Below are 81,441 nucleotides of genomic sequence, written 5' to 3' on the forward strand. Positions count from 1 at the left end.
TTGTCGTTGATCGAGGGGCCTGCGACGCTGGTCGGCGATCGGCTGGCACGACTGGAGTCCTTGTTGTCTGACTTGCCCGGTTTGCCGGATCGCGGAGCGGGTATGCGGGACTCATCGAGTAGTGGTGCGCTGGAGTCGCGTTCGTCGCGATGATGGTCGGCTCGTGCGGTGATGGTGCGTCGCGCCTGGTAGGCGGAGTGCCGCGGCCGGGAAGTTTGGCGATGAGCGGGTTCTCTCGGGAACCGGGAGAACCCGCCCTCTCGCACGAGGGTACCGGCGTCAGGACACGATCGCATCACTTCACGGAGACTTTTCCGGCCCTCAAAAACCAACCCACAGTAGGTATTTCGCCCGGCAGCTACCCGATCGCAATTACATCGTGCGCGAGGATGCAACGTCATCCTACCTGCGTCGATAGCTAACCGATTGCCAAATGCGCAACCTTTGTGCGAAGACTGCTCATCAACCCCGCGCGACGACTCGATTCATCGCACGGCGGAGCGTTCCTACCCAAGACAGCACCATCCGAGTTATCGTCGGCTGGCACAAGGCGCTCGACAGGCGCCAACACACAGGTTCGTTCGAAGGAGTTCGCATGGGGCCTAACTGGGTTGGACTGGCCTGAATCAGCCGACCGTCTCGGTGTTTGTCTCATTCCGTCGCGTCGAGTTCTTCGGCTCTCAGTAGGTGCCCTCCCGGGCAGGGGCGGCCTTTCTCAGGTATGCCATATCCCGGAACACGAAGACCGACCGCAGCGCGGAGCGTTCCTACCCAAGACAGCACCATCCGAGTTATCGTCGGCTGGCACAAGGCGCTCGACAGGGCGCCAACACACAGGTTCGTTCGAAGGAGTTCGCATGGCCGTCAACGTGGTGCTCGACAAGGCTCTTGATAAGGCGTATGAGAGCAAGTCGCTGAACGAAATTCTCGCCGCCCCGCCCTCGGCCCTCGCCGGTCTCACCGAAGCGCACGACAAGCAGCTGCTGGACGCGCTGAAGATCAAGACGATCGCCGACCTGGCCAACAACAAGTACTTCCGGTTGGCGGCAACGCTCGCCGATCTGGCCGCCAAAGAGGGCTAGCCAGCACGACAACCGACAGCGGGTCCGCGGAACTTCCGCGGACCCGCTGTCGGCGTGATCAGACCTGTTGAACCGGTCGGATGTTCAGTTCTTGTCGAGGTCGACGAGACCGCGCCGCACGGCCGCGACCAGGCGACGGGGCACCTTGTGCACCACCCCGCCGACGGTCACCGGAACCAGGTCCGGCGGTGTCGCTTTCCACTGTGCGCGCCTGCTGCGGGTGTTCGACCGCGACATCCTGCGCTTCGGCACCTCCATCTCAGACCTCCCCGCGACGAGTGCGCTTGCCGTACTTGCGCTCGAATTTCTCCACGCGCCCTTGGGTATCCAGCACGCGGTGCGCGCCGGTCCAGAACGGGTGCGAATCCGACGTCACGTCGACCGTGATCAGCGGGTAGGTGTTGCCGTCGGCCCAGTCGACGGTGCGCGTGCTCGTCGCGGTCGACCTGGTGAGGAACCGCTTGCCGGTGCCTACGTCCTCGAACACCACCGGGTGGTAGTCCGGATGGATCCCTGTCTTCATTTCGCTTCTCCTCTCGGGCTTTTCACGTCTTCGATGGGCAACATGGCGCCGTCGGTGTCCGTGCAGGGGTCGGCGTGCCACGCGCCGAAGGGGTCCTCCCACTGGGCAACTCGCTCCGGCGCGCGCTCGACCAGGCGCAGTTCGTCGTCCTCCACCAGCGCCCAGTGCAGCGCGGTGCGGATCTCGGTGGGGTCGGCGTCGTGCACGAGGATCACCAGCGAGATGTCGCGATCGCCGAACTGGTCGTCCCAGCGCAGCGCCGCCATCGCGCGGCGATCCGGATCGGCCTGCGCCAGTTCGGCTTCCGACATCGCGGCCAGCCAGCGCCCCGCACTGCCGACACGCAGGCCACCGCCCGCCGACTCCAGCCACGCGACGTCGTCGGGCTGGGTCGCCAGCCACATCCGCCCGCGCGCGGTCACCACACCGTCGAAGAGCACGTCGAGCGCCTCGTGCAGGCGGGCGGGATGGAACGGCCTGCTCGCGGCGAATTCCAGAAGGGTGACACCGTAATCGCTGGTGAGCGGCGGCTGTCCGCGCAGCAGCGGCGCGTGCGCGTCGAATACCCGCCCGCGGCGCGAATGGGTGGGAATGCGCGCGAGGAGTGCCTCCACCCGGAACGCGGTGAGCGCGTAGGGATCATCGGCCCAGAGCACCGGCGCGTCGGGCACGAGCCGGGCAAGCACCGCACCGAGCCTGCCGCGATCGGCCTCGGCTCCCGGCTCGACCGGCCCCAAAGCGATGACGCCGTCGGCGAATTCGACCTGGCCGACGGCCACCTGGGCCACCGTGCGTTCGTCGTCGGCGCGGGCGAGGCCGCGTTCGGCCATGGTCTCCTCGCCGGTGGCGTCGGCGAGCCACCGGTCCGCGTCCAGGCAGGTGAGCACCGCGTCGACACGCACGTCTCGCCCGGCGGGGGCGTCCACCCGGCCGAGGATGCCAGCGACCACCACGGTGTCGATGGCCTGGCAGACCGCCTCGGCCTCGAAGGCGGGATCCAGCGCGAGCACGATCCGGTCGACGGAGTCCCGCGCGGCCAGCGTGCGCAGCAGCGGGAGCAGGTCCATGCGCAACGTGCATGACACGCAGCCGTGCGCGAGCTCGAGGACGTCCGACGTCTCGTAGGTCGCGCTGCGCACCGTGCGGTGCACGATGCCTTCCCGCAATTGGTCCAGGTCGTGGTGGACCACGACGGTGCCCGCCGCGTCCTGGCACAGTGCGTCGGCCACCTGGCCGACGCCGACGGCGGCGAGCCCGGCGAAACCCGCGAGCACCACGACGGGCGTCCTCCGGTCGGCCTCGGGTGGGAGCACTGACAGCACCTCTTTTCGATAACGATTTTCATTTGCCGTAGGCCAACGCTACAGTGTCGACCAGCCGTTGTCGAAAATGATTGTCATCTACCGGAGGGAGCCCGCATGTCGGCGCACTGCCAGGTCACCGGGCGCAAGCCCGGGTTCGGCAAGTCCGTCTCGCACTCGCACAAGCGGACGAACCGCCGCTGGAACCCCAACATCCAGCGCAAGACCTACTACCTGCCCAGCGAGGACCGGCGGATCACGCTGACCGTCTCCGCCAAGGGCATCAAGACCATCGACCGGGACGGGATCGAGGCCGTGGTTGCCCGGATCCGACTGAGCGAAGCGAAGCGGGCCAATAGGCAGAGCCGAGCCCGCGGCGACAAGATCTGACCAGGGAGAAACCATGGCGTCCAAGTCGACCGAGATCCGGCCGATCATCAAACTGAAGTCCACCGCAGGCACCGGGTACACGTACGTGACCAGGAAGAACCGCCGCAACGATCCCGATCGAATGCTGTTGCGCAAGTACGACCCGGTGATCCGCAAGCATGTCGATTTTCGCGAGGAGCGCTGAACACGATGGCGGACAACACCTTTACCGGGGAGCACTGACATGGCGAAGAAGTCGAAGATCGCCCGCGACGCCCAGCGCCGCGCCGTCGTCGCGCGCTACGCCGAACGCCGCGCCGAGCTGAAAGAGCTACTGCGCAAGCCGGGCACGCCGGCCGCCGTTCGCGCCGATGCCCGCGCTGAGCTGCAACGACAGCCGCGTGATGCCAGTCCGGTACGATTGCGCAATCGGGACGCCGCTGACGGACGACCGCGCGGTCATCTCCGGAAGTTCGGACTCTCCCGTGTGCGTGTGCGCGAGATGGCCCATCGCGGCGAGCTGCCCGGTGTGCGCAAATCGAGCTGGTAGAAGACCACCACCGTTCTCGTACGAAGGAACCGTCATATGGCAGTCAAGCGAGCACCGTCGAAGAAGGTTCGCGCCGAACAGGCCCGCCGCCCGAAGAAGAACCCGCTCATCGCCGCAGGCATCGAGCAGGTCGATTACAAGGACGTCAACCTGTTGCGCACGTTCATCTCCGATCGCGGCAAGATTCGCAGCCGCCGGGTCACCGGGCTCACGCCACAACAACAGCGTCAGGTCGCCGTCGCGGTGAAGAACGCCCGCGAGATGGCTTTGCTGCCGTTTACCAGCCGGTAGGCACCGCACACTTGCCGACCGAACGACCGAGCCCTCGGACTTCGCCACCGCGATCCGGGGGCTCTTCGTGTGTCCGAACGCCGCCGCGCAAGCCCCAAGTCACTGCGCCGCAAGGACCCTTGACCGCGGGTACAGGACATGTCGTGCATCTCGGCTAAAGATGAGCAATCGATGATCCGAGGACGATTCCGGGTCGAACATGTTTCACTTTGCCACCCCCCACCCGCCCCGCAGCATCGTGAACTGCGCAGATAACGATCCGGAGAACAAACGTTCACCGAATCACGATGCAATCACAGGTGCATACAGCAAATGGCTCGTAATCTAAACACTTCAAAGACCGACTGGACTGTGACCTTCATCACACCGCAATCTCTTCAGGTGTTATAGCCAGATGATATCACCCACAAAAACGGCCACGGTGATACATTATTCAGCGCGAGAAAAACACATTCACCTCTCGGGGGTGGCAATTTATGGCCCACCAAGCCAGTATTACGATGATTGGTTCCTACAGACCCGATCGAATCGTATCCAATGCTGAATTAGCCCCCGAATTGGGTGTTGATGAGACTTGGATTACCACGCGCACAGGAATCGTCGAACGGCGCTTCGCCAGGCCGGACGAGTCCGTCACTTCGATGGCCGTCGAGGCCGCGCAATCCACGCTTTCCGCGGCGAAAGTTTCCGCGACTCGTGTCGACGTCGTGATCGTCGCCACCTCAACGCATATGTTGCAGACTCCGGCCAGCGCGCCGATGGTCGCCGCTGCCCTCGGCTGTGCCTCGCCCGCCGCGTTCGACATCTCGGCAGGCTGTTCCGGCTACGCACATGCGATCGGTCAGGCGGCAGCACTCATCGACGCCGAGCAGGCCGACACGGTGCTGGTGATCGGCTCCGAAAAGCTGAGCAACAACATCGATCTCAAAGAACGCACGGTTGCCCCGATCTTCGGCGACGGCGCAGGCGCCGCGCTGATTACGCGCACCGAAACCGGGAATATCCGCAAGACTGTCTGGGGCAGCCTCGGCGAACGCGCCGAGCTGATCAGGCAGGAACCCGACTGGGACACGCTGCGCAAGTACCCGGACTCACCGGGCGGTGGCTACCTGAGGATGGAAGGCACCGAGGTCTTCCGCTGGGCCACCTCCGAGGTGCCGAAGGTGGTCGTGCAGATCGCGGATGCAGGCGGCGTCTCGCTGGCCGACATCGAGGTGTTCGTCCCGCATCAGGCCAACACCCGCATCATCGACAACATCGCTCGCCAGCTCGGCTGGCAGAACAATTCCGTCGTGGTCGCAAACGACGTCCGACGAGCCGGAAACACTTCCGCCGCCGCCCTGCCGTTGGCTATTCACGACCTGATTTCCTCGGGTCGGGCACAACCAGGTCAGTTGGCGCTGCAGGTATCGTTCGGCGCAGGACTTTCCTGGGCGGGCCAGGTATTCGACCTTCCACCGGTTGCCTGACCCCGAATGCCCGACGCCCACCGGAAGTTGCTCTGGAGTTTTGATGCAGTTGAATGCCTTTTCCAGTTACGACGAACCACTCGGACCGCGCAGCGGTCGCTATTTCGGTTCCGGGTATAAGAATGTCGCGCAGGATATGTTCGAGCTGGAAATAACCAGGTCGACCGAGCCGGGTGCTAAGCACAGTGCCGTCGGCAGGCTCAGCTATCCCGCGGACTGGTCGACCAAGAAACACCGTGAACTGGTCCCGCATGTCAGCAGCATCGACACCGTGATGCTGGCGGTATCGCTCTGTGATGCCGCCATCTCGCACACCAGAAACCTGAGCGCCGACCAGTCCGCGCACATGCTGGTCCGACATACCTCGGTGCGAGCGGGCACGACTCCGCACGAGAATCTGGACCGCATCCCGGTCGATGTGGAGGTCGTCTCCGTCGTCGCCGCAGAGGACGCGGAGGACGGCGAGCTCGAGACCACCTTCCGCTTCCAGGTCGGCAATCTGGCAGGCACGCTCACGATGGCGCATCCGGCGGGCTCCAGTGCGACAGCATCGCAGGAGGTGGACCGGCTCGGCCACATCAGCGACATCTACGGCACGGTGCCGCACTACTTCCTCAACGGCCTGAAGAACCACACCCTGTCGGCCTCCGACCTCACGGTCAACGACGACGTCACCAGAATTACCGGCAAGCATTGGATCGCGGCAGGCGACAACGACGCCTACGCCGGCGCGGAATCCGCCTACTGGGACACGGTTTCGCCGATCGACGCGATCATCGGCGCCGCACAGCTCTCCCAGATCCTGCTGTACAAGCTGGACCACCTGGATCGCTCCAACAGCAACACCTTGTGGATGCGCAAACTCGAACTCGTCACCGTCGCACGACATCCGGCGCAGCAGTCGTTCGAGGGCACCATGGAGATCCGGCGCACCTCGGTGGTCGAACGCGGCGGCAAGCGCTGGCGCAGCGCCGACATCTTGCTCAAAGAATTCGCGGGGGCGACGGGATCCTGCCTGCTTGCCCATCAGCTACCGGACTGAGGTGGGTATCGCAACCGTGCCCGAACGCGCAGGCGGACAGCGCCGCACGCGCGATCAGCGCGTGCTGCGCCGCGGCGCGCCGCGTCCACATCCATGGTCGGTGCGCGAGCACCGGATCGAATGTCGTACGCACGGACCCGACCGCGCGACGGTAAACCGCAAGGCGAATATTCGCGCGACGTTCGACCGCGGTCAACCTTGTGCTCATTTATTTCTCATGTCGATGCCCGGCTCGCCCGAAACAGCCGGTGCCGACGCGGTGGTTTCCACAAAAGAACCGCCACTCATATTGACAAGTTATCAGTTGATTACTAGATTTCCGAGGCGAGAAACACATTTGCCTGCGGATATGCTCACCCCCGCACCAAGAGGATCTCTGATGAAGGATGTACCCGCGCTCCGACTAGCCGTCACCGGAGCGCCGCGCACCGGCAAGACCACGGTGAGCACCGTCCTTTCTCTCGTCACCGGCCTGCCGCACTCGGCGATCGAGCACAACGCGACCGTGCCGAGGACCAACCGCAAGCTGGCGGCAACCGTCGAGGTCTCGGTCCGCGGCTTCGAACGACGGCTGGACTCCGAAGCCCGTCTGACCTCGGGTTTCATCTCCGATGGGTCCATTTTGAACGAGTGGGCCGTTGCCGAGACCCGGCGGCGCACCCGCCAGACCAGTTGGTGGGACTGGCTGTTGCGGCCACGCGAGATGCCCTACCGCGTCTTCGAACAGCGCTTCCTCGCCGCGCACGCTGGCATCGTCGCCCGGCGCGCAAATCTCAACTACGACGCATTCGTGCATTTGCGCATAGACCCGGAAACAGAAACCGAAGAAGACCTCGTCGAGCGGCGCACCGCCGATCGATTGTTGCTGGATATATTGCACCAATCCGACCTGCCCTGCCTGGTCACCGGCGGCGCTGTCGACGAAATAGTCACCCAGGTGACGAGTTTATGCAGGCTGCCGCAAGTAATTCCCATTTCCGAAGCGGTTTCGGCTGCACTACCCGCCGCTTGAATTCCGCGACCGAACGCGTTTTCCGCTGATTCAGAAAGTCAGGCCCATGGCAACAGTTCGCATAGATCAGAAACCTCAGCAGTCCGACAGCGCAGTATGGACCTTGGTCGTCGTCTCCGTCGCCACCTTCATGCTGATGCTCGACCTGACCGTCGTCAACGTCGCCCTACCCGATATCCGCAACGCCTTCGACTCGTCGTTCTCCGCCCTGCAGTGGATTCTCGACGCCTACGCGCTCGGCCTGGCCGCGGTGCTGCTCGCTGCTGGCTCGCTGGCCGACCGCATCGGCAGGAAGAAGGTGTTCGATGCGGGCCTGCTCATCTTCGTCCTCGCGTCGCTCGCCTGCGGTCTCGCCCAGAACGATCTGACGCTGATCATCGCGCGCTTCGTCCAGGGCCTCGGCGGCGCAGTGCTTTTCGCGGTCGGCCCGGCGCTGCTCGGGCACGAGTTCCGCGGTAAGGCGCGCGGCATGGCCTTCGGCGTCTTCGGCGCGGTGGCAGGCCTCGCGATCGGCTTCGGCCCGCTGATCGGCGGCGGCCTCGCCGACAGCGTCGGCTGGCGCTGGATCTTCCTGATCAACGTGCCGCTGACCATCGCGGCACTGGTCATCGGCTTCCTGAAGATGCGCGAATCCCGCAACGAGTTCACCCCGCCGGTGGACTGGCCAGGCATGATCGCGTTCTCTGCTGGCCTGTTCTTCCTGGTGCTCGGCTTCATGCGCGGCCAGGCAGACGGTTGGACCAGCGTCCGGATCATCGGCTGTTTCGTCGCGGCGGTACTGCTGCTTGCCGGCTTCACCTTCCTGCAGATCAGCAGGCCGAGCCACGCCATGTTCGACCTGAAGCTGTTCCGCAACGACACCTTCAACGGCTTGTTCGTGGTGACCGCGCTGTGCGCACTCTCGGTGATGCCCGCGCTCTTCCTGCTCATCTCGTACCTGCAGAACCAGCTCGGCCACGCACCGTTCGCCAGCGGGCTTCGGCTGTTGCCGCTGACGCTGATGCTGTTCGTCGCGGCGGCCGTCGGCGGCAGCCTGGTGGCCAAGTTGCCGCCCGCCGTCCTGGTCGGTGGCTCGCAGCTGTTCATCGCCGCGGGACTGGCGGCGGTGCTGCTCGTCGACACCGGATCCGGGTGGACCGCACTGATTCCCGCGTTCATCCTGATCGGCATCGGCATGGGCATGTTCAGCCCGGGCCGCGCGGCCTTCTCCATCGCCGTCACCACGCCGGACAAGGCGGGCATGGCCTCGGGTGTCAACGAGACCGCGCAGCAGGCGGGCCTCGCCATCGGCATTGCGGCGATCGGCGCGTTCTTCCAGAACCGGGTCGGCAACTCCTTCACCAATGCCGAGTCGGCGCGAACCGCGTTGGGCGACAAGGTGTCCGAGGTCAGCGACGCGATCGCGGCAGGCGGCGGCGCGCACGTACCCGAGCCGATCAGGGCGGCCGCGAACACCGCGTTCGTCAGCGGGCTGCACCAGGCGATGATTCTCGCCTCGGTGATCGCGGCGATCTCCGGCGTGGTCGCTTTCCTCACGCTGCGCAAGGAAGACCTGAACGAGGCCGCGCTCGCGACCCCCGGCATTCCGCCGGAGGCCGACGATGTCACCCGGCCGCTGCGGCTACCAGGCCAGGTCGACAGCCAGGTTCGCACCAACCGATAGGAGACGGCGTCGTGTATCTCATCGGCGGGCAACGGCGTGACCACATCAAGCTGGCCATCTCCGGCACCTACTCGACCGGGAAGAGCACGACCACCGAGGCGCTGTCGCTGGCCACCGGCATTCCACGCACGCACGCCATGACCGCGCGCGAAATCCTGATGGAGATCGCGCCGGGCAAGACACTCAACGAACTGAACTCGATCGAGCTGTTGCAGCTCGGCCTGCGCCGGTTCGAGGAACGGGTGCACAACGAATCCGGCAGTGACTCTTTCATTTCCGACGGATCCGTGGTGCACGAGTGGGTGTACGGCACCGCCCGGCTGCAGGTCGGCATCAACCCGGGCGCGAACTGGGCGCTGCGGGCGATGAAGGCGGTCACCGGTTTCGGCCGCAAGGCGCCGGTGACCGACTACATCGAGATGTTCGGCGATATCGTCAAGGCGCGGGCCAGCGTGCTCTACGACGCGTATGTCCATCTGCCGGTGGAGTTTCCGCTGCGCGCCGACGGGCACCGCCCGGTCTCCGAGCCGTTCCGGCGGCTGTCGGACCAGACGCTGCTCGAGGTGATTCGCGGGCTCGGCGTGCCGTACGAGGTCGTCGGCGGCAGCGTGTACGAACGCGTCAGCCGGATCGCCGAACTGTTCGATCTCGATATCGTGATGCCGATCGAGCAGGCGATCGAGCAGGCGCAGCACCGAGTCGGCAGTTCTATCAAGGCGATCGAGGACGACGAGCGGTACAAGGAGGCACAGCGGAAGAAGTCGCTGAGCCGCCGAGTCACCTATGCCATGCGCTACTGAACGACGCTCGCGCCCTGGACAAAACGTGGGACCCCGAGCCAATCGCTCGGGGTCCCACGGTGTTTCGTTCGACGCCGGTGCTTACGGGATGGTCAGCACCTGGCCGGGGTTGATCGCGTCCGGGTTGTCGATGCCGCTCGCGTTCGCGATCTCCTGGTAGCGGTTGCCGTCACCGTAGAAACGCTCGGCGATCGCCCACAGGGTGTCGCCCGGCTCGACCGTGTAGGTCTGCGCGGCGGGCGGCGGGGGCGGCACCTCTTCGGCGGGAGCGGCAGGCGCCTCCGCCACCGGCTCCGGGGCGGCCAGCGGGTTGTCGGTCTTGGTGTTGGACGCCCACAGTGCGCTGCCGTCCTTGCCGTACAGCACCACGTTGCGGTCCGCCTGCACGGTCAGCCGGTCCGCGTCCTTGCCGTTCGTCTCGGTCGACCAGGCCGCACCCTCACCCTTGTAGAGCACGAAGTTGCCGTCCGCCTGCAGCGCCGCGCGCTCGACACCCTGATTGTGAGTCAGGGTGGACCACACGACATTTCCGTCCGGCTCGGACAAGACGAGGTTGCCGTCGCTCTGCAAAGTGAGGGTGTAAGCACCACCCTGCAGGGACTGGCCGAGTCCGAGTTCTTCACCAACGCGCAGTGTGTCGCCCACGGTTCTTCCTTTCGAAGTTTTGAAGAGCATCCGACCGATGCACACCGAAAACTCAGGCGTGCATCTAGGCCGAAGATACTGCTCGTTGCGGGGTTACGGAGGGATTACGCGCTCGGTTCGCCGAAAGTTCACTGTGGGGTGTGTCCTATTGCCGATCTTCGGCAGATGTGCAGCTAATCGCGAGCGTTACCCATATGCGTACCTGCGCATTCGCGGCCGCATTCTTCGCCGCACGAACACACCGTCTCCCGCTGTTACCACTAGGGTTGTCGCCATGACTCGAATGTCGGGCGGACGCGCCGCCACAGCTGTCGCCGTCGTGCTCGGGTGTCTGGTGGCGGCGGGCTGTAGCGGCGCCGATGACGCTGCGGCACAACCCAAGACCAGCACGACAGGCAAGGCAGCGAGTACGCCGGTCGAGGAATCCAGCTCGAACCTCGGCAGGGAATTCACTGCGGACCCCACAATCGTTGGGGCACATGCGATCCCGTTTACGTCGTGGACCAAAATCGCCGACGACCGGATCGCGGTCAACTTCCAGTCCGGTTCGCCGGAATGCTACGGCGTGGACGCCACTGTGCGCGAGACCGATTCGGCCGTCACCGTGGAGCTGCGGTCCGGCTCGCGCGCCGACGCGGTCGGCCGGATGTGCACCATGATCGCGGTGTTCGGGACGCTGACCGTGTCATTGAAGGCGCCGCTGAAGAACCGTCAGGTGCTCAGCGCGGCCCAGTAGGAAGACGCACTAGAGCACGGGCTCGCCGACCGCATCGGCACGCCGCGCGAACTCATGGTAGCTGCCGGCTTGCGGTGGACCCCAGGTCTGCTGTGCCATGACCCGAAGCGGCATGGTGATCGACACGGCGATCTGCTCGGGTGTCTGCACCGTCGGATCGTCGCACCAGACGAACAACCCCGAGCCGAGGTTGCGCTCGTTCTGCGCGGGGCTCAGCCTGCTGCCGTCCACGAACAGCGCGGGATCCCACAGCTGATAAGCGATCGGGGCGGGGACGTTGCCTACCGCCGTCGGTCCGCCCGCGACGTAGTAGGTCGGGGTGAATGCCGCGTTCCTGACCTCATGGCCCGCAGCGATGAGATCGGCGGGCGTGCGGGCCGCGCCGAAGAACGGCAGCGGCAGCTGCGGGATGCCTGCCCTGCTCCAGTAATCGACGACGATGTCCGTGCCGATGGTCAGGGTGCCCGCGCCGGTGTGCAAGCCGTCGTTCCAGATGCGCGGGCGCTTGCCGTTGGCGCGCACGATGTCCGCGCCCCAGTTGATCAGGCCAAGGAAGGCGTCCACCGGCTGGGCCTGCGGCCCATAGGTGGCCTTCGCGTACGCGCCGATCTGCGGGTATTCGTCATAGCTCGTGACCATGGCGCCGTCGAGGAGGAACTCGTCCGCGCCGAGGTGCCAGTAGCGGCCGGGGAACAGCGGAAGAAATTCCTCGAGGATGTCGCGCATCAGGTCGTAGGCGCGCGGATTCGCGATGTCGATGGCCGCGTCGGAGACCCGCCCGTTCGCGCTGCGCAACTTCAACTCGGGGTGCGCGGCCAGGATGCCGTTCATGTGGCCGGGGAAGTCCACCTCGGGCACGATCTCGACCTGATACCTGGCCGCGTAATCGACCAGCTCTCGGATGTCCTGCTTCGTATAGTGCTGCGCCGCGGTGATTTCCGGGTGCCGGTCGCTGTCTAGCCGGAAGCCGAAGGTATCCGAGAAATGCAGGTGCAGCAGGTTCAGCTTGAGGTGGCCCATCCGCCGGATCTGCGCACGCAACAGCTCGACCGGCATGAACTCGCGGCCGACGTCGAGCATCAGGCTGCGTTCCCGATACTGCGGCCAATCGGTCACGGCGCCACCGGGTATCACGGTCCGCTGGCGCAGCAGCTGGAGTGCCGACCTGGTGGCGTAGAACGCGCCCGCGGTGTCGGCGCCGCGCAGTTCCATGGTGTCGGCGACCGAAATTCGGTAAGCCTCTGGCATTTCCGGTGCGTCCGGCACGAGCCCGGTGGTCAGGACAATGTCACCGGCACTGCCTGCCGAACCAGGTTGCGCGGCAATGTCGTTGCCCGTGGCCGCTTGCAAGGACGCCGCGAAATCCGTTGCGGTCTCCCGCAATGCGTCCTGCGTGTACAGCACCCGCGCCTTTGTGCCGAGCGAGAAGTCCGCGCCGCCGGGCTGCCACTGTTTGAGCGACGGCACCGTCCGCGGCACACCCGGCTCGGCCGAGGCGGCCGGTGTCCCACCGAAACCCACCGAGGCGGTGACGAGCACCGCAGCCACACCGGAAGCCACTGCGCGCACAGACATGCGGCTACTCTACGAAACCCGCACCGCCGACACCCTCGACAAACGCCGAACGCCACGTCGGCGGACCGACGTGGCGTTCGAAAACTGCCGACTCAGTGGGCGAAGTGCCGCGAACCGGTCAGGTACAGCGTCACCCCGGCCTCACGGGCCAGGTCGATGGTCTCCTGGTCCCGCACCGAACCACCCGGCTGCACGATGGCACGAATGCCTGCCTGCACCAGCTGCTGCGGTCCGTCGGGGAACGGGAAGAAGGCGTCCGAGGCGGCGACCGAGCCCTTGGCCCGATCACCGGCACGCTGGACGGCGAGCTGCACGGCGTCCACCCGGTTCACCTGTCCCATGCCGACGCCGACCGACGCGCCGTCGTGCGCGAGCAGGATCGCGTTGGACTTCACAGCACGGCAAGCGCGCCAAGCGAATTCGAGATCGGCGAGGGTCTCGGCATCGGCCGCCTCGCCCGCCGCCAGCGTCCAGTTGGCCGGGTCGTCGCCCGCGGCGTCGAGGACGTCGCGCTGTTGCAGCAGCGCACCGCCGCTGATCGGGCGCAGCTCGGCGCCACCGCGGCGCGGCGGCTCCGCGACCAGGATGCGCACGTTCTTCTTGCGCTGCAACACTTCCACCGCACCGCTCGCGTAGGACGGCGCGACGATCACCTCGGTGAAGATCTCCGCGACCTGCTCGGCCAGCTCCACGGTGACCTCACGGTTGGCCGCGATCACGCCGCCGAAGGCGCTCACTGGATCGCAGGCGTGCGCCTTGCGGTGCGCCTCGGCGATGTCGGCGCCGATCGCGATGCCACATGGGTTGGCGTGCTTGATGATCGCCACCGTCGGTGCGGTGTGGTCATAGGCGGCGCGCCAGGCGGCGTCGGCATCGGTGTAGTTGTTGTACGACATCTCCTTGCCGTGCAACTGCTTCGCCTGCGCGAGCCCGAGACTGCCGTCGTTGTTGGCGTAGAGGGCCGCGGCCTGGTGCGGGTTCTCGCCGTACCGCAGCACCGAGGTGCGCTCCCAGGTGCCACCGAGCCACCCGGGGAACAGCGCGGGGGCGGCGGCCGGTTCGTTCGCGCCCGCCGCAGGGACGAGCACGTTCGTCAGCCAGCTCGCGACGGCCACGTCGTAACTCGCGGTGTGTTGGAAAGCCTTGGCCGCCAACTCGGTTCGCTCGCGGTAGGTGAACCCGCCGCCCTGCGCGGCGGCCAGCACGCGGTCGTAGTCACCGCTGTCGACCACCACGGCCACCGACGGATGGTTCTTGGCGGCGGCACGCACCATCGACGGCCCGCCGATGTCGATCTGCTCGACGCACTCGTCGAGGCTCGCCCCGCTCGCCACGGTCTGGGTGAACGGGTACAGATTCACCACCACCAGCTCGAACGCCTCGACGCCGAGTTCGACCAGCTGATCGATGTGTTCCTGCCTGCGGAAGTCGGCGAGGATCCCCGCGTGCACCCGGGGATGCAGCGTCTTCACCCGCCCGTCGAGCGTCTCCGGGAAGCCCGTGAGGTCCTCCACCTTGGTGACGGGGACACCGGCGCCGGCGATCTTGCTCGCGGTCGAGCCGGTCGACACCAGCTCGATGCCCGCGGCGTGCAGGCCGGTGGCGAGCTCGATGAGACCGGTCTTGTCGTAGACGCTCACCAGCGCCCGGCGAATCGGCCTGCGGTGCGCCGACTCCGTGGCCGCTGCGGGATCGAGGGTTGCTTCGCTGCGCTCAGTCACCGGAGAACTCGCTCATCTGGGATAACTGCCTTTCGTCCGTCGGAAACTATCCCCCGGGTCGCGACGGCCGCGACGACCTGCGCCAGCAACCGCCTTTCGACAACCTTGATGCGCTCGTGCAGGCCTGCCTCGTCGTCGTCGGGCAGCACCGGCACCGCCTCCTGCGCGAGGATCGGGCCGGTGTCGACGCCCGCGTCGACCAGGTGCACGGTCGAGCCGGTGACCTTGACCCCGTAGGCGAGCGCGTCGCGCACCCCGTGCGCGCCGGGGAAGGCAGGCAGCAGCGCGGGGTGGGTATTGATGATCCGGCCGCCGAACCGGTCGAGGAACGCGGCACCGAGGATCTTCATGAATCCGGCCGAGACCACCAGGTCCGGCGCGTGCGCGGCGACCGCGTCGGTCAGCGCGGCGTCCCATGCGGTGCGATCGGGGAAGTCGTTCAGCGCCACCCGGAAATGCGGCACCCCGGCGGCGTCGGCATGGCCGGTGGCCGCGCAGGTCCGGTCGACGCCGACGGCGACGATCTTGGCCGGGAAATCGGGCGCGGCGGCCGCGTCGAGGAGTGCGCGCAGCAACGAGCCAGTGCCGGAGGCGAGTACGACAACGGTCGCCGGGGACGCGGCGGGGATCCACGGCGCGTGCGGGGACGGCTGGGGGGCGACAGCCGGCGGGGTGGGTCGGCTCAGCGCTCTACTCCTGCGATCGATCGGACGGCGGACGGAAGAGCTCCGCCGCGTAGAGCCTAACGACCCTCGACCCGGTCACTTTCCGGCAGGTCCGCCTCGACCACCTCGGCGTCCACGATGTCCGGTGTGGTATCCGCGCCGGGTGTGCGGACCGTCCCGATCGCGGTCTGCTCCTCGACGAGTTCGCCGTCCACCGCGACTTCCAGGTCCGGTCCGTCGTAGTCGGCGTAGTCGTCTTCGTAGTAGTCGCGGTCCTCGGCGTAGTCGTCGTCGGTGTAGTGCTCGTCGTCGTAGTAATCGTCGTCGTAGTAGTCGTCCTCGTCGTACGGGTCGGCGTAGTCGGCGGGCGCCGTGCCGACCGGGACGAGGAACCAGCGCGCGAACACGAGACCGGCATAGCCGGGGATGGCCAACCACGCGAAGGTCACCACCGCGAAGATCGGCAGCTCCAACCCGACGTGGCCGAAGGTGCCGAGATCACCGCCTGCGATCGCGCCGAGCAACAGCAGGGCGACGGTCGCCAGCCCCGCCGAGCTCAGCGTCGCCCACGGCGCGGTGATCCGATCGGTCGAGGTGCGCGCAAGATCGAGCCCACCGAGCACGCCGATCGCGGCAGGCAGCAGCAACAGCACCGGCCACCAGCCCGCGGCGGGCCCGGTCGGTACCGCCGCCAGCAACGGCACGGCCGGAATCGGGCCGCCCACAACGGAAAACACGCCGAAGGAGGCGGCGCCGAGCTGCGCGCCCGAGCCGACGAGCACGCCGACCGCCAGCACAACCAGGTTCGGCAGGTAGGCCAGCGAGAGCACGGTCAGCCCGATCACCCCTGCGGCATTGCCCGCGCTCTGGTAAGTCTCGCCGACCCGGGTGACGTGCACCAGAAACGCGATGACGACGATCGCGGTCGCGCAGCCGAGCATGCGCAAGACAGCGCGGCCCGCGCCGTACATCCCGGAGATCGCCCACTCGGGCAGCCGAAGCAGCGTGAAAACCTGCCGCCGGTTCCTGCTCGAGATCCCGCCCGCTGCCGCAACCAGATACAGGCCGCCGACCCAGGCGAACGCGGCGAGGGTGTTCGGCGGCTCCAGCGCGACGACGCCGGAGGCGTCCTCCGCGACCGCGAGACAAATGGCGGTGATCAGCAGTGGTCCGGCCAGCGCGGCGCCGACGATCCAACCGAGATCGGCGCGCGTGCAGTCCGGTTCGACCGCGCGGGCACATTCCCGCCCGGCCAGCCACACCACCAGCGCGGTCGGCACCAACGGAAGCAGGCCGAGCGAAGTCTTGCCGATCACCAGCGGAACCTGGTGTACCCCAAGCCATCCCGCGGCGATCGCGCCGGAGGTGCCGGTCAGGTCGCTGCCCGCGCTCAGCAGGGTGGCGAGCGCGAGCACGATGACGGCGGTCAGCGCGTAGGTCGTCGGGCGCCCTGCGACGAGCACGAGGACGCGCGCGCGTTCCGGGGTGAGTGACAGAAACCCGGCCTCGTCGGCGTCGGTGTGCTGCGGTTCCGGCACACCACGAGACCCCGTGGTTCGGCGCGCAAGGGAGTTTCTGGGAGCACTCATGACAATTCAGCGTGGCAGCTTCCCCGGCGTGAGCGGGTCAGGCGCGCCGCGAACGCGCCGGGTTCACCCGCCCCGCCGGGGCGTCCCCGAAGGGAGCAGCTGCTACTTGTTGTCGTCGGACGGCCGGAAGGCCTGGGTGGCATCGTTGGTCGGGTCGGCGCTCTGCTCGCCACCGAACGGCTGGCCCTGCGGACCGCTCGGCTGCGCAGGCTGCTGGCCGGACTGCGGGGACTGGCTCGGCTGCCCGTACGACGCACCGTAGGGCGACTGCTGCCCCGGCTGTGCGGCGCCGAAATGCTGGGTGGCGCTGTCGTCCTGGCGCGGCTGCGGCGCACTCGGCGCGCCGTACGGCGAACCCTGTTGTCCCGCACCGTAGGCCGTGGTCGGCTGGCCGTAACCCGGCTGCTGACCGTAAGACTGGCCGGGCTGCTGCCCGTAGGCCTGCTGGCTCGGCTGGCTCTGACCGTACGGCGAAGCCTGCTGTGCCGCACCGTATCCCGGCTGCTGGCCGTAGGGCGACTGCTGGCCGTAAGGCTGCGCGGGCTGCTGGCCGTAGCCAGGCTGGCTCTGCCCGAACGACGGCTGACTCTGACCGAACGACGGCTGCTGCTGGCCGAAGCCGCCCTGTGCGTAACCGGGCGTCGCCGCGGCGGCGGGCCGCGGCGCAGGCGCCTTGACGATGCCCGCCTCGAACAGCACCGCGCCGATCGCGGCAACGGTCTGCGCCAACGCGAACACCAAGAGCAGGTATGCGCCCCACTTCAACTCGACGCCGTCACCGAAGCTGAAGGACTGGACGGCGAGCGCGAGGAAACCCGCCGTGGACGCCGCGGCCGCGGCGCCGGTCCAGTTCTGCTTGGGCAGCAGCGAAAGCCCGGCCAGCAGGCCGCCGAGCAGCAGGATGCCGAGCAGCGACGCGCCGGATCCGTCGAACAGGCTTGCCGTCTCGGCGCTGCGCACCGGGGTGCCGCCGAATTCGATCGGCTTGCTGCCGAGGAACGGCACGAAACCGAGCAGGAAGTTGATCACACCGAGCGCGGCGACCGCGACCGTCAATAAGAACGGAAGACCTTTGGCCTCGGCACCCGACGCACTCGAGCCTGAGCTGGCACCACCACCCGGGGTCGAACCGAGGCTGGCTGACGTGGCGGGCGCGGGCTGGTTGTACCCGGAGCCCCCGGACGGGTATGACATGTCGGTCGTCTCCTAGGTCGAGTCGTACGTGGTCTGCTCTGGTGGATCTCTCCTGACGCTACTGCACTCTTTCGCCCAGGTCATCCTTAACCGAGCCCCCTTAGTGGCACTTAAGCGGCCTGAGGCCAGGTCGCAAGGCGTTTGCCAACAGCTAGCACCGGCGCGGCTGCCCATTGTTCACCCGGTGCACCATTTGCCCGAAAACGTGGCCCGGCCCGGAGCCGCGCGACGAACAGTCGCGCACTCCGGGCCGAGGCCGCCGAATGCACTAGCGGGGCGAAATGAACCAGGCGCCTGGACCGCCGGTGCAGTCGTAGTCGCCCCATTCGCCGTTTTCGATGCCGATGTTGCCCTGCCGCTCACAGGTGCTGAGCGCCTCGTACGGGCCGAGGCGGGCGGGATCCGGTGCGGCGGAGGCGAGGCCTGCGCCTGCGAACCCGGCGAACGTGATGGCGGCGATGGCGGCGATGCGTGCGATGGTCATGCTGTCGGTCCTTTGCTGATCGGTGAATATGGCAGTGTTTGGTCAGTACCGGGGGATCAGCTGCCAGGCGCCATAGCTGCCGACGCAGTCGTAGTCGGCCCATTCACCGTTCTGGATGCCCAGGTTGCCGCGGGAGAGGCACTGGTGCTCGTACTCGAACGGGCCGGTGCTACCCGGCGCCGCCGAACCGGAGCCGAAGGGACCCGCGAATGCGGGGGCGATGGCGCCGAAGAAGCCGGCGACGGTCAGGGCGGCGGTGGCGGCGACACGGGCGGCCGCGGTACGGGTGCTGGTCATTGTCCTTGCTTCCTGGTCAGGTGTAGTGCGTTGCGAGGACAAGATTCCCGGTCGGCCGTCTCAGCGCGATTTCACCCGCATTTCACGAGGTAAGACCGGGCTTTCGGCGCCGGGAGCCGCACGCAACACCCCTGTTCCGACCGCTGGTCAGTCGCGATCGAGGGCGGCAAGCCGGTCGGTGTACCGACGCCAGCCGAAGCCGGTCGTGCCGAATTCGGCGGTGACGTCCATGCGCTGCGCCTGTGCGGCGGCCCGGTCGCCTTCCGCGTGCAGGAGCACCGCGGAGATCACGCGGGCCGCCAGCAACGGCACGCCGCCGATGCCCGCCGCAGAGAACTCGTCGAGCAACGTTCGCGCCGCGGCGGTTTCCCCCTTGGCGATCAGCACGTCGGCCAGGTCGACGCGGGCCAGGCCCGCCGCCTCCTCCTCGTGCGCGAGGGCGGCGCGGCAGTAGGACTCGGCGGCGTCGAGCTGACCGGCGACGAGAGCGGCTGCGGCGCGGGTCAAGTCGTTCAGCGGCAGAATCTGCCGATCGTCGAGCCTGCGGGCGTAACGGTCGGATTCCTCGGCGACGGCAAGCGCCTCGTCCAGCCGCCCCAGATCGAGCAGCGCCTTGGCTTGGTTGCTCAGACCACGGGACAGGCCGTGCTCGTCGTCGTGCGCGGCATCCACCTTGCTCGACCTGGTGTAGGCCGCGAGTGCCTCGGCCGGGTCGCCCGCGTACAGGAGCGCGGTACCGAGCGCGTCGGCGAACGACGCGCCCTGCGTGTCGCGCACGGCGACCCGCTCACCTTCGCGCAGCCGGGCGACGGCCTCCGGCAGCCTGCACAGTTCCACGTCGACGATGCCCTGGTAGTAGCGCACCGTCTGGGCGAGTTCGGCATCGTCGAGTGGCGCGGCCAGCTCGCCTGCCTCGGCAAGCTGCGCCGCCGCCGATTCCAGGTCGCCGACCATCAACGTGTGAAATCCGTAGTGGCTCAACGCTTGTGCCAGCTCGTGCGCGGGGATGTCGGGCGCCTCGCGCCCGGCCTGCCATTCCCCGGTGAGTGCGGCGTAGTGACGTTGCGCCTCCCGGAACCATGCCCTGGCAAGCCACGGCACATGCATGTCTACCGCCAGGCGCAAACCCTCTGGCGCCCTTGCTGTTCCTGGCGCGTTTTCCAGCGCGGCCAGGATATTCGGCCATTCCGCGAAAACTGCGGCGACCGACTCGGCGGCGGCGAAATCGTCGGGCGTACCGATCGAGCGCACCAGGTTTCGACACCACCGCAGGTGCCAGGCCCGCAGGTGCTCGGTTTCCCCCGACTCCTTCAAACGGGCAAGCGCATAATCACGCACCGTCTCCAGCAGCACGAATCGCCTTGTCTCGCCATAGGTTTGCACCGTGACAAGGTTCCGGTTCACCAAATCCGCGACCGCAGGGGCGATATCACCGGCCTCCAGCTCGCCGTCGGGGACCACCGCCTCGGCCGCCTCCAGCGTGCACCCGCCTGCGAACACCCCGAGCCTGCGCAAGACCGTGCGTTCCCGCTCGGCCAGCAGCTCGTGACTCCAGTCGAGCGCGACCCGCAAACTGGTGTGCCGCCCGCCCGCGGCATCGCGCGCACCGCCGACGAGCAGCCGCACCCGGTCGTCGATCCGTTGTGCCAGTTGGGAAATCGTCAGGGTCCTGGTGAGACCGGCGGCCAGCTCGATGCCGAGCGGCAGCCAATCCACCGCCGCGCAGATCGCCACCAGCTCTTCCCGCTCCGAGGCCGTCACCAAGCCGTGCAGCCCGGCGCGCTCGATGAACAACGCCACCCCGACGCTGCGGTCGAGCGGACCGAGCGGATAGACCGACTCCGCCGGCGCCCCGACCGGCCGCTGCGAGGTCACAAGCACGCTGAAACCTGTTGCCACCCCGACCAATTCGGCGACCGGACCGAGCAGGTGCTCGGCATTGTCGAGAATGAGGAGCGGGGGCGGCGTTGCCGCCTCGCGGCCGAGCGCCTCGATGATCCCCGGCAGTGGGTGATTCGGATCGATCGACGCGTCCGACACCAGTCCCGCCGCCTCCAGCGCCGCGGCTACGGCGGGCAGCACGTCCTCGGCACGACCGAGCGGCGCCAACTCCACCAGCGTGACGGGCCTGCCGGATTGGCAGACCGAACGGGCGAGTTCGATGGCGAGGCGCGACTTTCCGCTGCCGGCGACGCCGACCACCGTCGTCAGTCCCGGTGCGGCGAGACGTGCGGTGAGCGTGGTGAATTCGCGGCCGCGGCCGACGAAACTCGTCGCTGTCACCGCTACCGCCGAGGGTGGCCTCGTCCGGTGTTCCGTTGTCTCGGAACGATTTGCGGTGCTGTCGTCCGAACCGCTGCCGTCACCCGCTCCAGCGCCGTTGACTCCGCTGCCACCCGCTCCAGCGCTATGTGTCCCAGCGCCATCCGCTCCAGCGCCAAACGTCCCAGCGCCATACGTCCCAGCGCCATCCGCTCCAGCGCTATATGTCCCAGCGCCAACCGCTCCAGCGCTGTTCGTCTCGGTGCCAACCGCACCGGTGTCCCGGTATGCCGCGCCATGCTGCGGCTCGCTCCGCGATTCCTCGCTCAGCGCAAACCCACCCGGACGAGCATCGAACGACGCGCCAGCGCGATTCGGCGAAACCTGATCCGCGCCCGCCACACTCCGTGCGGACTGACCGGGCCCGTCCCCGGCGGCAGCGGCCCGCAACGACGGATCATGGTCGAGGATGCGCATTTCCAACGCCGCGGTATCCGGCGAAGGATCGACGCCCAACTCCTCCGAGAGCACCCGCCGCAACCGCGCCAACCGGTCGAGCGCATCGGCCTGGCGCCCGGTGCGATACAGCGCCAACGCCAGCAGGCAGGACAACGGCTCGTGCAACGGATGCCGCGCGACCAAACCGGTCAGCTCGGTCACCACCTCCCCCGCCGCGCCGAGTTCGAGGTTCGCCTCCAGCCCGGCCACGGTCAGCGACAGCCGCCAATCGTCGAGCCGCTCCCCCTCGGCCGCCGCGAACGGAATGGTCCGCAGATCGGCAAGCGCATGCCCGCGCCACAGCGCGAGCGCCTCTCTCGCCGCCGCCGCGACCGCCGGGTAGTCACCGGCCCTGCGGGCCGCGTGTAGTCGCTGTGCGGCCGCCTCAGCGGCCAGCAGATCGGTCGCGGACACGACCGCCTGATATCCCGCAGGCGTCCGTTCGATCACCTCGGCCAGCGGGCCGAGCGCAGACCGCAGCCGCGACACCACGACTCGCAACCGCTGCACCGGCCGCTCGACCTCGGCCCCCCACAAATCCTCGGCCAATCGTCTATCCGGCACCGGCACACGATTCGCCAATGCCAACCGCACCAACACAGCCCGTTCCAGCGGCCGATCGACGGTCACCCCCGCACCGTCGGCCAAGGCCTGCACTGGACCAAGCACCAGCACATCCACGCCGACAAGCATGCCTTGTCCGCAACGTCCGTGTTCGGCCGCCCACTATTGCCGAGCGCCACTGAACCATCCGACCGCTCTATCCGTGTCCCTGAGGAAGACCTCCGCATACCTACGGGAAAAGATCAACGGATGGCTGGTCAGGATGCGCGGCCACTGCCCAGGCCGAGCCCGCCCGCCACACATGACGAAGGCCGCCCCTCGCATCCGGGGCGGCCTTCGTTTGTGGTGGTGCATCCGCGAGAGCGCGACTCACTGATCGACCGTCACACGACGAAGGCCGCCTCCCGAGTACGGCAGGCGGCCTTCACTGTCACAAACGAATCAGGCGGTGACGCTTGCCTTCTCCAGGATCTCGCGCGCGAGGGCGGCGGTCTCGGACGGCGTCTTGCCGACCTTCACGCCCGCGGCCTCCAGCGCGTCCTTCTTCGCCTGGGCGGTGCCCGCCGAGCCGGAGACGATGGCTCCTGCGTGGCCCATCGTCTTGCCCTCGGGAGCAGTGAAGCCTGCGACGTAGCCGACGACCGGCTTGGTGACGTTGGCCTTGATGTAGGCCGCGGCGCGCTCTTCGGCGTCGCCACCGATCTCGCCGATCATCACGATCAGCTTGGTCTCGGGATCCTTCTCGAACGCCTCGATGGCGTCGATGTGGGTGGTGCCGATGACCGGGTCGCCGCCGATGCCGATGGCGGTGGAGAAGCCGAAATCGCGCAGCTCGTACATCATCTGGTAGGTCAGGGTGCCCGACTTCGAGACCAGGCCGACCGGGCCCTTGCCGGTGATGTTGGCCGGGGTGATGCCGACCAGCGCCTCGCCGGGGGTGATGATGCCCGGGCAGTTCGGGCCGATGATCCGGGTCTTGTTGCCCTTCTCCACGTTGTAGGCCCACGCGTACGCGGTGTCCTGCACCGGGATGCCCTCGGTGATGACAACGAGCAGCGGGATCTCCGCGTCGATGGCCTCGATGATGGCGTCCTTGGCGAACTTCGGCGGCACGAACGCGATGGAGACGTCGGCGCCGGTCTCCTTGATCGCCTCGGCGACGGTGCCGTACACCGGCAGTTCGACCGCGTTGCCGTCCTTGTCGGTGTGCGCGACGGTGGTGCCCGCCTTACGCGCGTTGACACCGCCGACGACCTGCGTGCCCGCCTTCAGCATCAGCGCGGTGTGCTTGGTGCCCTCGCCGCCGGTGATGCCCTGGACGATGACCTTCGAATCCTTGTTGAGGAAGATAGACATTTCCGGGTTCCTTACTTGGCCGCTGCCAGTTCGGCGGCCTTGTCGGCGCCTTCGTCCATTGTCTGCGCAAGAGTGATCAGCGGGTGCGCGGCATCGACGAGAATTTGACGACCCTCGTCCACCTTGTTGCCGTCGAGCCGGACGACCAGCGGCTTGTTCGCTTCGCCGCCGAGGATCTCCAGCGCCTTGACGATGCCGTTGGCGACCGCGTCACAGGCGGTGATGCCACCGAAAACATTCACGAACACGCTCTTGACCTGTGCGTCGCCCAGGATGACGTCGAGACCGGCCGCCATCACCTCGGCCGAGGCGCCGCCACCGATGTCGAGGAAGTTGGCGGGCTTGACGCCGCCGTGGTTCTCGCCCGCGTAGGCGACCACGTCGAGGGTCGACATGACCAGACCCGCGCCGTTGCCGATGATGCCGACCTCACCGTCGAGCTTGACGTAGTTGAGGTCGTTCTCCTTGGCCTTGAGCTCCAAGGGATCGGTCGCGTCCTTGTCCGCGAAGGCCTCGTGGTCCGGGTGCCGGAACTCGGCGTTCTCGTCCAGGGTGACCTTGCCGTCCAGGGCGAGGATCTCGTCCTGCGGGGTGCGCACGAGCGGGTTGACCTCCACCAGGGTGGCGTCCTCCTTGACGAACACCTCCCACAGCTTCTGGATGGTCACGGCCGCCGCGTCGAGCACCTCGGCGGGCAGGTGGCCCTGCTCGGCGATCGAGCGGGCGAAAGCGAGGTCGACACCCTTGACGGCGTCGACGGCGATCTTGGCGAGGCGCTCCGGCTTGGTTGCGGCGACCTCTTCGATCTCCATGCCGCCTTCGACCGAGCACATGGCCAGGTAGGTGCGGTTGGACCGATCGAGCAGGAAGGAGATGTAGTACTCCTCCGCAATGTCCTTGGCTTCGGCGACAAGGATCTTCTTGGTGATGTGGCCCTTGATGTCCAGGCCGAGGATGTTCTGTGCGTGCGTGAACGCGTCGTCCGCGGTGGCGGCGTACTTGACGCCACCCGCCTTGCCACGGCCACCGGCCTTGACCTGAGCCTTGACCATCACCGGCTTGCCGATTTCCTCCGCGATGGCGCGGGCGTCCTCGGCCGTGTCCGTGACGCGGCCCTCGGACGAAGGCACTCCGTGCTTAACGAAGAGCTCCTTCGCCTGATATTCGAAGAGATCCATGTACTCACCGTCTCGTCTGCGTTGTGATGACAACGTCTTTGTTGGCGGCCCGACGTCGGAAGCGGGTCGGGTCGGACTCTAATCAGTCACATGGACGGCCAATCGGCCACGTTCATCCTAAGTGGCGCAGGTCACGGGCCGATGCCCGCGGCGGGAAAACCGCTGGCCAACGCTACTCGCCAGTAGGTTGCTGACCGCGCGCCAGGTAAACCCGCCGAAGCTACGAGGCACGGCTCCGTCTACTACCAAATGTCGTGGACGAACCTCCCTCGCGTGCCCAATGCACAGAGGGATATTCCGTGGTGTTAGCGTGATCAATCTCACATGTTCGGACAGATAGGCCGCTGCGCTTGCGGACGATGCAATCGTTTCGTTACCGTCATTGCGGTCGATGTCACAGCACGGTCACGACTAGGAGGACGGCAAGCTTGATGCAGCACAGCACTCCGCAGATGGAGAGCCGTTCCGCAGTTGACCCGTCGACGCCGCTGATCAGCAGGCACCTCGGCCCCGCGAACATCTCCCGCTCCACGATGTGGCACCGCCGATGAACTATCGCTCCGCACTTGAAGATCGCGCTCGATCCGGACATCGTTATCGCAACGATGACGAATCGTTCGGCGCGCAGGCTCCGCACCGCGCCGCCAGGCCGTCGGTGGACCGGCCGCGGAACTCGCTGTACGCGACACCCGCCAGTCCGCAGGACGCCTTCGCCCCGGCGAACAATGATTTCAACGCCGCGCCGCGCGCCGACTACGGCAGCGCGACTCCGCAGCACGACTACTTCCAGGCCGCCGGTGCCACCCAGGACGACGCGCACTACGGCGACAACTCCTGGAACGCGAACGACTCGTGGTCCCAGCAGGAATCGTGGGCCCCACAGGACTCCTGGTCCGACGGCGCCGCATGGAATGCGGGCGAGGCCTGGGCCGAGCACGACTCCGCGACCCCGGACTACCAGGGTGCCGCCGACTATCACGGCACGCCCGACTACAACAGCACGCCCGACTACGACGGCACCTGGGCGCCCGAAGAGTCGTGGGCGCCCGACACCGAGTCGGACACCCCCGCCGCAACACCGACCGTGATTCCCGCCCGCCGCGCCGCCAAACGCGGTGGCGCACACCGGCTGCCCGCACCGCCCGCCGCCCTCAAGGGTCGTGCCGCGGTCGCCGCCGTCGCCGCGGGTGCGGTCGTCGCCGCCGGACAGGCCGCGTTGGCGTCCGCCCCCGAAGAGCCGTCGAAGACCGTCGACTACCAGGCCGCGGGACAGATCCACGAGATCGCCGCGCAGTCGGTCAGCCTGGCCGACCCCACTGCCTCGCCCGAATCGCCGCAGGTGCTCAACGTCGCCGGTCCCACCAACCTCGGCGACTTCAACGACATCCTGCAAAAGGGCCAGAAGTACGCACAGGACCTGGCCGCCCAGGAAGCCGCGAAGCTGCGCCCGCTGTTCTCCAAGTTCGCCGCGGGCACCTTCACTTCCGGCTACGGCGCTCGCTGGGGTGTGCAGCACCTCGGCGTCGACATCGCGGGCCCCATCGGCACCCCGATCGTCGCCGTCGCCGACGGCAAGGTCCTCGAAGCGGGCCCCGCCAGCGGCTTCGGCATGTGGATCAAGCTGCTGCACGACGACGGCACCATCACGATCTACGGCCACATCGACACCGCCACCGTCAGCCCCGGCCAGCGCGTCATGGCGGGCGACCAGATCGCCACCATCGGCAACCGCGGCTTCTCCACCGGCCCGCACTGCCACTTCGAGGTCTGGCTCAACGGCAGCGACAAGATCGACCCGCTTCCGTGGTTGGCTACTCGGGGCATCAGCCTTGGGCCTGAAAGGGACTGAGGTTCCGGTCGGCCGCTTCCGGGGAAGGTTTGTGGTCGAAGAGACACGAGCCCTGGTGTAGGTAGCTGCTCACCGAGGGTCGGTGCGCCCCTTGCGGTTGGATGCGCTGTCCGCCTCCGGGAAAGGTATGCGGCTACAGTCGTTGATCTTGAATCCCTGAGATCCGCACTCCTTCTGTGAATCCGCGCCCTTGCAACAGCCCGGAGTGGGTGCGGATCGCCAGAAGGGGTGCGGATCTCGGTGTATCCAGTCGGTGGAGGTCGGGCGGGCACCCTCCGAAGCAGCCGAATCACGGAGTTCGGACTTTCCACAGAGGGTCTGCACTGTTCACAGCGCGTCTAAGCGCGTCTAAGCGCTGTGAACAGTGTGGAACCTGTGTGGATAGCGCCGAGGGTGATGAGGCGCACGGTTCGGGGGCGGGGATTGGGGGCTAGCGTCGGGGGTATGGCACGTACATCGACGTACACCCAGTTCATTGCGCTACCAACGGAAGTCGTGTGGGAGGTGCTCGGCGATCCGGTGCGGTGGCCGGCGTGGAATACGGCGGTTAGCTCGGTGCGGTTGCATGGGCCGGTGGCGGTGGGGACGACGGGTGACTATCTGCCTCGGGGGCGGGTTTTCGGAGCAGTGCACGGGCGGACGGCGCCGCCGTTCGTCATCACCACGCTGGTGCCGGGGCGGGCGCTGACGATCGAGCAGCCGGAGCCTGCCGGGCGGATGCGGATGGCGTGGACGTTGACGCCGCGGGACGGCGGCACCGAAGTCAGCCAGCAGCTCACGTTCAGCGGAGCCTCGGCGGCGGTCGCCAGGATGGTGGTTGGATCACTGCTGGAAGCGGACATGCGCGTGTGCTTCGCTCGGCTTGCCCAGCTGGCCGGGCTCGAACCGGCGGCGAACGCGCTGACGGCGGTGATCGCTGGTGGCACAGGAGCTTTGGGGAAGCACATCGCGGCAGATCTGACCTGTCGCGGACATCGGGTGACCATCCTCACCCGTCGGCGGTCCGCAGGGCTGCCGTTCACTCAGGTGGAGTGGGATGGCACGACGGTGGGCACTTGGGTTGCCGCGCTGCGTAATCCGGGGCCGACGGCGATCATCAACCTGGCCGGTAAGCTAGTCGACTGCCGACCGACCTCACGCAATATCGACGAATTGCGGCGCAGCCGAGTCGATTCCACTCGCGCGTTGGTGCAGGCGGCCGCCACCCTCGATGCGCCGATCGACTACTGGGTGCAGGCAAGCACTACCGCCATCTGGTCGGATGCCGGCGAAATCCGGTGCACCGAAACGACACCGGTGCCGGTCGGTCTGCCGCAGATGACCGGGGTGGCCGAGCCGTGGGAGCGCGCGTTCGACGGCGCGAACGCCGCGCACTCGACGGTGCTGCGCACCTCGATCGTGCTCGACCCGCAGGCGCCCGCCCTGCGGCGCCTCGGCCAGCTGACCAAGGCGGGCCTCGGCGGCCGGGTCGGGCCCGGCGATCAGTGGTTCAGCTGGATCCACGTCGAGGACTGGCTCGCCATCGTCCGCGCCGCGCTCGGCCTCGACCCGGCGGTCACGCTGCCGGACGGAATCCTGGTGGCCGCCACCGACTTTCCGGTGCGCAACCGGGAGCTGATGGCCGCGCTACGCAGGCACCTGCGTCGCCCGCCTGCCCCGCCGACCCCGGCGCCCATTCTGCAGATCGGCGCGGTCTTCCTCCGCACCGACCCGGCGCTCGGCCTCACCGGCCGCTACGCCACCTCCGAAGTCCTCCAGCAGGCCGGATTCGTCTTCCGCTACCCGACCTTGGACGAGGCCCTGAGCGACCTCCTGCCATCGCGATAGCTGACCGAGCAGTTGACGAGCCACTTGTCCGGCCGGGCATCCGTGCCCGGCCGGGCAAGCCTCACAGTTTGACGAGCGTGCGGCTGTATTGCGGAATGAGCCGGATCTTGCCTGCCGTACCGAAATCGATGGTGACCGTCGCCAGCGGGCCGAAACCTTCGGCGGCGACCACCTTGCCGAGCCCGTACTTGTCGTCGCTGACCCGATCGCCTACGGCGAGAACGAGATTGGCGTTATTGCGGGCCGCGCCGCCGGGGGCGGGGCGCCGCGGGCCGCGATCGGCACGCACGCCGGGCCGCTGCTCGGACCAGCCGTCACCGCGAGTCCAGTCGCGTTCCATCCGATCGTCGTCACCGCGACGGCGGATGCCCCTTGTCGCAGGGGAGCCCGCGGGCTCCAGCCGCCGCCAGTCGATCAAATGGCCCGGAATCTCCTGCAGGAAACGGGATTCCGGATTCGACACGGGCTGCCCCCACCCGGACCGCACCACCGCGCGGGTCAGATACAGCCGCTTCCTGGCTCGGGTGATGCCGACGTAGGCGAGGCGACGCTCCTCCGCCAGCTCGGTCGGATCGCCGAGCGCACGCATGTGCGGGAACTGACCGTCCTCCCACCCGGTCACGAACACCACCGGGAATTCCAACCCCTTCGCGGTGTGCAAGGTCATCATGGTGACCACACCGGTGCCCTCGTCCGGGATCTGGTCGGTGTCCGCGACCAGCGACACCCGCTCCAGGAACGCGGCGAGCGACCCGGGATCGGGTTCCCCGTCGGCCGCCTCCGGCAGCAGGCCCTCCGCCCTGGCCGCCTCCGCGTTGTTGTGCGCCTCGGAACTGAATTCCCGTGCGACGCTCACCAACTCGTGCAGGTTGTCCAGCCTGGCGCCGTCCTGCGGGTCGTCGGAGGCCTCCAACTCGGCCCGGTAACCGGTGCGTTCCAGCACCGCGTCGACGACGTTCCCGACGTCGGGAAAGTCGAGATTCTCCTGCACACCCGCTGCCCTGATCTCCTCGAGCAGGTCGAGGAATCCGGAGATCGCCCGCACCGCACGGGTGTTCAGCAGCGCGACCTTGCCGTCGGCGGCGTCCCGCAGCGCCGCCGCGAACCCGATCCCCCGCTGTTCGGCGTGCACGGCGACACACGCCTCGGCCCGATCGCCGATGCCACGCCGCGGCGTGTTCAACACCCGGCGCAGGCTCACCGCGTCGTCGGGGTTCTCCAGCACCCGCAGATACGCGACGATGTCGCGCACCTCCTTGCGCTCGTAGAACCGCACGCCGCCGACCACCTTGTACGGCAGGCCCATCCGGATGAAAATCTCTTCCAGCGCACGGGAATTGTTGTTGGTCCGATAGAACACGGCGACGTCGCTGTAGTTGGCGTCGCCCTGATCGACCAGCTTGTCGATCTCCCGCGCCACGAACGCGGCCTCGTCGTGCTCGTTGTCGGCGACGTAGCCGGTGATCAGATCACCCTCGCCGGAATCGGTCCACAGCTTCTTGTCGCGCCGGTTCTCGTTGCGCGAGATGACCGCGTTGGCCGCGGACAGAATGTGCTGGGTGGAGCGATAGTTCTGTTCCAGCAGAATCGTTTCCGCGTCGGGGAAGTCGCGTTCGAATTCCTCGATATTGCGAATGGTCGCGCCGCGGAAGGCATAGATGGACTGGTCCGCGTCACCGACGACGCACAGCTCGCTCGGCGGCGCCTCGTCCTCGCTTCGGTCTTCGCGGTGGTGGCCGACGAGCTCGCGCACCAGGACGTACTGGGCGTGGTTGGTGTCCTGGTACTCGTCGACGAGCACATGCCGGAACCGCCGCCGGTAGTACTCGGCGACCTGCGGGTGCTGTTGCAGCAGCGCGACCGTTTCCCCGATCAGGTCGTCGAAATCCAGTGCGTTCGCCGCGCGCAACCGCCGCTGGTATTCGGTGTAGACCTTCGCGACCAGGCCGGGCAGTTCGGTTTCGTCGGACTCGGCATCCGCGGTGGCCTGCTGCGGGCCGATCAGTTCGTTCTTCAGATTCGAGATGGCGGTCGCGAGCAGTCGCGGCGTGTATTTCTTGGTGTCGATGTCGAAGTCGCGGCTGACCATCGTGAGCAGTCGGCGGGAATCATCGGCATCGTAGATGGAGAAATTCGAATTCATGCCGGGCAGCAGTGCCGCCTGCATGCGCAAGATGCGGACACAACTGGAGTGGAACGTCGATACCCACATGTTGTTCGCGCGCGGACCGACCAGTCCTATTACTCGCTCGCGCATCTCCGCGGCGGCCTTGTTGGTGAAGGTGATCGCCAGCACCTGGCCGGGGGTCACCCCGCGCGCGGCAAGCAGGTAGGCGATGCGCCGGGTGAGCACCGCGGTCTTGCCCGACCCGGCTCCCGCCACGATCAGCAGCGGAGCGCCGGTGTGCACAACGGCAGCCCGCTGCTGCGGGTTCAGTCCGTCGAGGAGACGCTCGGCTTCCTCGGCGCGCCGCTTTTCGCGGTCGACACGCCGCTGCTCCTGTTCCGTGTCGGACGGCGGCGGCTCGGGCACCGGCGCGCGCCGAGGTTCCCGCACCGCACGCACCTCCTGCCCAGCCGAGCCCGCTGCCTCGGCGTTACCACCGGTGACCTGCGGGTTATGAGTTGAATCCGGCTGCCGGGCGCGGCCGGCCTGCATCTGGGGCGCCACCGTGATGTCCATCGCCCATCCACGCTACCGGCGGGCACCGACAGAGATGAAGCCCCGGGTTGCCTGGATGTCCACCGGGTGCGTTGCACGGGAACGAAGAATGAACACACCATGCCCCTGGCTGCGCGGAAACCGTGGCCGCCTTCTCAGCAGATTCACAAAACCAAACGTTTTGCACATCTACAGGCCCGTGGCAGACTGGCCACATGATCAGTGCCCCCGCGATAGACCCGTTTCGGTTACAAACCGGATATCGGTATCGCGGCACTAGTCGTTGAACGCACCATCCTGGGGGGACAATTACAGGGCCCTACCAGGTCTGTTTCATGGTGAAAGAACCGATCGGTAACGAGCCGGACTCACCCGCCGATCCATGTTCTGACACGAGGAGATGAATGATGAGCACCCCTGCCACGACGACCGGGTCCGATTCGGCGCTGCCGCAGAGCGAGGCGGAGATCGACAATCTTCGCAAAGAGATCGACCAGCTCGACGCTGCGATCCTCGCCGCCATCAAGCGTCGCACGGAGATCTCCCGGATCATCGGCCGGACCAGAATGGCCTCCGGCGGGCCCCGCCTCGTGCACAGTCGGGAAATGAAGGTGCTGGAGAGATTCAGCGAACTCGGCCAGGAAGGCCACACCCTCGCGATGCTCCTGCTGCGCCTCGGGCGCGGCCGCCTCGGTCACTGACCTCAGCACGTCCCGAAGCCGCCACGCGCGGCCCTACCGCCATGCGGCTATCGAGAGACAACCGCATCCCCAAGGCCGCCCCGGGTGTTCACACCCCCGGGGCGGTCGTTTTCATGTCGGGGAGAGGCTCTGCCCCACCGGCATCAGCTGAGGGCGATGTACTTGGTGGAGAGGTATTCCTCGATGCCCTCGGTGCCACCTTCGCGGCCGAAGCCTGACGCCTTGACGCCGCCGAAAGGTGCTGCGGGATCAGAGATTACGCCGCGGTTGATGCCGACCATGCCGGACTCCAGCCCCTCGGCGACGCGCAGCGCGCGGTCGAGATCGCGCGTGTAGACGTAGCTGACGAGGCCGAACTCGGTGTCGTTGGCGGCGGCGAGGCCCTGCTCCTCGGTGTCGAAGCCGACGATCGGCGCAACCGGGCCGAAGACTTCCTCGCGCAGAATCCGCGCCTGCGGCGGCACATCGCTGAGGATGGTCGCCGGATAGAACCAGCCGGGACCGCCCGGCGCCTTGCCGCCGAGACGCACCTGTGCGCCCGCCGAGACGGCATCCTCGACCAGCTCGCTGACCGTGGTGAGCTGCTCCTCGTTGATCAGCGGGCCGAGAGTGGTCGCCGGGTCGGTGCCTGGCCCGAGGGTGACGCTGCCAGCCATCGCCTCGACGAACTTGGTGGTGAACTCGTCGATGACGCCGTTCTGCACGTGGAAGCGGTTGGCCGCGGTGCACGCCTCGCCGCCGTTGCGCAGCTTCGCCAGCATCGCGCCCTGCACGGCCGCGTCGATGTCCGCGTCGTCGAACACCACGAACGGCGCGTTGCCGCCGAGCTCCATCGAGGTGCGCAACAACCCGCCTGCTGCCTTCTCCACCAGCTTCTTGCCGACCTCGGTCGACCCGGTGAAGGTCAGCTTGCGCAGCCGAGGATCGTCGAGCAGCGGCTGGGTCACCGCCCCGGACCGGCTCGACGTGATCACTGAGAGCACCCCGTCCGGCAGCCCGGCCTCGCTGCAGAGCTTGGCGAGCAACAGCATGGTCAGCGGCGTCGCCGACGCGGGCTTGACGATCATCGTGCAGCCCGCGGCCAGCGCAGGCCCGATCTTGCGGGTTCCCATGGCAAGCGGGAAGTTCCACGGCGTGATCGCCAAGCATGGCCCGACCGGCTGCTTGTGCACCATGATGCGTCCGGTGCCCGACGGCGCGTGCAGGTAGCGCCCGTGCACCCGGACAGCTTCCTCGCTGAACCAGCGGAAGAACTCGGCGCCGTACTTGACCTCGTTGCGGCTCTCCGGCAGCGCCTTGCCCATCTCCAGGGTCATCAGCAGCGCGAATTCCTCAGCCCGCGCGGTGATCTGCTCGAAAACCGTGCGCAGGATCTCGCCGCGCTGCCGCGACGGCGTTGCCGCCCATTCGGCCTGCACCGCTACGGCCGCGTCCAGTGCGCGTACCGCGTCCTCGGGGGTGGCGTCGGCGACCTGGGTCAGCACCTCGCCGGTGGCCGGGTTGTGCACCGGGAAGGTGCCACCGCCGGTGGCCGCGACGGGCCCGCCGATCCACAGCTGCGTCGGGACGGATTCGAGAACTTCACGTTCGGACACCATGACGCCAGCCTAATCCCGGCGGCTCTGCCGGAGTCCGTTCCGCGGACGCCGCGCGGGCGGCCATGGCTGAGGGGTTTGCCGTGCGCGCGTGCCGGGCGGTGAGTAACCTCGGCGAGCGTGAGCAGCGACATCACCGCGACGGCGGCCTGGCGGAAACTGCACGAGCACTTCGACGGGATCGCGGGACGCCACCTGCGGGATATCTTCGCCGACGATCCGGCTCGTGGTCGTGAGCTGACCATCGATGTCGCTGACCTGCATATCGACTACAGCAAGCATCGCCTCACCAGGGAAACCCTGCATCTGCTCGTCGAATTGGCGCGGGAGGCACACGTTGCCGAGCGCAGGGACGCCATGTACCGGGGCGAGCACATCAACACTTCGGAAGACCGTGCGGTCGCGCATATCGCGTTGCGCCTGCCCGAGGGTGCGTCGCTGACCGTCGACGGCGCGGACGCCGGTGCCGACGTGCACGAGGTGCTGCGCCGGATGGGCGATTTCACCGACGCGCTGCGTTCCGGCGCGTGGCGTGGCGCGACCGGCGAACGCATCAGCACCGTCGTCAATATCGGGATCGGCGGCTCCGACCTCGGTCCGGTGATGGTGTACCAGGCGTTGCGGCATTACGCCGACGCCGGGATCAGCGCTCGGTTCGTGTCCAATGTCGACCCGGCCGATCTGGTGGCCAAGCTCGACGGACTCGACCCGGCGACAACGCTGTTCATCGTCGCCTCCAAGACCTTCACCACCCTGGAGACCCTGACCAACGCCACTGCCGCGCGACGTTGGCTGGTGGCCGCGCTCGGCGAGGATGCGGTGGCCAAGCATTTCGTCGCTGTCTCGACCAACGCGGCGAAGGTGGCGGAGTTCGGCATCGACACCGCGAACATGTTCGGCTTCTGGGACTGGGTCGGCGGCCGCTACTCGGTGGACTCCGCGATCGGCCTCTCGGTGATGGCGACCATCGGCAAGGCGCGTTTCGCCGAGTTCCTCGCCGGAATGCACGCCGTGGACGAGCATTTCGCGAACGCGCCGCTCGACGCGAACGCGCCGGTGCTGCTCGGCCTGCTCGGTGTCTGGTACTCGAACTTCTTCGGTGCGGAATCCCGTGCGGTGCTGCCCTATTCGAACGACCTGGCGCGCTTTCCCGCCTACCTCCAGCAGCTGACGATGGAGTCGAACGGCAAGTCGGTGCGCGCCGACGGCACGCCGGTCAGCACCTCCACCGGCGAAATCTTCTGGGGCGAGCCAGGAACCAACGGCCAGCACGCGTTCTACCAACTGCTGCACCAGGGCACCCGCCTCATCCCCGCCGACTTCATCGGATTCGCCAGGCCGACCGACGATCTGCCGACCCGCGACGGCACCGGCAGCATGCACGACATCCTGATGAGCAACCTGTTCGCGCAGACCAAGGTGCTCGCGTTCGGCAAGACCGCCGAGGAGATCGCCGCCGAGGGCACCGACCCGAAGGTGGTGCCGCACAAGGTGATGCCGGGCAATCGGCCGAGCACCACCATCCTGGCTCCGCGGCTCACACCCTCGGTGGTCGGACAGCTCATCGCGCTCTACGAGCATCAGGTGTTCGTCGAGGGCACCATCTGGGGCGTCGACAGCTTCGATCAGTGGGGCGTGGAACTGGGCAAACAGCAGGCGCTCGCGCTCGCGCCGCTGCTGACCTCCGCGACCGAACCTGCGTCGCAGGGTGATTCGTCCACCGATGCGCTCATCGGCTGGTACCGCGGCAACAAGTAGCTTCGGCGGGGCTGAATCACTCAGTCCCGCAGCACGATCTCGTAGTGCCCGGCACGCTGCCGCAGCACCAGATCGGCGCGGTCCTTCGTGGTGGCGATCAGGTCGGCGTTGCGCAGGTCGCTGTCGTGCACTTTGACCACCGCGGCCTCGAGACTGCGGCCGCCGCGAATGTGGCGGCGCACCAACCGATCCTCGAGCACGCCACGCGGCGCATCGAGGTACCAGCATTCGTCGAGCAGCTTCCGGACCGCGGACCATTCCTGGTCACCGATATCGTCGAGCAGCAGATAGTTGCCCTCGACGATCGCGATCGTGTGCTGTTCGAAAACGACGCCTGCCGGAATCGGGTCGTGCACCGAGCGGTCGAAGATCGGCCACGGCACCGCGGCGCCGATCGGAGTGTCGCGCAACCTGCGCAGGTTGTCGACGAACCCCGCGGTGTCGAACGTGTCCGGCTCCCCTTTGCGCGCAAGGTTTCCCGCCGCTTCCAACACCTCGTTGGTCAGGTGGTAGCCGTCCATCGGCGCGATCTCGGCGCAGCACACCGTGATATCGAGCGCATCCCGGATCCGCGCCGACAGGGTGGACTTGCCCGCACCCGGCGGACCGGCGATGCCGAGGAGGTATCGCCCGTCTCGCGCAGCGGCGTGCTCGCGCACCCGCTGCGCCAGCCAGCCCACTGATGTCTCGACCCGTGCCCCTACCATCGCGGGTCACCCTAACCGAGGGCGCGCGAACGGGGACCGGATCGGGATCAGACCAACGCTCTTTCGATGATGGCGCCGGTGTCGACCCCGGTCGGCAGGGTGCCGAACGCGATGCCCCAGTCGTCGCCGAGTCGGGTGGCGCAGAACGCGTCGGCGACGGCCGGATGACCGTGCCGCACCAGCTGCGCGCCCTGCAGCACCAGCGCCATCAGCTCGACGACGCGGCGGGCGCGATATTCGATATCGCTGAGGTCGGCGAGTTCCTTGCCGACCTTGGTGATCGCGTCGTCGAGCCGTGGGTTCGCCCCATGCGCCAGCGAAACCTCGGCGAAGTACGCCTCGACCGTCTCCGGCTGACGGCCCATGGCGCGCAACGCATCCAGCGCCGCGACATTGCCGGAGCCTTCCCAGATGGACATCAGCGGCGCCTCACGGTAAAGCCGTGGCATGCCAGACTCCTCGGCATAGCCGTTGCCGCCGAAGCATTCCAGCGCCTCGGCTGCGTGTGCAGGCGCACGCTTGCACACCCAATATTTGGTGATGGCCAGCGCGATGCGCCGCAACGCCGCCTCGGCCGGATCGCTGCCTGCGCGGTCGGTGGCGCCTGCCAGCCGCATCATCACGGTGGTCGCGGCGTCGGACTCGATGACCAGGTCCGCCAGCACATTCCGCATGGCGGGCTGATCGATCAGCTTGGCGCCGAACGCCTCTCGATGCCTGGCGTGGTGGGCAGCGAACACCGCCCCGGTCCGCATCCCGGTGGCCGAACCGATCACGCAGTCCAACCGCGTCATGTTCACCATCTCGATGATGGTCTTGACCCCGGCGCCTTCCGCGCCGACGAGCCAGCCGGTGGCGTTCTCGTATTCGATCTCGGAGGAGGCGTTGGACTTGTTGCCCAGCTTGTCCTTGAGTCGTTGAATGCGAATGGGGTTGCGGGTGCCGTCCGGCAGCACTCGGGTCAGCAGGAAACAGGACAGGCCACCGGGTGCCTTGGCCAGCGTCAGGAACATGTCCGACATCGGCGCCGAGGTGAACCACTTGTGCCCGACGATCCGGTACGAGCCGTCGGGTTGCGGTGTCGCCGTTGTGGTGTTGGCGCGGACGTCGGAGCCGCCCTGCTTCTCCGTCATCGACATGCCCGCGATGAGCCCGGCCTTGGTCGAGGGTTCGCGCAGCCCGAAGTCGTAGAACCTGGAGCCGAGCAGCGGTTCGTAGCGCGCCGAGAGTTCCTTGTTGTGTCGCAGCGCGGGGACCACGGCGTAGGTCATCGAGATCGGGCACATGTGGCCTGCCTCGACGGCGCCCCAGGTGAAGAATTTCGCCGTACGCGCCACATGGGTGCCTGGCCGGTCGTCGAGCCACGGCGCACCGTGCAACCCGTGCGCCACCGCGACTTTCATCAAGTCGTGCCAGTGCGGATGGAACTCGACCTCGTCTATCCGGTTGCCATAGCGGTCGTGGGTGCGCAGCACCGGCGGATACTCGTTGGCGATGCGTCCCCACTCCTGCGCCTCGGAACCGCCTGCGAGCACACCGAGTTCGCGCACCTCGGGTTCGGCCCAGCCCGCACCCTCGCGGTGCAGCCCTTCGAGCAGCGCCGGATTGCGCGAGACGTCGAACGGTGCGATATCGGGTACCTGGTTGAACACGTCATGCGTCTGCATCGGACACTCCTGATTCCGGCCGAGCGACAGTCCGCTCGATGCCGCGCGCACGCCGAGTGCACGCAAGGCGAAGGCAATGAGTTCGGGGACAACACTTTCCCCGTGTTGCGCCGTGGCAAGCGGACCGACGAGCACCTCGCCGATCGCGCCGACCAGCGCGGCCGCACTGATCAATGGGTCTTGCGGCGGCAGCTCGCCGGACGAAACACCGTCCGCGACAGCCTGTTCGAAGGCCGCGGCGAAGGCGCGCCGGAAGCGGAGGCGTTCCGCGTCGACCGCGGCGTCGACCGGTTCGACGAGCAGCACGTAGGCGAGCTTCGGATTCTTCATGGCGCGTCCGGCGAAGGTCTCCACCGCCGCGGTCACCCGCTCGATCGCCGTGCCCGCATGGCTGGCGGCGGCAACGGCGGCCACTTCCCGGATGACGACCTTGCGGAACACGGCGGTGACCAACTCGGTCTTGTCCGTGAAGTTCTTGTAGACGGTGCCGGTGGCAACGCCCGCTTCCGCGGCGACCGCCGCCATGGACAGCCCCGCGTATCCCGACCTGGACAGCACCTCGGTCGCGGCGGCCACGATCAGGCCCGCCTGCGCGTCGAGGCGGGCCTGCACAGCAGGGGTTCTGCGGTAGGCCATACAAGAAGTGAACCATGAATTCATTTCTTGCCACAAGCGCGGTTTTACAACGTATGTTCGGGGCGTGAGCAGACTAATCACAGTCAACGCCCGCACGGGCGCCACAGAGTCGAACAGCAGCGAGGTGTGGTCATGAGTGTGCGAATCGAACGCGACGGTCCGGTGACCACGGTGATCCTGCACCGCCCCGAAGCACGCAACGCGGTCGACGGACCGACCGCGGCGGCGCTGGCCGACGCCTTCCGCGAGTTCGACGCCGATCCCAACGCCGCGGCGGCGGTGTTGTGGGGCGACGGCGGCACCTTCTGCGCAGGCTCCGACCTCAAGAGCCTCGGCACCGAACGGTCCAACCACGCCACCGAGGAAGGCGACGGCCCGATGGGGCCGACGCGGATGCGGTTGTCCAAGCCGGTGATCGCCGCCGTTTCCGGCTACGCCGTCGCGGGCGGGCTCGAGCTCGCGCTGTGGTGCGATATGCGAGTTGCCGAGCAGGACAGCACCTTCGGCGTGTTCTGTCGCCGCTGGGGCGTGCCGCTCATCGACGGGGGCACCCTGCGCCTGCCCCGCATCATCGGCGCGGGCCGCGCGATGGACCTGGTGCTCACCGGCCGCCCGGTCGACGCCGCAGAGGCGCTGCAGTTCGGCCTGGTGAACCGTGTCGTCCCGACCGGCGAAGCCCGTAGTGCCGCAGAACAACTCGCCGCCGAGCTGGCCGCCCTCCCCCAGGCCTGCCTGCGCTCGGACCGCATGTCGCTGCTGGAACAGGACGGGATGGACGAGGTCGCCGCGCTGCGCAACGAATTCCGGCACGGCTTGACCGCGATGGCCAACGGAGCGCTCGACGGAGCCAAGCGCTTCGCCGCCGGTGCGGGCCGCCACGGCGCAACGGCGTGAACCGGCCGGGCCGGTTGAGTGTCGTCGACGAGATCTTTCTGCGGACCCATCGTGGCCTCGGCACTCCCATTGCGCTGCAAGGGTTGTGGCGCACCGCCGACCGCATCGATCCCGACCTGCTGCGGCGGGTGCATGCGGCGTTGCGCACCGGCCCGCTCGGGCGGCGGGTAGTTCGTCCTCGGGTGCCGGGCGCACGCCGCGCCTGGCAGGCGAACACGAGCGCGCATCCGCTCGTGCTCGCCGACCGGCCCCTTCCCGCTGCCGCCCTCTTCGAGTGGGCCGACGCGCAGGGCGCCGACCTGGATCCCGAGTTCGGTCCTGGCTGGCGGCTGTCCGCGACCGCACTGGACGACGGCGGTTCCCTTGTCTCCCTGACCTGTTCGCACGCGCTCGCCGATGGCCGAGCACTGGTCCTCGCCATCGACGACGCGATGGGCGGCCGGTCGTTGGCAGCCGGACCCGATCGCGCACGCACTGATGCGCACGCGAAGCTCGATCCAGGCAGTCAGCCGTATGCTGTTGGCCCCGAGTCGGATTGGGCCGATGCCCGACGCCAGTGGTCGACTGTCCTGCGCGGCACGGCGAAGGCATTGCGCGGCGGTATTCCCGAGCGCCCACATCCCCAGACAGGCCGCGAACCGGTCCGCACCACCGGCGGACCAACGCATAGCGCGGTACTGCAATGCGCCGCCGCCGACTGGGACCGCACCGCCGCCGCTCACCAGGGCACCGCGAACAGCCTCTTCATCGCCTTGGTCGCGAACACACTGTGGGCCACCGGATTCCCGAACGACACGATCGACGCCAGTCTCCCGGTCGACACTCGGGACGAACCCCGCGTCGACAACGACCTCGCGATGACCGATATCACCGTCGACCGCACCGACACCCCGGCGACGATCCGCGAAAAGTCCCGCGCCGCTTACGAACATCGCATGTCGAGCCCGGGCGGCATGCCTGAGGAACTGCTTCAGGTGATCCCCGACCGCTGGGCCTACGCGCTGTCCAAGGGCGCGGGCGAGCGAGACATCCTGTGCTCCAATATCGGCGCCATACCTGCCACGCTGCGCACCCTCGGCCCCCATCGCTGCCTCGGCGTCGCCGCCCGCGCGATCCACCCCGGTCTCACCGCGGCACATCTGCCGCGTACCCGCCTGTCCGGCTACCTGTGCCGCCTCGCCGACGACTACGTGCTTTCGCTGGTCAGCCTGGACCCGGATCGCGTCGAATCCGGCTCCGCACTGGCCACGTTCGCCCGCAAGACGCTCGAGCTGCCGGTCCGCGTGTGGTGAGCCGAATTCACTCCGCGGTGTCGAGGTCGTACGCGGTCAGCGCCGCCGCGAACAGCTGGGCGTGGTCGGCCCGGTTGGGGTCGTACCCGGTGAGTGTGCCGACCCGGTTGAGCCGATAGTTGAGCGTATTGCGGTGCACCACAAGGGCCGCCGCCGCCTGCTGGCGGTTGTAGTCGTTGTCGATGAGCGCACGCAGCGCGTCGAGCAGATGCTGCTGGTCGTGCAGCGGATGCAGCAACGTGAGCAGCCAGGAGCGTGCCGGACCCGGCCGCGCGAGCTGATACTGCAGCGCCACGTCGGCCATCCGGTACACGGCGGTCGGTCGCCGCAGTTGATAAGCGAGCCTGGCGATTTCGCCCGCCTCCGCCGCGGCGGCGGGGATGTCATCGATCCCTTCCGCGACGGCAAGTCCGGCGACCGTCCGCACACCGGCGGCGTGCGCGACCTTGCTGACGAACGTGTCGAGCGCACCCGCGAATTCGCCTGCCGCGCTCGGCACCAGCACCACCCCGCCGCCGCGTTCGACGGTGCTCAGCACCCGATCCGACACCGCGTCGATCTCGGCCTGCACGATCCGCAACACCGGCCGCGCACCGGCCGCCGGATCCGACTCGGCGACCCGGAAGACCAGCACCTCGAACCCGCCGTCCAGCGAGATGCCGAACCGCTCGGCCAGCAGATCGGTGGGCGACCCGTGCAGCAGCGCCTGTGCCACAGTGCGTTTCGCCTCGCGCTGCTCCCAGTGCAGGTCCTGCCGCTCCCGCAGGTACGCGCCTGCGACACCGGGCGTCACCGCACCGAGGTAGCCGAGCACGGACGGCACCGCCGCCAGGAGTTGTTCGCGCTGCTGCGGCGACGTCGCCGTGGCGGCCACCGACTTCCAGGCCGCGGCCGCGCCGAAGTGATAGACCGACAGCACGGTGTCGAGCGGGATCCCGGCCCGTGCCCGCCGCACCGCGACATCGATCAGCTCGGTCAGCTCCTCCTGCTGCGGCGGCCGACCGTCGACCAGCGACCGCAAAAACAACCGCAGGTTGGCCTCGACGGCGTGCGGCAGATCGTCCTTCGCGTCGGCCGACAACTCCCGATAGTCGGGCACCGCGACAAGTACCTCGGACAACAGATCTCGGGCAACGTCGGGCAGCACGGACCTGATGTATTTCGAGAGTTCGTCCAGCGCGGTGGCATCGGTGCGAGCGGTCACCCGCACATTGTTTGCACAGACAAACCGCTGCGCACAACACCTAGCCGCGAACCGGTCCGATTAGTGCATCCGACCAACCCAAATCCCGTCCGATGCACAAACATCGACCACGATCCCTTGGCATCCGAACGATGAGCAACACCACAGCGGCTACTGGACGGCATCCTTGCGCTCGTTCCCGACCTCGTGCCGATAGCCGACAAGCACGGTGCAGATCAACGACAACGCCACCACAGTTTCGGCGATGAAGAACGAGCCGAAGTCGATCACCGAACCGATGGGTGGCGAGCCAGGCACCGCGTTGCGCAACGGGATCATCGCGAACAGCACCGCGGCCATCAAGGTGTTGGCGGGCCAGATCAGCCCGCGCTTGCCGGAAAGCACGTAGAACGCCGCCGTCCCCGCCGCGAGCGCCAGCCCGAGCATCAGCACCATCACGAACAGCGCGAAAGTCAGCGACGCGGTCGACCTGGACACGGTGACGACCGTGCCGATCGCATCGCCGCGCTGCTCGTCATCGATCTTCGGCAGGATCTTGAAGAAGGCATCGAGGCTGTACAGGCTGATCACCATCGGCACGGGCCGGTCACCGCTCGCCGCGGCGGCATCGATGTTCACGCGGTACTTGTCGAACGGGTAGTCGGTGATCATCCCGCCGCCGCCCATCGCGATCCTGACCTCGGAGGCCGAGATCGTCTCGCCTGCCTTGGCCAGGATCGGCTCGGGTTTCACGCCGTAGAGGTCGATCGTGGTGTCGGCGCGGAACCGGCCGAGCTCATCGGCCAAGGCACCGCGCGGCATCGGCGTCACCTGGACAGACATTTCCTGCAGGGCGGCGTCGATCTGGATCACCACCACGTCGAGATCGACGCGGTCGGCGTCGTCGAGATGGCCGATCAGGTGCACCGTCTGCACATGATCCTTCTGCAGCTGATAGAGCGTGAGACTGACGACGATCGCGACGGCGACCACCAGGACGGCCGCCAGCGCGGCGAAGGTCTTCCGGAATCTCGTCACGCTCGTCTCCAGCCATGGTGTGGTGGTGCGAAACAGCAACCACCACACCATAAGGGCCGCCCAGCTACGCCGCGGCGAACGAGCGGTGTGTCGAGGTCAGCGCACCGGCAGCAGCACGGTTTCGGCCCGGTCGAGCACGTCGCTCGGCACCGGGATGCCCGGCTCGAGGTCGGGCGAATCGATCGGCTCGCCCCACACCTGGCGCACCGGCAGCACACCCGACCACACCCCGCCCGCGGCGATATCCGCCGGATCGTCGCCGGGGCCGCCCGCGCGGATCTTCACCGAAGCCTCGGCGAGGTCGAGCGCGAGCACCATGGTCGCCGCCAACTCCTTCTTGTTCGGCGGCCGCACCCGCGCCCACGCGCCGGGCGCGGCATGCTCGGTGATCACCCGGAGCGCGTGCAGCCGCTCAGCGGTGTCGGTGATCTCCGCCGCGCGGCCGTGCACCACCGCGGAGCGGTAGTTCATCGAAAAGTGCATCGCCGAGCGGGCATACACGATGCCGTCGACCAGGGTGATCGCGACCGAGATGTCGCCGGCCAATGCCGCGCGCAGGTTGCCAGCGCCGGTCGAGCCGTGCAGGTACATGGTGTCGCCGTCGCGTCCGTAGATGGTGGGCAGCACCACCGGCGCACCGCCGAGCACCACGCCGAGGTGGCAGATCATCCCTGCGTCGAGCACCGCTTCCAGATCGGCTCGATCGCTGCGTCCACGTTCCTTCGACCGGGTCAGCGTGCTGCGCGGGGTCGACGACAGCGGGGTTCTTGGATCGGCTGAATGGGTCATAAGACCAGGATCGAGTGTCGAGTGGCACTATAGAAGTACCAATTCGAGAAAATTTGAACAGTCCATTCACGAGGTGACCAGTGCTCGACGAACTCCCCATCACGCTCGACCGCGCCCGCTCGGAACCGCTGTCGGTGCAGGTGGCTGCGAGTCTGCGGAACGCGGCAAGCAATGGACTGCTGCGCGGCGGCGACCGGCTGCCGTCCTCCCGCTCGCTGGCCGACCGGCTCGGCGTGAGCCGCACCGTCATCGCCGCGGCCTACGACCAACTGCACGCCGAGGGCTGGATCAGCGGCAAACGCGGGTCCGGCACCTACCTGACCACCGCACCACCCACCACACCCGCGCGCACGATCGTCCACAACGGGGTTGGTATCGGCCCAGCGCTGCTGGATCTGGAACCCGGCGCACCGTGCACCGACGCCATCGACCGGCCCGCCTGGCGCCGGGCCTGGCGCGCCGCCGCCGACGCCTCCCCGCTGGTCCGCAAAGACCGTGCGGGCGAGGCGGAATTCCGCACCGCGATCATCGAACACCTGCTCCGGCATCGCGGGCTCGGCGCAGGCACCGAAACGATGCTGCTCGCCACCGCCGGAACCAGTTCCGCGGTAAGCGAACTCGCGGCCGCCCTGCTTCGTCCCGGCGACAGCGTCGCGATGGAGGACCCCGGATATCAACGTGCCGCAGGCGCTTTCCGCGCCGCAGGAGTCCACGTGCACCCTGTTCCGGTCGACGCGGCAGGCCTGCGGGTCGATCTGCTTCCGCCGCACATCAAGGCCGTGTATTGCACACCGGGACACCAGTTTCCGCTGGGTCCCCGCTTGCCTGCCGCCCGCCGCGTCGAGCTCGTCGACCACGCACGGCGGGCTGACCTGCTGATCATCGAGGACGACTACGACGGCGAATTGCGTTACGACGCCGCGCCATTGCCACTACTGGCGGCGATGGCGCCGGACGTGGTAGTCCACCTCGGCACCACGAGCAAGATCCTCTCGCCGAGTCTCGGCGTCGGCTGGCTGGTCGCCGCGCCGGAGATCACCGACGCGATCGTCGCGTATCGGCAGCGCACCGGGACCAGTCCGAGTCCGGCGGGCCAACAGGTGTTCGTCGCGCTGGCCGCGCACGGCGATCTGGCCAGGCACCTGCGCAGACTGCGCAGGGAGCTGCCGCCACGGCGAGCCTTCGTCGTCACCGAACTCCGCCGCCGCGGGCTCGACGTGCTCGGCGACGACGCCGGTTCCCATGTGGTGGTGCCGCTGCCCTCGGCCGACGCGGAGGAACGCGCGGTGGCCGCCGCACAGGCGCAAGGGGTCGGCCTCGACCCGCTGATGCGCCATCACCTCGGCCCGGAACGGCACCACTTCGGTGTCGCCCTCGGCTACACCGCGCTGTCGTGGCCGGACCTGGCCGTTGCGGTGCCGATCGCCGCCGCGTGCCTGGCCCGGCCGTAGCATGGTCGGCATGACCGAACAGGATGTGCTGGCCAGGATCAAAGCCCTCGTCGATCAGGAGCACGAGCTCCGCGCACAGGCCTCGAAGGGCACCTTGGACCCCAAGGTGGAACGCCAGCAGCTCGCTGAGCTCGAGGTGATGCTCGACCAGGCCTGGGATCTGCTGCGACACCGCAGGGCACGCATCGATCAAGGTGAGTCGCCCGATACCGCGGAACCGAGCTCGCCAGGACAGGTCGAGGGCTACCTGCAGTAGTCGCGATCATGTCGAGTGCACCTACCGAATACGACGTCATCGTGGTCGGTGGCGGGCCCGCAGGCGAGAACGCCGCGGCCTACGCCATCGCCGGGAGCGACCGCACCGCGGTGATCGTGGAACGCGAACTCGTCGGCGGCGAATGTTCCTACTGGGCCTGCGTTCCCAGCAAGGCCCTGCTGCGGCCGGGGCACGTGCTGTCCGCCGCGCGCGCCATGGACGGGATCACCGCGACCGGCCTCGACGTCGAGGCCGTGCTGCGCAGGCGCGACTCCTTCGTCCACGACCTCGACGACGCGTCGCAGGTGCAGTGGGCCAACGACACTCGCATCGACGTCGTCCGCGGCACCGGCAGGCTCGTCGGAGAGCGGCAGGTCGAGGTCGACGGCACGGTGCTGCGGGCCAGGCATGCGGTGGTGCTGGCCACCGGCACCCGCGCGAGCGTTCCCGACGTGCCGGGCCTGCGCGACGCGCTGCCGTGGATCTCCCGCGACGCCACCAATCTGCACGAGGTCCCGCAGCGCGTGGTGATCATCGGCGGCGGCGTGGTGGCCTGCGAGGCGGCCACCTGGCTTGCGTCGCTCGGCGCATCCGTCACCATGATCGTGCGCGGCGCGGCGGTGCTCGCCAACGCCGAACCGTTCGCGAGCGAACGCGTCGTCGCCGCACTGGAATCGAGCGGCGTCAAGGTCGCGCTCGGCACCGAACCGACGGCCGTGCACCGTCCCGATGCCAAGGACACCGGCGAAGGTCGCATCCACGGCGGCGCGGTCACCGTGCGACTGCGCAGCGCCGACGGCGACACCGAGCTCGAGGCCGACGAGATCATCGTGGCCGCGGGCCGCACACCGGCCACCGAGGGCCTGAACCTGGCCGCGGTCGGACTGCCGGACGGCTACGTGTCCGTCGACGACCACCTGACCGCCCGCGACGTGCCAGGCGACTGGCTCTACTGCGTCGGCGACCTGAATCACCGTGCGGCCCTGACGCATATGGGCAAGTACCAGGCGCGGGTGTGCGGCGACGTGATCGCGGCCCGCGCCGAGGGCAAACCACTCACCGACCCGAAGTTCACCGCGAGCGCCGACCACAGCCAAGTGCCCCAGGTGGTCTACACCGCCCCCGAGGTCGCGTCCGTCGGGCTGACCGAGGCGGCCGCCCGCAAAGCGGGCCACTCGGTCGAGACAGTAGAGCTCGACATCGCAATCGCCGGATCCGCGTTGGCCCGCAACGATTTCGCGGGCCACGCAAAGCTGGTCATCGACACCACCACCGACACCCTCCTCGGCGCGACCTTCGTCGGCCCCGAGGCAGGCGAACAACTACACGCGGCCACCATCGCGGTCGTCGGCAAGGTGCCGCTGGCAACCCTGTGGCACGCAGTTCCCGCGTTTCCGGCCGTGAGCGAGTTCTGGTTACGTCTGTTGGAGGCGCGGCGCGCGTAGCTACCATCGGTGGATGGTGGCATCGACGGATATCCAGACCGCCGACGGAGTCGTGCGCGGTCGTCGTGGCCGCCGCGTGTTGCGCTGGCGGTCCCTGCCCTACGCGGCCCCTCCGGTGGGTGACTTGCGGTTTCGGGCTCCACAACCGGTTACGCGGTGGGCCGGGGTTCGCGAGAGCACCGAGTTCGGGTTCGCGGCGATGCAGCATCGGGCAGGTGCGCGGGTCGGGCCGCGTAGCTACCAGCCGACTGCAGAGGATGCGCTGACACTGAATGTCACCGTGCCGACGACCCCGTCGAGCACACCGCGCCCGGTGCTCGTCTTCATCCACGGCGGCGGCTACCTCACTGGCACGTCGGCGCTCGCGCTGTACTCCGGCGGGCGGCTCGCGGTGCGCGGGGACGTCGTGCTGGTGTCGCTGAATTATCGGCTCGGCGCGTTCGGCTACGTCGATTTCGGTGAGTTCTCCACGCCGGACCACGATTTCGAGTCGAATCTCGGCTTGCGCGACCAGGTCGCGGCGTTGGCGTGGGTGCGCACGAATATCGCCGCGTTCGGCGGCGATCCCGACAATGTGACCGTCTTCGGCGAGTCTGCGGGTGCGCACGCGGTGCTCAGTCTGCTGGCCACGCCCGCCGCGAAAGGTCTTTTCCATCAGGCCATTTCGCAGAGCCCGCCGGCCGACTGGGCGATGACCGCCGCGGATGCCCGCGCCTTCGCCCTGCGCTGCGTCGACAAGCTCGGCGCGACGCCGGACACCGCGGCGAAGGCGCTGCTGACGGCGAGCGCCAACGATATTCGCCGGGCCGTCGACCGCACCAGCAATCGGGTGCTGCGCGAACGGCGCGGCCTGTTCCCCATCGCCCCGGTGGTCGACGGCGATTTTCTCCCGCAGGCGCCCATCGATGCGATCGCCGAGGGCAACGCCCACCGCGTTCCGCTCATCATCGGCACGAACCGGGACGAGGGCACGCTGTTCGCGAAGTTCGCCGACTCGCTGCCGACCACGCCGGACCGCCTCCGCGCCGCGGTGGGCGACGACGCCGAATCTCGCATCGCGGCAACATATCCCGGTTATCCGGCGGCCAAGGCCGCGGTGCGAGCCGGTGGCGACTTCGTCTTCTGGCGCCCGTCGGTCACCGTGATGGCCGGACACAGCCGCTATGCGCCGACCTACGCCTACCGCTACGACTTCACGCCGCGCGCGGCACAGCTCGCCGGTCTCGGCTCGACGCACGCCTCCGACCTGATCCCGGTCTTCGGATTCGGCGAATCGCCTGCCGGCCGCGCCATTACCGCGCCCGGCGGTCGCCGTGGCCTGCGGGCCGTCACCGACCAGTTCCAGGACAACTGGCTGGCCTTCGCTCGCACCGGCGCGCCGCTGCCGTCCTGGCCCGCCTACACCGAGGACAGCCGCACCACCATGATCATCGACTCCCCCGCCCGGCTCGAGCACGATCCGGACAAGGCCAAACGCCTTGCCTGGCAAGGTGTCCGAGTACCGACCCTGACTACTTGAGTAGCCTGGACATCCTGCGGTCGGCGAGGATCTTCCCGCCGGTCTGACAGGTCGGGCAGTACTGGAAGGAACGCTCGGCGTAGGAGACCTCGCGGATGGTGTCACCGCAGACCGGGCACGGCAGGCCGGTGCGCGCGTGCACCTGCATGCCCGACCGTTTCTCGCCCTTCAGGCGGGCGGCATCCTGGCCGACGGAGCGCTGGACCGCATCGGTGAGCACCGCACGCATGGCCGCGTACAGCTCCGAGACCTTCGCCGCCGCCATGGTTTTCGTATTGGCGAACGGCGAGACCCGTGCGGTGTGCAGGATCTCGTCGGAGTAGGCGTTGCCGATACCTGCCAGCAGGGTCTGGTCGACTATCGCAGTCTTGATCCGCTGCGAAGTGCCGCGCAGGATCTCGGTGAACTGCTCCTCGGTCAGCTCGAGCGCGTCCGGACCGAGCCGCGCGATGCCCGGCACCAGCTTCGGGTCGTCGACGATGTAGACCGCGAGCCGCTTCTTGGTGCCTGCCTCGGTGAGGTCGATGGCGGGCGTCGCGCCCTCCGGGGTGAAGAAGTGCACCCGCAACGCCAAGGGGCTCTTGCCGCCCGGCTTGGGCGGCGTCTGACTCGGTTCATCGATCCAGCGCAGCCAGCCACCCCTGGACAGATGGGTGATCATCCAGATCTCGCCGCACTGCATCCCGAGGAACTTCCCCCAGCGACCGGCACCGGTGACGTCCCGCCCGGACAGCGCCGTCACCGGCGGATCGAAGGTCTTCACAGCGCTCAATGCCGCCACATCCACGCGCCCGACCACCGCGCCGACCGCATGTTCCCGCAGAAACTGCGCCAGCGCCTCCACCTCAGGTAGTTCGGGCACACGCCAAGGTTACCGACGACCACCGACAACCACAGGTCTGTCGCGCCCGACGCACCGGCGACCGGTGCGCGTCGCGAACGCTCAGCTTCGTCCTGACCACTCTGGCGGCTGTGCCTTCGGTTCGCTCACGCTCACAGAACGCCGTGCGGAGCGCCATCGCGCAGGAGATAGACGTCGAAGATCCACCCCTTGCGCGCCCGCAGCTCGGCGCGGCGGCGCACGATCTCGTCTTCGACCTCGCGCAACGGCCCCTCGATCAACGTCTCGTCCGGCATCCCCAGGTAGGCGCCCCACCAAATGTGCACGTCCGCGCCGGGCACCTCGGTGAACGAGCAGTCGCCGTCGAGCAGCACGACCGCCGAACCGTCGAGCCCGTCGGCCCGCAGCCGCCGGCCGGTGGTCACCTGCACCGGCTCGCCGATGCGATGCAGCACCATCCGATGCCTGGCCGCCAGCGCCTGCACGCTGGTGACACCGGGAATCACCGCGTACTCGAACCGCACCTGCCCGCGCGCAAGCACCCGCTCGATCATCCGCAATGTGCTGTCGTACAGCGAGGGATCACCCCACACCAGGATCCCGCCGATCCCGTCGGCCTGCGCGAAGGCGGCCTCGAGCACCGTGGACCTGCGCTCGTGCCAATCCTCGACCACCCCTTGATAATCCGCGGGTGCCCGGTCCCGAGGCGGGTCGGCGATATCGACGATCCGATAGGGCCGATCGACATGCTCAGCCAGGATCGCCGTCCGCACCTCGACGAGCTCGCGCTTCTCCTCGCCCTTGCCGATCACGAAGAACACGTCGACCTGACGCATCGCCTTGATCGCCTGCACCGTCACCTGGTCGGGATCGCCGGCGCCGATGCCGATCACATAGAGCATGTGCATGCGCCGAGCTTGCCAGGCCGCAGGAAGACTAGAGTGGCCAGGCGTGGCGACCGATACCCAGTACGAGGATTTGCTCCGGCTGGTGCTGGACTCCGGCACGGCGAAGAAGGATCGCACCGGCACCGGAACGCGCAGCATCTTCGGCCATCAGCTGCGCTACGACCTGTCGGCGGGCTTCCCACTGATCACCACCAAAAAGGTGCATCTCAAGTCGATCGTCTACGAGTTGCTCTGGTTCCTGCGCGGCGATTCCAACGTGGGCTGGCTGCAGGAGCACGGCGTCACCATCTGGGACGAATGGGCCGACGCCGACGGCGAACTCGGTCCGGTCTACGGCGTGCAGTGGCGGTCGTGGCCGACGCCGGACGGCATGCACGTCGACCAGATCTCCGAGGTGCTGCACACGCTGCGCACCAACCCGGACTCCCGGCGCATGCTCGTGTCCGCGTGGAACGTCGCCGAACTCGACAAGATGGCGCTGGCGCCGTGCCACGCGTTCTTCCAGTTCTACGTGGCCGACGGCAGGCTGTCCTGCCAGCTGTATCAGCGCAGCGCCGACCTGTTCCTCGGTGTGCCGTTCAATATCGCCAGCTACGCACTACTCACCTACATGGTGGCCCAGCAGACCGAGCTCGTCCCCGGCGATTTCATCTGGACCGGCGGCGACTGCCACATCTACGACAACCACCTCGATCAGGTCAACGAGCAACTGACCCGCGATCCGTACCCGTTCCCCACACTGCACCTCCGGCCTGCGCCGACCCTGTTCGACTACGCCTACGACGACGTGGAAGTGGTTGACTACCAGCATCATCCGGCGATCAAGGCACCGGTGGCGGTGTGAGTTCCCGCACCATCGGGCTGATCTGGGCGCAAACCCCCGACGGAGTGATCGGTGTCGAGAACACCATCCCGTGGCGGGTGCCCGAGGACACGGCGAACTTCAAAGCGATCACCATGGGACATCCGGTGGTGATGGGCAGGCGCACCTGGGATTCCCTGCCTGCCCGATTCCGCCCGCTCGTCGGCAGGCGCAACATCGTGGTGACCAGGCAACCCGAGTGGACCGCCGAGGGCGCCGAGCGCGCCGGATCGGTGGCCGACGCGCTGGCACTGAGCGGCGACGACACCGTGTGGATCATGGGCGGTGGTGAAATCTATCGCGCCGCTATGGATTTCGCCTCCGACCTGCTCGTCACCGAGGTGGAGAGCACTGTCGCAGGCGATGCGTTCGCCCCCGAGATCGGCCCGGAATGGACGGTCGACGACGACGCACCGTGGCAGGAGTCGACGTCGGGCCTCCGATACCGCATCCGCCGCTACACCCGCCGCAAAACCCACTAATTGGCAAACTCCCCGCATCGATCATTGCGGCCACACAACACCGTTCGATCACAGAACGCCCCTGCCGTGCAAACACCACCCGTGACCAGGCAGGGTCGGGCATACTCCAGGGTAAGCGGGGCCGGGCCTTCGTTCGTTCGTGCCCCCGAGCCGGTGCGACCAGCCCTCGCATCGGCTGCTGTCATTGCGAAAGGCGGTCCATGGACAAGAAATCGCTGACTGCGGTTGCCAGGCAACAGCTCAAGTTGGCCAGCACCGCCACGAGCGGACGCAGTTCGCAAACCATCTACGGCGGTCACGCGAATTCGCTGCGCCAGACCGTGGTCGGCCTCAGCGCGGGCCAGAGTCTGGCCGAACACGACAATGCGGGCGAAGCCACCATGCTCGTGCTCAGTGGCACGCTGACCTTGATCAGTGGCGACAACGAGTGGAAGGGCTCCGCGGGCGACCTGATCGTGGTGCCCAAGGCCAGGCACAGCGTCAAGGCTGTCGACGACGTCGCCTTCCTGCTGACGGTCGCCAAGTAGTAACCGGCAACGCCTGCGGCAATCGCGGTGCCGCTCGGTCGGCGGCGCCGCGCCTGGCACTAGGCTGATGATCATGAGTGAGCCGCAGCCGATTCTCGATCCGCTCACCCCGGCCGCGATCTTCCTGGTCGCCACCATCGACGAGGGCGGCGAGGCGGTCGTGCGGGACACCATCGCCGATCTGTCCGGCCTGCGCCGCTCGGTCGGTTTCCGGCTGCCGGGGGCGGGGCTCAGCTGCGTCGCCTCGATCGGCTCTGCGGCGTGGGATCGACTCTTCGCCGGACCGAAGCCTGCCGAGCTGCACGAGTTCCCCGGCTTCGTCGGCGAGCACCACCAGGCCCCCGCGACGCCAGGCGATCTGCTGTTCCACATTCGCGCGGAGAACCAGGACGCCTGCTTCGAGCTGGCCATGACGATCGGCGATCGGCTCGCAGGCGCGGCAACGATCGTCGACGAGACCGTCGGCTTCCGCTACTTCGAACAGCGCGACCTGCTCGGCTTCGTCGACGGCACCGAGAACCCGGAGGGCCGATCCGCCTATGCCGCCGCGTTGGTCGGCGACGAGGACCCCGAGTTCCGCGGCGGCAGCTACGTCATCGTGCAGAAATACCTGCACCCGATGGCGGACTGGCGCGCGCTGACCGTCGAGCAGCAGGAGAAGATCATCGGGCGCACCAAGCTCGACGACTTCGAGCTCTCCGACGCCGACAAGCCCGCCGACTCGCACGTCGCGGTGAACACCATCGTCGACGCCGACGGCACCGAGCGCCAGATCCTGCGCGCCAACATGCCGTTCGGCAGCGTCAAGGACGGTGAGTTCGGGACGTACTACATCGCCTACGCGGCGACGCCGAGCATCACCGAGCTGATGCTCACCCGCATGTTCGTCGGCACCGACGAGGCGGCCTACGACCGGATCCTCGACTTCTCCATCGCAGTCACCGGCACGTCCTTCTTCGCGCCGTCGTTGGACTTCCTGGAAGAACTTCCGCCACCACCGGAGCCTGCGGTCGCGGCGGAAGCGGTGCAGCCCAACGACATCGGCTCGGGCTCACTCGGTATCGGCACGTTGAAAAGGAGCATGCAGTCATGAACAACCTCCATCGCGAACTCGCGCCGGTCACCGACGAGGCATGGTCGGCGATCGAGGAAGAGGCGACACGCACCTTCAAACGGCACATCGCCGGGCGCCGCGTCGTCGACCTGTCCGGCCCGCACGGCCTCGACTACGCCGCGGTCGGCACCGGGCACACCACCCAGATCGCCGCGCCCGCCGAGGGCGTGCTCGCCAAGCAGCGGATCGTCGCGCCGCTGGTCGAGCTGCGGGTGCCGTTCCGGCTCTCGCGCGAGGAGCTCGACAATGTCGAGCGCGGCGCCAAGGACACCGACCTCGATCCGGTGAAGGACGCCGCGCAGCGGATCGCGTTCGCCGAGGATCGGGCCATCTTCGAGGGCTATCAGGCCGCAGGCATCACCGGCATGCGAGCCAGCTCGACCAACGATCCGATCTCGCTGCCCAACGATCCACGGCTGGTGCCTGAGTCGATCGCGCTCGCGCTCAGCGCGCTGCGGCTGGCCGGCGTCGACGGGCCCTACTCGGTGCTGCTCAGCGCTGATCTGTTCACCGCGGTCAGCGAGACCTCCGACCACGGCCATCCGATCCGCACGCACATCGAGCGCCTCATCCCGGACGGCGAGATCGTCTGGGCGCCTGCGATCGACGGCGCGTTCGTGCTGACCACCCGCGGCGGTGACTTCGATCTCCGCCTCGGACAGGACCTTTCGATCGGTTACCTGTCGCACGACGCCGACTCGGTGCAGTTGTACTTCCAGCAGAGCCTGACCTTCCTGGTGCACACCGCCGAGGCCGCGGTCGCGCTGCAATCTTGAACACCCGCTCGATATCCCGCACGCACGCGCGACGGCCGTGCGGGATATCGAGCGAAATGCGGGAGCACCCGGCGGCCGGTAGCGTGTGCCGCAGCAGGCCGGAAGCAGGTGGATGAGATGACAATGGTGCGGGCGGGTGTCGTCCCCACACAGCGCGCGGCGCTGTACAGCGTCCTCGGGATTCTGGCGACCGTCGCGATGGCCGCGGCGATCGTCGGACTGTTCGGGGTGAACCGGGTGTTCACCGGATTGCTCGTCGGCGCGATCGCCGGTGTCGCCGTGATGGCGGCGCTGTTCACCCGAGACGCCATCCTGCTCACCGAGCAGGCGATCTACCGCCGCACGCCGTGGACGGTGTCCAGCATCGACTGGGACCGCGTGGTCGCCGGCCGCTTCACCCTCGACGACCGCGCGCGCTGGTCGCTCGCCCTCGACCTCTCCGGCGGCGACGAACAACACGGCGAACTGGTGCTGCTCTCGATTCCGCCGGTGCTCCGCCCGGTCTCCGGCGCCTACGACCTGCGCAAGCGCGAGCAGGTCAACGAAATCCGAGCCCTGCTGCGCCACAAACGAATCCCGGTCACCGTGCTCCCCGAAATCGCGGGTGCGCTGCAGCAGCACTGGCAGATCGCGCCGCCGACCCGCTGATCTCGGCGCGGTCGTCCACAGCGACGCGACCTTACGCGGCAGGCGGTTCCAGCCGTTCGAGCAGCTGGTGTGCCGCCGTGCGCAGCGCGTCCAGGTCGCCGGGCCAGCCGAGCACGCGCAGGGCCGCGTCAGGGATCGTCCGCTCGGCGGCGGCCGGTGCGACACCTTCATCCGAGCGGATGCCGATCACCATCTCGACCAGCCGGAACGGCAGGGCTTGCGCGTCGGTGATGCCTGCGCCGCCGACTTCGGCCAGCACGGCGGCGGCCAAAGCCTCATAGTGTCTGCGCAATTCGTCACGGCGGAGCCGGAAGGTCGCGAATCGGGCGGTACGCACCTCGGGAAGCAGGTAGAGCGCACCGAGATTCCAGCGCGCCGCGCAGAGCTGCCTGACGTCGAAGGATGCCAGCGCGTAGAGGCGGGTCGGCGCCGATTCCTTGACCGCGTCCAGCCGGACAGCGAGTTCCAGTGGGGTGGTGACGGTTTCGGCGAGTAGCGCGTCGAGGATGTCGTCCTTGGCCGCGAAGTGGTGGTACAGCGAGGCCTGTCTGATGCCGACGGCGTCGGCGATCACCCTGGTCGAGGTGTTGGCATAACCGTTGGTGGTGAACAACTCTCCGGCAGCGTCGAGGATCTCGGCGCGCGGTGTCCCGCCGCGACGGAGTCGCTGCGCTATCCGGGGACGGCCGGGGCCGAGGTTTGCCACAGGGCCCATTCTGGCAGGCGGCGCGGCGCGACGATCGTGCCCACCCCCGCCACATGGCATATTCCTGCCATTTACCGCGGACGCCCGGAAATATACCCGTAACCGGGGTTAGCGTAAGCGATACATGCGGGTCACGAAAAGTGCGATCACCTCCTTAAAACTGTCATCTGATAGGTATTGGCCGCATGCTTAAGGACCCGCCATGGCCGCAACGCTCACCTCCGCCCCACCGCCCGACACCAGCGCGGACGGTCTCGACCTCACCCGATTCGGCTATCAGCCGGTGCTGCATCGCAAACTCGGGCGCTACGCCTCGTTCGCCGCAGGGTTTTCCTTCGTCTCCATCCTCACCACGATCTTCCAGTTCTTCGGCTTCGGCTATTCGTTCGGCGGCGCCGCATTCTTCTGGACCTGGCCGATCGTCTTCGCGGGCCAGTTCCTGGTCGCGCTCAATTTCGCCGAATTGGCCGCGCATTACCCGATTTCCGGCTGCATATATCAGTGGTCGCGGCGACTCGGCGGCGAGATCGTCGGCTGGTTCGCGGGCTGGATGATGATCATCGCGCAGATCGTGACCGCTGCAGCAGCCGCCATCGCGCTGCAGGTGGTCCTGCCGTCCATCTGGAGCGGCTTCCAGCTCATCGGTGACGACACGGCACTCACCTCGGCCTCCGGCGCGACGAACGCGGTGCTGCTCGGCAGCGTGCTGCTGATGATCACCACGCTGATCAATGTGATCGGCATCGATGTGATGGCGCGGATCAATTCGATCGGCGTCACCGTCGAGATCGTCGGCGTGCTCGCGATCATCGCGCTGTTCTTCAGCAACACCGAGCGTGGTCCCGGCGTTGTCCTGCAGACCGACCAGGCAGCACCGGGCCCGTACTGGGCCGCGTTCCTGGTCTCGGGACTGATGGCCGCCTACGTGATGGTCGGATTCGATTCCGCCGGTGAGCTTTCCGAGGAAACGAAGAACCCGCGCCGGGTGGCGCCGCGCACCATCCTGACCGCGCTGTCGGCGTCCGCGCTCGGCGGCGGGCTGCTGCTGATCAGCGCGCTGATGGCCGCGCCGAGCCTGTCCGACGGGGCACTGGCCACCGACGGCCTCGCCTACGTGCTCACCGCCAAACTGAACAGCCCGGCGGGCACGGTGCTGCTCGGCTGTGTCGCGGTGGCGATCACGGTGTGCACCTTGGCAATTCAGACCGCCGGATCACGCCTGATGTTCTCGATGGCCAGGGACGGCAAGCTGCCGTTCGCCAAACCACTTGCCGTCGTGCACAACCGCTTCGGCACCCCGGTCCTGCCCTCGATCGTCATCGGCGTGCTCGGAATCGGCTTGCTGCTGGTCAATCTCGGCAATGCCGCGATCTTCGCCACGCTCGCCAGCGTGTGTATCGTGACGCTGTACCTGGCCTATCTGCTGGTGACGGTGCCGCTGCTGGTGCGACGCTGCAAGGGCTGGCCTGCCGAGGACCCCGACACGACGCTGTTCAGCCTCGGCCGCTTCGGCATTCCGATCAACGTGCTCGCCGTGACCTGGGGCATTGCGATGGCGGTGAACCTGGCGTGGCCACGCGCCGAGGTATACACCCCCAAGGGCGGCGGCTGGTGGATGCTCTGGGCCGCACCGCTGTTCGTGCTGCTCGTGGTCGCGGTCGGCGTGCTCGTGCACTGGTTCGTGCGCACGGCGCCGCGCGCCGAAACCGCTACGCAGCCCGCCTGACTCAGCCGCGCGGTGGTGGCGTCGGCCACCACCGCGCTGTGCGAATCGAACTGACAGCACCCGTCGAAGGGAGCACTGATGACCAGCACCGCATCCACCATGGGCGCCATGGCGCACGCTCGCGCGCAGGCAGCCGCCGCGGCCATCGCGGAGCCCGCACTGCCCGAGGGTGTCGACGCCGCCGCCATAACCTTTGCCCAGCGCATTCCGGCGAGCGGCTATGCCAACGTCGCGCTGGGGCGCGGCACCCGGATCCGGCTGTCCGACCCGGCGGGCGCCGCGTGCGCGCATCTGCTGCTGGTACGCACGGACGCGCCGTGGGAACGACTGAATGTCGCTGACACCGTGAAGGTTCCGTGGCAGGCCTATCTCGGCGACGGACATCCGCTGCTGTCCGACCAGGGCCGCGTCCTCGCCACCGTGCTGGCCGATACCTCGGGCCGCCACGACACCCTGTGCGGGCCGACCGCCGAGGCACGGCAACTGCTTCGCCTTGCCGGGGCCAAACACGGTCTGGCACCGCGGGATATCGGCCCGACAGTGTCGTTCTTCCGCGGGATCCGCGTCGAGGCCGACGGCGCGCTGACCGCCACCGGCAGCGCCGTCGCCGGTGCGTCGGTCGACCTGCTGGTACACCTCCCGGTCACCCTGCTTGTCGCCAATGCCGCACATCCGCTCGACGACCGCGCCGCCACCGAGCTCGATGTCGTCGCATGGGCCGCGCAGGCGGACCTCGAGGTCACGCACAACACCGACCCGGAATATCAACGGGCGGTGCAGAACACCGAACAGGCCTGGATCGCCGCGCGCACGCCGGAGGTAACGCCATGACCAGCACGGAGCGTACCGTCGTGCGCGACGAGACCGTCCAAGCCCGCGCTCCGTGGTCCGCGGTGGTCCGGGCGGGTGAGCACCTGGAGATCATCGATCTGCACGGCAATCAGGCGGTCGACTGCCTCCTGTACTCGGCCGCCGACCACACCGACCGCTACAGCGCCCAGGCCACCGTCGCCGCACAGCGCAACATCTTCCTCACCACCGGCAGCGTGCTGCTGACCGACACAGGCACCGCCTTGATGACCGTGATCGCCGACGAGGTCGGCAACCACGACACCATCGCGGGTGCCTGCTCGCAGGAGTCGAACACGCTGCGCTACGGCCACCACACCCGCCATCAGCACGCGTGCGTGGAGAACTTCCTCACCGCGGCGATGCAGTGGGGCCTCGACAAGCGGGACCTGGTGTCGAACATCAACTGGTTCATGAACGTTCCGGTGGAGCCGGACGGCACCCTCGGCATCGTCGACGGATTGTCCGCGCCCGGAAAGAAAGTCACGCTGCGTGCCGAGATCGACACCCTGGTGCTGGTGTCCAACTGCCCGCAGATCAACAACCCCTGCAACGGTTTCGACCCGACACCGGTCCGGATGGTGGTGACGCGATGACCCTCGCAGAACTACACCCCCGCGCCGCACCGACTGGCCCTGAGCCGCAGGCAACGCAGACTCCCGCCGCCGAATGCTGCTCGCCGGTTGACGGACAACCGGGTGCCTCGGTCACGGTGGTGCGCCCGGGAATGCTGACCACCGTGCAGGATTGGCCGGGACGGACCGGCTACTGGCACGTCGGAGTGCCGCCATCGGGGCCGATGGACGACCTGTCGTTCCGGCTCGGCAACCGAGCGCTCGGCAACCCCGATGGCGCGGCCGGACTGGAGTGCACGTTGGCCGGGCCCGCACTGCGCTTCTCCGCGCCGACGTGGATATGCGTCACCGGCGCGCCCGTTGACAGCACCGTGGACGGCGCACGCGTGCCGCAGTGGCGCACGGTCCTGGTGCCCGCAGGCGGCCTCCTCGAGGTCGGCGCGCTGCGCGGCCCGGGAATGCGGTGCTACGTGTTGGTCGCAGGCGGCCTCCAGCTGCCCGAATATCTCGGCAGCACCGCCACTTTCACGCTCGGACGGTTCGGCGGCAGCGACGGCGGCGTCCTGCGCGCCGACGAAGTGCTGCCGCTCGGGGCGCCGCACGGCGCCGTCACGACCGGCGTCCCGGCCGACGATCAACCGGCGATGACCGAACGCTGGGAACTGGCCGTCACCGAGGGCCCGCACGGCGCACCGGAATTCTTCACGCGCGCCGACGTCGACACCATCATCGGCACCGACTACGCGGTGCACTTCAACTCCGACCGCACCGGCGTTCGCCTCGTCGGCCCCAAGCCGGAGTGGGCACGCACCGACGGCGGCGAGGCGGGGCTGCACCCGTCGAACATTCACGACACCGCGTATTCGGTTGGTGCACTGGACTTCACCGGCGACACCCCGATCCTGCTCGGCCCGGACGGTCCGAGCCTCGGCGGTTTCGTCTGCCCGGTGACCGTCGTCGCCGCTGACCGCTGGAAGCTCGGGCAGCTGGCACCGGGCAATGCCGTCCGGTTCGTGCCCATCCGCGCCGAGCGCGCCGCCTCGCTGCGCGATCTCGGCCCTGGCCGTCGCGCCGCCTGGCCCATCGTGCTGTCGTCGGGCGGCGACGGTGACGACGGCGTGCTGCGCCGGGCCGAGGTCGACGACGAGACCGGGGTGACCTATCGCCGGGCGGGCGACGACGCGGTACTCGTCGAATACGGCGCCATGACATTGGATCTCGGCCTGCGCGCCCGCGTGCACGCCCTCCATCAGCACCTGCTCGCGGCCGGCGTGCGTGGCGTGACCGAACTGACCCCCGGCATCCGGTCACTCCAGATCCGGGTCGACCCGCACGTCCTCTCCCGCACCGCGCTCCTCGATCTGCTCGCCGAGGCCGAAGCGCAGCTGCCCGCCGCCGATGCGCTCGTCGTCCCCAGCCGCACCGTGCATCTCCCGCTCTCCTGGGACGACCCGTCCACCCGCGAGGCGATCACCCGCTACATGCACGGTGTCCGCGCCGACGCGCCGTGGTGCCCGTGGAATATCGAGTTCATCCGCCGGATGAACGGATTGGCCTCGGTGGCAGAGGTTTACGACACCGTGTTCAATGCCGAATACCTCGTCCTCGGCCTCGGCGACGTGTATCTCGGCGCACCGGTCGCCACCCCGACCGATCCGCGCCACCGCCTGGTGACCACCAAATACAACCCCGCCCGCACCTGGACCCCGCAGAACGCGGTCGGCATCGGCGGCGCCTACCTGTGCATCTACGGCATGGAAGGCCCCGGCGGCTACCAATTCGTCGGCCGCACCACCCAGGTCTGGAACCATCACGCACGCACCGCACTGCCGCCTGGTGCGGACCGCTCCACCGCGGGCGCGGAAACACCATGGCTGCTCCGCTATTTCGATCGCATCCGCTGGTACCCGGTCGAGGCCGACGAACTCCTGGCCCGTCGTGCCGATTTCGCCGCGGGCATGATCGACGTCGACACCGAGGACGGCGAGTTCAGCCTCGCCGAGTACCGAAAGTTCCTCGCCGACAACGCCGAGTCCATCGATGCGTTCCGCGCCACCCAGTCCGCGGCCTTCGGTGCCGAACGCAGCTCGTGGCGGGCGGCCGGGGAGCTCGGCTGAGCGTTCGCGGGCTACCAGCCGAAAAGCTCCGCCATGTCGATCGCTTCGTCGTCCCAGGTCCGTTCGAGCGCCACGCGCTCGGCCTCCGGGAGATCCGGCGACCAGCCACAGCGGCGCCAGAATTCTTCCCGGTGTTCCTGGGTCAATGGTCTCGGTTTGTCCATGGCCGCACCTCACCGACAGTCCTGCTGCACTGATTGTCGGCCTGTTCCGGCAACGACATGCCGGAACAGGCCAACGGACTTCGCGTTTCAGCGCAGATCGCGGAAGAACTCCCTGATGTCGGCCGTCAGCAGTGCGGGCTCTTCCAGCGCCGCGAAGTGACCGCCGCTGTCGGCCTCGACCCAGCGGGTGATCGTGTGCTCCGGTTCGGAGTAGCGCCGGATCCCGATGTCGTGCGCGAAGACGATGACGCCGGTGGGCACGCCGGAGTTCACCTGCGGAGTGCCCCAGCCGCCTGCATGGGCGTAGCCGACGTACGCCGCCGAACCCGCGGTTGCGGTGAGCCAGTACAACATCACGTTGGTCAGCAGCCGATCCCGCGCAATGATCTTGTCCGGGTCGATGTTTCGCGGATACGTCCACTCACGGAACTTGTCCATGATCCAGGCGAGCTGTCCCACCGGCGAATCCACCAGCCCGTACGCCAGCGCTTGCGGACGAGTCGACTGAATCGCGATGTAGCCGAACTCTTCCTGCATGAACGCCTCGATCCGGCGGACCCGATCCTGCTCTACCGCGGTCAGGCTCGCGAACTCGTCCTCGGCCAGCGGCAACGGCGGCATGGGGCCGGGTCCGCCGTTGACGTGCACGCCCGCAACATGTTCCGGAGCGGTGCGGCCGACCTCAGGGCTCACCGCCGCACCGATGTCACCGCCCTGCACGCCGTAACGCTCGTAGCCGAGCCGGTGCATGAGCTCGGCCCACGCTGCGGCGATGCGTTGAACCGTCCAACCCGTCTCCGTCACCGGACCCGAGAAGCCGAAGCCCGGTAGCGCCGGAATCACCAGGTGGAAGGCGTCTTTCGGGTCGCCGCCATGGGCGGCAGGATCGGTCAACGGGCCGATCACGTCGAGGAACTCGGCCACCGAGCCAGGCCAGCCGTGCGTCATCAGCAGCGGCAGCGCCCCGTCGTGCGGCGAACGGACGTGCAGGAAGTGGATCGTCTGCCCGTCGATGTCGGTGGTGTACTGCGGAAAAGTGTTGAGCTCGGCCTCGGCCGCGCGCCAGTCGTACTCGGTGCGCCAGTAGTCGACCATGTCGCGCAGCCAGGTGGTCGGCACGCCGGTGTCCCAGCCGTCACCGGGCAGCGGCGCGGGCAGGCGCGCGCCGTCGAGTCGGGCACGCAGGTCGTCGAGCTGCTGCTGCGGGATGTCGATGCGGAATTCGTGGATCTCGTTGCTCATGAATACGACGATATGACCTACCTAGGACAGCTTCCGCCCTAGCTTTCCGGCAGACTGAAACTCATGTTGGAAACCTCCGCACGGCTGCTTCGGCTGTTGTCGCTCCTGCAGACGCCCCGCGATTGGACCGGCACCGACCTGGCCGAACGCCTCGAGGTCGATGTCCGCACCGTGCGCCGCGACATCGACAAGCTGCGCAACCTCGGCTATCCGGTGGAAGCCACCGCCGGTGTCGCGGGCTATCGACTCGGCGCAGGCGCGAAACTGCCACCGCTGCTGCTCGACGACGACGAGGCGGTGGCGGTCGCGATCGGGCTGCGCACCGCCGCGGGCGGCACCATCACCGGCATCGAGGACAGTTCGCTGCGTGCCCTCACCAAGCTGGAGCAGGTGCTGCCGTCGCGCCTGCGGCACCGCGTGAGCGTGCTGCAATCGGCCACCGTCGTGGTGCAGGCAGGCGGGCCGACCGTCGATCCGGATACCCTCACCGCGATCGCGGGCACGATCAGGGACAGTCACCGCCTTCGCTTCGACTACCGAAGTCATGACGGGGCAACGTCGTTGCGCGTCACCGAGCCACATCGGCTGGCGCACACCGGCCGTCGCTGGTACCTGATCGGCTGGGACGTCGATCGCGCCGACTGGCGCACCTACCGCGTCGACCGGCTGCATCCCCGCATCCCGACCGGACCGCGCTTCACCCCGCGCGAAGCGCCCGATGTCGACCTGTCCGGCTATGTCTCGCGGGGAGTTTCGAGTTCGCCGTACCGGTACGTCGCCAGGATCACCCTCAGGGTTCCTGCCGAGGTCGCCGCCGAGCGGATCGCGCCGACCGTCGGGGCCATCGAGGCCGTTGACGCCGAAACCTGCCTATTACGAACGGGATCCAACTCCCTCGATGAACTGGCAATCTTCGTCGCCAGCTTCGGCTATCCGTTTCGGGTGCACGAGCCGCCCGAGTTCATCACCCACCTCCGCGAACTCGCTGCCCGGCTGTCGAATTCGGTCGACTGATCGGCGCCACCGCGATCAGATCGCGAGCACCGTTTTGCCCTGGGCATGCCCGTCGGCGACATGCTGCACCGCCGCTGCCGCCTGCGCGACCGGATATCGCTTCTCGATGAGTGGCCGGAACTTGCCGGTCGCGGCCAGCTCGGCGAGAAATTCCAGATCCTCCCGGCGTGGGCTCATGAGCAGCACGGCGAGCCTGCGGCTGGTGAACAGGTTGGCCAGCATGACCTTTGCCATCCAGACGACCGGGCCGATCCAGTCGGCATCCGGCGCGGCCGCCGAGGAAACGAAGACACCCTTAGGGGCGAGCACCTTGCGGTAGTCGCGCAGCGAGCGGTTGCCTGCCAGGTCGAACAGCACGTCGTAGCGACGGTCGGTGGCGGCGAAATCTTCAGTGGTGTAGTCGATTACCTGGTCGGCTCCGAGCGCCCGGACCGCCTCGACGTGACGCGTGCTGCAGACGGCGGTCACTTCGGCGCCGAGCGCCTTGGCGATCTGCACCGCGGCGCTGCCGACGCCGCCGGATGCACCGTTGATGAGCACCGACTGTCCTGCGCCGAGTCCGCCGGTGTCGCGCAACCCTTGTAGGGCGGTCATCCCCGAATCCGGGAGGGCCGCAGCCTCTTCGATGGTCAACCCGGCCGGGGTTGCCGCCAGCCGTCGCGACGAAACGCAGACGTATTCGGCGAAGGCGCCGGAGTTCACAGAACCGAACACGGTGTCACCCGGCCGGAATTCGGTGACGTCGCGGCCGACCGCCACCACCTCGCCCGCCAGATCGTGGCCGATGATCGGGTCTTTCGGCCTGCGCAGCCCGAACCCGAGCCGCAGCAGGTAGGGCTTGCCGGTGAGCAGGTGCACGTCGCCCTGGCAGACCGCGGCGGCGCGGACTCGCACCAGCACCTCGTCGACGCGCGGGTTGGGCCGATCGACGACCTCGGTGCGAAGCACCGCACTCGTGCCGTACTGCGGCGCGACGACCGCCGCCATCGCGTCGGCACTGGCCGGCTGCGGTGACGTGGTCAATTCAGGACTGCCTGCTGATTCAAGGCGCGGAGTCGTTTGCGAGCGCTGAGCCTCGGACATGGGTTTTTCCTCGCTAACACGGCACTTACAGCGTAAGTATCTCACCTCGGACGGTACACTTACACCGTAAGTCCGTCAACCGAAAGAGCTCATGGCCAAGACCTCAGCCAACGGCACCTCGCGCCCGCCGCTCAACCGGGAAAAGGTGCTGCACACCGCCATTCGACTCGCCGACGAGCAGGGACTTGCCGCCCTGTCGATGCGCAAACTCGCGCAGACGCTCGGCGTCGAGGCGATGTCGCTGTACAACCACGTCGCCAACAAGGACGACCTGCTCGACGGCATCGCCGATCTGGTGGTCGCCGAGATGGCCGCCCCCACGATCGACGAGGAGTGGAAGGCGGCCATGCGGGCGCGGGCGACATCGGCGCACGAGGTACTGCTGCGGCATCCATGGGCCACCGGACTCATCGGCTCCCGACTCAATGTCGGCCCCGCCATGCTCCACTACATCGACGCCACCCTCGGCTGCCTGCGCACGGCAGGCTTCTCCTACCAGCAGGCCGATCGCGCATGGAACGCGATGGACAGCCACATCTACGGATTCACCTTGCAGGAGGTGAACTTCCCGCTGCAGCCGGACGAATATGCCGCAGCGGCAACACAGTTCCTGCCGCGCATCCCCGCCGACGAATTTCCGTACATGAATGCGCTGTCACAGTTGGTGATCGACGGAGAGCACACGGGCATAGCCGATTTCGACTTCGGCCTAAACCTGATCCTCGACGGGCTCGAACGCCTCTTGACCGGCGGCTGACGCCGCCGAGTCGATCATTCGATGCCGATCGTCGCCTCCGGATTGGCGGCATCGCGAACAATGCGCAACGCGGCGATCAGTGCATCGAGTTGCGCGGGCGTCAACAATCCGGTGAACCAGCGCTCGACGGCGGCCAGATAGTCCGGCAGCGCCTCCGCGAGCCGCACCGCGCCAGCATCGGTCAGCACCGCGTACGCACTGCGCCGATCGCCGGGGTCGAGCTCGCGCTCCACCAGTCCCGCCCGCGCCAGCCGATCCACCAGCCGGGTCACGCCGCTCGTCGACAGCCTGGTCTGCGCAGCCAGATCGGACATGCGCAGTCGCCGCCGCGGCGAACGACTCAGGCGCATCAGCGCATTCATGTCGAGCCCGGACAGTCCGTGCGTCTTCCAGACCGGCGCCAACCTGCCGACCACGCCCTCGTGCGCCTCGAAGAGCAGGCCCATCGTGGTCAGCCGTGGGTCATCGAAGAGGTCCGTCGCGTCCATGAGGCCAATCTACCCGAGATGATTGACATGAGGATAGTTGACATGAGGAATACTCTGTTGTAAAAACATGACTACGCAATATTCCTCGCGTCAACTAATGGAGTGCTCGATGTCTGACACCACCCACTGGGTCGCCGGTTTCCGTTCCGCGGTCATCAGCCCGGACGAACAGATCAAGCTGACCCAACCGCGCGCCTTCGCCGACGAGACCGTCCGCCAGGTGCTGCATTTGGCCGGCGGCGGCGAGCAACTCCGGATCCGCCTCACCAACCGTTTCGGGCACGCCCCCTTGGTCATCGGCGCCGCCAAACTCGCGCTCCGCAAATCAGGCAGCGCGATCATCACCGAGACCGACACCGCGCTGACCTTCGACGGCGCCGCACAGGTCAGCATCCCCGCGGGCGGCGAAGTGGTCTCCGACGCGGTCCAGCTCGCGGTCGCCGCGGGCACCGATGTGACACTGAGCCTGTATCTGCCCGGCGAGACCGGGCTGGCGACCTACTCCCATCAGGCCACCGAAATCGCCTACGTCGCACCAGGAGACGTCACCTCGGCACCGGATCTGACCGCCACCGACGAGGTGCCGTCCCGATTCTTCGTCACCGGCGTCGATGTGCTTGCCCCCGTGGATGTCCCGGTTGTCGTGGCGTTCGGCGACTCCTGGTTCGAGGGCGTCGGGTCGACCATCGGCGCGAACCGCCGTTCGGTGGATGTGCTCAGCGAACGGCTGCCGCGCGGCTGGGCCGTCAACCAGGGCATCGGCGGAAACCGCCTGCTGACCAACGAGATCGGCGTACCAGGGCTCGACCGGTTCAGCCGCGACGTCCTTTCCGTCCCCGGCGCCACCGCGGTTGTGATCAACTTCGGCATCAACGACCTCATCCTCGGCGGCATGGCCGACCAGCCGCCCGCCACGGCCGACGAACTGATCGCGGGCTACACCGAGCTGGCCCGCCGCGCGCACGCCGCGGGTCTCACCATCCACGCCGCCACCATCGGGCCCTACGCGGGCTGCATCTACGAAGGTATGCCCATTGCCGAAACCCAGGCGACCCGCCGCCAGGTCAACGAATGGATCCGCGGCACCGACGTTTTCGACTCGATCTTCGACGTCGCCGCCGCCGTCGCCGACCCGGCGCGGCCTGATTTCATCCGCCCAGACCTCGACTCCGGCGACGGCATGCACCTCAACGACGCAGGCCACCGGGTGATGGCCGAATCCGTCGACACCGCAGCACTTTTCCGCTGAGCCCCGACTGGCTCCTCAGGACCGAGGGTGGCCCCGAGGAGCCAGGCCGCGCAGCACGACAGCGAGTCCGTCGCGAAACTCCTCCGAAGCCGGGATCGTCCGCGCCTGGGCTGCCGTTGCCGCAACCAGCGGGTAGTCCTCGACCGCCAGGTGTGCCATCGTTGCGGTGCCAGGCCCGGCGAGCGAGGCGTAGTGCTCGTTCTGCAAGAAGCCGAACAGGAACGCGATGAGCGTGCGCTGCGCGATCAGCCGATCGCGACCGACGAAGCCACCCTCCGTCAGCGCCGACAGCATCGTCTCGATCAGCCCGAGCGACGCTGCCGTCGACTGACGATGCCGCAGCACGAGCGGCACCGTCTCCGGATGCTTCGACACTGCGGCGCACATCCGCTGCAGCAGTGTCGATATCCGTTCGCGCCATGGCATTTCGGGCGGCAACGTCGCCTCGATGTCGGCGAAGATCCGATCGACCACCAGTATCTCGAGCGCTTCCCGGTCTGCGACATAGCGATACAGCCCCATGGTGGCCAAGCCGAGCTCTTTGGCGACCGCGCGCATCGTCAGCGCGGCCAGACCGTCACGGTCGATGACCGCGAGCGCAGCCGCCGACAGATCTTCCTGGGTGAGCGAACGAGGACGTGGCATGGGTTGACAGCGTACAAGGTACGCGCATACTAGACGTAGGCGTACTACGTACACCTACGAAAGGAATCTGTATGTCACTGCCGACCACCGTCTCCGCCCGCACGCTGATCGCCGCCGACGGCACCGCGGTTCAGGTACCGGACCCCGACCACCTCATCCACCTACAATTCCGCCGCTTCGCAGGCTGCCCCGTCTGTAACCTGCACCTGCGCTCGATCGTCACCCGCCTCCCCGAGATCACCGCAGCCGGTATTCGCGAAGTCGTCGTATTCCATTCCAGCGCAACAGAACTCCGCAAGTACACCGACGACCTCCCCTTTCCTGCCATCCCCGACCCCGGCCGAGACCTGTACCGCGAGTTCGGCGTCGAATCCGCCCCGAGGGCCCTCCTCAACCCCAGAACCTGGCCTGCCATCCTTCGCGGCGTCACCAACGACGCCCTGGCCACCCTTCGCAAGAAACAACCGGCACCCCCGACCACTCCCGAAGGCGGCCGCCTCGGCCTGCCCGCCGACTTCCTCATCGCCCCCACCGGCCACGTCCTGGCCGCCAAACACGGCACCCACGCCTACGACCAGTGGTCCGTCGACGAACTCCTCACCGTCGCAACGGCTTCGAAGGTCACGCCGTGAATCGACCTGCGGTGTGGTTCGAGGGGTCCTACTCCGCAGTGACGATCGTTAGATCGGTGGGTGCGTCTGTCGGGTCGCCTGGGGCGACGAACCAGTGGGTGACCTCGCCGTCGGTGAGGTCGTCGAGGTGGGGGCCGCCGGAGGGAAGGACCGAGAGGGCGCCTGCGGTGGCGGAGGCCAGGAACTCGAGGAGCGCAGCGCGGCCGGTGGTTGCCGTGGTGTAGGTGGTGGATTCGTAGGTGATTGCGTAGTGGGCTCGGATCTGCTCGGCGTTGGCCAGCGCCTCGGCCTGGGACAGCGTGACGATCTCGCCCGCAGCGGGGACGACGAAGGCCGGATGGTCTTCGCCGAGGGGGCGGACTCGGTCCGCGTACGAGACCGGGTGCGGCGCAGCCGCGGCCAGGTCCTGCTGGACCTGCCGATCGGACGGCACCAGCCAGCGGATATCGCTGTCCGGGTCCGGGTTCATGGTGATCCCGAAACCGGCTCCGGCGGCGGCCATCTCGGCCGCGGTGAGGTCCGCGGCGAACAGGCATGCCGCGCCTGCCTTCTGGACGGCCCAGATCGCGACGGTGGTGTCCACGGAGCGTGGCAGTGCTACGGCGACAGTGTCGCCGGGGCCGACGCCACGATCGATGAGCACCCGAGCCAGCTGTGCGGAGCGGCGATCCAGTACCTGGTACGGGATTTCGTCGCTGTCGTCGAGCAACGCGGGCGCATCGGGGTCCTCCTCCACCACTTCGGCGAGCACCCTGGCGACCGTGCGCGCCCCGACTCGACTCGCCGCATCCGGGTTGGCAACCGTTGCGGTGCTGGTGGATTCGGCGAGCAGCCGGGCCCGCTCGCCGGCATCGAGGATGTCGATGTCACCGACGAGCCGGTCCGGATCGCCTGCCAGCGCGTCGAGCACCCGAACCAGCCTGGCAGCAAGGGTTTCCACGTCGTCGGCGGTGAACCGGCTGCTCAGATACTTCAGCGTCAGCTCGAGGGTGTCCGCGGCGGTCACCGCCACTGTCAACGGGTAGTGCAGCGCGTTGTCGGCCGTCGACGACTCGTCGGCGGACGCTACCGACATCGCGTCCCGGTCCGTCGGCACGGACTCGAACACCACCAGGGTGTCGAACAGCGCGCCGTGGCCGACAACCCGCTGGATATCGGTGAGACCGATGTGGTGGTGCTCGAGCAGCTCGGTCTGATCGCGCTGCAACCGCTCCAGCAGTTTGCCGATGCTTTGGCGCTCGTCGATCCGCAGCCGCACCGGCACGGTGCACAGACCGACCATCGACGCCGCGCCGGATCGCCCGGACACGGTAGCGCCGAACACCACATCGCCACGGCCGGTGAGCCGTCCGAGCAGGATGCCCCAGGCCGCCTGCACCAGCGTCGGCATCGTGACGCCGAGTTCAGTGGCCTGCTCGGCGAGTTGACGGGTGCGGTCGACGTCGACCTCGACGACCAGCTCGCCGATCTCGTACTGCTCGGCCGTACGCGGTTGCGGTGCAAGCTGAGTCGGCTCGGTGACGCCGTCGAGCGCGGTCGCCCACGCCACCAGCGCTGCCTCGTGGCCGCGCTCCGCCGACGGCTCGGCCGGGAAGGCAGCCACCGGATGGTCACCGGCGTACTGCTCGACCTCCACCGCGAGACCGGCAACGGAGGACGCCGCGAACAGCACCCGCACCGGCAGCTCAGCATCCAACGCCGCACCGAGACGCGCAACGACCTGGGTGGCCAGCAGTGAGGTACCGCCGAGATCGAAGAAGTCGTCATCGGCACCGACGCGTTCGACACCGAGCACCTCGGTGTACACCGAGGCCACGAGCTTCTCGATCGGCGTCGACGGTGCACGGAACACCGGAGCCGCCTGCGTGATTCGGGAATCACCGATCTGCGGCGCGCCATCGGTACGAACCCGATAGTCCAGCTCACCGTCGGCGTTCCAGGCCACCAGGTCACCGGTGCGATACATCCGGGCACCCGGCTGGAACGGGTTGGCCACGAACCGATCCGCGGTCAGTGCCGCGTGATCGACGTAGCCCTGCGCGAGTTGTGCACCGGCCAAGTACAACTCACCGGGCACGCCGTCCGGCACCGGCCGCAACCGCGAATCCAGCACATAGACCTGACTGTTCCACTCGGGTACGCCGATGGGCACCGAGGCTTTATCCGCCGCGCTCACTCGGTGACTCGTGATCGAGACCGCGACCTCGGTCCGGCCGTAGAGGTTGAACAGCTCGGTACGAGCGTGATCACGCAGGAACCGTTGTGCCACTGCGCCCGGCAACGCCTCGCCGAGGACCAGCACCCGCCACAGCGAGTTCGGGAACGCACCAGCGGTCAACGCATCGAGCATCGACGGCTCCACATGCAACGTGGTAACCCACTCGGTAGCCATCAGCTCGTTGAGGTACGCCGGATCTCGATGACCATCCGGACCGGCGATGACCAGACGACCACCACACACCGCCGCCGACCAGCACTCCCACACCGCAACATCCGCCGTCGCAGCAGTCTTCAACACAAACGCATCAGCAGCATCGAGCCCGAACTCGGTCACCTGCCACTGCAACTGATTCACGACCGCAGCATGCGAAACCACGACCCCCTGCGGCTGTCCTACCGGGAACAACACATACGCCGTATTCGAAGCCCGCAGCGGCGCAACCCGATCCATGTCCGTGACCGGCGTCTTGTCCAGCTCGGACAACGCGACCACGTCGATGAGCACCACGGGTGCGATATCGGAATCGAACCCGGCATCGACGTTCGTCAGCACACACACCGGCGCCACGGTCTCGAGGATGTAATTCGTGCGCTCAGCAGCCTCGTCCGGATCCACCGGCACATACGCACCACCGGACTTCACCACCGCATACATACCCACGATCAGATCCACCGACCGCCGCAACGCAAGCACCACCCGCGACTCCGGGCCCACACCCAACGCAATCAAATGCCGCGCAAGACGATTCACCCGCGCATCGAGTTCACCGTAAGTGACCGACGCGCCGTCCTCGGTGACCAGCGCGACTTCCTTCGGCCCCGCCGCGATGCTCGCGTCGAGCAACGACGCCAGCGTGGCCGTCGAATCCACCGCGTAGTCGGTCGCATTACGCCCCGACACCAACGCGGTCCGTTCAGCGGCATCGAGCAGCTCGATGTCATCCACCGCGGTGCGCGGCGCGGCAATAATCGCATCGAGCAGTCGCACGAACCGATCGGCGAAGCCCTGCACCGTATTCCGATCGAAGATATCGGTGGCATAGGTGAAGACTCCGGTAATGCCTTCCGGCACACCAGCATCGCTGTAACGCTCAGTGGCGGTCAGCGAAAGGTCGAACTGGGTGTGCTCGGTGCCGATATCCAACCCCGCCACCGTCAGGTTCGGCAGCTCCAGCCCGGCCTGCGCCGGGTTCTGGAACGCCAGCCCCACCTGGAACAGCGGATGCCGTGCGGTGCAGCGCTCCGGGTCGAGCACCTCGACCAGCCGGGCGAACGGCAGCTCAGCGTTGACGAACGCCTGAATGTCGGTATCGGACTGCCGTGCAAGCAGTTCGGTGAACGCCGCCGCGCCGTCGATGCGGCTGCGGAGCACCACCGTGTTCGCGAACATGCCGATCAGGTCGTCGAGGACCTGCTCGCCTCGACCCGCCGTCGGCGTGCCGATGGCGAGGTCGCCGGTGCCCGACGACCGGGCCAACAGCACCGCGAGCGCGGTGTGCACGACGGTGAACAGCGTCGTGTTTTCGGTCCGCGCGAGCTCGAGCAACGCCGCATGGGTCACGGCGTCGAGCCGCACGCCAACCTTGCCGCCTGCGAAGGACCGCACTGCCGGACGCGGACGGTCCGCAGGCAGATCCACCCGATCGGGCAGCCCGGCGAGCGCGCCGCGCCAGTAGGCGCTCTGCTCGGCCGCCAACGACTCCGCGTCGTCCGCACTACCCAGCAGCGCACGCTGCCAGCAGCTGTAGTCGGCGTACTGCACCGCAAGCGGAGCCCAGTTCGGCGCCGCTCCTGCCGAGCGCGCCGCGTAGGCGATCAGCAGATCCCGCGTCAGTGGCCCGAACGAGGAACTGTCACCGCAGAGGTGGTGCAGCACCATCGCCAGGACATACTCGACCGCGGCCGACGGCTCGGTGACGCCCGTTGTCTCCCCGGCGATCTGGAACAGCGCGACCTTCACCGGCACTTCGGTGGTGACGTCGAACAGCGTCGAAGTCAGTGCCACCACGGCGGATTCGATATCCGCGGCGGAAACCACCCGCACCTCGACCCGCGGCACCGCCTGGGCGGGCGGGAGGACTACCTGTACCGGACCCGCGTCGGTCTGCGGGTAGATCGTGCGCAGGATCTCGTGCCTGCTCACCAGATCCCCGATCGCGGACCGCAGCGCGGCGACATCGAGCGCACCGGTCAACCGCACCGCGATCGGCACGTTGTCCGCGGCCGAGTCCTGATAGCACCGATTGAGGAACCACACGCGCTGCTGTGCGAGCGACAGTGGAAGGTGTTCCGGCCGTGGTGCAGCCACCAGCGCAGCGCGTCCGGCCGCATCGGTCCGCTGGGCGACCCGCACCGCCATCGCGGCAACGGTCGGCGCCTCGAACAGCAACCGCACCGGCACCCGTGTGTTCAGTACGGCACCGAGGCGCGCGGCGACCTGCGTGGCCAGCAGCGAGGTGCCGCCCCGTGCGAAGAAGTCGTCGTCGAGTCCGAACCGTTCGGCGCTGCCGACCCCTGTGTCGGGTCGCTCCTGCGCGCGCTGATCGGGGGTCCGCAGCACCTCGGCGAAGATATTCGCCACGATCTGCTCGATCGGCGTGACCGGCGCACGGAACACCGCCTGCTCGAGCATCCGCTCCGGCAACGCCTTCCTGGCCTGCTCACTGCCCCGGTAATTCAGCTCCCCGTTGGCATCCCACGCCACCAGGTCGCCGGTGCGATACATGCGAGCACCCGGCACGCCGAACGGATCGGTGACGAACCGCTCGGCGGTGCGCGCCGCGTGACCGAAATAGCCACGCGCCAACTGCGCACCCGCCAGGTACAACTCACCGGATACACCGACCGGAACCGGCCGGAGCCTGGCGTCCAGCACATAGACCCGGCTGTTCGATCCCGGCACACCGAGCGGTACCGAGACTTGGTCGGCATCGGTCACCAGGTGGCTGGTGACCGAAACCGCTGCCTCCGTCGCGCCGTAGAGGTGATACAGCGACGCGTTGCCAATATCCGCAGAGTTGGTGCGCTGGAACCGTTGTGCGGTCGTCGCGGGCAGCACCGCGCCGGCGGTCAGCACCCTGCGCAGTGACGGGGGCATCCGGCCACCGGACTCGGTGAGCAGCGAATCCAGCAGCGACGGCGCCGCATACAGCGTGGTGACCCCGGTGTTGCGCATCAGTTCGTTCAGGTATGCCGGATCACGGTGGCCGTCGGCAGCCGAAAGCACGAGGCGGCCACCCGATACCGCCGCCGACCAGAACTCCCATACCGACAGGGCAGCTGTCGCTGCGGTCTTCAGGACGATCACGTCTTCGGCGCCGAGGCCGAGGCCGAAGGTCGCTACCTGCCACTGCAACTGGTTGACGATCGCGGCGTGCGGGACGGCAACGCCGCTGAGCTGACCGGCCGAATCGGGCGCAAAGATCACCGCGGCGGTGTTGGCCGGGGTCAACGCACCACGCATCTCCGCGGCTGTCACCGGCACCGACGCGAACCCGGACAGATCCAGCGTGTCGATCTGCACGACATCGGCTGTCGCGCTGAGGAACCCGTCCCGACCGGTGGTCAGCACGGATACCGGCGCCACGGCCGCCAGGAGGTCACTGATCCGCTCGGCAGGCTGATCCGGATCGATCGGCACATACGCCGCGCCCGATGTCGCGACCGCGAACATCGCGACCACCAGATCCATGGACCGCCGGATCGCCAGCGCCACCCGGTCTTCCGGGCCGACGCCACGTTCGATCAAGTACCGCGCCAGTCGGTTTACCTGTGTGTCCAGCTCGGCGTAGGCCAGCTCGACCAGGCCGGTCGGCGTGTCGGCGACCAACGCCACCGCATCCGGAGTCGCCGCGACCGTGGCGGCCAGCACCGACACCAGTGTCGCGTCCGTATCGGCCGCGTGCGCGGTGTCGTTCCACGTGGTCAGGATCCGGTCGGTCTCCGCCGCCGCAAGCAGGTCGATCGCACCGACCGCGACGGTGGCGTCGGCGACGACGGCGTCGAGCACCCGGACGAGCCGATCGGCGAAGCCGCGCACTGTATCTTCGTCGAACAGGTCGGTGGCATAACCGAATTCGGCGCTGATCCCGGCGGGCACGCCGTCTGCGGTGTATCGGTCGTCCAGTGTGAGATGCAGGTCGGTCCTGGCCTGCCGCGCGTCGACGGTGTGCGCGCGCACCGTGAGACCTGGCAGTTCGATGCTGGTCTCGGCCGGGTGCTGGTACGAAAGGCCCACCTGGAACAGCGGATTGCGCGCGGTCGAGCGCACCGGGTCGATGATCTCGACGAGGCGTTCGAACGGCACATCGCCGTTCGCGAACGCCGCCAGGTCCCGCTCCTTGACGTCGGCGAGCAGATCGACGAACCGAGCACCCGGCTCGACCATGGTGCGCAACACCAGGGTGTTGTCGAACCTGCCGATCAGGTCGTCGAGTTCGCGTTCCGTCCGGCCCGCGATCGGCGTGCCGATCGCGATGTCGTCGGCGCCGGACATGCGCGCGAGCAGCACGGCCAACGCCGCATGCAGCACCATGAACAGCGACGCGTTGCCCGTGTTGGCAAGGTCGTGCAGGCGCGCATGCTGTTCCGGAGAGATTTCGAAGCGAATTGCTTTGCTCTGGAACGACTGCACGGGCGGGCGCGGCCGATCGGTGGGCAGCTCCCACTGATCGGGCAACCCTGCGAGCGCGGTCTGCCAGTATGCGATCTGCTGTGCGGCCAGTGCTTCCGGATCGTCTTCGGCTCCGAGCCTCGCGCACTGCCACATCGTGTAGTCGGCGTACTGCACCGGCAGCGGCTGCCATTGCGGCGCCTCGCCCGCACCACGAGCGACGTACGCGGCCATCAGGTCTCGGGCCAGCGCGCCGAACGACGATCCATCGGCGGTCACCTGGTGCACGGTGCATGCGAGCACATGCTCATCCGACGCTGTCCGGAACAGCGCAACGGCCAGCGGTACCTCGGCCGTGACGTCGAAGGTGGTCTGCGCGAAAGCGATGACCTTGCCCGACAATTCGTCCTCGGTGACATCGACCGGCGTGAGCGCGGCCTGCGCCGCGGGCTGAATCACCTGGTGCGGGCCGTCCACCGACCACGGATAGGTGGTGCGCAGCACTTCGTGGCGAGCGATCACATCGCCGGTCGCTTCCGTCAGCGCGGCCACGTCGAGGCTGCCCGACAGCCGCACGGCCAACAGGATGTTGTCGACCGCCGAAGTGGCCGTATCGAACTGGTTGAGGAACCAGTAGCGCCGCTGCGACTGCGCGAGCGGGATTCGCGCGGGGCGCTCGCCCACCACCATGGCGGCGGGCACCTCGACACCCTGCTCAGCCTCGCGCTCGTTCTGCAGCGCCAGATCGCCGATCGGCCGATCGGGCTCAGCCGCAACGCCTTTCAGCAGTCGAATGAACCGCTGACCCAGTTCGGCGATCGTCTTCTCGTCGAAAAGGTCCGTGGCATAGACGAACTCGGCACTGATCCCGGCCGGGACGGCCGCAGCACCGTGCGGTGGCGCCGCGTTCCGCTCCGACAACGTCAGCCGCAGATCGACCTGCGCCACCTCGACCGGCAGCTCGACTCCGCTGACCGTGACCCCCGGCAATTCCACCCTGCGCTCGTCGCGGCTCTGGAACGACAGCATCACCTGGAACAGCGGATGCCGCGCCTGCGAGCGTGCCGGGCGCAGGATCTCGACCAGCCGCTCGAACGGCAGGTCCGCATGGTCGAACGCGGCGGTGTCGGTGGCGCGCACCGAGCGCAGCAGAGCGGTGAAGGTCGCACCGGCGTCGACCGTTGTCCGCAGCACCACAGTGTTGGCGAACGCGCCGATCAGTTCGTCGAGCGTGCGCTCGTCACGACCAGCGACCGGTGTGCCGATCGCGATGTCGTCCGCACCGGACAACCGGGCAAGCAGCGTCGCGAGCGCGGCATGCGCAATCATGAACAGCGTCGCGCCCCTGGTGCGCGCGAGGTCGGCAAGCAGCCCATGGGTTTCGGGGTCGATCTCGAACACATGTGTCGCACCGCGACCGGAAGTGACCGCAGGTCGTGGCCGACCGATGGGCAGATCGAGTTGCTCGGGCAGCCCGCGCAACGACGTCGCCCAGAACCCGATCTGCTTGGCGAGCAGCGATTCCGGATCGTCCTCGACGCCGAGCACGCCGCGTTGCCACAGCGCGAAGTCGGGGTACTGCACTTCCAGTGGCCGAAACGCGGCTTCACCACCCTCGACGCGGGCGCCGTAGGCGGTCAGCACATCCCGGGCGAGCATGCCCATCGAGTCGGCGTCGGCCGAGATGGCGTGCACCACCAGCGCGAGCACATGCTCGGTCGGGCTGGTCTCGAAAAGTCTTGCCAGGAAAGGCACCTCGCTGGACACCTCGAACACGGTCCGCGCCAGTTCGGAAAGCTGTTCTGGCAGTTCGGCCTCGGTGACATCGAACGGAGCCAGGTCGGGAATCACCTCGCCGGTGGCGACTATCTGCTGATGTGCGACGCCGTCGACCTCGGGGTAACAGGTGCGCAATGATTCGTGCCTGGCCAGTACATCGGCAACGGCGATCTGCAACGCCTGCCGGTCGAGCAGACCCGACAGCCGGACCGCCACCGAGCTGGTGTCAACGGCCGATGCGGGATCGAGCCGGTTGCGCGACCACAGCACCTGCTGTGCCAGCGACAGCGGCAGCACCGCGGGCCGCTGCTGCGGTACCAGCGCCGCACGCGCATCGCCGCAGGCACGCGCCTGCGCCCGCGCCGCGAGCGCGACCACCGTCGAGTTTTCGAACAGCTCGCCCACGTTCAGGTCGATGTCCAGCTCGGTCGACAGCTTGGCCGCAACTCGCAGCGCGGTCAACGAGTGACCACCGCGCGCGAAGAAGTCGTCGTCGAGGCCGACCTGCGCCAGGCCGAGCACCTCGGCGAAGGTGTCGGCGACGGTCTCCGCCACCGCTGTCGTCGGCGCACGGAAGACCGTTGCCTCGGATACTGGTGCGGGCAGCGCATTCCGATCGAGGTTGCCCGAAGCGTTGCGCGGGAACTCGTCGAGCTCGATCACCACGGACGGCACCATGTCGGCGGGCAACCGCTCAGCCAGGTCCTCGCACAGCAGCTCGATGTCCACCCGGACATTCGGCGCCGCAACGACATACGCGACGAGTTGGTCGCCGCTGTGCACATCCGAGCGGACCACGACGACCGACTGAGCGATCTCGTCCAGCGCGGCAAGCGCGGCCTCGATCTCGCCGAGCTCGATGCGCACCCCGCCGAGCTTCACCTGGAAGTCGTTGCGCCCCAGGTACTCCAGCTCACCCTCACCCGCTGAGCCACCGTCCCTCGTCGAATCGCCGCGCACCACCGGAACCCATCGGACCAGATCGCCCGTGCGATACATCCGCGCACCCGTGCCGAACGGATTCGCCACGAACCGATCGCAGGTCAGATCCGGCCGGGCGATATAGCCGCGGGCCAACTGACTGCCCGCCACATACAGCTCACCTGCAACACCGACCGGAACCGGCCGCAACCGCGAATCCAGCACGTACACCTGGGTGTTGAACACCGGAGCGCCGATCGGGACGTGGTCGGCGTCGGCATCGATCACCTCGTGGCGGGTGACGTCGACCGCAGCCTCGGTCGGTCCGTACAGATTGTGCAGTGCGGCGCCGGTCAGCGCACGCAGCCGGTGCGCATCCTCGGGCGCAAGCACCGCACCGGAAGCGAAGACCAGGCGCAGCGAAGCGCACCGCGCCGCGGCTGTGGCGGGCCCGGCGGCCGTAACTTGCGTCACCGCGGAGGGACCCGCGTCCGACGCCGTCGAACTCAGGAACTGCGCCAGCATCGACGGCACGAAGTGGGTGACGGTGACCCGCTCGGCGCCGATGAGCTCGGCCAGATACGCCGGATCCCGATGCCCGCCGTGCTTGGCGACCACCAGGCGGGCACCGATCTGCAAGGGCCAGAAGAACTCCCATACCGACACATCGGAGGTTGCCTGCGTCTGCTGCAGCACCGTGTCGGTGACATCGAGCGGGTAGGCCGACTGCATCCACACCAGGCGGTTGACGATCGCCGAGTGCGGAACAGCGACCCCCTTCGGGCGCCCGGTCGAACCGGACGTGAAGATCACGTACGCGGTGCTCGACGCGCGCAGCGGCGCCCAGCGATCCGCGTCGGTGATCGGCGCCTCCGACAGCCCGCTCAGATCGAGCAGGTCGACGCGTACCTGCGCGGTATCGACGCCGAGGTCGCCGCCGGAGGTCAGCACGCACATCGGATCGGCGGTGGCCAGAATGTATTCCGTGCGCTCGGCCGGATGATCCGGATCCAGCGGCACGTAGGCACCGCCCGCAACGAGCACCGCGTACATGCTGACGATGAGATCGGCGGAGCGCCGCATACCAAGCGCCACTTGCGATTCCGGGCCGATACCGCGGGCGATCAACCAGCGCGCCAGCTGATTCACCCGGCCAGCGAACTCGTCATATGACAGCGCAACGAAGTGACTTGACAAGGGATGGTGGCCGGGCGACGGGTTGGCCTGCATCACAAAGCGACTCGACGAGGGGCGGTCGGACGACGCCAGCGCCAGACCTGTCCCCTGGAAGGTCAGCGCGGTCGCATCGGGGGTGCGTTCGGCCTGCTCGTAGAACATCGAGACGAGCGTTGCGGCCGAATCCACCTCGTGCGCTGTGTCATTCCACTCGGCAACGACAAGCCGACGCTCGGCGGTGTCGAGCAGCTCGATATCGCCAACCGGTGCACCGGGTTCGGCGGTGATCGCGGCCAGCACCCGGAGCAGGCGATCGGCGATGCGCCGCATGGTCTGTTCGTCGAGCAGCTCGCGCCGGTAGCGTGCGCGGATCCGCAGCGTCGAAGCCAGCTGCGCGACAAGCGTCACCGGGTAATGCGTGGCATCAGCCGCCTCGAGGCCGGTCACCGCCATCCCGTCGATGGCAGCGACTTGCTCCCTGATGCCTGCGGCGACCAGCGGGGCGGACTCGAACACGATCAGCGTGTCGAACAGGCCACCGACGCCGACCGCGGACTGGATCTCCGCGAGGCCGACGTGCTGGTGGTCGAGCAGTTCCGCCTGCTCGCGGTGGATCCTGATCAGCAGCCGCCGCACGGTCTCGGCCGGATCGAGCCGCACCCGCACCGGCACGGTGTTGGCGAGCAGACCGACCATCGACGCCACGCCGGTCAGCTCCGCCGGTCGCCCGGACACGGTGGCGCCGAACAGCACATCGTCGTGACCGGTCATCCGGCCGATGAGGATCGCCACGGCGACCTGCAGGACCGTATTCGGGCCGACGCCCAGCGATGCGGCAAGCGCAGCCAGCCCGGCGGTCGCCGACTCGTCGAGCTCGACGGAGTGCACACCGGACTGCGCAGTGATCTCCCGCCCGGCATCAGGTCTGGCAAGCAGCGTCGGCTCGGATACCCCGCGCAACGCGCTGGTCCACGCGGCGAGGGAGGCCGAATGATCCTGTCGCGCGGTCCATTCCAGGAAGTGCCGGTAGGAGCGCACCACAGGCAGTGCGCTGGTGTCCGCGTCGGCGGCGTACAGCGCGAGCAGGTCACGCACGAGCAGCGGCATCGACCAGCCGTCGAGCAGGATGCGGTGGTACGACACCACCAGCTGCCAGTGCGCGGTGTCTGCTGTGGCGTCCTCAGGTCCCGTCGCGGTGCCCCGGGCCGCTTCCCCTGTCCTCCGGATCAGCATGAACCGGACCAGCGGCGGCTGGGCCAGGTCGAAGCGTTCGCCACAGTCCGAGGCGAGGAGATCGTCGCAGGCGCCCTGCTCGATCCGATCGTGCTCGGTCCACGGGACCTCGACGCTGTCCAGCACCAGCTGCACCGGATTGCCATCGTGGTCAGTGCTGAACGCAACGCGCAGGATGTCGTAGCGATCCACCAAAGCCTGTGCTGCCGAACGCAACCGGGCCGCATCGAGCTGGCCGGTCAATGCCAGCACTACCTGGCCGGTGTAGACGTCCACCGATGCGGCGGCCAGCCTGGCCTGGAACAGCAGCCCCGCCTGCAAGGCCGACAACGGCCAGATATCGCCGACCCGAGGGAAACTCCGCTCCCAGCCGTCGATGTCGCGCTGCGTGCAGCGCACCAGTGGGAAGTCCGACGGCGTGTGCCCACCGCAGCCAGGCGACTTCGCATGCTGGACAACCGCTTCCAGTGCGCTCACCCACAACGCGCCGAATTCCCGGACGGCGGCGGCACCCATCAGTGTCGAGGGATAGCCGAGGTGCGCGATCAGCTTGTCGCCGACCACGATCGCGTTGATGTCCAGCGCCGCCGTCACGGGCAGGCACGCGTCACAGGCGCCATCGAGTTCGCCGAGATCGGCAGCGGGGAGCCAGCCAGCGTCGAGCCCCTCGCCTGCGGCGACGCGGCCGCGGTAGGTGAAGCGCACCTGCCCCGGCGGTGCCGCGGGCAACTCGGCGGCGGTCTCGTGATTGAGGTGCCGCAGCAGGCCGTAACCGACGCCGTGGTCCGGCACCGCGCGCAGTTGCTCCTTGACCGCCTTGATGGCCTGACCGAGCGCGGGCCCACCGGCCAGCGCGGCATCGACGTCGATGCCGGACAGGTCGAAGCGAACCGGGAAGCTTGCAGTGAATCGGCCGACGGTGCGCGAGAGGTCAGCACCGGGCACGACATCCGGCACGCGGCCGTGGCCTTCCAGCCACAGCAGCGGCGCCGCCTCGCCGCGCGCCCCCGCCATGCGGGTCCGCCACTGCACAGTCGCCAACGCCAACGCGGTCAACAGACCATCCTGGACGTCGCCGTGGAACAGGGCGGGGACCGTGGTCAGCAGCGCCTCGGTGATGTCCGCGGTGACCTCGACCCGCAGCTTCTCGACGACGTCCGAGGTGTCGACCGCCGGATCCAGCGGACGCTCGGTCAGCAGCGGATCGGCCGCGCGCACCACCGAACGCCAGTAGTCCAGCTCGGCGCCGCGTTCGGCGCTGCGCGCCACCCGCTCGAGCGCATGCGCCCAGGCCCGCATCGAGGTGGCCGGTGCGGCCTGCTCCGTGGCCGCATCGGCCGTGTGCCTGCGCCACGCCGCAACGAAGTCCGGCGCCAGGATGCGCCAGGAGACATCGTCGACCACCAGATAGTGCCCGACCACGATCAGTCGTCCGGCTCGCGCACTGCTCGACGGCTCCAGCCACACGAACCGAATGACAACGCCCGCAGCCGGATCCAGTCGATCCAGCGAGGAAGTCAGTGCGGCGGTGGCGATCTCGACCAGCCCGGCGCTATCGACACCGGCATCGAAGGTGGTCTGATCGATCCGCGCGTCCACATCGACGGTGCCCGGCGCCGCGGTCTCGAGCACCCACTCCTGGTCCACCTGACGCAGGCTCGCCCGCAACATGTCGTGCCGATCGATGACCGCGCCGACGGTCGCGACGATGCCCGCTCGGTCGATGCCGACCGGAAGCTCCAGCGCGAGTGTCTGATTGAGCCTGGCGAACCCATCGGGGCGTTGCGTCATGCACCGCACGACCGGTGTGAGCGGCATGGTGCCGACTCCGCCGCCGGGCAGCTCGGCAAGCACGACCGCGGTCGCCACCGCGCGCTCGGCCGTCTCGGCGACACCGGCAGACCCGTCCACCGCGCGCCGGTCGAGGCCGTCCCGTGGCGTGGCCACCACACTGGCGGGC

General features: G+C 67.9%; 65 protein-coding genes and 2 pseudogenes (1 of these 67 cut by a window edge). 36 read left to right on the forward strand and 31 right to left on the reverse strand.

The features are described 5' to 3' along the window. Window positions 1-153: the 3' portion of a DUF1906 domain-containing protein gene (locus NA11_RS10585; protein ID WP_069161646.1), read on the forward strand. Its footprint begins 870 nt before the window's first position; only the last 153 of its 1,023 coding nucleotides appear in the window; its start codon lies off the left edge, out of view; its stop codon occupies window positions 151-153. Window positions 154-857: 704 nt separating this feature from the next. Next, the gene (locus tag NA11_RS10590; RefSeq protein WP_069161647.1) at window positions 858-1,082 is read left to right on the forward strand and encodes a hypothetical protein; all 225 of its coding nucleotides are present in this window, start codon (window positions 858-860) and stop codon (window positions 1,080-1,082) included. Between the two features lie 84 nt (window positions 1,083-1,166). Here NA11_RS10590 and rpmF read toward each other — a convergent pair whose 3' ends face one another. Genes rpmF through mrf form a run of 3 tightly spaced genes read right to left on the reverse strand, consistent with a single transcriptional unit; the run spans window position 1,167 to window position 2,927 of the window. Beyond that, entirely contained in the window at window positions 1,167-1,340 is a 174-nt protein-coding gene (gene rpmF, locus NA11_RS10595; RefSeq protein WP_069161648.1) for a 50S ribosomal protein L32, read from the reverse strand. A 1-nt stretch (window position 1,341) separates the two neighbouring features. Next, window positions 1,342-1,605, reverse strand: coding sequence for a type B 50S ribosomal protein L31 (locus NA11_RS10600; protein WP_069161649.1), 264 nt, complete (start codon window positions 1,603-1,605; stop codon window positions 1,342-1,344). Continuing rightward, window positions 1,602-2,927 (reverse strand): ribosome hibernation factor-recruiting GTPase MRF, encoded by a 1,326-nt coding sequence (gene mrf, locus NA11_RS10605; protein ID WP_069161650.1) that lies wholly within the window; start codon window positions 2,925-2,927, stop codon window positions 1,602-1,604. Before mrf ends, NA11_RS10600 begins: the two co-directional genes overlap by 4 nt. Before the next feature lie 96 nt (window positions 2,928-3,023). On the opposite strand from mrf, the gene rpmB reads away from it, so the two are divergent. From rpmB to NA11_RS10650, 9 genes are all read left to right on the forward strand, one after another. Then, window positions 3,024-3,296 carry a 50S ribosomal protein L28 gene (rpmB, locus tag NA11_RS10610; RefSeq protein WP_069161651.1) on the forward strand — a complete coding sequence of 91 codons (273 nt, stop codon included), beginning with the start codon at window positions 3,024-3,026 and terminating at the stop codon, window positions 3,294-3,296. Window positions 3,297-3,309: 13 nt separating this feature from the next. After that, a complete protein-coding gene (rpmG, locus tag NA11_RS10615; RefSeq protein WP_069161652.1) occupies window positions 3,310-3,480 on the forward strand; it encodes a 50S ribosomal protein L33 in 171 nt (56 codons plus the stop codon). A gap of 39 nt (window positions 3,481-3,519) precedes the next feature. Then, window positions 3,520-3,825, forward strand: coding sequence for a 30S ribosomal protein S14 (rpsN, locus tag NA11_RS10620; RefSeq protein WP_069161653.1), 306 nt, complete (start codon window positions 3,520-3,522; stop codon window positions 3,823-3,825). A gap of 36 nt (window positions 3,826-3,861) precedes the next feature. Then, window positions 3,862-4,116: a 30S ribosomal protein S18 gene (gene rpsR, locus NA11_RS10625; protein ID WP_069161654.1), complete on the forward strand. Its 255-nt coding sequence runs from the start codon at window positions 3,862-3,864 to the stop codon at window positions 4,114-4,116. 476 nt (window positions 4,117-4,592) lie between these two features. After that, window positions 4,593-5,585 (forward strand): beta-ketoacyl-ACP synthase 3, encoded by a 993-nt coding sequence (locus NA11_RS10630; RefSeq protein WP_069161655.1) that lies wholly within the window; start codon window positions 4,593-4,595, stop codon window positions 5,583-5,585. A 43-nt stretch (window positions 5,586-5,628) separates the two neighbouring features. Then, window positions 5,629-6,627, forward strand: a complete 999-nt coding sequence (locus NA11_RS10635; protein WP_069161656.1) for an AvrD family protein — start codon at window positions 5,629-5,631, stop codon at window positions 6,625-6,627. Then, on the forward strand, window positions 6,605-7,639 hold the full coding sequence (locus NA11_RS10640) for a hypothetical protein (RefSeq protein WP_245745816.1): 1,035 nt from the start codon (window positions 6,605-6,607) through the stop codon (window positions 7,637-7,639). Before NA11_RS10635 ends, NA11_RS10640 begins: the two co-directional genes overlap by 23 nt. Before the next feature lie 46 nt (window positions 7,640-7,685). Further along, window positions 7,686-9,302 (forward strand): MFS transporter, encoded by a 1,617-nt coding sequence (locus NA11_RS10645; protein ID WP_069161658.1) that lies wholly within the window; start codon window positions 7,686-7,688, stop codon window positions 9,300-9,302. Between the two features lie 11 nt (window positions 9,303-9,313). Continuing rightward, window positions 9,314-10,102, forward strand: coding sequence for an AAA family ATPase (locus NA11_RS10650; RefSeq protein WP_069161659.1), 789 nt, complete (start codon window positions 9,314-9,316; stop codon window positions 10,100-10,102). An 81-nt stretch (window positions 10,103-10,183) separates the two neighbouring features. Here the strand turns inward: NA11_RS10650 and NA11_RS10655 are convergent, their stop codons facing one another. After that, entirely contained in the window at window positions 10,184-10,747 is a 564-nt protein-coding gene (locus NA11_RS10655) for a LysM peptidoglycan-binding domain-containing protein (RefSeq protein WP_069161660.1), read from the reverse strand. Window positions 10,748-11,021: 274 nt separating this feature from the next. Between NA11_RS10655 and NA11_RS10660 the strand changes: the two genes are divergently transcribed. Further along, the gene (locus tag NA11_RS10660) at window positions 11,022-11,483 is read left to right on the forward strand and encodes a hypothetical protein (RefSeq protein ID WP_245745817.1); all 462 of its coding nucleotides are present in this window, start codon (window positions 11,022-11,024) and stop codon (window positions 11,481-11,483) included. A gap of 9 nt (window positions 11,484-11,492) precedes the next feature. Here the strand turns inward: NA11_RS10660 and NA11_RS10665 are convergent, their stop codons facing one another. The 10 genes from NA11_RS10665 to sucC all read right to left on the reverse strand — a co-directional run bounded on the left by NA11_RS10665 (window position 11,493) and on the right by sucC (window position 24,866). Next, window positions 11,493-13,058, reverse strand: a complete 1,566-nt coding sequence (locus NA11_RS10665; RefSeq protein WP_069161662.1) for a beta-N-acetylhexosaminidase — start codon at window positions 13,056-13,058, stop codon at window positions 11,493-11,495. Window positions 13,059-13,150: 92 nt separating this feature from the next. Beyond that, window positions 13,151-14,713, reverse strand: coding sequence for a bifunctional phosphoribosylaminoimidazolecarboxamide formyltransferase/IMP cyclohydrolase (gene purH / locus NA11_RS10670; RefSeq protein WP_218023289.1), 1,563 nt, complete (start codon window positions 14,711-14,713; stop codon window positions 13,151-13,153). Between the two features lie 62 nt (window positions 14,714-14,775). Further along, window positions 14,776-15,408: a phosphoribosylglycinamide formyltransferase gene (gene purN / locus NA11_RS10675; protein ID WP_069161664.1), complete on the reverse strand. Its 633-nt coding sequence runs from the start codon at window positions 15,406-15,408 to the stop codon at window positions 14,776-14,778. A gap of 113 nt (window positions 15,409-15,521) precedes the next feature. Further along, window positions 15,522-17,033, reverse strand: coding sequence for a cell division protein PerM (locus NA11_RS10680; protein WP_069161665.1), 1,512 nt, complete (start codon window positions 17,031-17,033; stop codon window positions 15,522-15,524). Between the two features lie 102 nt (window positions 17,034-17,135). After that, window positions 17,136-18,227, reverse strand: a complete 1,092-nt coding sequence (locus NA11_RS10685; protein WP_069161666.1) for a DUF5336 domain-containing protein — start codon at window positions 18,225-18,227, stop codon at window positions 17,136-17,138. A 268-nt stretch (window positions 18,228-18,495) separates the two neighbouring features. Next, entirely contained in the window at window positions 18,496-18,711 is a 216-nt protein-coding gene (locus tag NA11_RS10690; RefSeq protein WP_069161667.1) for a hypothetical protein, read from the reverse strand. 42 nt (window positions 18,712-18,753) lie between these two features. Beyond that, window positions 18,754-19,008, reverse strand: a complete 255-nt coding sequence (locus tag NA11_RS10695; RefSeq protein WP_069161668.1) for a hypothetical protein — start codon at window positions 19,006-19,008, stop codon at window positions 18,754-18,756. A gap of 147 nt (window positions 19,009-19,155) precedes the next feature. Then, window positions 19,156-22,461: an AfsR/SARP family transcriptional regulator gene (locus tag NA11_RS47025; protein ID WP_069161669.1), complete on the reverse strand. Its 3,306-nt coding sequence runs from the start codon at window positions 22,459-22,461 to the stop codon at window positions 19,156-19,158. Window positions 22,462-22,773: 312 nt separating this feature from the next. Then, on the reverse strand, window positions 22,774-23,688 hold the full coding sequence (gene sucD, locus NA11_RS10705; RefSeq protein ID WP_069161670.1) for a succinate--CoA ligase subunit alpha: 915 nt from the start codon (window positions 23,686-23,688) through the stop codon (window positions 22,774-22,776). 11 nt (window positions 23,689-23,699) lie between these two features. After that, complete coding sequence (gene sucC / locus NA11_RS10710) at window positions 23,700-24,866, reverse strand: ADP-forming succinate--CoA ligase subunit beta (RefSeq protein WP_069161671.1); 1,167 nt, start codon at window positions 24,864-24,866, stop codon at window positions 23,700-23,702. Window positions 24,867-25,413: 547 nt separating this feature from the next. Between sucC and NA11_RS10715 the strand changes: the two genes are divergently transcribed. Beyond that, complete coding sequence (locus tag NA11_RS10715; protein WP_069161672.1) at window positions 25,414-26,715, forward strand: M23 family metallopeptidase; 1,302 nt, start codon at window positions 25,414-25,416, stop codon at window positions 26,713-26,715. A gap of 444 nt (window positions 26,716-27,159) precedes the next feature. Next, window positions 27,160-28,542 carry a DUF1731 domain-containing protein gene (locus NA11_RS10720; protein WP_069161673.1) on the forward strand — a complete coding sequence of 461 codons (1,383 nt, stop codon included), beginning with the start codon at window positions 27,160-27,162 and terminating at the stop codon, window positions 28,540-28,542. A 61-nt stretch (window positions 28,543-28,603) separates the two neighbouring features. On the opposite strand, the gene pcrA is transcribed toward NA11_RS10720, so the two are convergent. Further along, window positions 28,604-31,225: a DNA helicase PcrA gene (gene pcrA / locus NA11_RS10725; protein ID WP_069161674.1), complete on the reverse strand. Its 2,622-nt coding sequence runs from the start codon at window positions 31,223-31,225 to the stop codon at window positions 28,604-28,606. A gap of 386 nt (window positions 31,226-31,611) precedes the next feature. On the opposite strand from pcrA, the gene NA11_RS10730 reads away from it, so the two are divergent. Further along, window positions 31,612-31,905 carry a chorismate mutase gene (locus NA11_RS10730; protein WP_069161717.1) on the forward strand — a complete coding sequence of 98 codons (294 nt, stop codon included), beginning with the start codon at window positions 31,612-31,614 and terminating at the stop codon, window positions 31,903-31,905. A 143-nt stretch (window positions 31,906-32,048) separates the two neighbouring features. Here the strand turns inward: NA11_RS10730 and NA11_RS10735 are convergent, their stop codons facing one another. Further along, window positions 32,049-33,503 carry an NAD-dependent succinate-semialdehyde dehydrogenase gene (locus NA11_RS10735; RefSeq protein ID WP_069161675.1) on the reverse strand — a complete coding sequence of 485 codons (1,455 nt, stop codon included), beginning with the start codon at window positions 33,501-33,503 and terminating at the stop codon, window positions 32,049-32,051. A 117-nt stretch (window positions 33,504-33,620) separates the two neighbouring features. On the opposite strand from NA11_RS10735, the gene pgi reads away from it, so the two are divergent. Further along, entirely contained in the window at window positions 33,621-35,258 is a 1,638-nt protein-coding gene (gene pgi / locus NA11_RS10740) for a glucose-6-phosphate isomerase (RefSeq protein ID WP_069161676.1), read from the forward strand. 20 nt (window positions 35,259-35,278) lie between these two features. Here pgi and NA11_RS10745 read toward each other — a convergent pair whose 3' ends face one another. The 3 genes and pseudogenes from NA11_RS10745 to NA11_RS47030 all read right to left on the reverse strand — a co-directional run. Further along, window positions 35,279-35,965, reverse strand: coding sequence for a nucleoside/nucleotide kinase family protein (locus NA11_RS10745; RefSeq protein WP_069161677.1), 687 nt, complete (start codon window positions 35,963-35,965; stop codon window positions 35,279-35,281). Window positions 35,966-36,012: 47 nt separating this feature from the next. Further along, on the reverse strand, window positions 36,013-37,632 hold the full coding sequence (locus NA11_RS10750; protein WP_069161718.1) for an acyl-CoA dehydrogenase family protein: 1,620 nt from the start codon (window positions 37,630-37,632) through the stop codon (window positions 36,013-36,015). 450 nt (window positions 37,633-38,082) lie between these two features. Then, window positions 38,083-38,292 (reverse strand): annotated as a pseudogene (locus tag NA11_RS47030) (TetR family transcriptional regulator); the annotation flags it as partial. A gap of 108 nt (window positions 38,293-38,400) precedes the next feature. On the opposite strand from NA11_RS47030, the gene NA11_RS10755 reads away from it, so the two are divergent. Beyond that, window positions 38,401-39,162: a crotonase/enoyl-CoA hydratase family protein gene (locus NA11_RS10755; RefSeq protein ID WP_069161678.1), complete on the forward strand. Its 762-nt coding sequence runs from the start codon at window positions 38,401-38,403 to the stop codon at window positions 39,160-39,162. Next, on the forward strand, window positions 39,159-40,454 hold the full coding sequence (locus NA11_RS10760; protein WP_069161679.1) for a hypothetical protein: 1,296 nt from the start codon (window positions 39,159-39,161) through the stop codon (window positions 40,452-40,454). Before NA11_RS10755 ends, NA11_RS10760 begins: the two co-directional genes overlap by 4 nt. Before the next feature lie 7 nt (window positions 40,455-40,461). Here the strand turns inward: NA11_RS10760 and NA11_RS10765 are convergent, their stop codons facing one another. The 3 genes from NA11_RS10765 to NA11_RS10775 form a co-directional block, all read right to left on the reverse strand. Beyond that, window positions 40,462-41,658 (reverse strand): PucR family transcriptional regulator, encoded by a 1,197-nt coding sequence (locus NA11_RS10765; RefSeq protein WP_141717519.1) that lies wholly within the window; start codon window positions 41,656-41,658, stop codon window positions 40,462-40,464. Window positions 41,659-41,808: 150 nt separating this feature from the next. Then, a complete protein-coding gene (locus NA11_RS10770; protein WP_218023287.1) occupies window positions 41,809-42,675 on the reverse strand; it encodes a DUF4436 domain-containing protein in 867 nt (288 codons plus the stop codon). Window positions 42,676-42,771: 96 nt separating this feature from the next. After that, window positions 42,772-43,464, reverse strand: coding sequence for a pyridoxamine 5'-phosphate oxidase family protein (locus NA11_RS10775; RefSeq protein ID WP_069161681.1), 693 nt, complete (start codon window positions 43,462-43,464; stop codon window positions 42,772-42,774). 80 nt (window positions 43,465-43,544) lie between these two features. Here NA11_RS10775 and pdxR point away from each other — a divergent pair, with 80 nt between their 5' ends. From pdxR to NA11_RS10795, 4 genes are read left to right on the forward strand one after another with little or no spacing between them, the layout of a single operon-like run. Further along, a complete protein-coding gene (pdxR, locus tag NA11_RS10780) occupies window positions 43,545-44,915 on the forward strand; it encodes a MocR-like pyridoxine biosynthesis transcription factor PdxR (protein ID WP_069161682.1) in 1,371 nt (456 codons plus the stop codon). 10 nt (window positions 44,916-44,925) lie between these two features. After that, window positions 44,926-45,171 carry a DUF2630 family protein gene (locus NA11_RS10785; RefSeq protein WP_069161720.1) on the forward strand — a complete coding sequence of 82 codons (246 nt, stop codon included), beginning with the start codon at window positions 44,926-44,928 and terminating at the stop codon, window positions 45,169-45,171. A gap of 8 nt (window positions 45,172-45,179) precedes the next feature. Then, window positions 45,180-46,616: a dihydrolipoyl dehydrogenase family protein gene (locus tag NA11_RS10790; protein WP_069161683.1), complete on the forward strand. Its 1,437-nt coding sequence runs from the start codon at window positions 45,180-45,182 to the stop codon at window positions 46,614-46,616. A gap of 13 nt (window positions 46,617-46,629) precedes the next feature. Beyond that, the gene (locus NA11_RS10795) at window positions 46,630-48,135 is read left to right on the forward strand and encodes a carboxylesterase/lipase family protein (RefSeq protein WP_069161684.1); all 1,506 of its coding nucleotides are present in this window, start codon (window positions 46,630-46,632) and stop codon (window positions 48,133-48,135) included. Here NA11_RS10795 and NA11_RS10800 read toward each other — a convergent pair. Further along, on the reverse strand, window positions 48,128-48,997 hold the full coding sequence (locus tag NA11_RS10800) for an Fpg/Nei family DNA glycosylase (protein ID WP_069161685.1): 870 nt from the start codon (window positions 48,995-48,997) through the stop codon (window positions 48,128-48,130). The two genes, NA11_RS10795 and NA11_RS10800, sit on opposite strands and share 8 nt — an antisense overlap. A gap of 131 nt (window positions 48,998-49,128) precedes the next feature. Then, window positions 49,129-49,884 (reverse strand): precorrin-6A synthase (deacetylating), encoded by a 756-nt coding sequence (cobF, locus tag NA11_RS10805; RefSeq protein ID WP_069161686.1) that lies wholly within the window; start codon window positions 49,882-49,884, stop codon window positions 49,129-49,131. Here cobF and NA11_RS10810 point away from each other — a divergent pair. The 6 genes from NA11_RS10810 to NA11_RS10835 all read left to right on the forward strand — a co-directional run bounded on the left by NA11_RS10810 (window position 49,883) and on the right by NA11_RS10835 (window position 54,293). Beyond that, window positions 49,883-50,728 carry a thymidylate synthase gene (locus tag NA11_RS10810; protein ID WP_069161687.1) on the forward strand — a complete coding sequence of 282 codons (846 nt, stop codon included), beginning with the start codon at window positions 49,883-49,885 and terminating at the stop codon, window positions 50,726-50,728. The genes cobF and NA11_RS10810 overlap by 2 nt on opposite strands. After that, window positions 50,725-51,228, forward strand: a complete 504-nt coding sequence (locus tag NA11_RS10815) for a dihydrofolate reductase (protein ID WP_069161688.1) — start codon at window positions 50,725-50,727, stop codon at window positions 51,226-51,228. The genes NA11_RS10810 and NA11_RS10815 overlap by 4 nt, the downstream gene beginning before the upstream one ends. A 200-nt stretch (window positions 51,229-51,428) precedes the next feature. Next, window positions 51,429-51,755 carry a cupin domain-containing protein gene (locus tag NA11_RS10820; RefSeq protein WP_069161689.1) on the forward strand — a complete coding sequence of 109 codons (327 nt, stop codon included), beginning with the start codon at window positions 51,429-51,431 and terminating at the stop codon, window positions 51,753-51,755. A gap of 73 nt (window positions 51,756-51,828) precedes the next feature. Then, window positions 51,829-52,848, forward strand: coding sequence for a Dyp-type peroxidase (locus NA11_RS10825; protein WP_069161721.1), 1,020 nt, complete (start codon window positions 51,829-51,831; stop codon window positions 52,846-52,848). Continuing rightward, a complete protein-coding gene (locus tag NA11_RS10830) occupies window positions 52,845-53,645 on the forward strand; it encodes a family 1 encapsulin nanocompartment shell protein (protein WP_069161690.1) in 801 nt (266 codons plus the stop codon). Before NA11_RS10825 ends, NA11_RS10830 begins: the two co-directional genes overlap by 4 nt. 117 nt (window positions 53,646-53,762) lie before the next feature. Further along, entirely contained in the window at window positions 53,763-54,293 is a 531-nt protein-coding gene (locus NA11_RS10835) for a hypothetical protein (RefSeq protein ID WP_069161722.1), read from the forward strand. Between the two features lie 31 nt (window positions 54,294-54,324). Here NA11_RS10835 and NA11_RS10840 read toward each other — a convergent pair whose 3' ends face one another. After that, window positions 54,325-55,008, reverse strand: a complete 684-nt coding sequence (locus NA11_RS10840) for a TetR/AcrR family transcriptional regulator (protein WP_084654499.1) — start codon at window positions 55,006-55,008, stop codon at window positions 54,325-54,327. A gap of 193 nt (window positions 55,009-55,201) precedes the next feature. On the opposite strand from NA11_RS10840, the gene NA11_RS10845 reads away from it, so the two are divergent. The 4 genes from NA11_RS10845 to NA11_RS10860 all read left to right on the forward strand — a co-directional run bounded on the left by NA11_RS10845 (window position 55,202) and on the right by NA11_RS10860 (window position 60,266). Next, window positions 55,202-56,725 (forward strand): amino acid permease, encoded by a 1,524-nt coding sequence (locus NA11_RS10845; protein ID WP_069161691.1) that lies wholly within the window; start codon window positions 55,202-55,204, stop codon window positions 56,723-56,725. A gap of 78 nt (window positions 56,726-56,803) precedes the next feature. Then, window positions 56,804-57,556: a DUF1989 domain-containing protein gene (locus tag NA11_RS10850; protein WP_069161692.1), complete on the forward strand. Its 753-nt coding sequence runs from the start codon at window positions 56,804-56,806 to the stop codon at window positions 57,554-57,556. Beyond that, window positions 57,553-58,170 (forward strand): urea amidolyase associated protein UAAP2, encoded by a 618-nt coding sequence (locus NA11_RS10855; protein WP_069161693.1) that lies wholly within the window; start codon window positions 57,553-57,555, stop codon window positions 58,168-58,170. Before NA11_RS10850 ends, NA11_RS10855 begins: the two co-directional genes overlap by 4 nt. After that, window positions 58,167-60,266: a 5-oxoprolinase/urea amidolyase family protein gene (locus NA11_RS10860; protein WP_084654501.1), complete on the forward strand. Its 2,100-nt coding sequence runs from the start codon at window positions 58,167-58,169 to the stop codon at window positions 60,264-60,266. The genes NA11_RS10855 and NA11_RS10860 overlap by 4 nt, the downstream gene beginning before the upstream one ends. 11 nt (window positions 60,267-60,277) lie before the next feature. On the opposite strand, the gene NA11_RS45560 is transcribed toward NA11_RS10860, so the two are convergent. Together NA11_RS45560 and NA11_RS10865 are read right to left on the reverse strand one after the other, a co-directional pair. Beyond that, window positions 60,278-60,430 (reverse strand): hypothetical protein, encoded by a 153-nt coding sequence (locus NA11_RS45560; protein ID WP_167837617.1) that lies wholly within the window; start codon window positions 60,428-60,430, stop codon window positions 60,278-60,280. An 87-nt stretch (window positions 60,431-60,517) separates the two neighbouring features. Further along, entirely contained in the window at window positions 60,518-61,672 is a 1,155-nt protein-coding gene (locus NA11_RS10865) for an epoxide hydrolase family protein (protein ID WP_069161695.1), read from the reverse strand. 63 nt (window positions 61,673-61,735) lie between these two features. Here NA11_RS10865 and NA11_RS10870 point away from each other — a divergent pair, with 63 nt between their 5' ends. Next, entirely contained in the window at window positions 61,736-62,686 is a 951-nt protein-coding gene (locus NA11_RS10870; RefSeq protein ID WP_069161696.1) for a helix-turn-helix transcriptional regulator, read from the forward strand. Between the two features lie 15 nt (window positions 62,687-62,701). Here NA11_RS10870 and NA11_RS10875 read toward each other — a convergent pair whose 3' ends face one another. Then, a complete protein-coding gene (locus NA11_RS10875) occupies window positions 62,702-63,769 on the reverse strand; it encodes an NAD(P)-dependent alcohol dehydrogenase (RefSeq protein WP_245745818.1) in 1,068 nt (355 codons plus the stop codon). Window positions 63,770-63,860: 91 nt separating this feature from the next. On the opposite strand from NA11_RS10875, the gene NA11_RS10880 reads away from it, so the two are divergent. After that, window positions 63,861-64,526 carry a TetR/AcrR family transcriptional regulator C-terminal domain-containing protein gene (locus NA11_RS10880; RefSeq protein ID WP_084654503.1) on the forward strand — a complete coding sequence of 222 codons (666 nt, stop codon included), beginning with the start codon at window positions 63,861-63,863 and terminating at the stop codon, window positions 64,524-64,526. Between the two features lie 14 nt (window positions 64,527-64,540). Here the strand turns inward: NA11_RS10880 and NA11_RS10885 are convergent, their stop codons facing one another. Beyond that, on the reverse strand, window positions 64,541-65,014 hold the full coding sequence (locus tag NA11_RS10885; protein WP_069161698.1) for a MarR family winged helix-turn-helix transcriptional regulator: 474 nt from the start codon (window positions 65,012-65,014) through the stop codon (window positions 64,541-64,543). Window positions 65,015-65,123: 109 nt separating this feature from the next. Between NA11_RS10885 and NA11_RS10890 the strand changes: the two genes are divergently transcribed. Further along, entirely contained in the window at window positions 65,124-66,263 is a 1,140-nt protein-coding gene (locus tag NA11_RS10890; RefSeq protein WP_245745819.1) for a GDSL-type esterase/lipase family protein, read from the forward strand. A gap of 15 nt (window positions 66,264-66,278) precedes the next feature. Here the strand turns inward: NA11_RS10890 and NA11_RS10895 are convergent, their stop codons facing one another. Continuing rightward, window positions 66,279-66,908, reverse strand: coding sequence for a TetR/AcrR family transcriptional regulator (locus NA11_RS10895; protein ID WP_069161700.1), 630 nt, complete (start codon window positions 66,906-66,908; stop codon window positions 66,279-66,281). A 71-nt stretch (window positions 66,909-66,979) separates the two neighbouring features. Here NA11_RS10895 and NA11_RS10900 point away from each other — a divergent pair, with 71 nt between their 5' ends. Further along, window positions 66,980-67,540, forward strand: a complete 561-nt coding sequence (locus tag NA11_RS10900; RefSeq protein ID WP_069161701.1) for a peroxiredoxin-like family protein — start codon at window positions 66,980-66,982, stop codon at window positions 67,538-67,540. A gap of 28 nt (window positions 67,541-67,568) precedes the next feature. Here the strand turns inward: NA11_RS10900 and NA11_RS10905 are convergent. Further along, window positions 67,569-81,431: pseudogene (locus NA11_RS10905) on the reverse strand (amino acid adenylation domain-containing protein); the annotation flags it as partial. Window positions 81,432-81,441 lie beyond the last annotated feature (10 nt).

The sequence above is a fragment of the Nocardia altamirensis NBRC 108246 genome, assembly GCF_001612685.1.
Lineage (GTDB): Bacteria > Actinomycetota > Actinomycetes > Mycobacteriales > Mycobacteriaceae > Nocardia > Nocardia altamirensis.

Excerpts from the sequence above, each read along its gene's own strand:
- NA11_RS10590 (WP_069161647.1), top strand. The coding sequence starts at position 858 with ATGGCCGTCAACGTGGTGCTCGACAAGGCTCTTGATAAGGCGTATGAG.
- rpmF (WP_069161648.1), bottom strand. The coding sequence starts at position 1,340 with ATGGAGGTGCCGAAGCGCAGGATGTCGCGGTCGAACACCCGCAGCAGG.
- NA11_RS10600 (WP_069161649.1), bottom strand. The coding sequence starts at position 1,605 with ATGAAGACAGGGATCCATCCGGACTACCACCCGGTGGTGTTCGAGGAC.
- rpmB (WP_069161651.1), top strand. The coding sequence starts at position 3,024 with ATGTCGGCGCACTGCCAGGTCACCGGGCGCAAGCCCGGGTTCGGCAAG.
- rpmG (WP_069161652.1), top strand. The coding sequence starts at position 3,310 with ATGGCGTCCAAGTCGACCGAGATCCGGCCGATCATCAAACTGAAGTCC.
- rpsN (WP_069161653.1), top strand. The coding sequence starts at position 3,520 with ATGGCGAAGAAGTCGAAGATCGCCCGCGACGCCCAGCGCCGCGCCGTC.
- rpsR (WP_069161654.1), top strand. The coding sequence starts at position 3,862 with ATGGCAGTCAAGCGAGCACCGTCGAAGAAGGTTCGCGCCGAACAGGCC.
- NA11_RS10630 (WP_069161655.1), top strand. The coding sequence starts at position 4,593 with ATGGCCCACCAAGCCAGTATTACGATGATTGGTTCCTACAGACCCGAT.
- NA11_RS10635 (WP_069161656.1), top strand. The coding sequence starts at position 5,629 with ATGCAGTTGAATGCCTTTTCCAGTTACGACGAACCACTCGGACCGCGC.
- NA11_RS10645 (WP_069161658.1), top strand. The coding sequence starts at position 7,686 with ATGGCAACAGTTCGCATAGATCAGAAACCTCAGCAGTCCGACAGCGCA.
- NA11_RS10660 (WP_245745817.1), top strand. The coding sequence starts at position 11,022 with ATGACTCGAATGTCGGGCGGACGCGCCGCCACAGCTGTCGCCGTCGTG.
- NA11_RS10665 (WP_069161662.1), bottom strand. The coding sequence starts at position 13,058 with ATGTCTGTGCGCGCAGTGGCTTCCGGTGTGGCTGCGGTGCTCGTCACC.
- NA11_RS10680 (WP_069161665.1), bottom strand. The coding sequence starts at position 17,033 with ATGAGTGCTCCCAGAAACTCCCTTGCGCGCCGAACCACGGGGTCTCGT.
- NA11_RS10685 (WP_069161666.1), bottom strand. The coding sequence starts at position 18,227 with ATGTCATACCCGTCCGGGGGCTCCGGGTACAACCAGCCCGCGCCCGCC.
- NA11_RS10690 (WP_069161667.1), bottom strand. The coding sequence starts at position 18,711 with ATGACCATCGCACGCATCGCCGCCATCGCCGCCATCACGTTCGCCGGG.
- NA11_RS10695 (WP_069161668.1), bottom strand. The coding sequence starts at position 19,008 with ATGACCAGCACCCGTACCGCGGCCGCCCGTGTCGCCGCCACCGCCGCC.
- NA11_RS47025 (WP_069161669.1), bottom strand. The coding sequence starts at position 22,461 with ATGCTTGTCGGCGTGGATGTGCTGGTGCTTGGTCCAGTGCAGGCCTTG.
- sucD (WP_069161670.1), bottom strand. The coding sequence starts at position 23,688 with ATGTCTATCTTCCTCAACAAGGATTCGAAGGTCATCGTCCAGGGCATC.
- sucC (WP_069161671.1), bottom strand. The coding sequence starts at position 24,866 with ATGGATCTCTTCGAATATCAGGCGAAGGAGCTCTTCGTTAAGCACGGA.
- NA11_RS10715 (WP_069161672.1), top strand. The coding sequence starts at position 25,414 with ATGAACTATCGCTCCGCACTTGAAGATCGCGCTCGATCCGGACATCGT.
- NA11_RS10720 (WP_069161673.1), top strand. The coding sequence starts at position 27,160 with ATGGCACGTACATCGACGTACACCCAGTTCATTGCGCTACCAACGGAA.
- pcrA (WP_069161674.1), bottom strand. The coding sequence starts at position 31,225 with ATGGACATCACGGTGGCGCCCCAGATGCAGGCCGGCCGCGCCCGGCAG.
- NA11_RS10730 (WP_069161717.1), top strand. The coding sequence starts at position 31,612 with ATGAGCACCCCTGCCACGACGACCGGGTCCGATTCGGCGCTGCCGCAG.
- NA11_RS10735 (WP_069161675.1), bottom strand. The coding sequence starts at position 33,503 with ATGGTGTCCGAACGTGAAGTTCTCGAATCCGTCCCGACGCAGCTGTGG.
- NA11_RS10745 (WP_069161677.1), bottom strand. The coding sequence starts at position 35,965 with ATGGTAGGGGCACGGGTCGAGACATCAGTGGGCTGGCTGGCGCAGCGG.
- NA11_RS10750 (WP_069161718.1), bottom strand. The coding sequence starts at position 37,632 with ATGCAGACGCATGACGTGTTCAACCAGGTACCCGATATCGCACCGTTC.
- NA11_RS10755 (WP_069161678.1), top strand. The coding sequence starts at position 38,401 with ATGAGTGTGCGAATCGAACGCGACGGTCCGGTGACCACGGTGATCCTG.
- NA11_RS10775 (WP_069161681.1), bottom strand. The coding sequence starts at position 43,464 with ATGACCCATTCAGCCGATCCAAGAACCCCGCTGTCGTCGACCCCGCGC.
- NA11_RS10785 (WP_069161720.1), top strand. The coding sequence starts at position 44,926 with ATGACCGAACAGGATGTGCTGGCCAGGATCAAAGCCCTCGTCGATCAG.
- NA11_RS10790 (WP_069161683.1), top strand. The coding sequence starts at position 45,180 with ATGTCGAGTGCACCTACCGAATACGACGTCATCGTGGTCGGTGGCGGG.
- NA11_RS10795 (WP_069161684.1), top strand. The coding sequence starts at position 46,630 with ATGGTGGCATCGACGGATATCCAGACCGCCGACGGAGTCGTGCGCGGT.
- NA11_RS10810 (WP_069161687.1), top strand. The coding sequence starts at position 49,883 with ATGCGCCGAGCTTGCCAGGCCGCAGGAAGACTAGAGTGGCCAGGCGTG.
- cobF (WP_069161686.1), bottom strand. The coding sequence starts at position 49,884 with ATGCACATGCTCTATGTGATCGGCATCGGCGCCGGCGATCCCGACCAG.
- NA11_RS10820 (WP_069161689.1), top strand. The coding sequence starts at position 51,429 with ATGGACAAGAAATCGCTGACTGCGGTTGCCAGGCAACAGCTCAAGTTG.
- NA11_RS10825 (WP_069161721.1), top strand. The coding sequence starts at position 51,829 with ATGAGTGAGCCGCAGCCGATTCTCGATCCGCTCACCCCGGCCGCGATC.
- NA11_RS10830 (WP_069161690.1), top strand. The coding sequence starts at position 52,845 with ATGAACAACCTCCATCGCGAACTCGCGCCGGTCACCGACGAGGCATGG.
- NA11_RS10835 (WP_069161722.1), top strand. The coding sequence starts at position 53,763 with ATGACAATGGTGCGGGCGGGTGTCGTCCCCACACAGCGCGCGGCGCTG.
- NA11_RS10840 (WP_084654499.1), bottom strand. The coding sequence starts at position 55,008 with ATGGGCCCTGTGGCAAACCTCGGCCCCGGCCGTCCCCGGATAGCGCAG.
- NA11_RS10845 (WP_069161691.1), top strand. The coding sequence starts at position 55,202 with ATGGCCGCAACGCTCACCTCCGCCCCACCGCCCGACACCAGCGCGGAC.
- NA11_RS10850 (WP_069161692.1), top strand. The coding sequence starts at position 56,804 with ATGACCAGCACCGCATCCACCATGGGCGCCATGGCGCACGCTCGCGCG.
- NA11_RS10855 (WP_069161693.1), top strand. The coding sequence starts at position 57,553 with ATGACCAGCACGGAGCGTACCGTCGTGCGCGACGAGACCGTCCAAGCC.
- NA11_RS10860 (WP_084654501.1), top strand. The coding sequence starts at position 58,167 with ATGACCCTCGCAGAACTACACCCCCGCGCCGCACCGACTGGCCCTGAG.
- NA11_RS45560 (WP_167837617.1), bottom strand. The coding sequence starts at position 60,430 with ATGGACAAACCGAGACCATTGACCCAGGAACACCGGGAAGAATTCTGG.
- NA11_RS10865 (WP_069161695.1), bottom strand. The coding sequence starts at position 61,672 with ATGAGCAACGAGATCCACGAATTCCGCATCGACATCCCGCAGCAGCAG.
- NA11_RS10870 (WP_069161696.1), top strand. The coding sequence starts at position 61,736 with ATGTTGGAAACCTCCGCACGGCTGCTTCGGCTGTTGTCGCTCCTGCAG.
- NA11_RS10875 (WP_245745818.1), bottom strand. The coding sequence starts at position 63,769 with ATGTCCGAGGCTCAGCGCTCGCAAACGACTCCGCGCCTTGAATCAGCA.
- NA11_RS10880 (WP_084654503.1), top strand. The coding sequence starts at position 63,861 with ATGGCCAAGACCTCAGCCAACGGCACCTCGCGCCCGCCGCTCAACCGG.
- NA11_RS10885 (WP_069161698.1), bottom strand. The coding sequence starts at position 65,014 with ATGGACGCGACGGACCTCTTCGATGACCCACGGCTGACCACGATGGGC.
- NA11_RS10890 (WP_245745819.1), top strand. The coding sequence starts at position 65,124 with ATGTCTGACACCACCCACTGGGTCGCCGGTTTCCGTTCCGCGGTCATC.
- NA11_RS10895 (WP_069161700.1), bottom strand. The coding sequence starts at position 66,908 with ATGCCACGTCCTCGTTCGCTCACCCAGGAAGATCTGTCGGCGGCTGCG.
- NA11_RS10900 (WP_069161701.1), top strand. The coding sequence starts at position 66,980 with ATGTCACTGCCGACCACCGTCTCCGCCCGCACGCTGATCGCCGCCGAC.